The sequence below is a fragment of the bacterium genome (genome assembly GCA_026129405.1).
Lineage (GTDB): Bacteria > Desulfobacterota > Binatia > DP-6 > DP-6 > JAHCID01.
Window position 1 is genome coordinate 1 of the sequence record JAHCID010000012.1, and the last position, 110,947, is coordinate 110,947.

Genomic DNA, 110,947 nt, shown 5'->3' on the forward strand with positions numbered 1-110,947 from the left:
CGCCCGGCACCCCAGGACGGACCGGGACCGGCACGCCGGGTTTCGGAGCCCCGCCGCCCGCCTTCTCGACCGACAGGGAGAGCGTCACGACGTCGCCGGCGCTCGAAGCGAGCGTCACGCGGGTGAGGTCGATCGTCTTCACCGTGTAGCCGCCGACCTCGTCGCCGATGCGCATCCGCTTCTGCTGGTTGCCGGCCGAGGCGTCGGTGATGAACGCCTCGCGGTCCTTGCCGACGATGCGGATGCCGGCGATCGTGAGATTCGGGGGCGGGGGGGCCTCCTTCGGCGCCACGATCTTCACCTCGTCGCTCGCCTTCTGCCGGCTCGGGTCGAAGAGATCCTTGGCCGTGATCGCGGTGACGAGCATGGCCGGCGACTGGGCGGGCATGCGATCGGAGCCGCCGCGCCGCGAACGCGGCCGGTCGGCGCCGGGCGCCCCCTCGCTCGGCACCTCGTCGCCGGCGCTGCGCGCGAAGTCCACGGGCGGCACCGATCGCATCCAGGTCCAGGCGATCTGGAGACCGAGGACCAGGACGATCAGGCCGAGTAGTCCGTTGAGGATCGCCCAGCGACCCATCAGCTGGGCTCCGCCTCGGCGGCCGGCGGAGGCGTCGCCTCCGGTCCGCCTACCGCCCCGTCCTCCGGCACCGGCGCCGCGCCCTCGGCGGCGGCACCGCCCTCGCCGTCGTCGGCCTTCGGCGCCTCGGCGAGGACGAAGCCGTTGACCTCGACGGTCGCCGACAGGGTCCGCGGGCCCTTCGCGCCGGCGATGGCGCCCCGACGCGTCACCTCGACGAACGGGATGACGAGCTGCTGGCCGAACTCGAGGCCCGAGAGCAGCTCGGCGAACGGCTTCAGCTCGCCCGAAAGCGTGAGCCGCACGGAGACCTTGCGGTAGGGATCGATCGTCTCCTCACGCATCACCTGGGTGCTCTGCACGGTGACGCCCTTCTCCGAGGCGATGGCGTTGGCGCGCTCCTGCAGCGCCGCCGCGCCGAGCGTGCCGCTCGTGCCGGGCAGAAGCCGCGTGCGGGCCTGGGTGAGGCGCTTCTTCAGGGCCTCGCGCTCGGCGCGCAGCGAGTCGAGCGCCGCGATGAGCCGCGCGGAGCGCTGGAGCTGCTGCTGCCCCTCGGCGATCTCGTCGGCGACGTTCTGCCGGAAGTCCCGCACCGGAACGACGACCATGACGTAGATCAGCGACAGCACCGTCGCGGCGATCACACCGAGGATGATGCGCTGGTCGCGCGGCGAGTGTCCCGCGTACCAGGTGCGGGCGTTGCCCCAGAGGGCCTGGAGGCGCTCCTTCACGACTCCTCCTCCGCGACGGCGCCCTTGCTCTTGCCCCGCTCGCCGCCGCCCCGCGCGACCTCGGCCACGATCGAGAAGCGCTCCTTGTCGCCCGCCTTCGTCGTCGGCGAGCTGAACGTGACGTTGCGGAAGCGCCTCGACTTCTCGAGGGCGGTGATGAGATCGGAGGCGCTGCGCGCCTGGCCGTCGATGGTGATGCGGCCGGCGCGGTAGTTGAACATGGTGAGATAGGCGTCCGGCGGAATCAGATCCGTGAGCTCCCGCAGCAGCTGAGTGACGTGCGTGTCCTGCCCCGCATTCAGCGTGTCGACCTCCTTCTGGATGCGCTCGATCTCGTTCTGGAGCGACTTCACCTCCCGCACCTGCGGCTCGGCCGCCTCGAGCTGCGCCTGCACCTGCCGGCGCAGCGAGACGTCCTTCACGAGCGCGCTGGCGCCCCAGACCACGAGCAGGACCGCGGTGAGCGCGACCAGCACCACGGTCACGAGCGAGAGCCCCTCGTCGTACCCCTTGCGCCCCTCGGCGGGCAGCAGGTTCACGGGCACGGTGCCCTCGCGCACGGCGTCGAGCGCGGCGCCGAGCGCCGGCAGCACCGCGGGCTCGCGCAGCTCGAAGAACGGCTCGGGCGCCTCGAGGCGGCCGCGCGCCATCGGCAGCAGATCGGCCTCGCCGGGCAGCACCGCCGCCGGCCCCGCACCGTTTGCGAGGGCCCAGGCGTAGAGCGGCACCTCCTCGGGGTCGAGCTGCTCCTCGGCCAGCTGCCGGGACAGCGAGCGCGCGAGGGCGGACGTCTCGCCGGCGCGGCCCTCCGGCACGAGCTGGCTGGCGACGAGACGCCCGTGCTTCATCAGCGCGACCTCGGTGGCGCCCGGCGCCGTCACCAGGATGCCGATCGAGGCGTCGGTCTCGCCGCGACAGAAGGCGAGGAAGTCGGCGATGGCCGTGGACGCCAGCACGATCCCGCGCGGTCGCACCTGCGCCTCTTCGAGTGCGTCGAGGTAGCCCTGCACCACCTGCTTCGGGATGCACATGAGCAGCACCTCGAGCCGCTCGTCACCGTGATCGCGCGACGAGTAGTCGTAGTAGACCTCGTCGCGGGGCAGCGGGATCAGGTTCTCCAGCTCGTACTCGATCACCTGGGCCAGGTTCTCGCGCGCCGCCGCGGGCAAGAGGACGCGGTTGAAGGCCGCCTCGGCGCGCGGCACGCAGACGTACGTCCGCCGGGGGTCCACCTTCTGCTCGCGCGTATAGGCGAGCACCGCCTGGACGAGCGCCTGACGCCGCTCGTCCGGCTTGTCGACGCCCGGCAGCGGCTGCACGGCGCTGCTGCGCAGCGACACCTGGAAGAGGCGCTTGGTGACGTGGACGAGCGCGAGCTCGTGGGGCCCGACGTAGATGCCGAGCCCGTCGACGAAGTCTGCGCGCCGCAGGCGCTGCGACAGCTCGCCGAGGGTCACTGCACCCCCGGATCGCCGAACTCGGCGGACGGCAGCGCCCCCTGCCAGGGCGCGCGGTCGAACCAGCGATGGTACTTGAGGTCCTCGGCCTCCTCCGGCGTCGGCAGCTGGACGAGGGCGGCGATGCGAGCCTGATTGCGCGGCTGGCTGATGTCGGCGCGGGCCTCGAGGAACACGCGGCGGGCGTCGCTGGTGTCGATCATATCGGCGAGGTTCGGGTCGACGGCGAGCGCCAGCACCTTCAGGCGCTCCGCGAAGCCGGTGAAGTCGTCGGCGCGCTGCGCGACGAGCTCCTGGGCGGCGGCGGGATCCAGCCCGAGGAGCGCCTGGAGCACCGGCGCGGTGAGGGACTTCGCGTGCAGGCGCTGCCCCTCGTCATGGCTCTCGCCGCCGAAGACGTCCGACGCCGAGAAGACGTCGCGCAGCCCCGGCGAGCCGTCGACGCCGTAGAACAGCTCCGGCGTGACGCCGCGAACCATCAGCAGCTCGTCCATCGACTCGAGCCAGCCGTCCTTCGGCTCGTAGCCCATGTTGGCCAGGTACCAGCCGCGCTCGGCGCCCTGGCCGCGCTGCTCCGAGTCGGTGTCGCGCCAGTCGAGGATCGAGTCGACGACGACGTCGATCGACGCCTGCTCGCGACGGCCGACGCCGCGCGTGAGGTCGCCGCCGAGGGCGAGGTTCATGATCACCTTCCGCAGCATCCAGTCGGGCGCCTTGTTGATCGAGATGCGTCCCTCCTCGTCGCTCAGCTTCACCTCGAAGCGGCCGCCGAAGATGGTCCCCTGGTGCCACTCGCCGTCCGCCGGCGTCACCCGTGCGGGCAGCGCGGTGGTGCCGTCCTCGTCGTCGTCGATGTCGGCGGGCTGTCGGGCGTTCAGCATGTGGTAGTAGATGGCCTGCTGCATCCCCGCGATCGCGAGGTAGTAGCCGCGCGTCTCCTCGGACAGGTTGAGCGATGCCATGGCGTCGTCGCGCATGTAGCGGGAGAAGTCGAGCGCCAGCACGCCGAGGATCATGAAGACCCACAGCACGAGGAGCAGCGCGACGCCGCGCTGACGGTCGCGGGGGCGCGTCACTCTTCGCCCCCGTCGTCGTCATCGTCGCCGATGTTCCCGCCCTCGCCGCCTTCGCCGCCCTCACCCTCGCCGTTCCCCCCGGATCCCGCGCCGCTGGCGACGCCCTCGCCGGTGAACCGGTCCGGGTAGAAGAATGAGTCGCAGGGTCCGTCGCCGAACTCGCTCGAGTAGCTGGCCATCATGACCGGGATCTCGTGGCCCCACGGATCCCCGCCCATGCCCGGCAGTCCCTCGACCAGGATGCGCACCGCGAACGGCACGAGACCCTGCTCCTCGTCGCCGTTCACCGCGTCCCAGCTGCTCAAGGGGACGGCCTTGGCGTCCTCCTCCGGATCTCCTTCGTAGAGGTAGTAGCCGAAGCGCAGGTCGGTGAAGCCCTCGAGCAGCACGACTGCACGCGGCGGCGAGGACGCGATGCGCTCGACGCCGCCGCCGAGGCTGTCGGGCGAGAAGAACGCACTCTCCGACATCATGAGCCGGTTGGGCTCGCCCGGCTCGACCCAGATGTCGACCTTCTTGAGCCCGCCGCCGCCGTCGAGCCCCGCGGCGGTGACGAACGACATCGAGGTCTGGTTGCCGCGGAAATACGGCAGGAACTCGTCGTCCTCGGTGCGCAGGCAGTAGCCGGCCGACTTGATCTGCCGGATCAGGATGTCGCTCGCCGCCCGCAGCCGCTGCGCCGTCACCACGGCGACCTCGCCGCGCTCGAGCGCACGGATGCCGAGGTGGAACGCGCCGTAGCAGATGGCGGTCACCATGACGAGGCACACCATCGCGAGGAGGACCTCGAGAAGCGTGAACGCCGCGACGCCCCGGCGGGTCCTGCGCCTACGAGAAGACATCCTCGGGTACGAGCCGCAGGCTCTCGAGCACGTAGGACTTCGGCGACGTGCCGTCCTGCCAGGCGACGGAGACGCGCAGGACCATGGGCTTGAAGTTGACGTCGCTCTCGAGGTCGTCGCTGGTGAATCCCTCGTCGGCGCCGGCCTCGGCGACGCAGAGCTCGAGCTGGAAGCCCTCGGCGGTCGGGCCGACGTGCTCGCAGGAGCCGCTGCGCGGCAGCGCGGCGCCGGGGCGGCGCAGCAGCGAATCCATCGCCGCCCGCGCCGCGAGCACGACCCTCGTCTGGCGCGAGGCGCGGTCCTGGACGCGCAGCGCGCCGCTGAAGATCTGCATCACCGAGACCAGGCCGACGCCCAGGACGGCGAGCGCGATGGCGACCTCGAGCAGCGTGAATCCGCGCCGACCCCTTGCGGTCACGACGCGGCGTCCCCGACCTCGACGCGGCCGATCAGCGGATCGAGGAGGATGCGCAGGCGATCGCGCGACCGGTCCTTCCGGCTCGCGATGACGACGTCGGCGCCGCTGGTGGCACCGTTGGGATAGCAGAGGATCTGGACCGCCCCGTTGCCGAGGATGGTGCCGCCGAGGGCCTTCTCGATGACGGCGCGGTCGGTCAGCTGCGCCCACTTCCCCCAGTCGGTGGTGGCGATCATGTTGCGCTCGATGTCGATCACGAGCTCCTGCGGCTCGGCCTTCGACATCGCCTCGTTGCGGCAGTGATGCATGCTCGACGCGATCTGGCGGGCGGCGCGACGGACCTCGCGCGAGTCGAACCCCGCCTCGATCATGGGGACGGCCAACCCCACCCCGAGCCCGATGATCACCATGACCACCAGGATCTCGATGACGGTGAAGCCGCCCCGGCGTCCGCGCTGCTTCACCCCGAGCTTCCCCAACTGGTGATGTCGCGGGCCTCGCCGCTGCCGCCGGGCGAGCCGTCGGCCCCGAGCGACCAGAGGTCGTACGGGCGGCCGCCCTCGCCGGGGCTGCGATACTGGTAGGGCCGGCCCCACGGATCCATCGGCACCTCGCCCTTGTTCAGGTACGGGCCGTCCCAGCGGTCGATCCCCATGGGCCGGACCACGAGGACCTGGAGGCCCTCCTGGGTCGTCGGATAGCGGCCGACGTCGAGACGGTAGGTGTCGAGGACGGTGCCGAGACGCTCGATCTGGATGGCCGCCGACTGCACCTTCGCCTTCTCGGAGCGGCCGATCAGGTTGGGACCGACGAGCGCCATCAACAGCCCGATGATCACCATCACGACCATGATCTCGATGAGCGAGAAGCCGCCCTGGCGGGCACGGGCGCGGTATCGTCGCATGATTGTTCCCTCGTTCGTCACAGCGGAAGATCGTTGACGCTGAAGATCGCCGAGAGCATCGACACGACGACGAAGCCCACGGCGCTGCCCATGACCAGGATGAGGACGGGCTCGAGCAGGCGGGTGAACTGCTGCACGCGCACGCGCACCTCGCGGTCGAAGTACTCTGCCACCTTGAGGAGCATGTCGTCGAGGCGACCGGTCTCCTCGCCGACGGCGATCATCTGGATCGCGAGCGGCGGGAACACGCCGGAGCGGCCGAGCGGCTCGGACACGCCGGCACCCTCCCGCACGCCGACCTCGATGTCGGCGACGGCCCGCGCGATCACCTGATTGCCGGCGACCTCCTTCACGATGCCGAGCGCCTGGATCATCGGGACGCCGCTCTTCAGCAGCGTGCCGAGCGTGCGCGCGATCTTCGCGACCTCCATCTTGCGGAGCACGGTCCCGAAGACGACCATCCGCAGCTTCGTCTGATCCCAGGCGTAGCTGCCCGCGGGCGAGCGTACCCAGTAGCGGAAGCCGGCGACGACGAGACCGATGACGAGCAGCCCGAGCCACCAGTAGCTCCGTACGCCCTCGGACACGGCCATGACGACCCGCGCGGAGAGCGGCAGCGTCTTGCCCATGCCCGTGAAGAGCGTCGTGAACTTCGGCAGCACGTAGGTGAGCAGCACGAGCATCGAGGCGCCCATGGCCAGCGTGAGGACGATCGGATAGGCGAGCGCCGCGCGGGCTTCGTCGCGCACCTCCTGCGCACGCTCGAAGTACTCGTTGAGCCGCCCCATGACCGCGTCGAGGAAGCCGCCGGCCTCGCCCGCGCGCACCATGTTGACGAAGATCGGCGGGAAGAACGCGTGCTGCGCGAGAGCGTCGGCGAACGCCTTGCCGCCGCGCACCGACTGCAGCACCTCGTTGACGATCGCCTTCAACGCCGGCTTGTCGGCGAGCTCGGCGAGGGTCGCGAGGCTGCGGTCGAGCGGCAGGCCCGCCGAGAGCAGCGTCGACAGCTCCTGGGTGACGATGAGCAGGTCCTTCGTGCCGAGGCGGTTCAGGAACGAGACCGTCGGCAGCGAGAGACGGGGCCCACTCGACGCGGCTTTCGCGGCGCCGGCCGCGCCGATCTTGATCGGCATGAGGCCGCGATCCTGCAGGCGCGCGACGACGGCCGAGATCTCGGCGGCCTCGATCGTGCCCTCAACGACCTTCCCTTCGGGATCAGCGGCGCGGTACTGGAACTGTGCCAAGGCGAAATCTCTGGAGCTCGCCCCCTAAATGCGGGGAAAGACTCGGTAATCCATAGTCGAGGCCAGGTGGGGTTGCAATCGTGCGAGGGAGGGCGGCGGTCGGATCGCCATCTTGGACGACATCGACACGACCCAGCTTCACCGCCGGCCCGCGCCGCCGACCAGGGCGCGTGGCTGCGACGCGCGCAGGCGTCCTAGACCTCGTCCTGGGTGACGCGCACGACCTCCGCGACCGTGGTCGTGCCGGCGCGGACGCTGCGCCAGCCGTCGTCCCGTAGGGTGCGCATGCCCTGCGTCACGGCGTAGTCCTTGATCTTGCCGGAGGAGGCGCGCTCCAGGATGAGCGACTTCACGCCGTCGTCGACCGGCAGCAGCTCGTAGATGCCGCCGCGGCCGCGGTAGCCGGTCTGCGCGCACTCCTCGCAGCCCCGCCCTTCCATCGCGCCCACGGCCTCGCCCCGGGGCGCGATCTCGTGGAGCAGCTCCGGACCCAGCTCGACCGGCTGCGCGCAGCGCTTGCACACCCGGCGCACGAGCCGCTGCGCCAGGACGCCGAGCAGCGCCGACGCGAGGAGGTAGTTCTCGACCCCCATCTCGAGCAGACGCGAGACCGCCCCGGCGGCGTCGTTCGTGTGCAACGTGGAGAACACGAGGTGACCCGTGAGCGCCGCCTGGATGGCGATCTCCGCGGTTTCGTAATCGCGGATCTCACCGATCATGATGACGTCGGGGTCCTGGCGGACGATGGAGCGCAAGCCGTTCGCGAACGTGAGGCCGATCTGCGGCTTCACGTGGATCTGGTTCACCCCGAAGAGCTGGTACTCGACCGGATCCTCGATGGTGATGATCTTCTTGTCGGGCGAGTTGATCTTGTCGAGCGCACCGTAGAGCGTCGTCGTCTTGCCGCTCCCGGTGGGCCCCGTGACGAGGACCATGCCGTACGGGCGCTCGATCAGCTGCCCGAACTCCTTCAGCGTGTCGCTCGGGAAGCCGAGGCGCTCGAGGTCGACGACGATGCTCGAGCGGTCGAGGATACGCATGACCACGCTCTCGCCGTAGAGCGTCGGCAGCGTCGACACGCGCAGGTCGATCTCCTTGCCCATCATGCGCAGCTTGATGCGCCCGTCCTGCGGCAGGCGGCGCTCGGCGATGTTGAGCTTGGCCATGATCTTGATGCGCGAGACGATGGCGGCCTGGAGGCGACGCGGCGGCGTCTCGACGTCGTGCAGCACGCCGTCGATGCGGTAGCGGACCTTCAGCGCCTCCTCGAACGGCTCGATGTGGATGTCCGAGGCGCGCTGCTCGACGGCACGGTTGATGAGCACGTTCACGAGCCGGATGACCGGCGCCTCGCTGGCGAGGTCGCGGAGGTGGTTCACGTCCTCCTCGTCCTCGCCGATGAACTCGAGCTCGCCCTCGGCGTCGGGGGCGCCGTTGGCGTCGCCCGGAGCGCCGTTGCCGTAGGCGCTCTCGAGAGCCTCGAGGACGTCGCGCTCGCGCGCGAGCCGCGTGTCGATCGCCAGCCCGGTGGCCATCTGGAGCGCCTGGACGGCGTAGTAGTCGGCCGGATCGGCCATGGCCACGACGAGCGTGCCGTTGTTCTGCGCGAGCGGCAGGACGCGGGCGCGCCGCAGGTACTTGAGGTTCAGCCGCCCGAGGGGCACGGGCTCCTTCGGGAAGTCCTTGCGGGCGACGACGGTGACGCCGAGGTGGCTCGCGAGCAGGGGCTGGAGGTCCTCCTCGGAGATGAAGCCCAGATCGAGGAGGAGCCGCTCGAGGCGCTCGCCGCGCTCCTGCTGGAGACGCTTGACCTTGCGCAGATCCTCGGCGCTGATCCGCCCCTGATCCAGTAGCAGCTGCTCGAGGGTGCGGGGCTGGGCCTCCATCGGCGATCAGCGAGGATACCCGCGGACCCTCGAGCCGGCAAGCAAGCACGGAGGCTGCGCGGCAGCGCCCGGGCGACCGCTCAGGCGTCCGGGCGGGCCCGCCACTCGCCGAGCACGTCGGCGAGCGTGTCGGCGAGCGGGATGCGGGCCTGCCAGCCCGTGTCGGCCGCGATCCGGGCCGGGCTGCCGACGAGGCGCTCGGCGTCGCCGGGCCGCGTCCGCGCCGGATCGATCCGGGCCGTGAGCGGCACCCGCGCGAGGGTGCGCAGCTGCGCCACGATCTCCGCGACGCTGCTGCCGCCGCCCGTGCAGACGTTGTAGACCGTGCCGCGCCGGCCACGCGCGAGCAGCGCCAGGTAGGCGGCGGCGACGTCCCGCACGTCGACCAGGTCGCGCACCGGGTCGGGGTTGCCGGTGTGCAGCACGGGCTCCTGGCGCCCCGCCTCGATGGCCGCCACCTGCCGCGCCAGGGCCGCACACACGTAGCTCGGCGCCTGCCCGGGACCGGTGTGATTGAAGGGACGCGCGACCACCACGTCGAGCCCGTAGGCCCGCGCCCATTGGAGCGCCGTGATCTCCGCCGCCGCCTTGCTCGCTCCGTAGACCGTCCGCGGGGCGACCGACGCCGCCTCGTCCACGGGCGGCTCGGCACGCGGCACATCGCCGTAGACGAGACACGAGCTGACGAGCAGGAGCCGCGCCCCCGGCGCCTGGGCGCGCAGGGCGCCGAGGAGCGCGAGCGTGCCGCCGACGTTGACGCGATAGGCCGCGGCCGGATCGTGCTCGGCGGCGGCCGGATTGGCGAACGCGGCGAGATGCACGACGGCCTCCGGCGCCACCGTGCGGACGAGCCGCGCGAGCTCCTCGGCGTCGCAGACGTCGCCGCGATGCACCGCCGCAGCGTCGGCCGGGCCCGGCCCCGGGCCGTGCACGAGCGCATGCGCGGCATGCCCCGCCGCGTGGAGCGCCGCCGTCACGTGCGCTCCCGCGAAGCCGCCGGCCCCGGTGACGAGCACCCGCATCGTGGCCTACCGCGGACGCAGGCGCTCGATGTCGGCCCGCACCATCATGTCGACGAGGCCCGCGAAGCGCACCCGCGGCGCCCAGCCGAGCTGCGCGCGCGCCCGGCTGGCGTCGCCGATGAGGCCCTCCACCTCCGCCGGACGGCGCAGGGCCGGATCCTCGCGGACGTACTGCCGCCAGTCGAGGCCCGCGGCTGCGAACGCGGTCTCGACCAGCTCGCCGACCGAGTGCGCCTCGCCCGTGGCGACGACGTAGTCGTCGGGCGTGTCCTGCTGGAGCATGCGCCACATCGCCTCGACGTAGTCGCCGGCGAAGCCCCAGTCGCGCCGCGCGAGCAGGTTGCCGAGCGACAGCGAGTCGGCGAGGCCGAGCTTGATGCGGGCGACGCCGTCCGAGACCTTGCGGGTGACGAACTCGCGTCCGCGGCGCGGGCTCTCGTGGTTGAAGAGGATGCCCGAGCAGGCGAACAGGTCGTAGCTCTCGCGGTAGTTCACGGTGATGTAGTGGCCGTACACCTTGGCGACGCCGTACGGGCTGCGCGGGTAGAACGGCGTGGTCTCGCGCTGCGGCGTCTCGCGCACCTGGCCGAACATCTCGCTCGAGCTCGCCTGGTAGAAGCGCGCCTCGGGCGCGACCAGGCGCACCGCCTCGAGCATGCGCGTGACGCCGACCGCGTCGAACTCCGCGGTCAGCACCGGCTGCTGCCACGAGGTCGGCACGAACGACATCGCCGCGAGATTGTAGACCTCGTCCGGCCGCACCGTCTTCAGGAGATCGATCAGCGAGAGCTGATCGAGGAGGTCGGCCTGGCGCAGCTCCAGCCGGTCGCGCAGGTGGGCGATGCGCTCGAAGTTCTCGGTGCTCGCGCGCCGCACCACGCCGACGACGCGATATCCCTTCTCGAGGAGCAGCTCGGCCAGGTACGAGCCGTCCTGCCCGGTGACGCCGGTGATGATCGCGCAGCGGCTCATGGCAGCCGTCCGTGGTCGTCGGCGACGCGGACGAGGTCGTCGAGCTCCGGGCTCGAGACCTCGAGGATCACGGTGTCCTCGACCGCCGCCGTGCGATGGCGCACGCCGGCCGGCAGGTGCCAGCCCTCACCGGCGGCGAGGCGCACCGTGCGCGGCGGCTGCCCGTCCTCTTGTACCTCGAGCTCGAGGAGCCCGGAGAGGACGCGCATGGTCTCCACCTTGCGGGTGTGGAACTGCAGGCTCAGCCGATGGCCCGCGCGCACGTGCAGGATCTTTCCCGCGTAGCGGTCGGTGTGCGCCCAGATGATCTCGTATCCCCAGGGCTTCTCGACGCGCTCGGCCGGCACCGGACCACAGCCGTCGTGCCTCATCCGCGCCCCGCCCCGCGCAGGCGATCGCCGTACATGCGCTCGTAGTAGTCGCGGTAGGCGCCGCTCTTGACGTTCTCCCACCAGGCGCGCTGCTCGCGGTACCAGGCCACGGTGGACGCCAGGCCCTCGTCGAAGCGGCGCCGGGGGCTCCAGCCCGTCGCACGCAGGCGCGAAGCGTCGAGCGCGTAGCGCCGGTCGTGCCCGGGCCGATCGGCGACGTAGCGCACGAGGTCGGGCGGACGCTCGGTGAGCCGCAGGATGGCGTCGGTCACGGCGCGGTTCGGCACCTCGTTGTGGCCGCTGACGTTCCACACCTCGCCGTGGGTCGCGTCGAGCCCGAGCACGTGCCAGATCGCGTCGCAGTGGTCCTCGACGTGGATCCAGTCGCGCACGTTCTGGCCGTCGCCGTAGAGCGGCAACGCCTGGCCGTCGAGCGCGTTGGTGACGAAGAGGGGAATCAGCTTCTCCGGAAACTGCCAGGGCCCGTAGTTGTTCGAGCAGCGCGTGATCACCGCCGGCACGCCGTGCGTGACGGCGTAGGCCTGCACGAAGGCGTCGGCCGCAGCCTTGCTGGCGGCGTACGGGCTCGACGTGTGCATCGGATGGGTCTCGGTCGCGCGCCCGTCCGCGATGCTGCCGTAGACCTCGTCGGTCGACACCTGGAGGTAGCGCCGCAAGGTCGAGGTCGCCCGGGCCGCCTCGAGGAGCGCGAGCGTGCCGTGGACGTTGGTGCGCAGGAACGGGCCGGCGTCGCCGATGCTGCGGTCGACGTGCGACTCGGCCGCGAAATTGACCACGACCTCGACGCCCTCCTCGGCGAACAGGCCCGTCATGGCCTCGCCGTCGGCGATGTCGGCGCGCACGAAGCGGAAGCGCGCATCGCCGGCGAGGGACGCGAGATTCTCGAAGTTGCCGGCGTAGGTGAGGAGGTCGACCGCGACCAGCCGCTCGACCGCCGGACGACCCGCATCCCGGGCCAGCGCCTGGCGCACGAAGTTGGTACCGATGAACCCAGCCGCGCCGGTGACCAGAAGCCGCATGAGCCCGGATGCTATCCCGAAACGCCCGCGGCGCGCGAGGCGGCTCGTGCCGGGACACCAGCGGATCCGACCACTTCGGCCTCTTCCGACTCGGTGAGGAGGAGCATCCATGCGAGCCACCCCGCCACGCAGAGCGCGAGGCCGAGATAGAGCAGGCGCCGCCGCCGCCCGCCCCCACCGTGCTTGTGCTTGTGACCATGAGCCGCCATGGGGGCAGTCGTTTACACCAGCGTCGCGGCGGCGGTACAGGACAGCGCCGTGCGCGCCCGCGTCCGCGGCGCGACCGGCATCGCCGGCAGCTCGATCGCCCGGCGACCGCCGACGTCTAGTAGCCGCCGCCGCGCAGGCCGCTCGGACGCTGGTAGCCGAGGTTCTGGAGCGGCGCCATGCCGACGTAGTTCGCCGTCCTGCCGCTGCCGTACGAGCCGAGCCCGAGCAGCGTGATCTGGAGACGGAAGATGGTCTCGTCCGGGTTCGTCTTCTCGGCGACGCCCGCCTCGATCGCCCAGCAGTTGCACTTCGAGATGAGGCGGAAGAGGTAGTCGCGCTCGAGAAAGCCCGGACCCACGACCTCGACGGTGCCGTTCTCCCGCACTACCGGGCCGCCGTCGAGATCGTAGCGCGCGATGAACGTGAACCCCGCGTAGTCGCCGAGCCGCAGGTAGACCGAGCCGACGACGTCCTCGACGCCGACGTTGAAGAAGCCGGCCTGGATCGGCACGCCGGCACCCACCGCGTTCGCGGACTCCTTGACGAAGCTGTAGCTCACCGCCACCGCGCTCGCGGTCTGGAACCGATTGCCCGCCGACGGTCGCCACCACGGCTCGCGAAAGACGAGGCCGACGTTCTGCCCGACCACGTCGCCGTCCTCGAAGTCCCAGGTCGCGTTGTACGACGCCCCGAGCCAGTCCGACGGCGTCAGGCGCAGGCCCATGTCGACGTTGCTGGCGTGGCTGTCGCCGACGATGTCGCGCGAGAAGTCGTAGCCGTGGAGGATGCTGGCGCGCAGCAGCTCCTTGGTCGCGGGCGGCGGGGCGGGCTTCGCCCCCGGGGCTCTCGGGGGCGCCGTCGGCCGGCCGAGGAGACGGCTGGTGATGCCGTAGGACGCGAAGTTGCGGAAGTTGATCGCGTCGATCTCGTCGAACAGGTAGTCGTTGGTGAACGCGGTGGCGTTGCAGTTGCCGCCCGCGACCTGGCCGGCCTTGAGGCGCCTGCCGTTCGGGCTCAGCTGGCAGGGCGGCAGCCGGATCTCGTTGCGCACCCGGCCGAGCGGCGGGATGTAGAGATACTGCGCCTCCGGCTCGATGGTGTGGCGAAACTTCGCCTGCCCGAAGAGACCGTCCGCGTCGAAGACGCGCGAGAACTCCGTGCCGACGCGCGCGTGCACCTCGCCCGAGCCCTGGAACTGGTTCTGGTCGAGGTCCGGGAGGAACGGCGCCGCGCGGAAGTTCGAGTACGTGAAGTTCTGGTCCCGGCGCCCGCGCACGCAGTTGAGACCGGGATTGCGGTCCTTGGGCGGCAGATCGCGGCACAGCCTGTAGAACGGCGTCGTCGGCACGATCAACGCCACCTGCTCGTCGCTCGTCAGGTGATAGCCCGTCCCCCGCAGGCTGCCGCGCACCGAGCCGCCGAGGTAGCGGCCGAGGTTGAACGGGACGAAGAGCTCCGGCGACGCCGTGCCGCGCAGGCCGTCGAAGCCGTCCTCGCGCTGGAAGTCGACCGCCTGTCCGGAGAGCCGCGCCACGACCCTGTTCCAGAAGACCGGCTCCGCGTGCTCCGCGCGCACCTGGGGCAGGCGCTGGGGCGCGAGCTGCTGCGGGTCGATCAGATCCTGGTAGTAGGTGGCCTCGCCCTGCACGAGGCCGCCCGTCCACGTCTTGATGAGGCCGGTGCGCGAGCGCGTGAAGCGCGTGCTGCGGATCGCGAGGTCGCCATGCACCGTGCGGGCGAAATTGTTGATCTCGCGCAGGAAGAGGTCGTCGCTGACGGCGAACAGGTCGAAGTAGAACAGGCTGTCGAAGGGCCCCGGCTGGCGATGCCGGCCCGCGAACGCGAAGCGGTTCTCCGGCGTCTTCAGCGAGATGTCGCTGCCGATCGGGCGCAGGACGTCCTCGTCCTTCTGCGTACCGCCCAGGCTCTCGTTGTAGTACGCGCCGGTGAAGTTGCCGCGCGTGTCCTTGTCGAGCGCGTAGCGATACTCGCTGACGATGCCGATGCGCGCCGCCGTCTCGACGTCGAGCGCGATGGTGGCGTCGCTGCTCTTGTTGATCGCCCAGTAGAACGGCTGCTCGTACTGGAAGCCGCGGCGGTTCGAATACGCGATGCGCGGGACCAGGAAGCCGCTCTGCCGCTCCGTGTTGGCGGGAAACGTCATCCACGGCACCCACGCGACCGGCACGTCCTGCACGCGGAAGGTCGCGTCGCGCACGACGCCGGTGCCGTTCAGCGTGACCTCGGTCCCGCGGCCGGCGATGCTCCACGACGGCTTCTCGAGACCGCCGCAGCGGCAGGTCGTGAAGATGCCGTTGCGGACCTCGTAGCACGGTCCACCTTTCTTGGTGAGACGATCGGCGCGCAGCATGTAGCCGTTCGACACGAACTCGCCCTCGGCGGCGTCGACCCAGCCCGTCTCGTCCTCCATGTCGATGCGGGCGGCGTCGCCCTCGACCGTGCCCTCCTCGTCGGTGAGGACGACGTTGCCCTTCGCCTCGACGACGTTGCTGCGCCGATCGTAGCGCACCTCGTCGGCGCGCAGGGTCGTCGCGCCGCGCGTCAGGGTGACGTCGCCACGCGCCACCAGGACGTCGGTATTCTGCTCGTACTGGAGCTCGGCGGCGTCGACGGCGATCTCGCCCGTGTCCTGCGCGGCGCTCGCGGCGGGCGGCTTGCGCTTCGTCTTCGCGGTGGCCGGACGGGCACGGGCCTTCAGGCTGAGCGTGATCTCGCCGGCGGCAGACGGCCGCGACACCGAATAGGCCACGGGCCGGCGCACGAAGACGACGACCAGCGTCCCGCCGGCTTCCGGGAACATCCGCACCGCGCTCACGAGCGGGTCCCCGACCTCGATCGCGCTCGGCCGCGCGACGGTCGCGCCGCGCAGGAACAGCGTGATCTCGCCGGCGAACGTGTCGCCCAGGCTGGCCACGCCGCGCTGCTCGCGGCCCGCCGGCCGCGCCCCCACCGTACGATCCTCGATCTCGGCGTCGCCGCCGGCACGCAGGGCCACGCGCGTCGCGGGCAGCACGCCCGGCGTCGACAGCACGCGCACTTCGATGGGCGCGGGCTCGATGGCGGCCGCAGCGACGCCGAGGAGTCCGAGGAGACAGCCTGCGATCGCCAGCGTCCACCGCGCCCTCCTCATGGCGGCGCTTCTGTACCACCCACCCTCCATGCGTGCCAGGGCCGAAACAGGCCCGCGGCCGCCGTCCCGAGCGCCGCGTAGGCCTCGCCCGCGAGGAACAGCGAGCCGACCACGAGGATCACGCCGTCGCGCGGCGTCTCGGCGATCGCCGCCGCCACCGCGGCCCGCGGCTCGGGCTCGACGCGCACCGGGATGCGGGCGTCGATCTCGCCGGCGAGGGCCGTCGGGTCGAGGCCCCGGCGCCCCACGCGGGTGACGATCACGCGGGCGGCGCGCGGAACCAGCGTCGCGAGCATGGCGCGCCACGCCTTGTCCGCCATGACGGCGAACACCAGCGTCACCGGACGATCGCCCGCGAGACGCGGCAGCTCGCGTAGCACCGCGTCGATCGCGGCCGGGTTGTGCGCGCCGTCGATCACCACCCGCGGCGCCTCGGCGACCACCGCGAGCCGCCCCGGCCACTCGACGCCGGCCAGTCCGCGACGGACGGCGCCGGCGTCGCACGGCAGCACCGCCCGGAGGGCGGCCAGCAGCGTGAGCGCGACGGCGGCGTTCTCGCGCTGGAAGGCGCCCGGCAGCGCGACGTGCAACCCGTCCCAGCACACCCCGCCGGGTCCGCGGAAGACGTCGCCCCCCGGCCCCGGGACGAGCTCGCCGTCGACGCCCGCCCGCAGGATCGGTGCCCCGAGGCTCGCGGCGCGCTCGGCGACGACGGCCGCCGCTTCCGGCGGAAGGACGCCCGTCACCATCGGGACCCCGGGCTTCACGATGCCCGCCTTCTCGGCGGCGATCGCGGCCAGCGTCTCACCCAGCCAGGCCTCGTGGTCGTGGGCGATGGCGGTGATCGCGGTCCCGAGCGGCGCGATGCAGTTGGTGGCGTCGAGCCGGCCGCCCAGACCGACCTCGACCACCGCGACCTCGACCCCGATACGCGCGAACCACTCGAACCCGAGCAGGGTCGCGAACTCGAAGTGCGTGAGCGCCAGGTCCGCCGCCGCGACCGCGGCGCGCAGCTCGGCCACCAGCGCGACGACGGCGTGGCGTGGGATCGTCTCGCCGCCGGCCCGGATGCGCTCGCTGAAGTCGACGAGGTGGGGCGAGGTGTAGAGGCCGGTCCGGCGCCCGGACGCGCGCAGCACCGACTCGAGCATCGCCGCCGTCGACCCCTTGCCGTTCGTGCCGGCGACGTGGAGCGACGCGAAGCGCCGCTCGGGATTGCCGCGCAGCGCCAGCGCCGCCCGCATGCGCTCGAGCTTCAGATCCCAGCCGCGGGCGACCTCGAGGCCGAGCAGCCACGCGATCGTGTCCGCGTAGGCGTCCACGCGCGCGCCGCGCCTCAGCGTCCGGCGGCGCGCATGGCGGCCGCGAGGCCGCCGACGAAATCCCCGATCCGCACCGCGGGGTCGTCGCCGTTGCTCTCGTCGAGCAGGCGTCCGATCGCGCTGCCGACGATGACCGCGTCGGCGAAGCCCGACACCCACGCCGCCTGCTCGGGACTCTGCACGCCGAAGCCCACGCCCACGGGCAGCGGCGTCGCCGTCCGTACCGCGGACACCAGCTCCGGCAGCTCACGCGGCAGCTCGGCACGGGCGCCGGTCACGCCCAGCACCGAGACGAAGTAGAGAAACCCGCTCGCCTCGCGCGCGATGCGTCGTACGCGCGCCCCCGGCGTGGTGGGCGCGAGCAGCGCGATCAGGTCGAGGGCGTGGGCACGCGTCGCGGCCCGCAGCTCGCCGGCCTCCTCGGGCGGCAGGTCGACGCAGAGCACGCCGTCGGCGCCGGCGCGGGCGGCGTCACGGGCCAACGCTTCGACGCCGTAGCGGAAGATCGGATTGTAGTAGCCGAAGAGCACGATCGGCGTGTCGAGATCGCGACGCAGGTCGGCGACGAGCTCGAGGACGCGCGGCAACGTCGTGCCCGCGCGCAGGGCGCGGGCCGCCGAGCGCTGGAGCACGGGACCGTCCGCCATGGGGTCCGAGAACGGCACCCCGAGCTCGACGAGATCGGCACCCGCCGCGACCATGGCGCGCACGATGCGCCCGGTGGCGTCGAGGTCGGGATCGCCGGCGGTGACGTAGGGAACCAGGGCGGCGCGGCCCTGCGCCCCGAGGGTCGCGAGCGTGGTGGCGATGCGGCTCACGTCAGCGGTACTCCGAGATGGTTGGCGACGGTGTTCATGTCCTTGTCGCCGCGGCCCGACAGGTTGACGAGCAGGATCTTGCGGGGATCGAGCCGCGGCGCCACGCGAATCGCGTGCGCGATCGCGTGCGCGCTCTCGAGCGCCGGGATGATGCCCTCGGTGGCGGTGAGCAGGCGCAGCGCCTCGACGGCTTCGTCGTCCGTCACCGTGACGTAGGTCGCCCGCCCGCTGTCGCGCAGCCAGGCGTGCTCCGGACCGACCCCGGGATAATCGAGACCCGCCGAGATCGAGTGGGCGTTGCGGATCTGCCCGGTCTCGTCCTGGAGCAGGTAGGTCTTGTTGCCGTGGAGGACGCCGATCTGCCCCGCCGTCAGCGACGCGGCGTGATCGCCGGTCTCCATGCCGCGGCCGGCGGCCTCGACGCCGATCAGCTCGACGCGCGCGTCGTTGCGGAAGGCGTGGAACGCGCCGATGGCGTTGCTGCCGCCGCCGACGCAGGCGATCACCTGATCGGGCAGCCGGCCGGCGAGCTTCCTCATCTGCCGTCGCGCCTCGTGACCGATCACCGCCTGGAACTCGCGCACCATCTCCGGATACGGGTGCGGTCCGGCGACCGTCCCGATCACGTAGAACGTGTTGCGCACCGTCGCGATCCAGTCGCGCAGCGCCTCGTTCATCGCGTCCTTCAGCGTGCAGGAGCCCGACTCCACGACGCGCACCCTGGCGCCGAGGAGCTTCATGCGGAAGACGTTGAGGCTCTGCCGGCGCACGTCCTCGGCGCCCATGAAGACCTCGCACTCGAGGCCGAAGAGCGCGGCCACCGTCGCCGTGGCGACGCCGTGCTGCCCGGCCCCCGTCTCGGCGATGAGGCGCGGCTTCTTGAGACGGCGCGCGACCAGCGCCTGCCCGATCGTGTTGTTGATCTTGTGCGCCCCGGTGTGGAGCAGGTCCTCGCGCTTCAGGTAGATGCGCGCGCCGCCGAGACGCTGCGAGAGCCTCCGGGCGAAGTAGAGCCGCGTCGGCCGCCCGGCGTACTCCTGGAGCCAGCTCCGGAACTCGCGGCGGAACTTCGCCTCGCGGCGCAGCTTCTTCCACGCCTGCTCGAGCTCGAGCAGCGCGGGCATGAGCGTCTCGGCGACGTAGCGGCCGCCGAAGACGCCGAAGTGGCCGTCGCGATCAGGCAGCTTTGGCGCGGCGGACGAACTCCTGGATCTTGCCATGGTCCTTCACTCCCGGGGCGCGCTCGACGCCGGACGCGACGTCGACGCCGTACGGCCGCAGGCGGCGCACGACCTCGACGACGGTGTCGGGCCCGAGCCCGCCGGCGACGAAGAGGCGCGCGGGATCGAGGCCGCGGGCGGCCTCGGGGTCGATGGGGATGCCGGTCCCTCCGGGTACGCCGGCGAGCCAGCTGTCGAGCAACAGGTAATCGATGGTGGAGTACGCAGCAGCCCGCGCCGGCAGATCGTCGCCGGGGCGGGCACGCAGCGCCTTCACGACGGGACGATCCCAGCCGGCGCAGTGGTCCGGCGGCTCGTCACCGTGGAACTGGAGCATCGCCAGACCGACGGCGTCGGCGAGCGCGGCGACGCGCTCGCGCGGGGCGTCGACGAAGACCCCGACGAGCGGCGTGCGCGGGACCGCGGCGGCGATGCGGCGTGCGGTCTCCAGGTCGAGGCAGCGCGGGCTCGGCGGGTGGAAGTTGAGGCCGAGCAGGTCGGCGCCGGCGTCGACCGCGGCGCGCGCGTCGTCCGGCGTCCGCACCCCGCAGATCTTGACGATCACCGGCACGCGAGCAGCTCCGCGAGCGCCGCACCGGGATCCGGCTTCGCCATGAAGGCTTCGCCGACCAGCACCGCCCGCGCCCCGGCCGCCGTCATGCGGCGCAGATCCGCCGGCGCGTGGAGCCCGCTCTCGGCGACCAGCAGCGTCCCCGGCGGCATGCGCGGTGCGAGCCGCTCGGTGGTCTCGAGGCGGGTCTCGAACGTGCGCAGGTCGCGGTTGTTGACGCCGATCAGCGTCGCGCCCACCTGTGCCGCCCAGTCGAGCTCCACCTCGTCGTGCACCTCGACGAGCACGTCGAGCCCGTGCTCGGCCGCCGCCGCGAGCAGCTCGGCGCGGCGCGCCGGCGTGCCGGCGGCGGCGATGACGAGCACGGCGTCGGCGCCGAAGGCGCGCGCCTCGGCCACCTGGTAGGGATCGACGAGGAAGTCCTTGCGCAGGAGCGGCAGCGTACAGGCGTCGCGGACCGCGGCGAGGTGTGCGAGGTCGCCCTGGAAGAAGCGGCGGTCGGTCAGCACGGAGATCGCCGTCGCCCCGGCGCCGGCGTAGCTGCGCGCGTGCGCCGGCGGATCGAACTCGGCACGGATGAGGCCGCGCGACGGCGAGGCGCGCTTGATCTCGGCGATGACGGCGGGCGGGGTCGCCGCCGCCAGCGCCGCCCGGAAGCCGCGGCGCGGCGCCGCCCAGTGCGGCCGGTCGTAGAGCGCGCTCGCCGGCGTCGCCCGCCGCACCGCCGCGACCTCGGTGGCCTTGTGCGCCAGGATCTCGTCGAGGATCACGCCGCCCCCTCCGCCGCGCCGGCCGTGAACGCGACCAGACGGGCGAGCAGCTGCCGCGCGGCGCCGGCGTCGATCGCCGCCGCGGCGCGCGCGACGCCGGCAGCGAGATCCCACGCGACACCTGCAACCACGAGCACCGCGCCGGCGTTGAGGCACACGACGTCGCGCGCCGGGCCTGGCGTCCCGTCGAGCACCGCCCGGATGCACGCCGCCGACGCCACCGTGCCGTCGACGACGAGGGCGTCGATCGGGGCGGGCGCGAGCCCCGCGTCCGCCGGTGCGACCGTGAAGCGCCGGACCACGCCGCCGGCGACCTCGGCGACCTCGGTCGGCCCGCAGAGCGCGATCTCGTCGAGCCCGCCGCTGCCGTGCACGACCCACGCCCGCTCGGCGCCGAGCGCCAGCAGCACGCGCGCGATCGGCTCGACGAGGCCCGCCTCGGCGACGCCCACCACCTGCCGTCGCACGCCGGCCGGGTTCACGAGCGGCCCGAGGAGGTTCAGGAACGTGCGCACCCCGAGCTCGCGCCGGACCGCCGCCAGCTGGCGCAGCGCGGGATGGAACGCGGGCGCGAACAGGAAGGCGATGCCCGTCTCGCGCAGGCAGGCGACCAACGCGGCGGGCGGCAGCTCGAGCCGTACGCCGAGGCGCTCGAGCACGTCGGCACTGCCGACGCTGCCGGAGACGGCGCGGTTGCCGTGCTTCGCCACCGGCACGCCGCAGGCGGCGACGACGAGCGCCGCAGCCGTCGAGATGTTGAACGTGTGCACGCCGTCGCCGCCGGTGCCGCAGGTGTCGACCGCGCCCGCGGGCGCGTCCGGCAGCGGCACGACGTGCCGCCGCAGCACGCGCGCCGCGGCGGCCAGCTCCTCCGGCGTCTCGCCCTTCAGGCGCAGCCCGACGAGCAGCGCACCCACCTGCGCGGGTGTCGCCCCGCCGGCGAGAACGGCCTCGAACGCGGAGGCCAGCTCGTCGCCCGCGAGGTCGCGCCGCGCGACCACCGCGGCCAGCGCCTCCTTCGGAGTCACCGGTGCGGCGGCTCCGTGCCGCCGGGCAGCGCGGCGAGGAAGTTGGCCAGCAACCGCTTGCCCTCGCGGGTCAGGATGGACTCCGGATGGAACTGCACGCCCTCGACGGCGAGGGTGCGGTGGCGGACGCCCATGATCTCGTCGTCGTCGGTCCACGCCGTGCGCTCGAGGCAGGCGGGCAGCGACGCCGGCTCGATGACGAGCGAGTGGTAGCGGGTGGCGTCGAAGGGATCCGGCAGGCCGGCGAACACCCCCTCCCCCGCGTGCCGGATGGGCGACGTCTTGCCGTGCATGATCCGCTGCGCCCGCACGATCCTGCCGCCGAACGCGGCGCCGATGGCCTGATGCCCGAGGCACACGCCCAGGATCGGGATCTCCCCCGCGAAGCGCTCGATCACCGGCACCGACACCCCCGCCTCGCGCGGCGTGCACGGGCCCGGCGAGACCACGATGGCGTCGGGCGGCGCGGCGGCGATCTCGTCGACGCCGACGGCGTCGTTGCGCCGCACCTCGACGTCGGCACCCAGCTCCCCGAGATACTGGACGAGGTTCCAGGTGAACGAGTCGTAGTTGTCGATCATGAGGAGCCGCGGCGCGCTCATCGCATCGACTCCGCCAGGCGGATCGCCTGGAGCACGGCGCGGGCCTTGTTGACGCACTCGCGATGCTCGGACTCGGGATCGGAGTCGGCGACGATGCCGGCACCCGCCTGCACGAACGCGCGGCCCTCGCGCATGAGGACGCAGCGGATCGCGATCGCGGTGTCCATGGCGCCGTTGAACCCGAAGTAGCCGACCGCGCCGCCGTACGTGCCACGCCGCACGGGCTCGAGCTCCTCGATGATCTCCATCGCGCGGATCTTGGGCGCGCCGGTGAGCGTGCCCGCCGGGAACGCGGCACGGAACGCGTCGAACGCGGTACGCCCGGGCGCCAGGCGCCCGCAGACGTTCGAGACCAGGTGCATCACGTGCGAGTACCGCTCGATGGCGAACGACTCCGTCACCTGCACCGAGCCGATCTGCGCCACGCGGCCGACGTCGTTGCGGCCGAGGTCGAGCAGCATGACGTGCTCGGCGAGCTCCTTCGGATCGGCAGACAGCTCGTCGGCCAGGGCGGCGTCGGCGCGCTCGCTGCTCCCACGCGGCCGGGTGCCCGCGATCGGCCGCACCGTGACGAGGCCGTCCTCGTCGACGCGGGCCATCGTCTCCGGCGACGCCCCCGCGAGCGTGTGCGGGCCGAGCGCCAGGTAGAACATGTACGGCGACGGGTTCACGCGCCGCAGGCAGCGGTAGACGTCGAACGCTGCGGCGGCGAGCGGCCGCTCGAAGCGTTGCGCGAGCACCACCTGGATGACGTCGCCCGCGCGGATGTACTCCTTCACCCGCTCGACGTCGTCCATATACCGCTCCGGCGTGACGCTCGCGATCGGCTCGGCCGGCGGCGCCGTCGCGACGGGCGGCGGTGCGACCGGGGCGTCGAGCCGGCCGAGGAGCGCGTCGAGCCGGGCGACGGCGGCGTCGAACGCGGCGTCGGGCGCGACGTCGTCGGCGCAGCGCGCGTGCGTCACGGCGGTGATCGTCTGCGCCACGTTGTCGAAGACCAGCACCGTGTCGGCGAGCATGAGGTGCGCCTCGGGAAGCGCCAGGTCGTCCGTCGCGCGCACCGGCAGGCGCTCGAACGTGCGCACCATGTCGTAGCCGACGTAGCCGACGGCGCCGCCCGAGAAGCGCGGCAGATCGGGCACGGTGAGCGGCCGGTGCTGCGCCAGCAGTCGCTCCAGCTCGCCCAGGGGATCGTCCGTCTCGACCGTCACGGTGGCGCCGCCCGGCGTCTCGATCTCGACGTGGCGTCCTCGGGCGCGGAACACGCGTGCGGGCTCGGTGCCGAGGAAGCTGAACCGTCCCCAGCGTTCGCCGCCCACGACGCTCTCGAGAAGGAACCCGTACGGGCCGCGATGGATCTTGAGGAACGCCGAGACCGGCGTCTCGAGATCGGCGAGGATCTCGCGCGCGACGGGGATCAGCGCCCCGGGCCGAGCCAGCGCACGGAAGTCCTCGCGCGACGGCCACAGCCTCCCCGGGCCGATGCCGGCGCCGATCGGACGCGCTGTCGCCGCCTCGCTCATTCCGACGCCACGAACGCGTGCGACACGCCCGCTCCGCGGAGCTTGCGCATGGCCTCCGTCGCCTGCTCGGGACTCGCGTAGCGGCCCACGCGGAGGCGGTACCAGACGTCGCCGTCGCGCCGCACGGTGACGACGTTGGCGTCGTAGCCGCGTGCCTTCAGGGCGGCGAGAAGCCGATCCGCCTCCTGCTTGTCGCGGGTGGGGCTCGCCTGCACCGTCCACGTCGGCCGCTTCGGGGCGGCGGGCGCCGGCGGCTGCGCGAGCGCGACCATGGCTCCCGGCGGCGTCGCCGGACGGGCCGCCGGCGCGGTCGTCGCGGCGGCGCCTGCAGGTCGGGTGGCGGCGGCCGGGGTCGTCGGGATCGGGGCGGCGGCGCGGGCGGTGCCCGTCGCCGCGCGGGGGGTCGGCGGGATCACACCGTCGTCGTCAGGGCGCGCACGCACGGGCGGCTTCGCCTGCCCGCTCGCCACCGCCACGGGCTTCGGCGCGCCGAGCGGCGTCGGCAGGGCGGGCTTCGCGACCGCCGTGGAAGCCCCGGTCGCAGGCGCCGCGACCGTCGTCGCCGGCGGCTTCGGCTCCCCCACCGCCACCGCCGGCGGCTTCCCGGTTCCCGTGCCGACGGCGGACGGCTTCGCGGCACCGGGCGAGCTCGTGGGATGCGGCAGCGGCTCTCCGACCGGCACCGCGGCGGGGGCAGCGGCCGCCGACGCGGGCGCCGGAGGCGGCGCAGCGGCGGTGGGCGGCTCCTCGCGCGGCGTCTCGTGCGGGCGGCCGCCGTCGGCGGCGCGCTGGGTCGCCAGCGTCTCGTAGAAGCTGAACTCGTTGCTCGCCTTGGGACGCTGGCCCTCCGGCGGAACCGCGGCGGTGACCGGCAGCCGCACGACCCGCTCTTCCATGCCGAGGCGCCGCTCCTGCGTGCCCTTCCCCGTGTAGAAGCCCAGCCCGTAGACCAGCCCGCAGGTCACGATCCACGCGACGAACAGGATCAGGCGATCGAGGAACCGCAACCCGGGTCGCACCGTCGCCGCCGTCGTCCCCGCCTTGCCCATGGCTCCGTCCTCACATGCGCTCGGGCGCCGACACGCCGGCGAGCCCGAGCGCGGTGCGCAGCGCCTGCTGGAGGCAGCGCACCAGCGCCAGCCGTGCCTGCGTGAGCGCGGCGTCCTCCGTCAGGATGCGATGCTGGTTGTAGTAGCGATGGAACGCGCCTGCCAGCTCGGTAGCATAGAAAGCAATGCGATGTGGCTCGAGCGTGCGCGCCGCCAGCTCGACCACGTCCGGGAAGATGCCGAGCACCTTGAGCGGCTCCACTTCCGCTTCGCCGAGCGGGCCGAGATCCGGGTGCGCCTCGGGCACGATGCCCGCCGCCTCGGCCTGGCGCAGGACGCTGGCGATCCGGGCGTGCGCGTACTGCACGTAGAAGACCGGATTGTCGGAGCTCTGCTTCTTCGCGAGCTCGAGGTCGAAGTCGAGCTGGCTGTCCGACTTCCGCAGCAGAAAGAAGAAGCGCGCCGCGTCGGGCCCGACCTCGTCGAGCACCTCGCGCAGGGTGACGAACTCGCCGGCGCGCTTCCCCATGCGCACGGGCTCCCCGCCGCGCGTGAGGTTCACCATCTGCACGAGGAGCACCCGCAGCGAGCTCGGATCGTGGCCGAGCGCACCGACGATCGCCCGCAGGCGGGCCACGTACCCGTGGTGGTCGGCGCCGAGGACGTTGACGAGCCCGTCGAAGCCGCGATCGAGCGTTCCCGCGAAATGCGCGACGTCGCCCCCGAAGTACGTCGGCGCACCGGTGCCGCGGCGGAGCGCGCGGTCCTTCTCGTCGCCGAACCGCGTCGTGCGAAAGAACGTCGCGCCGTCGTCTTCGTACACGAGATCGGCCGGGATGCGCGCGAGCGCCCGTTCGAGAGCGCCCGACGCGTGCAGCGCCCGCTCGCTGACGAAGTGGTCGAAGCGGATGCCGAACATGGCGAGGTCGGCCTTGATGGCGTCGAGCAGGACGCGGCCGGCGTAGGTGCGGGCACGCTCGAGCGCCTGCTCGGGCGGCCGCGCGAGCAGGGCGTCGCCATCCTCGCTGCGCAGGGCGCGCGCCACGTCGACGAGGTACTCGCCAGGATAGCCCTTCTCGGGCAGCTCCGTGTCCTCGCCGCGCAGCTGGCGGAACCGGGCCAGCGTCGAGTTGCCGAGGACGTCCATCTGCCGCCCGAAGTCGTTGACGTAGTACTCGCGCTCGACCTCGTAGCCCTGGGCCGCGAGGAGCCTCGCGACGACGTCGCCGATGACGGCGCCGCGACCGTGCCCGATGTGGAGCGGCCCGGTCGGGTTGGCGCTGACGAACTCCACCTGCACGCGTTTGCCGGCGCCGGCATCGCCGAAGCCGTAGCGGTCGCCCGCGGCGATCGCCTCGCCGAGGAGCATGCGCCAGAATACCGGTGAGAGGCAGAAATTGATGAAGCCCGGGCCGGCGATCTCGATCGCCGTGAACCAGCCGCCGGGGTCGCGCAGCCGCTGGATCAGGGCGTCCGCCAGGACGCGCGGGGGCTTGCCTGCCTGCCGCGCGAGCAGCATGGCCACGTTGCACGCGAGGTCTCCCCAACGTGGGTCGCTCGGTGGCTCGAGCGTGAAGGCTGGAGACGTGCCCGGGGGAAGGATTCCCGCGTCGGTCGCGGAGGTCAGCGCGTCGCGGACGAGGTCTTCAAGATGTCGCTTCATGCCAGCTCGCACGCCAAAGACGGTCTCCGGCGGATGCGGTGCTGGTCGTGGAAGCGCGCATGGGCGCGGTTGTAACCGCGCCCCCCCGCCCCGTCAACCGCGCCGCTTCCGGCGGCGCGTCCGGCTCGAATCGGATGCGTGGACGCCGCGGCCGCCTCAGCCGGCCGCCGCCCGCTTGCGCGGCGACTCCTCGCCCTTTGCAGTCTGGCGGCGCCGTGACGGCTTCTTCTTGCCCTTGTCACCGCCCTCGCTGCCCGGCCGGTCGACGAGCTCGACCAGCGACATCGAGGCGGCGTCGCCGTGGCGCACGCCGAGCTTCACCACTCGCGTGTAGCCGCCCGGCCGCGCCGCATAGCGCGGCCCGAGCTCGTCGAAGAGCTTCTTCACGACGCCGGCGCGTTGGAGCACGGTGGCGGCACGGCGGCGCGCGTGCAGGGTTCCCGCCTTCCCCAGGGTGATCATGCGATCACCCCAGCGCTTCAGCTCCTTGGCCTTGGCGTCGGTGGTCTGCACCGCCTCGTGCTGGAGCAGCGCGGTGACCAGGTTGCGGAGCAGCGCCCGACGATGCGACGGCGAGCGCCCGAGCTTCTTGCCTGCGACGCGATGGCGCATGGCTCAGGCGCTTTCCTTCTCGCGCGCGAGCCGACGGCGGTCGAGCTCCTCGCGGCCCGGGAAGTTGTCGAGCTTCATGCCGAGCGAGAGGCCCATCTCGTGAAGGATGTCCTTGATCTCGTTCAGCGACTTGCGCCCGAAGTTCTTCGTCTTGAGCATCTCCTGCTCGGTCTTCTGGACCAGCTCGCCGAGATAGCGGATGTCGGCGTTCTGGAGGCAGTTCGCCGAGCGCACGCTGAGCTCGAGGTCTTCGACCGGACGGAACAGATTGTCGTTGACCGGCGTCTCGCTGCGCTCCTCGGTCTCGGCGGCCACGGGCTGCTCCTCGAAGTTGACGAAGATCGAGAGCTGCTCCTGGAGGATGCGCGCCGCGTAGGCCACCGCGTCCTCGGGCCGGACGCTGCCGTCGGTGTTCACCTCCAGCACCAGCCGGTCGTAGTCCGTACGCTGGCCGACGCGTGCGTTCGTGACGTTGAAGTTGACCTTCGTCACGGGCGAGAAGATCGCGTCGATCGGCACGGTGCCAACGGCGTCGCTCTCACGCTTGTTGCGCTCCGCGGGTACGTAGCCGCGGCCGACGCGGATGACGAGCTCCATGTCGAGCTCGGCGTCCTTGGCGAGCGTCGCGATGTGCTGGTGCGGGTTGAGCACCTCGACCTGCGGACCCGCCTGGATGTCGGCGGCCGTCACCTGCTTGTCGCCACGCACCTTGATGTGGGCGATCTCTTCGGTGACGCCGTCGTTGAGCTTCACCTGAACCTCCTTGAGGTTCAGGATGATGTCCGTGACGTCCTCGGCTACGCCCGGGATGGTGGAGAACTCGTGCAACACGCCGCCGACGCGGACGGCGACGATGGCCGCACCCTGGAGCGACGAGAGCAGCACGCGCCGGAGCGCGTTGCCGATCGTGGTGCCGTAACCCCGCTCGAACGGCTCGCCGAAGAACTTGCCGTAGGTGGGGGTGAGGCTCTTCTCGTCGAGCTCGAGGCGCTTCGGCCGGATCAGCTCGCGCCAGTTGCTCTGGACGACGGGATCGGGACGGGGCAGTTCGACTTCCTGGAACTCCATGACGCCTTCCTCTGACCGTGTCGGCTACTTGGAGTAGAGCTCGACGACCAGCTTCTCGTTGACGGGCATGGTGAGATCCTGCCGGGTCGGCAGCGCCTTCACCCGCCCGGTCCACTGCTCGGGCGTCACCTCGATCCAGTCCGGCACGCCGCGGCGGCGCGCCAGCTCGAGGGCCTCCTGGATGCGGGCGACCTTCTGGCTCTTCTCGCGCACGGTGACGATGTCGCCGGCCCGCACGAGGTACGAGGGGATGTCGACCTTGCGGCCGTTCACCCGGAAGTGGCCGTGACGGACCAGCTGCCGTGCCTCGGTCCGCGAGGTCGCGAAGCCGATACGGTACACGATGTTGTCGAGACGGCGCTCGAGCAGCTGGAGCAGCGTCTCGCCGGTGACGCCCTTCGAGCGGTCCGCGAGCTGAAAGTAGCGGCGGAACTGCCCCTCGAGGACGCCGTAGATGCGGCGCAGCTTCTGCTTCTCGCGCAGCTGGATCGAGTACTCCGAGAACTTCGGACGGGCCTGCCCGTGCTCACCGGGCGGATAGTTGCGCCGCTCGATGGCGCACTTGTCGGTGTAGCAGCGCTCGCCCTTCAGGAAGAGCTTCTGGCCTTCGCGACGGCAGAGCCGGCAGACCGCTCCAATGTATCGTGCCACGTCGGTTCGCCCTCAGACCCGCCGCCGCTTGGGCGGCCGGCAGCCGTTGTGGGGGATGGGGGTGACGTCCTTGATGATGCTCACCTGGAAACCGGCGGCCTGCAGGCTGCGCAGCGCCGACTCGCGTCCCGAGCCCGGGCCTTTCACGTAGACCTGGACATGGCGCATGCCCATCTCGGCCGCCTTGCGCGCCGCGTTCTCCGCCGCGACCTGCGCGGCGAACGGCGTGCCCTTGCGGGAGCCCTTGAAGCCACACGCGCCCGCGCTCGACCACACCAGCACGTTCCCCTGGAGATCGCTGACGGTGATGATGGTGTTGTTGAACGTCGAGTGGATGTGCAGGACACCCTCGGAGACGAGCCGCTTCGACTTCTTGCGGCGCGGCGCGGCGCCTTCGGCACCGGCGGCCGGCTTGGCGGCGCCTCCCTCTTGCTGCTTGGCCACGCGTCCTCCTTACGTGTGCGTGCGATCAGCCCTTGGACGGGGCCGACTTCTTGCCGGCGACCGTCTTGCGCGGGCCCTTGCGGGTGCGGGCGTTCGTGTGCGTGCGCTGCCCGTGCACGGGGAGGTTGCGGCGATGCCGCATGCCCCGGTAGCAGCCGAGATCGACGAGCCGCTTGATGTTGGTCGCGATGTCGCGCCGCAGATCGCCCTCGACCTTGTGGTTCGTGTCGATCTCGCGACGGATACGTGTGACCTCGTCGTCGGTGAGATCGTCGCTCTTGTGGCCGGGATCGATACCCGCGGCGCTCAAGATCGACAGCGCTCCGGAGCGACCGATGCCGTAGATGTAGGTGAGAGCGATCTCCATCCGCTTGTTGCGGGGAAGATCGACGCCCGCGATACGTGCCATGCCGTGTGGGCTCCTATCCCTGCCGCTGCTTGTGGCGGGGGTTCTCGCACTGGACCCGCACCACGTTGTGGCGCCGGATCACCTTGCACTTCCGACAGATGGGCTTGACAGATGCACGAACTTTCATAGGGGGCCTCAGGGAAGCGTGAGAATATAGGGGCCCTCGGCAGTGACCGCAACCGAGTGCTCGAAGTGGGCCGAGAGGCTGCCGTCCCGGGTGACCGCCGTCCAGCCGTCGTCCTTGACCCGGACCTCCGGCCGCCCGGCGTTCACCATGGGCTCGATGGCCAGCACCATACCCTCGGTCAGGCGGTGGCCGCGCGCGCCGGTACGGTAGTTCGGCACCTGCGGATCCTCGTGCAGCCGGCGACCGATGCCGTGCCCGACGAACTCCCGCACCAGCGAGAAGCCGGCGCTTTCGGCAACGTCCTGGATGGCGCCCGAGATGTCCGCGATGTGACGTCCGGGGCGGATGGCGTCGATCCCGGCCTGGAGGGCGTCGCGCGTGACCTCCATCAGCCGGCGGCTGGCCGTCGGCACGGCCCCGACCGCCACGGTCCGGGCCGAATCGCCGTAATAGCCCTGATAGACCACGCCGAAGTCGAGTCCCACGAGATCCCCCTCGCGGAGGACGCGGCGCGGCGACGGGATGCCGTGCACCACCTCCTCGTTGATCGAGATGCAGATCGACGAGGGGAACGTGCGCCCACCCACCACGTAGCCCTTGAAGGCCGGCTTGGCGCCGCGCGCGAGCGTCATCTCCTCGGCAAGCGCGTCGAGCTCGGCCGTCGAGATGCCCGGGCGCACCCGGGCGACGACGGCCTCGAGGACCTCGGCGACGACGCGGCTCGCTGCGCGCATCGTCTCCAGCTCGGCGCGGGACTTCAGCTCGATCATCGCAGGCTCGCCTGCACCCGCCCGAAGACGTCCTCGCGGCGACCGGTTCCGACGATCTCGCGCAGCAGGCCGGCCTGGCGGTAGAACTGCACCACGGGCGCGATCTCGCGGTCGAGCAGCTGGAGACGGGCGGAAATGCGGTCCTCGCGGTCGTCGTCGCGCTGGTAGAGCGGCCCGCCGCACACGTCGCAGACGTCGGGCTTCTTCGGCGGCGCGAACTCACGATGGTACATCGCCCCGCAGTTGCGGCAGACGAGCCGCCCGGAGAGACGCCGGACGAGCTCGTCGTGCGGCACCTCGACCGACACGACGGCATCGAGGGGCGGCGGATGACGCTCGAGGATCGCCTGCAGCGCCTCGGCCTGCGGGAGCGTCCGCGGGAAGCCGTCGAGCACGAAGCCGGGGCGACAGTCGGGCGCCTGGAGCCGCTCCTCGACGATGCCGATGACGACCTCGTCGGGGACCAGCTGACCGGCTTCCATGTAGCGCCGCGCCGCCCGCCCGAGCTCCGTGCCGGCGTGCTGCGCGTCGCGCAGCATGTCGCCCGTCGAGATCTGCGGAATGCCGTAGACCTCCTGGAGAAGACGCGCCTGCGTCCCCTTGCCCGCACCGGGTGGGCCGATCATGACAACGCGAACCACGCTCCTACCGCCGCCCCCGGATCCGGCCCTTCTTCATGAAGCCCTCGTAGCTGCGAGAGATCATGTGGGTCTCCATCGCGGCGACGGTGTCGAGCGCGACGCCGACGACGATCAGCAAGGCCGTACCGCCGAAGTAGAACGGCACGCGGAAGCGGGCGATCAGGATGCTCGGCAGCACCACGACGGCAGCGATGTACAGCGCGCCTGCGAGCGTGATGCGCACGAGGATCCGGTCGATGTACTCGGCCGTGCGCTGTCCCGGGCGAATGCCGGGAATGTAGCCGCCGAACTTCTTCAGGTTGTCCGCCACGTCGGTCGGGTTGAAGGTGACGGCGGTGTAGAAATAGCAGAAGAAGACGATCAGCCCGACGTCGACGAGGTTGTAGATCCAGCTGCCCGGCGTGAGCGCACCCGATACCCACTGGGCGGCGGCGCTGTCCGGGAACATGCCGGCGATCGTGGCCGGGAACAGCAGGATCGACGACGCGAAGATCGGCGGAATGACACCGGCGGTGTTGATCTTGAGCGGCAGGTGCGACGTCTGTCCGCTGTACATGCGCCGGCCCACGACCCGCTTCGCGTACTGCACCGGGATGCGCCGCTGGCCGCGTTCCATGAAGATGATCGCGGCGACGACGACGATCATGATGACCGCCATCGTGAGGGCCGCGAACAGCGACATCTCACCCGACCGCAGATACTCGAGCGACAGCACGCCGGCCGACGGGATGCTGGCCACGATACCGGCGAAGATGATCATCGAGATACCGTTGCCGATGCCGCGTTCGGTCATCTGCTCGCCGAGCCACATGATGAACGCGGTACCGGTCGTGAGCGTGATGACCGTCATCAGGCGGAACGACCAGCCGGGCTGGTAGACCACGCTGCCGCCGCCCGGCGCCTGGATGCTCTCGAGGCCCATGGCGATGAAGAAGCCCTGGACGAGCGCGAGCCCGATCGTGCCGTAGCGCGTGTACTGCGTGATCTTGCGCCGGCCGGCCTCGCCTTCCTTGGAGAGCTTCTCCAGGTAGGGAATGACGACCGTCAGCAGCTGGAGGATGATGCTCGCGCTGATGTACGGCATGATGCCGAGCGCGAAGATCGAGAAGCGCTCGAGCGCGCCGCCCGAGAAGAGGTTCACCAGCTGGAAGATGTTGCTGCGCGCCTCGTCGAAGAACTGCGAGAGCGCCTGGCCGTCGATACCGGGCGTCGGCACGGCGCAGCCGAGGCGATAGACCGCCAGCGCGCCGGCCGTGAAGAGCAGCCGCTTGCGCAGCTCGGGCAGGCGCGAGGCGCTGCCGAACCCTTCAAGCACCGATGACCTCGGCGGTACCGCCCGCCGCCGCGATCGCTTCGCGGGCGCTCGCGCTGAACGCATGGGCGCGCACGGTGAGCGCGTGGCCGATCGAGCCCGCACCGAGGATCTTCACGCGGCCGCGCTTCGGCAGCAGCCCGCGTGCGCGTAGCTCGTCGGGCCCGATGCTGGCGCCGGCCTCGAATGCCCCGAGCTGGCCCAGGTTCACGACGGCGTACTCGACCCGGTCCACCGGACGGAAGCCCCGCTTCGGCAGACGCCGCTGGAGCGGCATCTGCCCGCCCTCGTAGCCCGGACGGCTGTTGCCGCCGGAGCGCGACTTGCGCCCCTTGTGGCCGCGACCCGCGGTCTTGCCGTGGCCCGAACCGGTGCCCCGCCCCACCCGCTTCTTGCGGTGGGTCGAACCCGGTGCCGGATGCAGCGTCCCCAGATCCATGGCGCTCACTCCTCGGTGGTGACGAGATGCGCGACCTTGCGCAGCAGCCCGCGCATGGTCGGCGTGTCCTTCACGATGACCGAGCGGCCCGTGCGCGTGAGCCCGAGGCCGCGCAACGAGTCGCGCTGGTTCGGGCTCGTCGCGATCATGCTCTTGGTCAGCGTGATCTTGATCATCCGCTCGCTCATCGTCAGCCCCGCAGCTCGGCGACGGTCTTGCCGCGCGCCCCGGCCAGGAACTCCGGCGTACGCAGCTCGCGCAGTGCGGCCATGGTCGCCCGCACCATGTTGTTCGGGTTGTTCGAGCCGATGCACTTGGTGAGCACGTTCGCGAGACCCGCGAGCTCGACGACCGCGCGCACGCCGCCGCCGGCGATGACGCCGGTACCGTCCGACGCGGGCTTCAGCATGACCTCACCCGCACCGAACCGGCCGACGACCTCGAACGGGATCGTGCCTTCGGTCATCGGCACGTTGATCATGCTCTTCTTGGCCTTCTCGATCCCCTTCCGAATCGCCTCGGGGACCTCCTTGGCCTTGCCGAGGCCGAAACCCACCCGGCCGCCGCCGTCGCCGACGATGACGAGCGCGCTGAAGGAGAACCGCCGGCCACCCTTCACCACCTTGGCGACGCGGTTGATGTGGACGACCTTCTCCTTGAGCTCCGCGCCCTTGTCGTCGACGATCCGTCGCTGGCTCTGACCCATCTGCGCCATGAATTCGATGTCCTCAGAACTGGAGGCCGCCCTCGCGGGCGCCCTCGGCAACCGCCTTCACGCGGCCGTGGTACAGGAAGCCATTGCGGTCGAAGACGACGCGCGTGATGCCCTTCTCCTGGCAGCGGCGCGCGGCGAGCATCCCGACCTGCTTCGCGGCTTCGACGTCGCCGGTCTTCTTCAGCTGCGAGCGCAGCTCCGGCGTCATGGTCGAAACCGCGAGCAGCGTCTGGCCGCTGACGTCGGTGATGACCTGCACGTAGAGGTGCCGGCCGCTGCGAAACACGGAGAGCCGCGGGCGGTCGTCGGTGCCGCGCACCGTGCGCCGCACGCGGTCGCGACGGCGCGTCCGCGCCAGGTTGCGGTCCAACGTCGCCATCAGCGTGCTCCTGCGGCGGCCTTGCCGGCCTTCCGCCGAATGGTCTCGGTCGCGTACTTGACGCCCTTGCCCTTGTAGGGCTCCGGCGGACGCAGGCGGCGAATCGCCGCCGCCGTCTGGCCGAGCAGCTCGCGGTCGGCAGACTCCAGCGTCACGACGACCTGGCGCTCGACCTTGGCGGTGACGCCGGCCGGGAGCTGGTAGGCGATCGGGTGCGAGTAGCCGAGCGTCAGCCAGAGGATGTTGTTGCCGCGGGTCTCGGCGCGATAGCCGACGCCGTTGATCTCGAGGACGATCGTGAAGCCCTTGCTCGTCCCCTCGACCATGTTCGCGACCAGCTTGCGGGTGAGACCATGCATGCCACGGGCGCGGTTCGAGTCGTCCTTGCGGGTGATCACGACCTCGTTGCCCTGCACCGCGACCGCGACCTCCGGCAGGAGCGGCCGCACGAGCGTGCCCTTCGGGCCCTCCACGCGCACGGCATCGTCGGTGACGTGCACCTTGCAGCCCGCCGGAACGGGGATCGGAAGCTTGCCTACGCGCGACATGTCACCACACCTGACAGATGAGCTCGCCGCCCACCTTCTGCTGGCGCGCCTCGCGGTCGGTCAGCACGCCGCGCGGCGTGGACAGGATGCTGACGCCGAGCCCGCGCCGAACGGCCGGAATCTCGTCGGCACCCACGTACACCCGCAGGCTCGGACGGCTGACGCGCCGGATCGCCGTGATGATCGAGCGGCGGGCCTCGTCGTAGCGGAGCCCGATGCGGAGCAGCGGCACCGGCTTCTCCTCGACGAGCGTCGTCTCGCGCAGATAGCCCTCGGCCACCAACGTGCGCGCGATCGCCTCCTTGTGACGCGACCACGGGACGTCGACCGTGGCCTTGCGGGCCATGGCGCCGTTGCGGATGCGCGTGAGCATGTCGGCGACGGGATCGGTCATCATGACGGGGTCACCAGCTGGCCTTCACGAGGCCGGGAATCTGCCCCTTCCGCGCCAGGTTGCGCAGACAGAGGCGGCACATGCGGAAGCGGCGGTAGAACGCCCGCGACCGACCGCAGAGGGGGCAACGGTTGTACGCCCGGACCCGAAACTTCGGGGGCCGGGACGCCTTCACCATGAGGCAGGTCTTCGCCATCGTCGTCCTCAGGCCCGGAACGGCATGCCGAGCGCACGCAGGAGCGCCTTGCCGTCGGCGTCGCTCCGGGCGGTCGTGCAGATGGTCACCGTCAGGCCCTTGATCTTCTCGACCTTGTCCAGGTCGATCTCGGGGAAAATGATCTGCTCGCGAAAACCGAGCGAGTAGTTGCCGCGGCCGTCGAACGAGCGGTCCGGGACGCCCTTGAAATCGCGCACGCGCGGCAGGGCGACCGTCAGGAGCCGATCGAGGAACTCGTACATGTGCTCGCCGCGCAGCGTGACCATCGCCCCGATGGCGACGCCCTCGCGCAGCTTGAAGTTCGAGATCGCCTTCTTGGCCCGTGTGACGACCGGCTTCTGCCCGGCGATCGCCGTGAGCTCCTCGACCGCCGACTCGATGATCTTCGGGTTCTGCACGGCTTCGCCGAGGCCCATGTTGAGCACGATCTTCTCGAGCCGCGGCACCGCCATCGGGTTCTTGTAGCCGAGGTCGCGCATGAGCGCCGGCGCGACCTCGTTGCGGTAGCGCTCCTTCAGACGCGGGGGCATCAGCTCGCCTCCAGCTGCTCGTTGCAGCGCCGGCAGATGCGGACGCTGCGCCCGTCCTCGAGCTTGCGGCGCCCGACGCGGGCCGGCTTGTTGCACCGCCCGCAGACCGGCATCACGTTCGAGAGGTCCAGCGAGGCCTCCTTCTCGATGATCCCGCCCGGAGCCTGCGCGCCGCGCGGCTTCTGATGCCGCTTCACCATGTTGAGCCGCTCGACGAGCACGCGACCCTTCTCCGGCAGCACGCGCAACACCTTGCCGGTCTTGCCGCGCTCCCGACCGGCGATGATCAGCACGGTGTCGTTCTTGCGGATACGCTCGACGGCCATGATCACAGTACCTCGGGCGCGAGCGAGATGATCTTCATGAAGCGCTTCGCGCGCAGCTCGCGGGCCACGGGCCCGAAGATACGGGTCCCCACCGGCTCGCGGGCGTTGTCGATGAGCACCGCCGAGTTGGTGTCGAAGCGGATGTAGGACCCGTCGGGCCGACCGACTTCCTTCGCCGTGCGCACGACGACGGCCTTCATCACGTCGCCCTTCTTCACCTTCGCGTTCGGGATCGCCTCCTTCACCGACACCACGATGATGTCGCCGATGGAGGCATACTTCCGCTTGGAGCCGCCGAGCACCTTGATGCAGAGGACCTTGCGGGCGCCGCTGTTGTCGGCGACGTCGAGCACCGTCTCGGTCTGGATCATGCCGGCACCCCGGGATCGGCGAGCGCCTCGTTGCTGCCGAGGATGGCCTGTACCGCCCAGCGCTTCTGTGCCGACAGCGGCCGCGACTCGATGATGCGAACGCGGTCGCCCACGCGGCACTTGTTCTGCTCGTCGTGGGCCTTGTAGCGCTCGCGACGGCGACGGTACTTGCGGTACTGCGCGTGTCGCACGAGGCGCTCCACCACGACCACGACGGTCTTGTCCATCTTGTCGGACACGACCACCCCTTCACGAACCTTCCGGCGGCCGGTCATTGCGCGACGCCTCCCGTGCGCTGCTGGAGCAGCGTCTTGATGCGGGCCAGCGCGCGCTTCGTCTCCCGGACCTTCATGGGGTTCGGAAGCTGCGCCGTGGCCCGCTTCAGCCGCAGGCGGAAGAGCTCGTCGACCAGCTCCCGCTCGCGGGTGTGCAGCTCGTTCACACTGAGTTCCTTCAGCTCGCGCAGCTTCACGACGCCGCCCCTCCCACCGCGGTGGCGACGTGGCGCTCGCGCACCTGCGTCTTCAGCGACAGCTTCGCCGCGGCCAGCTTGAGCGCGTTCAGCGACGTCGTGCGATCGACGCCCTCCATCTCGAACAGCATGCGGCCCGGCTTGATGACGGCCACCCACAGCTCGGGCGCGCCCTTGCCCTTACCCATGCGGGTCTCAGCGGGCTTCTTGGTGAGCGGCTTGTCCGGGAACACACGCACCCAGACGCGACCGCCGCGCTTGATGGCGCGCGTCAAGGCGACACGGGCGGCCTCGATCTCGCGGGCCGTGAGCCAGCCGCGGTCGACGCACTGGAGCCCGTAGTCACCGAACGACAGCGCCGAGCCGCGCCACGCCATGCCGCCGCGGCGCCCCTTCTGCTGCTTGCGGTATTTGACCTTCTTCGGGGAAAGCATCGGACCCTCGCGCTACACGCCGGTCGCGGCGCCGCGCTGCTCTTCGTCCTGGCGCGTCAGCACCTCGCCGCGGAACACCCAGACCTTGACGCCGATGATGCCGTACGTCGTGCGGGCTTCGGCGAAGCCGTAGTTCACGTCGGCGCGGAGCGTGTGCAGCGGCACGCGCCCCTCGCGGTACCACTCGCGACGCGCGATCTCCGAGCCCCCGAGCCGCCCGCTCGACTGGATGCGGACACCCTGCGCGCCCATGCGCATGGCGCGGGCGAGGGCCTCCTTCATCGCGCGGCGGAACGCGACGCGGCGCTCGAGCTGGAGGGCGATGTTCTCGGCCACCAGCTGGGCGTCGACGTCGGGCCGACGGACCTCATGGATGTTGATGAACGTTTCCTTGTGCGTCAGCCGGGCGAGCTCCTGCTTGAGCTTCTCGATCTCGGCGCCCTTCTTGCCGATCACGATGCCGGGACGGGCCGTGTGGATGTTGATCTTGGCCTTGTTGGCCGCGCGCTCGATGTCGATCCGCGAGACGCCCGCATGGTACAGGCGCTTCTTCAAGAAGTTCCGGATCTTGACGTCCTCGTGCAGCAGCTCGGCGTACTCCCGCCGCGCGAACCAGCGCGAGTCCCACTGCTCCGTGATGCCCAGCCGGAACCCCTTCGGGTGCGTCTTGTGTCCCACTTGCCTCAGGCCTCCCCGCCGCGCCGACGCTCGTCGACGACCACGGTGATGTGACTCGTGCGCTTGAAGATCGGGGTGGCGCGGCCGTGGGCGCGCGGTAGGAACCGCTTCGCCGTCGGACCCTCGTCGACCCACACGCGCTTCACGTAGAGCTTGTCCACGTCGACGCGCTGCCCGTGCTCCGCATTGGCGACGGCCGACTTGAGCGTCTTGATGACGATGGCGGCGGCGCGCTTCGGGGTGAACTCGAGGATACCCAGAGCGGACTCGACGGACTTGCCGCGGATCATGTCCACGACGAGCCGGGCCTTCTGGGCCGACGTGCGCGCGAAGCGGCTGGAGGCGCGAGCTTCCATGCCTACTTCCGCCCCTCGACCTTGCCCTTACGATCCCCGGCGTGGCCGTGGAACGTGCGGGTCGGCGAGAACTCGCCGAGCTTGTGGCCCACCGCGTTCTCGGTGACGAACACCGGGATGAACTTGCGGCCGTTGTGCACGGCGAACGTGAAGCCGACCATGTCGGGCGTGATGGTCGAGCGCCGCGACCAGGTCTTGATGACCTTCTTGTCGCCGGCCTCGATCATCGCCCGCACCTTCTTCGCCAGGTGCTGGTCGACGAACGGTCCCTTCTTGACTGAGCGTGCCACGGTATCGGCTCCCCCGGCCTAGCGGTTCTTGCGGCGCTGGAGGATGTACTTCCCCGTCGCCTTGTTCTTGCGCGTCTTGTAGCCCTTGGTCGGCTTGCCCCAGGGCGTCTGCGGATGATTGCCCTTCGAGCGGCCCTCGCCACCGCCGTGCGGGTGGTCGACAGGGTTCATCGCGATGCCGCGCACCGTCGGGCGCCGCCCGAGCCACCGGCGTCGCCCGGCCTTGCCGTGCGAGACGTTCTCGTGCTCGAGGTTGCCGACCTGGCCGACCGTCGCGCGACAGCCGAGCCGCACACGGCGCAGCTCGCCGGAGGGGAGTTTCAGGAGGGCGTAGTCGCCCTCCTTGGCCATGAGCTGGATCGCCGCGCCCGCACTGCGGCCGATCTGTGCGCCCTTGCCCTCGCGGAACTCCACGCAATGCACCGTCGTGCCGAGCGGGATGTTCGCCAGCGGCAGCGCGTTGCCCGGCTTGATGTCGGCCTTGACGCCGGTTTCGACCGCATCGCCCACGCCGAGGCCGACCGGGGCGATGATGTAGCGCTTCTCGCCGTCGGCGTACTGGAGGAGCGCGATGCGCGCGCTGCGGTTCGGATCGTACTCGACGGTCTTCACCGTCGCGGGCACGCCGTCCTTGTTGCGCTTCCAGTCAATGAGCCGGTAGCGGCGCTTGTGCCCACCGCCGCGGTGGTAGGCCGTGACGCGGCCCAGGTTGTTGCGGCCGCCGCTCTTGTGGATGGGCGCCAGCAGCGACTTCTCGGGCGTGGTGCTGGTGATCTCGGCGAAGTCGAAACCGGTGCGGAAGCGCCGGCCGGGCGACGTCGGACGAAAGGTGATCGTGGGCATAGGCCTCAGGCTCCCTCGAAGAAGTCGATGCGGTTGCCCTCGGCGAGGGTGACGTAGGCCTTCTTCCACGCCGGCCGGCGACCGAGGTGCTTGCCGACGCGACGGACCTTCCCGAGCTGGCGCGAGGTCCGCACCTTCTCGACCTTCACCTTGAACAGTGACTCGACCGCCTGGCGGATCTCGACCTTGTTCGCCTGACGATGCACGCGGAACACGACCTGATTGCCGAGCTCGCCGACCAGCGTGCCCTTCTCGGTGATCACCGGACCCAGCACGACCTCGGTGGCCGTCATGCCGACTTCTCCTCTGCGTCACCGAGCCGGACCGACAGCTGCTCGAAGGCGTCCCGCGTGACGACCAACCAGTCGTGGTTCAGGACGTCGTAGACGTTGAGCCCGACCGCGGCGATCACCTTGACGTCCGGCAGGTTGCGACCCGCACGCATCACGCCGTCGTCCGGCTCGGCCAGGACGACGAGCACGCTCGCATCGATGCCGAGCCCCGCCAGCGCCGCGACCATCTCCTTGGTCTTCGGCTGCGGCAGCGCGATACGGTCGACGACGACGAGCTTGCCCTCGTTGTGCCGCACCGTGAGCACCGAACGCAGCGCCGCCTTCCGCGCCGAGCGCGGCAGCCGGTAGCTGTAGTCGCGCGGCTGCGGGCCGAAGATCGTGGCGCCGCCCGCCCAGATCGGCGAGCGCGAGCTGCCGGCGCGGGCACGGCCCGTGCCCTTCTGCTTCCAGGGCTTCTTGCCGCCGCCGCTGACGAACCCGCGCGTCTTCGTGGCCGCCGTTCCGGCGCGCCGCGAGGCCAGCTGGCTCTTCACGACCTCGTGCAGCAGGTGCTCCCGCACCGGCCCCCCGAGGATCGCCGCGGGAACGTCGAGGTCGCCCACCTTCGCCCGCGTCTGCGACACCACGGGCACCGACACCGTCGTCTGCTCGCTCACGATCGGGTCGCTCCCTTGTCCTTCAGGACCATCACCGTCCCGTTGCGGGCACCGGGAACCGCACCCCGGATGAGGATGAGGTTCTCCTCCGGGCGCACCGCGATGACCTTCAGGTGGGTGGTCGTCACGTTCTCCGCACCGTAGCGCCCGGACATGCGCTTTCCCTTGAAGACGCGGCCCGGGTACGAGCGGTTACCGATCGAGCCGCCGTGGCGGAAGTACTCGTGCGTACCATGGGACGCCGGGAAGCCGCTGAAGCGATGGCGCTTCATGACGCCCGCCGTCCCACGGCCCTTGGTCACGCCCTGCACGGAGACGATCTCGCCCGGCTGGAAGAGCTCGCCCACGGTGCACTCGGCACCGACGGCAGGAAGCTCGTCGCCGGCGAGCGCGAACTCCCGCAGCACGCGGAAAGGCCCGGTGCCGGCCTTCTTGAACTGCCCGGCCATCGCCTTGTTCACGCGGCTCGGCTTCACCGGATCGAAGCCGAGCTGGACGGCCGCGTAGCCGTCGCGCTCGGGCTGGCGGGTCGCCACCACCGTACACGGCCCCGCCTGGATGACGGTGACCGGCACGAGCACACCTTCGGCGGTGTACACCTGCGTCATGCCGATCTTGCGGCCGAGGATGCCGTTCACAGCCATGGGGTCACTGCAGCTTGATCTCGACGTCCACGCCCGCCGCCAGGTCCAGCTTGCCGAGCGCGTCGATCGTCTGCTGCGTCGGCTCGAGGATGTCGAGCAGACGCTTGTGGGTTCGGATCTCGAACTGCTCGCGCGACTTCTTGTCGACGTGCGGCGAGCGGTTGACCGTGAAGCGCTCCACGTGGGTCGGCAGCGGAATGGGACCCGCCACCCGCCCGCCGGTGCGACGGACCGTGTCGACGATCTCGCGCACCGACTGATCGAGGATGCGGTGGTCGTAGGCGCGGAGACGGATGCGGATCTTCTCGTTCATTCCCCGGTCACTCGTAGATCTTGGTCACGACGCCGGCGCCCACGGTACGGCCACCCTCGCGAATCGCGAAGCGGAGGCCCTCGTCCATGGCGATCGGCATGATCAGCTCGACCTTCACCGACACGTTGTCGCCGGGCATCACCATCTCGGTGCCCTCCGGCAGCGTGCAGACGCCGGTCACGTCGGTGGTGCGGAAGTAGAACTGCGGACGGTAGCCGTTGAAGAACGGCGTGTGACGGCCACCCTCTTCCTTCGTGAGGACGTACGCCTCGGCCTGGAACTTCGTGTGCGGCGTGATCGAGCCCGGCTTGGCGAGCACCTGACCGCGCTCGATGTCCTCGCGCTTCGCGCCGCGCAGCAGGCACCCGATGTTGTCGCCGGCCATGCCTTCGTCGAGCAGCTTGCGGAACATCTCGACGCCGGTCACGACGGTCTTGGTGGTGGCCTTGATGCCGACGACCTCGACCTCTTCGCCGACCTTGACCTTGCCGCGCTCGACACGGCCGGTGGCGACGGTGCCGCGGCCGCTGATCGAGAACACGTCCTCCACCGGCATCAGGAACGGACGCTCGATGTCGCGCTTCGGCTCCGGGATGTAGCTGTCGATCGCGTCCATCAGCTGCTGGATCGCGGGGGCGCCGAGCTCGCTCTGGTCACCCTCGAGCGCCTTCAGCGCGCTGCCGCGGATGATCGGAATGTCGTCGCCGGGGAACTCGTACTTCGACAGCAGCTCGCGGACCTCGAGCTCCACGAGATCGAGCAGCTCCTTGTCCTCGACCATATCGACCTTGTTCATGAACACGACGATGGCGGGCACACCGACCTGGCGGGCGAGCAGAATGTGCTCGCGGGTCTGCGGCATCGGGCCGTCCGTCGCGGCGACCACCAGGATCGCGCCGTCCATCTGCGCGGCGCCGGTGATCATGTTCTTGATGTAGTCGGCGTGGCCGGGGCAGTCGACGTGCGCGTAGTGGCGCTTGTCGGTCTCGTACTCGACGTGCGCCGTCGCGATCGTGATGCCGCGCTCGCGCTCCTCCGGCGCCTTGTCGATCTGGTCGAACGCCACGAAATTGCCGAAGCCCTTGGTGGCCTGGCACTTCGTGATCGCCGCCGTCAGCGTGGTCTTGCCGTGGTCGATGTGACCGATGGTGCCCACGTTGACGTGGGGCTTCTTACGCTCGAACTTCGCCTTCGCCATGGGAGTTGCTCCTCCGTGAAACCGTTCGCTGGCCCGCTCGTCAGGAGGCTTCCGCCACCCGGCCGCCGCCCTGTCGCAGCGCCTCGGGCCCGACGCCCTTGGGCACCGCTTCGTAATGCGAGAATTGCATCGTGAACGTTGCGCGCCCCTGGCTTCGCGAACGGAGGTCCGTCGCATAGCCGAACATCTCGGACAGGGGAACGTGCGCGTTGATGACCTGAGTGTTGCCGCGCGGCTCCTGGCCGCCGATACGACCGCGCCGTCGGTTGATGTCGCTGATGACGTCGCCGATGAACTCGTCGGGCGTCACGACCTCGAGGCTCATGATCGGCTCGAGGATCGTCGGCTGGGCCTTCGACATCGCCTCCTTGAAACACATCGAGGCGGCGATCTTGAACGCCATCTCCGACGAGTCGACCTCGTGGTACGAGCCGAACGTGACCGCGGCCCTGAGATCGACGACCGGATAGCCGGCGAGCACGCCCGACTCCATCGCCTCGCGGATGCCCTTTTCGATCGCGGGCATGTACTCGCGCGGGATGACGCCGCCCTTGGTCTCGTCCTTGAACGTGAACCCGGCTCCCGGCTCGGCCGGATCCAGGCGCAGGACGACGTGCCCGTACTGCCCGCGGCCCCCCGTCTGACGCACGAACCGGGTCTCGTGCTCGACCGTCTTGCGGATCGTCTCCTTGTAGGCGACCTGCGGCTTGCCGACGTTGGCCTCGACCTTGAACTCGCGCGTGAGCCGATCGACGATGATCTCGAGGTGCAGCTCACCCATCCCGGCGATCAGCGTCTGTCCCGTCTCCGGATTGGTGGAGACGCGAAACGACGGATCCTCCGTGGCGAGACGCTGGAGCGCGCCACCCAGCTTCTCCTGATCGACCTTCGTCTTCGGCTCGATCGCGATGGAGATCACCGGATCGGGGAACTCCATGCGCTCGAGGACGATCGGCTTCGTCTCCTCGCAGAGCGTGTCGCCCGTCGTCGTGTCGCGGAGGCCCACCGCGGCGGCGATGTCGCCGGCGTAGACCTCCTTGATCTCTTCGCGCTTGTTGGCGTGCATCTTGAGGAGCCGCCCGATGCGCTCCTTCTTGCCCTTCACCGAATTGAAGACGTACGAGCCCGACTCGAGCACGCCGGAGTACACGCGCAGGAACGTGAGCGCTCCGACGTATGGGTCGGTCATGATCTTGAACGCCAGCGCGGTGAAGGGCGCGGCGTCGGAGGCCTTGCGCTCCTCCTCGCCGCCGGTATTCGGATTGACGCCCTTCATCGGCGGCACGTCGATCGGCGACGGCAGGTAGTCGACCACGGCGTCGAGCAGCAGCTGCACGCCCTTGTTCTTGAACGCCGTGCCGCAGACGACCGGCACCATCTTCATCGAGAGCGTGCCGGCGCGCACGGCGCGACGCAGCTCGCCCTCGGAGATCGCATCGCCGGCGAGGTACTTCTCCATCAGCGCTTCGTCGGCGTCGGCCGCGGCCTCGACCAGCCGCTCGCGCGCCTCGACGACGGCGGCGGCCATGTGCGCCGGGATCGGCTCTTCTTCGTACTTCGCGCCGAGGGTCTCGTCGCGCCACACGACCGCGCGCTGCCCGATCAGATCGACCACGCCGCGGAAGCCGTCCTCGGCCCCCAGCGGCAGCTGGATCGGCACCGGGTTCGCCTCCAAGCGATCCCGCATCTGGCGAACGACGCGGTCGAAGTCGGCACCGATGCGGTCCATCTTGTTGACGAAGGCGATGCGCGGCACGCCGTACTTGTTGGCCTGTCGCCAGACGGTCTCGGACTGCGGCTCGACGCCCCCCACGCAGCAGAACACCGCGACGGCTCCGTCGAGCACACGCAGGCTGCGCTCCACCTCGATCGTGAAGTCGACGTGCCCCGGCGTATCGATGATGTTGACGCGATGATCGCGCCAGAAGCACGTGGTGGCCGCGGACGTGATCGTGATCCCCCGCTCCTGCTCCTGCACCATCCAGTCCATGACGGCGGTGCCCTCGTGCACTTCGCCGATCTTGTACGAGATACCGGTGTAGAAGAGGATGCGCTCCGTCGTCGTGGTCTTACCGGCATCGATGTGGGCCATGATGCCGATATTACGGGTGCGCTCTAGGGGTGTGGTCCGGGGCATGCTGCGAACACGCTCTGCCTACCAGCGGTAGTGCGCGAAGGCCTTGTTCGCCTCCGCCATGCGATGCGTGTCCTCCTTCTTCTTGATCGTGCCGCCGCGCCCGTTGGCGGCGTCGAGCACCTCGCCCGCGAGCTTCTGGACCATCGACTTCTCGGGACGTGCGCGCGCGTTCTGCACGAGCCAGCGCATCCCCAGCGACACACGACGGCTCGGCCGCACCTCGACCGGAACCTGGTAGGTCGCGCCGCCGACGCGCCGGGAGCGCACCTCGACCATCGGCTTCGCCGCCTCGAGCGCGCGCTTGAAGACGCCGAGCGCGTCTTCCTTCGAGCGCTCCGCGACGATGTCGAGCGCACCATAGAGCGTCCGCTCCGTCGTGCTCTTCTTGCCGTCCTCCATCATCACGTTGATGAACTTCGTGACGGTCCGGTCCTGGTACTTCGGATCCGGAAGGATGTCGCGGCGCTTGACTTCACCTTTACGTGGCATTCGGCTGTCCCGTTGGCCGCGATCACCACCGGGGCGCTCGGGCGCCACGGAGGAGTCGGGCCGGCTCCTACTTCGGCCTCTTGGCCCCGTACTTCGACCGCCCCTGCCGCCGATCCTGCACGCCGATCGAGTCGAGCGTGCCGCGGATGATGTGGTAGCGCACACCCGGCAGGTCCTTCACACGGCCGCCACGCACCAGGACCACGGAGTGCTCCTGGAGGTTGTGACCGACGCCGGGAATGTAGGCGATCACCTCGATGCCGTTCGTCAGGCGGACCTTCGCCACCTTTCGCAGCGCCGAGTTCGGCTTCTTCGGCGTCTGCGTGTAGACGCGCGTGCACACGCCGCGCTTCTGCGGCGAGCGCCGGAGCGCGGGCGACTTGCCCTTGGCGATCTGCTTGGCGCGTCCGCGCTTGATCAGCTGATTGATGGTCGGCATCGCGTGCTGGCTGGCTCCGCTGTTCTATGGCGAATCCGGGGAAACGAAACTCGCCCTTTTATTGAGCAATCCTCATCCTGTCAACCATTTGGCGCTTCACGCGACGGCCTCGGGCACCGGCGTCTCGGCGCCGACCCCTTCGAACTCGCCTTCCGGCTCGTCCGTCACGGCCTCCATCCGGTTGTACTTCCCCACGCCCGTCCCGGCGGGGATCAGGCGGCCCATGATGACGTTCTCCTTCAGACCGACGAGGCGATCGACCTTGCCGTTGATGGCGGCTTCGGTGAGGACCTTCGTCGTCTCCTGGAAGGACGCCGCGGAGATGAAGCTCTCCGTCGAGAGGCTCGCCTTCGTGATGCCGAGGAGCAGCGGCTCGGCGACCGCCGGGGCGCCGCTCTTGCCCAGCACGCGCTGGTTCTCCTCCTCGAAACGCCACTTCTCGACCTGATCGCCGATCAGGAAATCGGTGTCACCGACCTCCTTGATGCGAACGCGCCGGAGCATCTGCCGCACGATCACCTCGATGTGCTTGTCGTTGATGCGCACACCCTGGAGCCGGTATATCTCCTGCACCTCGTCGACGAGGTACTTCGCGAGCGCCTTCTCGCCGAGGATGGTGAGGATGTCGTGCGGGTTCGAGCTGCCGTCCATCAGCGGCTCGCCGGCCTTGATGAAGTCGCCCTCGTGGACGCTGATGTGCTTGCCCTTCGGGATCAGGTACTCGCGCGGCTCGCCGACCTCGGGGGTGACGACGACCTTGCGCTTGCCCTTGGTGTCCTTCCCGAAGGAGACCACGCCGTCGATCTCGCTGACGACCGCGAACTCCTTCGGCTTGCGAGCCTCGAAGAGCTCCGCGACGCGGGGCAGACCACCGGTGATGTCCTTCGTCTTGGTGGTCTCGCGCGGGATCTTGGCGATGATGTCGCCGGCCACGACCTGTTGCCCCTCGACGACGTTCAGGTGCGCGCCGACGGGAATCAGGTAGCGGGCCTCGTTGCCTGCCGCGATGCGCGCCGTCGCCCCGCCCTCGTCCTTGATGGAGATGCGCGGGCGCTTGTCGATGTCCTTGTGGTCGACGACGACCTTGGTCGACAGGCCGGTGCGCTCGTCGACCTTCTCCTCCATCGTGATGCCTTCGAGGATATCGCCGAACTTCACCGTGCCGCTGACCTCGGTGAGGATCGGGATCGTGTACGGATCCCATTCGGCGATCATCTCGCCGGCGCGGACCTTGTCGCCGTCGCCCTTCTTGAACTTGGCGCCGTACACGACCGAGTACCGCTCGCGCTCACGCTCGCGTCCCGCCTCGGGGAAGTCGACGATGGCGACCTCGCCGTTGCGGTTCATGACGACGAGATCGCCGTCGCGCCCGGTCACGGTGGTGAGGTTGATGAACTTGAGGACGCCGTCGTTGCGCGGCTCGAGCGTCGTCTGCTCGGCACGCCGGCTCGCGGTGCCGCCGATGTGGAACGTGCGCATGGTGAGCTGCGTTCCCGGCTCGCCGATCGACTGCGCCGCGATGACGCCGATGGCCTCGCCCAGGTTGACCATGTGGCCGCGCGCCAGGTCACGACCGTAGCAGCGGATGCAGACGCCGCGCCGCGACTGGCAGGTGAGCACCGAACGGATCTTCACGCGCTCGATGCCCGCGTCCTCGATCGCGAGCACCTTGGTCTCGTCGATCTCTTCGTTGTTGTGGACGATGACGTTGCCCGTGAACGGGTCGCGGATGTCCTCGAGCGCGACGCGGCCGAGCACGCGATCGCCCAGCGCTTCGATGACCTCGCCGCCCTCGACGAGGGGGGTCATCTCGATGCCGTCCAGCGTGCCGCAGTCCTGCTCGGAGATGATCGAGTCCTGCGCGACGTCGACGAGACGACGGGTGAGATAGCCGGAGTTGGCCGTCTTGAGCGCCGTGTCGGCGAGACCCTTGCGGGCACCGTGCGTCGAGATGAAGTACTGCAGCACGGTGAGACCTTCACGGAAGTTCGCCGTGATCGGCGTCTCGATGATCTCGCCCGACGGCTTCGCCATGAGACCGCGCATGCCGGCCAGCTGCCGGATCTGCTGCGCCGAGCCACGAGCACCCGAGTCGGCCATCATGAAGATCGGGTTGAACGACGGCACGCGCTGCAGCTTGCCCTCGCGGTCGGGCATCTCGTCCGTGCCCAGCTCGCGGAGCATCTCATCGGCGATCCGGTCGGTGACCTCCGCCCAGATGTCGACGACCTTGTTGTAGCGCTCGCCCTGCGTGATGAGGCCCTTGTTGTACTGGTCCTCGATCTCGCGCACCTCGGCGTTGGCGTCGTCGAGCAGCTTCCCCTTCCCGTCCGGGATCACCATGTCCTTGATGCCGATGGAGATGCCGGCGCGGGTCGCCTGCTCGTAGCCCAGGTCCTTCAGCTTGTCGGCGAAGATGACCGTGGCCTTGTTGCCGGAGTGGCGGTAGGCGACGTCGATGAGCCCGCCGAGCTCCTTCTTCTTCATGACGCGGTTCACGTCGGCGAACGTGATCTCCGACGGCACGATCTCGTAGAGCAGGACGCGGCCGACGGTGCTCTCGACGAGCTGGTCGTTGCCGCCCGCGCTCTTCGGGACCCGCACGCGGATGCGGGCCTGGAGGTCGACCTCGCCCTGGTCGTAGGCGATGCGCACCTCGGCAAAGCTCGAGAACACCTTGCCCTCGCCCTTCGCCGCCAGACGCTCGCGCGTCATGAAGTAGAGGCCGAGGACGATGTCCTGCGTCGGCACGATGATCGGCTTGCCGTTCGCGGGCGACAGGATGTTGTTGGTCGACATCATGAGGCCGCGGGCCTCGACCTGCGCCTCGACCGACAGCGGCACGTGGACCGCCATCTGATCGCCGTCGAAGTCGGCGTTGTACGCCGCGCAGACGAGCGGATGCAGCTGGATCGCCTTGCCTTCGATGAGCGTAGGCTCGAAGGCCTGGATGCCGAGGCGGTGCAGCGTGGGCGCGCGGTTCAGGAGCACCGGGTGCTCGCGGATCACCTCGTCGAGGATGTCCCAGACCTCGGGGCGCTCCTTCTCCACCATCTTCTTCGCGCTCTTGATGGTGGTGACGTACCCGCGCTCTTCGAGCTTGTTGTAGATGAAGGGCTTGAAGAGCTCGAGGGCCATCTTCTTCGGCAGCCCGCACTGATGCAGGCGCAGCTCCGGCCCGACGACGATCACCGAGCGGCCCGAGTAGTCGACGCGCTTCCCGAGGAGGTTCTGACGGAAGCGGCCCGACTTGCCCTTCAGCATGTCGGAGAGCGACTTGAGCGGGCGCTTGTTCGGACCCGTGATGGCGCGGCCGCGGCGGCCGTTGTCGAACAGTGCGTCGACCGCTTCCTGAAGCATGCGCTTCTCGTTCCGGATGATGATGTCCGGCGCGTTCAGCTCCATCAGGCGCTTGAGGCGGTTGTTGCGGTTGATGACGCGACGGTAGAGGTCGTTCAGGTCCGACGTCGCGAAGCGGCCGCCGTCGAGCGGCACGAGCGGACGCAGGTCCGGCGGGATGACCGGGATCACCTCGAGGATCATCCACTCGGGCTTGTTGCCGGAGTTCTTGAACGCGGAGATGACCTTCAGCCGCTTCGCCAGCTTCTTGCGGCGTGCCTCGCTGGTCGCTTCCTTCATCTCGACGCGCAGGTCGACGAAGAGCTTGTCGATGTCGAGGCGGGTCAGGAGCTCACGGATCGCCTCGGCGCCCATTCCGGCACGGAAGGCGTCGTAGCCGTACTCCTCGTACAGCTTGCGGTAGCGCGACTCGGAGACGAGCTCACGCTCCTGCAGCGGCGTCGTGCCCGGATCGATGACGACGTAGCTCTCGAAGTACAGGACCTTCTCGAGCTCCTTCAGCGTCATGTCGAGCATCGTGCCGATGCGCGACGGCAGGCTCTTCAGAAACCAGATGTGGGCCACCGGCGTCGCGAGGTCGATGTGCCCCATGCGCTCGCGGCGGACCTTCGACTGGATGACTTCGACGCCACACTTCTCACAGACGACGCCCCGGTGCCGCATGCGCTTGTACTTGCCGCAGTTGCACTCGTAGTCCTTCGTCGGTCCGAATATCTTGGCGCAGAACAGCCCGTCACGCTCGGGCTTGAACGTGCGGTAGTTGATCGTCTCGGGCTTCTTCACCTCGCCGTGCGACCACGACCGGATCTTGTCCGGCGAGGCGAGCGAGATGCGGATCGCGTTGAAGTTGAGCGGGTTCTTCGGCTTCTCGAAGAGGCTGAAGAGATCTTCCATCATCGCCGAGTGACCTCCCGTCCGGAACCCGTCACGCCTGGGGGGGCGTCGACGGCTGCTGCTCTTCGACGAGCTCGACGTCGAGAGCGAGGCTCTGGAGCTCCTTCACCATCACGTTGAAGGACTCCGGCAGACCGGGCTCGAGAACGTTCTCGCCCTTGACGATCGCCTCGTACATGCGCGTACGGCCGGCGACGTCGTCGGACTTGACCGTGAGCATCTCCTGGAGCGTGTAGGCGGCGCCGTACGCCTCGAGGGCCCACACCTCCATCTCGCCCAGCCGCTGTCCACCGAACTGCGCCTTGCCGCCCAACGGCTGCTGGGTGACGAGCGAGTACGGCCCGGTCGAGCGGGCGTGGATCTTGTCGTCCACGAGGTGGTGCAGCTTCATGATGTACATGACGCCCACCGTGACCTCGTGCGCGAACGACTGGCCGGTGCGCCCGTCGTGCAGCCGCGTCTGGCCGGTCGCCGGAAGCGCCGCGCGCGCGAGGAGCTTGAATATCTCCTCCTCGGACGCGCCGTCGAAGACGGGCGACGCGACGTGGATGCCGCGCGCCGCCTTCTTCGCCAGCTTGAGAACGTCGGCGGCGGAGAGCGCGTCGATGAACTCGCCGAGCTCCTTCGAGCCGTAGAGGTCCTTCAGCGTCTTGCGCAGCTGATCCGTCGACGGGCGGCCGTTCTCCTCGAGCTCACCGCGGATCTGCGCCGCAAGCTCACGCGCCGCCCATCCGAGATGGGTCTCGAGGATCTGGCCGACGTTCATGCGGCTCGGTACGCCGAGCGGGTTCAGCACGATGTCGACCGGGGTGCCGTCGGCGAGGTACGGCATGTCCTCTTCCGGCAGCAGCCGCGAGAGCACGCCCTTGTTGCCGTGCCGGCCCGCCATCTTGTCGCCGACCTGAAGCTTGCGCTTGATGGCGACAAACACCTTCACCATCTTGATGACGCCCGGCGGCAGCTCGTCGCCGCCCTTCAGGCGCTCCATCTTGTCGCCGAAGTACTGCTTGATGGCGTCGACCTGCTCCTGCATGCCCTCGACGAGGCGGGACAACTCGTCCTCCGCCTTGTCGTCGCCGATCTTGATGTCGCCCCAGTAGTTCGCAGGAACCTGCTCGAGAACCTCGGGGGTGATCTCGACGCCCTTGTTGAGGAGCACCTTGCGCGTGTCGTCGGTGAGGCGCGCACTGGTCGTCTTGCCGACGAGGAGGGCGTGGACCTTGCGCTGCGTACCCTCGCGGATGATGCGGATCTCGTCCTGCTGGTCCTTCTTGAGCTTCTGGACCTCGTCTTCCTCGATGGCGCGCGAACGCTCGTCCTTCTGGATGCCCTTACGGGAAAAGACGCGCGCGTTGATGACGGTGCCCTCGACACCCGGCGGGACGCGCAGGCTCGTGTCGCGCACCTCGCCCGCCTTCTCGCCGAAGATGGCGCGCAGCAGCTTCTCTTCCGGCGAGAGCTGCGTCTCGCCCTTCGGTGTGATCTTGCCGACGAGGATGTCGCCGGGCTTCACCTCGGCGCCGATGCGGATGATTCCGGACTCGTCGAGATCCTTCAGGGCCTCGTCGCCGACGTTCGGAATGTCGCGCGTGATCTCTTCCGGGCCGAGCTTCGTGTCGCGGGCCACGCACTCGAACTCCTCGATGTGGATCGAGGTGAAGAAGTCGTGCTTGACCAGCCGCTCGGAGATGAGGATCGAGTCCTCGAAGTTGTACCCGCCCCACGGCATGAACGCGACGAGCACGTTGCGGCCGAGGGCCAGCTCGCCCATGTCCGTCGAGGGACCGTCGGCGATGACGTCGCCCGCCGCCACCCGATCGCCGACGACCACGATCGGTCGCTGGTTGATGCAGGTGTTCTGGTTCGAGCGCTGGTACTTGACGAGATTGTAGATGTCGACGCCGGGATCGCGGCCGTCGGGCCGCATGTGGTCGGCCTTGACGACGATGCGCTCGGCATCGACCTGCTCGACCACGCCGTCGCGGCGCGCCACCACCGTGACGCCCGAGTCGCGGGCGACGGTCTGCTCCATGCCGGTGCCGACGAGCGGCGCCTCGGTGCGCAGCAGCGGGACGGCCTGGCGCTGCATGTTCGAGCCCATGAGGGCGCGGTTCGCGTCGTCGTTCTCGAGGAACGGGATCAGCGACGCAGCCACCGACACCAGCTGGTTCGGCGACACGTCCATGAACTCGATCTGCTCGGGCCGCACCATCGTGAACTCGCCGCCGATGCGGGACGATACGAGGTCGTTGGTGAAGTGGCCCTTGGCGTCGAGCGGCGCGTTGGCCTGCGCGATCGTGTGCTCCTCCTCCTCGAGGGCGGAGAGGTAGACGATCTCGTCGGTGACGCGACCGTCCTTCACGCGGCGGTACGGCGTCTCGACGAAGCCGAAATCGTTCACGCGTGCGTAGGTCGACAGCGACGCGATGAGGCCGATGTTCGGACCTTCCGGCGTCTCGATCGGACACACGCGACCGTAGTGTGTCGGATGGACGTCACGGACTTCGAAGCCGGCACGCTCGCGGGTGAGACCACCCGGGCCGAGCGCCGAGAGGCGCCGCTTGTGGGTGATCTCGGAGAGCGGGTTCGTCTGGTCCATGAACTGCGACAGCTGCGACGACCCGAAGAACTCCTTGATGACCGCGGAAACCGGCTTGTAGTTGATGAGCTCCTGCGGCATCAGCGTCTCGATGTCCTGCAGGGACATGCGCTCCTTGATGGCGCGCTCCATGCGGACGAGACCGATGCGGTACTGGTTCTCGACCAGCTCGCCGACCGCGCGGACGCGGCGGTTGCCGAGATGGTCGATGTCGTCGATCTGACCGTTGCCGTTCTTCAGCTCGATCAGGTAGCGCACGACCTCGAGGATGTCCTCGCGCCGCAGCGTGCCCTGATCGAGGGGCACGTTGATCTTGAGCTTGTGGTTCAGCTTCAGCCGGCCGACGCGCGACAGGTCGTAGCGCTCGGGGTTGAAGAAGAGGTTGTTGAAGAACGCGGTGGCCGTCTCGGGGGTCGGCGGATCGCCGGGACGCAGGCGGCGGTAGATCTCGAGAATCGCCTCCTGCGGATCGCCGATCTTGTCCTGCAGCAGCGTGTTGCGCAGCGCCGGACCGATGTGCGTGTCGTCGAGGAAGAGCACCTCGACCTTGGTGATCCCGTGCTGACGCAGCAGCTCGAGCTTGTCCTCGGTGATGTCCTCGTTGCAGCCGAGGATGATCTCGCCCGACTTCGGGTCCTTCACGTCGTGGGCCGAGACGCGGCCGAGGACTTCTTCCTGGGCGATCGGGATCTGGTCGATGCCGGCCTGCTCCATCTGGCGCAGAACGAGCTTCGTGAACTTCCGCCCCTCCTTCACGATCAGCTCGTTGCTGGAGGGGTTGCGCACGTCGCGCGTCGCCTTCACGCCGACGAGGTGCTCCGGCTTGAAGACCTTCGCCGCCTTGCGGCCATCGAGGACGATCGTGTCGCGGCGGTAGAAGTAGTTGAGCAGGTCCTCGCTGGTCATGCCGAGGGCCCGCAGGACGACGGTCGCATGGAACTTGCGGCGGCGGTCGATGCGGACGTGGAGGATATCCTTCGGATCGAACTCGAAGTCGATCCACGACCCACGGTACGGGATGACGCGCGCGGAATAGAGGAGCTTGCCGCTGGCGTGGGTCTTCCCCTTGTCGTGATCGAAGAAGACGCCGGGCGAGCGATGGAGCTGGGAGACGATGACACGCTCGGTACCGTTCACCATGAACGTCCCGTGGCGGGTCATGAGCGGGATCTCGCCGAAGTAGACCTCCTGCTCCTTGACGTTCTTGATCGACCGGACGCCGCTCTCCGGATCGACGTCCCAGATGACCAGCTGCACGGTCACCTTGAGCGGCGCGGCGAGCGTCATACCGCGCTGGTGGCACTCGTCGACGTCGTACTTCGGCTCGCTCAGCGTGTAGCTGACGAATTCCAGCGATGCGGTCTCGTTGAAGTCTTTGATCGGGAAGACCGACTTGAATACCGCCTGGAGCCCCTGATCCTTCCGCTGCTCCGGCGGGATGTCCCGCTGGAGGAACTCCTCGTAGGAGCGCTTCTGGATGTCGATCAGGTTCGGGATGTCGATGATCTTCTTGATCCGCCCGAACGTCCGCCGGAACCGGAGATTGTTGGGAACGCGAGATACCTGTGCCACCGGATCACTCATCGCAGCTCCTCGAGACGACGTCGTGTGCCGTGGAAACGCTCACTCGTTACTTCAGCTCCACGGTCGCGCCCGACTCCTCGAGCTTGGCCTTCATGCTCTCCGCCTCGGCCTTGGCGACGCCTTCCTTCACGGGCTTCGGCGCACCGTCGACGAGATCCTTGGCCTCCTTGAGACCGAGACCCGTCAGCTCGCGCACGACCTTGATCACCTGGATCTTCTTGTCGCCCGCGCCGGTGAGCATCACCGTGAACTCGTCCTTCTCGACCGCCGCGGCGGCACCACCGCCGGCCGCCGGAGCACCGACCGCAGCCACGGCCACGGGAGCCGCCGCCGACACGCCGAGCTCGCTCTCGAGCTCCTTCACGAGCGTCGCGGCGTCCATGAGGCTCATGTTCTTGAGAAAGTCCTTGACCTGTTCCCGAGTCACTTCCATTGCCGTTTTGCCTCTCTTCTGCGCGCAGGTGCGCGAATGTCGTAGCCGGGGCGACTGCCTCAGGCGGCGCCGCCACCACCTTCCGCCCGCTTGGCGAGCGCATCGACGAGCCGGGCGAGACTGGCGCCGGGCTCATTCAGGGTCCGGAGGAGCTGCGTCGCGGGGGCGTTGAGCAACCCGAGCAGCTGCCCGAGCAGCGCCTCCCGCGGCGGGAGCTCCGCCAGCGCCTTCACTTCGGCTGCCGGCAGCACCTGCCCGTCGAGCAGCGCGCCCTTGATCTCGAGCTTGGGGAACTCGCCGGCCAGCTTCACCGCGACCTTCGCCATCGCGACCGGATCGCGGAAGCCTATGAAGACGGCGGTCGGGCCGGAGAAGAGCGGCGTCACCGTCGCGTTCTTCGTGCCGTCGACCGCACGCTTGGCGAGGCGGTTCTTGCTGACGCGGACGCGGCCGTCCGCGTCGCGCACCGCCTTGCGGACGCGGTTCATCTGGATCGCCGTGAGCCCGCGGTACTCGGCGAGCACGGCGACCGTGGCCCGCCCGAACTCGTCCTGGAGCGTCTCGACGTTGGAAATCTTCGCTGCGCGGTCCATCGTGTGCGTCCTCAGCTGGCGGCGCCGGCGCGGCTCGACGCAGGGTCGATCCGGACCGACGGCCCCATCGTGCTCGCCACCGCGATGCGCTGGAGATAGTTGCCCTTGGCCGACGCGGGCTTCGCACGCACGAGACTGGCGATGAGCGCGTTGACGTTCTCCATCAGGCGCTCGGCACCGAAGCTGCGCTTGCCGACGGCGACGTGGACGATGGCGGTCTTGTCGACGCGGAACTCGACCTTGCCGGCCTTGACCTCGCCGACGGCCTTGGCCACGTCGAAGGTGACCGTGCCCACCTTCGGGTTGGGCATCAGGCCGCGCGGACCGAGCACCTTACCGAGCCGACCGACCTGGCCCATCATGTCCGGGGTCGCGATCGCGACGTCGAACTCGAGCCACTGCTCTTCCTGGATCTTCTTGACGACGTCCTCGGCCCCGACGTGGTCGGCCCCGGCCTCCTGCGCCTCGCGCGCCTTCTCGCCCTTGGCGAAGACGAGCACGCGCACGCTCTTGCCGGTGCCGTGGGGCAACACGACGGTGCCGCGTACGTTCTGATCCGCCTGCCGTGGATCGACGCCGAGCTGCACCGCCACCTCGACCGACTCGTCGAACTTCGCCGCGCCGCCCGCGTCGAGCAGCGTCTTCACCGCTTCGTCGATCGGATAGCGACGATCGTGGTCGATCTTCTCGGCGGCCGCCCGCCAGCGCTTGCCTCGCTTTGCCATGACTTCAGACCACCTCGATGCCAATGCTGCGCGCCGTGCCCTCGACGGTGCGGATCGCCGCGGGCAGGTCGCCGGCGGTCAGATCCGGCATCTTGAGCTTCGCGATCTCCTCGACCTGCTGCCGCGTGACCTTACCCACCCGATCCTTGCCCGGCTCCTTGGAGCCCTTGTCGAGCCCCGCAGCCTTCTTCAGCAGGATCGACGCCGGCGGCGTCTTGGTGATGAAAGTGAAGGAGCGGTCGGCGTAGACGGTGATGACCACCGGGATCACGAGCCCGGCCTGCGCCTGGGTCTGCGCGTTGAACGCCTTGCAGAACTCCATGATGTTGACACCGCGCTGACCGAGCGCCGGTCCGACCGGCGGGCTCGGGTTCGCGGCCCCGGCGGGGATCTGGAGCTTGATCTCCGCGACGACCTTCTTCGCCATTGTGCGCTACGCCTTTTCGACCTGGACGAAGTCGAGCTCGACGGGCGTCGCCCGCCCGAAGATGCTGATGAGCACGCGAAGCTTGCCCTTGTCGGGCTTCACCTCTTCGACCACGCCGTTGAAGTCCTGGAAGGGCCCGTCGATGACCTTGACGCTCTCACCCTGCTCGAAGAGCACCTTCGGCTTGGGCTTTACGGCCCCTTCCTCCATCTGATGAGTGATCTCGCGGACCTCGGCCTCGGAGATCGGGGGAATGGAGTCGGGATCGGTGGCACCACCGAGGAAGCCGGTCACCTTCGGCGTCGACTTCACGATGTGCCACGTTTCGTTGTTCAGATGCAGATTGACGAGGATGTACCCCGGGAAGAACTTGCGCGAGGAGGTCTTCTTCTTGCCCTTGACGAGCTCGACGACCTTCTCGGAAGGTACGAGGATTTCGCCGAACAGGTCCGGATTCCCAAGCGCCCGGATCCGCTCCTCGAGCGAAGCCTTCACCTTGTGCTCGTAGCCCGAGTACGTGTGGACGACGTACCATTGTCGGTCCATCAGCGGAGCACCCATTGAATGAGGTAGGAGAGTACGAAATCCACGGCGCCCAGGTAGACGGCGGCGATGCCTACGCCGACCACCACGGCGATCGTGGCCGCACGCGTCTCCTCACGGGTGGGCCAATGCACCTTCTTGAGCTCGGCCCAGCATTCCTCGAGGAACTCGCGCGAGCGCTCGACGGGTCGTTTCAAGGTGTCCGGTGTCATGATGGGAATCGGACGGGTCAGGCAGGATTCGAACCTGCAACCCCCGGATTTGGAGTCCGGTGCTCTAGCCGTTAGAGCTACTGACCCCCGAGGCCGGGGCGGCGCCGCCTAGACCTTGCCCTCCTTGTGGAGCGTATGACTGCGGCACGCCGCGCAGAACTTCTTGAAGGACAGCTTGTCGGTCGTCTTCTTCTTGTTCTTGGTGCTCGTGTAATTCTTCCGCTTACAGCCTTCACACACCAACGAGATCAGATCGCGCATCGTACGAGTCCTTCGTCCAGCGAGCCCACGACCGGAATCGAACCGGTGACCTCTTCCTTACCAAGGAAGTGCTCTACCGACTGAGCTACGTGGGCATACGTCGTCGTGGCGAGCGGGAGACGGGGATCGAACCCGCGACCCCGAGCTTGGAAGGCTCGTGCTCTACCAGCTGAGCTACTCCCGCATGGTGCTGCCGAGTGGAGAGGGAAGGATTCGAACCTTCGAAGGCATACGCCGGCAGATTTACAGTCTGCTCCCTTTGGCCGCTCGGGCACCTCTCCCGTCATGCCGATCACGCGCGCAGCCTCCGCACACACTGCCGCACGCCCTTGCATGGAGCCGATGGTCGGAGTCGAACCGACGACCTGCTGATTACAAGTCAGCTGCTCTACCTCCTGAGCTACATCGGCCCGCCGCACCGGCGTGGCGCCGCTGCGCAGTGCTATCGTTGTCATTGGGTGTGGACGTCCCGTGTGCGTGCGCCATTCGGGACCGCAGGACACGGCCCCAAAGGCGGGTATTCCCCGACCGCGGCGAAGCGCCGACTGATAACACCGGCCCTATAGAGTGTCAACGAAACGACCGGGCCGGCGGGGCGTTATGGCCCCAGCGCACCGCGGCGCCGGAGCTCGAAGAGAGCCACCGCCGCCGCCACGGACACGTTCAGCGACTCCACCCCGGCGGCCATGGGGATCGTGACCTCGAAATCGCACGCCCGCCGGACCAGCTGCCGAAGCCCCGCCCCTTCGCCGCCCACCACCAGTGCGGGTCGCGGCGGCGGATCGAGCTCCCAGAGCGTCCGCGATGCCCCGGGCACCAGCCCGATGGTCCAGAACCCCCACCCTTTCAGGCTCTCCATGGCGCGGACCAGGTTCGGGACGCGCGCAATCGTCAAGTCGAACAACGTCCCGGCGGAGGCGGTCGCCACGACCGGCGTCACGGCAGCGCTCCGATCCTGCGGCAGGACGACGCCGCAGACGCCGGCCGCCCTGGAACTGCGCAGAAGCGCACCGAGATTGCGGGGATCCTGCACCCCGTCGAGCACGAGGACGTTCGGCGCATCCGCCAAGTCCTCCAGAGCGGCGTAGCGAAAGGGCGCCGCCAGCGCGACGACACCCTGATGACCGGTTCCGCGTGCGGTACGATCCAGGCTCGCCCGGTCGACCGTCTGGATGGCTGCCCCGCACGCCTGAGCCGCCGCGACGATCGCCGGCATACGTTGGCCGGCGAGCGCGTACACGCGATCGACGGCGACGCCGCTGCGCAGGAGACCGAGGACCGCGTTCGGTCCGCAGACGAGGAGCGGCTCGTCGGTTGTCCGTTCACGGGGCATCGGCTAGAAACTCCGCGGCACCGCCCTCCCCCCATGGGGAAGATCCTTCATCGGTACATCCTCCGCGAGATCCTCGTTCCGTTCCTGCTCGGGCTGGCGATCTTCACGTTCGTCCTGCTGCTCGCCAGGCTGCTGAAACTGATCGAGCTCGTCGTCAACCGCGGACTCCCCCCGCTGCGCATCCTCGAGCTGCTGGGGTACTTGATGCCGTCCTTCCTCGAGGTCACCGTTCCGATGGCGATGCTGCTCGCCATCCTCATCGCCTTCGGTCGCTTGTCGGCGGACTCGGAAATGGTCGCCTTCCGCAGCTCCGGCTTGAGCCTCTACCAGCTCGCCCCACCGGTCGCCACGTTCGTCCTCGCCTGCGCCTTGCTGACTTTCGCGTTGTCCATCGTCGCGCGCCCCTGGGGCAACCGCTCGCTGCGTTGGGCCCTCTTCGACATCGCACGGACGCATGCTGCCGCAGGGCTGAAGCCACAGGTCTTCAACGAAGAGTTCCCCGGCCTCGTGATCTATGCCGAGCAGATCGACGGCAAGGACGATCGGCTCCTCCGCGTCCTCATCTCGGACGACCGAGACCCCCTCCAGCGCAACACGGTGTTCGCCCGCGAGGGCGTCATGCTGTCGGACGTCCAGGCGCAGACCATCACCCTGCGCCTCCGCGACGGCAGCATCCACACGACCGACGCGGAGGGTGGTGCCGACTATCAGACCGATTTCGAATCCTACGACGTCAATCTCGATCTGCGCGAGGCGCTGTCCGGGCTCCAGGACGAGGAGGCCAAGCCGCGCGAGATGCCGATGGGGCAGCTGATCACCACCATCGCCGAGAAGCGGGACGCTGGCGAGCCCGTGGAGGCCGAGCTGGTCGAGTTCCACCGCAAGTTCGCCATCCCGTTCGCATGCATCGTGTTCGGCCTGGTCGGCGTTCCCCTCGGCATCGAGCCCGCTCGTGCGGTTCGCTCACGTGGCTTCGCCGTGAGCCTCGCGGTGATCTTCGGCTACTACATCCTGCTGTCGGCAGGACAAGCGCTCGCCGAGCAGGGTGCAGTCCCGGTCGTCGTCGGTCTCTGGCTTCCCAACCTGGGCTTCGGCGCGCTCGGCGTCCTGCTGTTGCGCCGAGCGGCACGGGAGCAGCCGCTCCTCGGCGAGCGCATGCACGAGCTCGGCGATGCACTCCGCCTCCGACTCACCCGCGCGGTCGCCCGTGGGGGTGCCTCGTGAGGCGCTGGCGTCGCCAGATGCTGCCGGTCATCGGCAGCCATCTCCGCCGGGAGTTCCTCCGCTCCTTCGCGCTCGTGCTCGTCGCGTTCGTCGCCATCTACATCATCGCCGAGTTCTTCGATCAGTTCGACGAGTTCCTGAAACACGACGCGTCGGCCTGGGACATCCTGCGGGTGTTTCTCTACAAGGTGCCGCTCGTCGTCACCCACGTGACGCCGCTGGCCGTGCTCGCGGGCGCGCTCGTCGGTCTCGGGTTGCTCGCGCGCAGCAACGAGTTCGTCGCGCTGCGCGCGTGCGGCGTCAGCATCTGGCAAGTGCTGGCCCCCCTCGTCGCCGTCGCCATGCTCATCAGCATCGGCACGTTCGTCTGGAGCGAGACGGTCGTGCCTGCGAGCGCGCGCCGTTGGCACCAGATATGGAACCAGGAGATCAAGAAGAAGCGCTCCGCCAGCTCGTTCACCGGACGCGAGGTCTGGTTTCACGGCAAGGCGGGTTTCTACAACATCGCCCGCGTCGGCTACCGGCGCCGCATGCTCTTCGGTCTCACGATCTATCAGGTCGGACCCGACTTCCGCCCGACACGCATGATCCAGGCCGCCGCCGCGGCCTGGAACGGCCAGCGCTGGGACATCGTGGGCGCATACACGCGTGAGTTCACCCCCGACGGTGTCCGTGACGTCGATGGCTCCCCACCGGGCTTCGAGCTCCCCGAGAGCATGGACGACTTCCGGGTCGTCTCGGTCGAGCCGGAGGAGTTCAGCTACGCCATGCTGCGACGCCAGATCGCAACGCTCCGAGGCAAGGGTGTCGACGTCTCCGAGAGCTGGGTCGATCTCTACCTCAAGATCGCGCTCCCCGCGGCCAGCGTCGTGCTGATGCTGGTGGCGGTACCCCTCGTCGCTCGCGGGTCGCGCGTCACGAGCCTGCCCGCCGCGGCAGGATTCGGGTTCACGCTCGGCTTCGCGTTCTTCATCGTGCTCGCGTTCGCGCGCGCGCTCGGACAAAACGGCGCATTGCCACCCCTTCTCGCCGCCTGGACCGCGAACGGACTCTTCGCGCTGCTCGCCGGCTACTACCTGCTCGGCAACGACTGACGCCCGGCCGGGCGTCAGGGCACGAGCGCCGGCGTCTCGAGCGCCGTCGTCTCGGGCAGGTCGAGCAGGAGGTTCATGTTCTGGACCGCTTGGCCGGCCGCGCCCTTTCCCAGGTTGTCGATCGCGGTGACGACGATCGCCTGGCGGGCGGCCTCGTCCCAGAACCACCCGATGCTCGCACGGTTCGTCCCGCGCACCTCCCGCAGCTCCGGCGGCTCACTGCCGCGGAGCACGACGAAGGGCTCGTCCGAATAGGCGTCGCCGAAGATCGCGTCGAGGTCGGGGCGCCCGTCAGGCATCGCGACGTACATCGTGCTCAGGATTCCGCGGTTCACCGGCAGCAGGTGGGGCACGAAGACGATGCCGCCGGCCCCGCCGGCGACGCGCAGCTCCTGCTCGATCTCCGGCTGATGTCGGTGACGACCGACGGCATAGGGGCGGAAGTTCTCGTTCACCTCGGCGAACAGCTGCTCTACCTTCGCACTCCGCCCCGCGCCCGTCGTCCCCGACTTCGAGTCGACGATCACCGGACCGCGGACCAAGCCCGCACGCGCAAGTGGCGCGAGGCCCAGCAGCGCGCCGGTAGGATAGCATCCGGGGTTCGCCACGAGCCGCGCGCCCCGAATCGCATCGCGCCCGAGCTCCGGAAGGCCGTACACCGCCTCGCGGAGGAGATCCGGCGCGGGATGGTCGCCGTACCATCGTGTGTGCACCGCGGGATCACGCAGCCGGAAATCGGCCGATACGTCGATCACCCGCCCCCCCGCCCCGAGCAACGCGCGAACGTGCGGCGCAGCGGCCCCGTGCGGCAGCGCCGTGAATCCGATCGCGCAGCCTGCTCCAGCGACCGTGCTCGGATCGGCCAGCGGCGCATCGACGACCCCGCGAAGGAACGGGTAGACGTCCGACGCGCGCTTGCCGCGGTACTGCTCCGACGAGAGGAACGCCAGCGCGACGTGCGGGTGCCGCGCCAGTATCCGCAGCAGCTCGACGCCGGCGTAACCGGTGGCTCCGAGCACCGCGACCGGCACACGCCGATCGTCCCGCGAGGCCGAGGACATGGGCGGAACCTATGCGACGCGCACGCCGCAGGCAACGCGGCTCAGCGCTTCGAGTACTGCGGCCGCTTGCGCGCCTTGTGGCGCCCGTACTTCTTGCGCTCCACCTCACGCGAGTCGCGCGTGATGAAGCCTGCTTTCTTGAGCGTGGAACGCAGCTCCGGGCTCACCTCGAGCAACGCGCGCGTGATGCCATGGCGAATCGCGACTGCCTGCGCCGCCACACCACCGCCCTGAACGTTCACCTCGACGCGGTATTGGCCCTTCGTCTCGGTGATCTCGAACGGCTGATGCACGATCATCCGCGAGGTCTCGCGCCCGAAGTAGTCTTCGAGCGTGCGCTTGTTGACGATGACCGCACCGTCGCCAGGCATCAGCCGCACCCGCGCGACCGACGACTTCCGCTTTCCCGTTCCCCAGGTGACCTGCTGCTCTGCGCTCATCTCGTACCTTCCTGCACTCAGGGAAGCGGATCGGGCTTCTGTGCCCGATGAGGGTGATCGGAGCCGGCGTACACCTTCAGCTTGGTGGCCAGCTGCCGCCCGAGCCGATTCTTGGGGAGCATCCCCTCGACCGCCTCGTGGATGATGCGGGTGGGCTGCTTGGCAAGTACCTCGGCAGCGGTCGCCGAACGCAGGCCGCCTGGATATTCGGAGTGGCGGCGGTACACCTTGTCCGCCAGCTTCTTGCCCGTGAGACGGATCTTCTCCGCATTCACGATGACGACGAAATCGCCCGTGTCGGCGTGCGGCGTGAAGCCGGGCTTCTCCTTGCCGCGCAGCACCCGCGCCACCCGCGAGGCCAAGCGCCCCAGCACCTGCCCATCCGCATCCGCGATGAACCAGTGGCGCGCATCCCGTGCCTCTTCAGTGGTGAGGCTCCTCGTCATTCGTGTCGTCGGCATCGTGTTCCCGAAGAAAAATAAATTGTGTAACGGGGCCGACGAGACTCGAACTCGCGACCTCCGGCGTGACAGGCCGGCGTTCTAACCGACTGAACTACGACCCCGTGGTGCAGCGGGCGTGACTACCCGAACCTGAAGCGTCTTGCAATCCCAGTGGGACGGCATCTCCGCTCCGCCCATCGGACGCGCCCGACGTCGACGATGGGCGGTGCGCGGATCGAACGCGCGACCCTCGGCTTGTAAGGCCGATGCTCTACCGCTGAGCTAACCGCCCGAGCGCGAGCTCAGTTCAAGCGGTCCTTCAGCGACTTGCCGGGCTTGAACTTGGCCGACTTGGACGCGGCGATCTGAATCGCCTCACCCGTCTTCGGGTTACGTCCGGTCCGTGCCTTACGCTCGGAAACCGCGAAGGTCCCGAATCCGGAAATGTTCACCTTCACACCCTTGGCGAGCGCTTCTTCGATGTCGTCGAACACGACGTTCACCGCGCGCTCCGCCTGACCTCTCGGCAGATCGAGCTTGCTGGCGACGGATTCGATCAAGTCGGCCTTGGTCATCGCCCCTCCCCTTCCCGCTTGCGAGCGGCTCGTCTAGCAACCGACATACGGACTGTCAATCCGAATGCCTTCGTACGTGCTCGCGCAACGAACGGTCAGTGCGTGACGATGTCGCTATCGGTGTCTGCCGGCGAAGAGAAGGGCGTCGTCGCATCCCCCGGCGGCACGCTGGTCGCGCCGGCCGGCGGCTTGCGGAGCCACGACTCCGGATCCTCGAGAACGAGCGCCTTCCGCAGCACCTGGTCCATGTGCTCGACCAGCTCGATCCGCACCGTCTTCAGCACCGCCGCGGGGATATCCCGGATGTCCTTCTCGTTCTCGATCGGGATCAGCACGCGGCGAATGCCACCGCGGTGCGCTGCGAGCACCTTCTCCTTGAGGCCGCCGATCGGCAGCACGAAGCCGCGCAGCGTCACCTCGCCGGTCATCGCCACGTCGTTCGCGACGGGAATACGGGTGAGCGCGGAGACGAGCGCCGTCGCCATCGTGATGCCCGCCGACGGCCCGTCCTTCGGAATGGCACCCTCGGGAACATGGATATGCAGGTCGAGCTTCTGATAGAAATCCCGCTCGAGTCCGAGCTCGTCGGCGCGCGAGCGCACGTAGCTCATGGCCGCCTGGGCCGACTCCTGCATCACTTCACCGAGACGGCCGGTAATGATGAGCTTACCCTTGCCAGGCAACACCGCGACCTCGGTCGGCAGCAGCTCGCCACCGAGATCGGTCCACGCGAGGCCGGTACACACGCCGATCTTCTGCTCGACGGCGGCCTTCCCGTACCGATACCGCGGCGGGCCGAGGTAGGGCACCAGGGACTTCTGCGTGACGCGGATGTGGGCGTCGCGGTCCTTCTTCACCACCTCGACCGCGACCTTCCGGCAGACCGCCGCCACCTCGCGCTCGAGTCCGCGGACCCCAGCCTCCTTCGTATAGTGACGAATGAGGGCCATGAGGGCCGAATCGGTGAAGGTGATGTTCTTTTCCTGGAGGCCGTTCGCCTCGCGCTGCTTCGGCACGAGGTAGCGCTTGCAGATGTTGAGCTTCTCGACCTCGGTGTACCCCGCGATCCGGATGACCTCCATGCGATCCAGCAGGGGCCTCGGGATGCGCTCGAGGTTGTTCGCGGTGGTGATGAACATCACCTTCGACAGGTCGTAGTCGACGTCGAGGTAGTGGTCGTTGAAGGTGTTGTTCTGCTCCGGATCGAGGACCTCGAGGAGCGCGGACGACGGGTCGCCGCGGAAGTCCGTCGACATCTTGTCGATCTCGTCGAGCAGGAAGACCGGGTTGGACGAGCCGGCCTTCTTCATCGACTGGATGATCTTGCCGGGCAGCGCGCCGATGTAGGTACGACGGTGACCCCGGATCTCGGCTTCGTCCCGCACGCCGCCGAGCGAGATGCGGATGAACTTGCGACCCGTCGAGCGCGCAATGGAGCGACCAAGCGACGTCTTGCCGACTCCCGGAGGACCCGCGAGGCAGAGAATCGGCCCCTTCAGGTGTCCGACGAGGCTCTGAACCGCCAGGTACTCGAGGATGCGCTGCTTCACCTTCTCAAGGCCGAAGTGGTCCTCTTCGAGGACCGTCTCGGCGACGGCGATGTCCAGCTTGTCCTCGGTGTACTCCTGCCACGGGAGCGAGATGAGCCAGTCGATGTAGTTCCGGACCACGGTGGCCTCGGCCGACATCGGTGACATCATCTTGAGCTTCTTCAGCTCCTTCTCCGCCTTCTCCCGGGCCTCGGCGGTCATCTTCTTCTGCTTGATCTTCTCCTCGAGCTCCTGGATCTCGTTCTTGAACTCGTCCTTCTCACCGAGTTCCTTCTGGATCGCACGCATCTGCTCGTTGAGGTAGTACTCCTTCTGGGTCTTCTCCATCTGCTTCTTGACCCGGGAGCGGATGCGCTTCTCGACCTCGAGGATCTCGATCTCGGACCGCATGAAGCCGAGCACCTTCTCGAGGCGCTCGGCCGGGTTCAAAAGCTCGAGGAGCGTCTGCTTGTCTTCGAGCTTGATCCCCAGGTGCGCGACGATGGTATCGGCGAGCCGCGCCGGATCGTCGATGGAGGCCACCGACATGATCATTTCCGGCGGGATCTTCTTGTTCAGCTTGACGTAGTTCTCGAAGGCCGCGTTGACGCTGCGAACCAGCGCCTCGACCTCGGTGGTCTTGTCGCAGGTCTCGTGGATCGGGTCTGCCTCGACGAGGAAGAACTCGCCGTGATCGAGGTACTTCGCGATGCGGGCGCGCTGCTTGCCCTCGACCAGCACCTTGACGGTGCCGTCGGGGAGCCTGAGCAGCTGCACGACCGTGCCGAGCGTGCCGACGCGATAGATGTCGTCCTCGGCGGGCTCGTTTGTCTTGGCGTCTTTCTGTGCAGCAAGCAGAATGAACTTTTGCTTGTTGACAGCCTCCTCGAGCGCACGGATCGACTTCTGCCGGCCGACGAACAGCGGCACGACCATGTGTGGGAAGACGATGATGTCCCGCAGAGGCAGGAGCGGAACCCGCAGGTCGTTGCCACCGGCAGGATTCTGCGGATCACGCTTGTCGTTTCGGAACAGCATCCACGATCCCCCGTTTCCCGATCAGGGCCGGACTCGAACGGCCGGGCTCAGGCGGTTTCGGCCGCCTTCTGGTAGAGGACGATCGGCTGCTCGCGGTTCGTCACGACCTCTTCGGAGATCAGGACCTCTTTGATGTTGGGCTGCGAGGGGATGTCGTACATCACGTCGAGCATGATGTTTTCCATGATCGCCCGCAGACCACGCGCGCCGGACTTCCGCTTGAGCGCCTCGCGCGCGATCGCGCCGAGGGCACCGTCGGTGAAGCGGAGATGCACGCCTTCCATCTCGAACAGCTTCTGGTACTGCCGCGTGAGCGCGTTCTTCGGCTCACGGAGGATGCGCACCAGGGCCGTTTCGTCGAGTTCCTGCAACGTCGCGATGACTGGGAGTCGGCCGACGAACTCGGGGATGAGTCCGAACTTCAGCAGGTCCTCGGTCTGGACCTCCTCGAGCAGTTCGCTCATTCCCTTGTCGTCCTTGCGACGGATATCGGCACCAAACCCCATCCCCTTGACCCCGATCCGCCGACGGATCAGGTCCTCGAGGCCCACGAAGGCCCCGCCGCAGATGAAGAGGATGTTGGTGGTGTCGACCTGGAGGAACTCCTGCTGGGGATGCTTGCGGCCACCCTTCGGGGGCACGCTCGCGGTGGTTCCTTCGATGATCTTCAGCAACGCCTGCTGCACGCCCTCGCCCGAAACGTCCCGGGTGATCGAGGGGTTGTCGCCTTTGCGGGCGATCTTGTCGATCTCGTCGATGTAGACGATCCCGCGCTGGCACTTCTCGACGTCGTAGTCGGCGTTCTGAAGCAGTGAGAGTATGATGTTCTCCACGTCCTCACCGACATATCCCGCCTCGGTGAGGCTGGTGGCGTCGGCGATCGCGAACGGCACCTGGAGGAAGCGAGCCAGCGTCTGCGCCAACAGCGTCTTGCCCGAGCCGGTCGGACCGATGAGGAGGATGTTCGACTTCTGCAGCTCGACGTCTCCGGTCACCAGCTGAGAGTCGATGCGCTTGTAGTGATTGTGGACCGCGACCGCGAGGATCTTCTTGGCGCGCTCCTGACCGATCACGTACTGGTCGAGGACCTTCTTGATCTCCGAGGGCTTCGGGACCGCGGACGTTGAGGCGATCGCCTCCTCCTGGTCACACTCCTCGGCGATAATGTCGTTGCAGAGGTCGATGCACTCGTCGCAGATGTAGACCGTCGGCCCCGCGATCAGCTTGCGAACCTCGTCCTGGCTCTTGCCACAGAACGAGCAGACGAGGTTGCCGGTGCGGTCGTCCCCGTGCTTGGCCATTTCGCCCCCTTAGACCTTGAGCTTGCCGGGACGGCTCACGATGACTTCGTCCACGATACCGTACTCCACGGCCTGCTTCCCGGTCATGAAGAGGTCCCGGTCGGTATCCTTCTCCACCTTCTTCAGGCTCTGGCCCGTGTGCTTCACGAGGATGTTGTTCATCTGCTCGCGGAGGCGAAGGATTTCCCGGGCCTGGATGTCGATGTCAGCCGCCTGACCCTGCACGCCGCCGAGCGGCTGGTGGATCATGATACGGGCGTGCGGCAGCGCGTAGCGCTTGCCCTTGGCACCCGACGCCAGCAGCCACGCCGCCATGCTGGCAGCCTGGCCGAGGCAGATCGTCGACACCTCCGGCCGGATGTACTGCATGGTGTCGTAGATCGCGAGACCCGCCGTGACGGAGCCGCCGGGCGAGTTGATGTAGAGGTATATGTCCTTCTCCGGATCCTCGGATTCGAGGAAGAGCAGCTGGGCGACGATCAGGTTGGCGATGTCGTCGCCGATCGGCGTGCCCAGGAGGATGATGCGATCGCGGAGGAGGCGTGAATAGATGTCGTACGCACGCTCGCCGCGGCCGGTCTGCTCGATGACGATGGGGACGAGGTTGGCTTGCATCGGCCCGGAGTCGGAATCTTCCCGACCGTCGTGGATACTACCGGCTTTGGTTCTCACGGGCAACTTGCTCAGCCTCCGCAGCAGGCATGATCTTTGCGCGCTCCACCACACGTTCGAGGGCCCGCACGCGGGTCAGCCGCGCGCGCAGCGCGGCCTGGGCCTCGGGACGCTGATAGTACGCGCGGACGCGCTCGGGTGCCTGCCCCTCCCGAGCTGCGACCGCCTCGATCTCCTGCTCGACTTCGGCGTCGCCCACCGACAGCCCCTCGCGCTCGGCGATCGCGTCGAGCACGAGCTCGGCACGCACGTCGCGCTCGGCACGCGGCCGCAGCTCGGTGCGTGCCGCCTCGAGCGCCGCCTCCGCGTCGGCGCCGGGCGGGACGCGGAAGTCGAGGCTCGCGAGGATGGCGTCACAACGACGGTCCACCAGCGACGACGGCACCTCGAACGGATGCTGCGCGACGAGCTGGTCGATGAGCGCCTCGCGCACGTGCGCATCGGCCCGCGCCGCCGCCTGCCGCTCGAGGTCGGCGCGGATCCTACCGCGCAGATCGCCGAGCGACTCCGACCGCCCATGATCGCGCGCGAAGTCGTCGTCGAGCGCCGGCAGCTCCTTCTCGCGCAGGTCGACGACCTCGACGTCGAACTCGGCCGTCTTCCCCGCGAGCGACGCGTTCGCATAGTCGGCCGGATACGGCACGGCAATCGTCACCTGGGCGCCTCGCGACTGCCCGACCAGCTGCCGTTCGAGCGCCTGCGGGAAGCTGCCACCACCGGCTTCGAGCATGACGTTCTCGCGCCGCTGTGGCTCCGCCTCGGGAAAGCGCGTCGTCACGTTCACGGTGACGACGTCACCCGACTCGACCATCGCACGCTCGACCGGCCGGAGCTGGGCCACCGATTCACGCAGCTGCTCGACGACACGGTCGACGTCGGCCTCCTGCACCGCGATGTGCGGGCGCGAGGCCTCGACCGTCGCGAGGTCGCGGAGATCGATGACCGGCCGCACGTCGACGAGAGCGCAGTACTTGAGGGCCTCGCCGGGCGTGATGACGTCGGCGTCGATCTCGGGGGTGCCGATGATCGCGAGCCGGTGCTCGTGCACCGCGTGATGGAACGACTCCTCGACCAGCCGCCCGAGCACTTCGCGACGGATCTGCTCGCCGAACATGCGCTCCAGCACGTGGCGCGGCGCACGCCCTGGCCGGAACCCCGGAAGGCGCGCCTGACGGCCGACGAGCGAGAACGCGCGATCGAGCTCGCGCGTGACGGTGGGGGCAGCGACTTCGATCGCGAGCCGCTTGCGGCTCGGACCGACCTCTTCGAGGGTGCTCTTGGCTGACTCCATGCGACTCATGCTCGGCGCGTCGGGCAATGCGAGAGGGGGGACTCGAACCCCCACGGTTGCCCGCGAGATCCTAAGTCTCGTGCGTCTGCCAGTTCCGCCACTCTCGCGTCGTGCCGGTCCGAACCCAGGGCTCACACCCTTAACAACGGCCCTCGTGCAAGACAAGCCAACGCGGCGCCCGGCGATGCCCGCAAACGCGTACTGTCGCCGTCAGCGCGACGTGCCGTCCGGCATCGCCAGCTCGACGACGTTGCCCTCCGGATCGCGCAGGTAGATCGAGAGCGCGTACCCGCGCGCTCCGTAGCGGGTCGTCGGCTCGCCGATGGTCTCGACGTGGTTCGCCGCGAGCCAGCGGAGCACGTCGTCCATTCCCGTCGGTGCGATGGCGACACAGACGTGATCCATGTTCGCCGCCTCGCGCGGTGCGCTGCTGGCATCGGGCACGAGATCGACGAGGCTCGCCCCCGCGCGTAGCTGGACGAGGCCGATCGCCTCCACGCGCCGCTCCTCCACGCAGCCGAGAACATGCTCGTAGAACGCACGCGTGCGGTCGAGGTCGCGACAGCGCAGCACGACGTGGTCGAGCCCGGCGATGTGAACCGGCCGGTCCATGTCAGGCCGCCGTCACGCCCGGCTGCTCAGCGGACGACCTTCGCGCCCCGCAGATTGTACGGCACGCGCACGACGGTCGTGCCGCTGCCGAGCGGGAACCCGAAGTTGACGAGGTAGAGGTCGCGACCGAAGCGCCCTCCGCCGAACGCCACGCTCGCCGGCCAGTCGAGGAGCGGGTCCGTCGACAGCGCTGCCGCCGCCCCGCCCCCGGACGGCACGACCCAGAGGGTGTCGGCGCCGACGGCGAGCAGGTTGCCGCGGCGATCGAACGCGATGCCGTCGGCACCCGCGATGCCGGTTCCCCACACCGTCGCGCTGCCGAGCGTGCCGTCGCGCGCGATCGGCAGGCGCACCACGTTCCCGAGGCCGGTCTGCGCCACGTACAGGTATCCGTCGCCGCCGAGCGCCATCCCGTTCGGAAACCCGAGGCCTGCAGCGCGCACGATCGGCGTCCCGCCCGTGATGTCGACGATCGTACCGTCGAGCGACGCGCTCGCGAGAACGTACCCGCGCTTGGTCTGGACGATCCAGTTCACGCCCGGCACGCCGCCCGCGTAGACGCTCGCGTAGCCGGTCGCCGGATCGACGCTCCACACGCGCCCCGCCCCGAACGACGCGAGCAATATCCGCCCGTCGCGCAGCACGCTGACGCCGGCGAGCGGCTCGCCGACGTTGGCGAGCAGCGTCGACGTGCCGTCGGGCGCGAAGCGCAGCACGTCGCCCGTCGACGTGCCGACGACGAGTCCCCGGTTGCCGCGCTCGAACGCCAGCCCTTCCGGTCCGGCGACGCCGCTCGCAAACAGCGTCGGCATCCCGGCCGTCGGAACCGGCGCGGCGCCTGCGCTCGGAGCGCAGGCCAGCAGAAGGGCCAGAAGCACGTGCGAGATCTTCGGCGACATGGAGAGGGCTGTAGCAGAGCGGGCGCTGCGCCGGCCAGCACGCCGTCAACGTCGTGACGCTTTCCGGGGCCGAGACGACGGGCCCATCCTCGGCGCCGGGCGATCGACGCCGGGCATGGGCCTTGCTCTCGCCGTCCGGCTCCATGCGTGGCGAACTCCAGGCGACGGCGCGCCGCGGGACGACCGAGGCGGCACTGCTCGAGAAGATCGAGGAGCTGTCGTTTCTACGCGCCCTGAACGACCGCCTCGCCCACGTCCCGGACTTCGCCTCCGCCTGCCGTGCCCTCGTGGAGCTCGTCTGGGCCGAGCGGCCTGTCGACCTCGTCGCCTACGCTTCGGTCGACCACCAGCGCCGCGTCTGCCGGCTCGAGGCCATGGCCCCAGAGGGTGGCCCACCCGCGAGCGAGGCATTCCTCGACGCCGCGCGCCTGACCGCATTGCTCGAGCAGACCGAGCCGACGGCGCTCGAGACGGCGCCCCTGCCCGGCCTCGCCGGTGCACCGGGCGACTGGCTCCTCTGTGCGCCCACGCGAGTGCGCGACGTCACGAGCGGCTTCCTATTCGTACGCGGCACGGGCGACGAGGACAGCGAGGCGATGCGGCGCCTCCTCGCCATCGTGGCGACGTCGGCCGCACTGGCACTCGACGCCGCGCGACGCGAAGCGCGCGAGGAGTTCCTCGCCATGCTGCGCCATGACATCAACAACCCGGTGGCCGTGGCGCTGGGCTACACCGAGATGCTCGGCGACGCGCTCGTCGCCGGCGGCCACACGGAGCTGAAACGCCTCGCCGACTCGGTGACGCAGGCGCTGACGTCGGTCGCGGACCTGGTCTCGAACACGCTGCACCTGACGGCGATCGAGCAGGCGACGCCGTGGCTCCACCGCAGCGCCTTCGACCTCACCGCGCTCGCGCGCGAGACCGTCGAGCAGCTGCGGCCATGGGCCGAGGCGCAACACATTGCCTGCGCACTCGAGGGGCCGTCCGTCCAGGTCGACGCCGACCGTCGCCAGCTCGGTCGCGTCGTCGCGAACCTCGTCGGCAACGCGATCAAGTACACGCCGCCCGCGGGCCGCATCCGCGTGCGCGTCGCTCGCGACGGACGCGACAGTCTGCTGTGCGTCACCGACAGCGGTCACGGCCTCACGGCGGACCAGCTGGCGCACGTGTTCGAAAAGTACGCCCGCTTCCACCGCCACCTCGGCATTCCGGGCACGGGCCTCGGGCTCTACCTGTCGCGCGCGATCGTCGAGGCACACGGCGGCTCCATCCAGGTCGAGAGCGCCCGGAACCGGGGCTCGACCTTCGTCGTGCGCCTGCCGCCGACGCGCGTCAGTGCCGCAGGGCGGTGACGTCGAAGAACACGGCCGTCGTGCTCTCGCAGGTCCGGCACTCGAGCCGCGCGACGCGATAGCGCCGTTCCTCCGCGTCGCGCGTACCTTCGCCCTGGAGCGCATAGGCGCCCCCGCACGGACACCGACGCCGGGCGAGCACGAGGTCCATCTCGTCGAACGACGTGACCGCCACCGCTCGCTCGATCGAAGCCCCCGGCGCCCGCGCCGCCGCGCGCTCGCGCGCGACCCGCCGCCCGCGCCGGACCCCGGTGGCGACGAGGGCCGCGAGCAGCGCCAGCGCGAGGAGGAACCCGATCACGCCGGCCGAGCGCCTCCCACCTCTACCAGGTCCGAACAGGCCCGGTGTCGAGGTGGACGAACCCGGACCGCGGGTAGTAGCCGACGCCGCCGGCGCGCAACGCCAGCGCGACACGGCGGACCTGGCTCAGATCGCGCGACGGCACGTAGATGTCCACGGCGCGCCCATAGAGGTGGAAGCTATCCTTGGCGACGCCCGAGTGACGCCTGCGGAGCCGGTTGCGCTCGTTCGTCTGCCGGGTCCGGAAGCCCGACACGAGGTGGAACGCCTCCGGGGTCGCGAGCGCCCGGCGTACCGCGTACATGATATCGAGCACCGCGGGATCCATCGGGTGGATCGTCCCGGTGCGGTGGTCGCGCATCACGTGATCGATCGCCGCGAGCTGATCGCTCTGATAGCGCCCGTCGACGAAGTAGTCGGCGCGCACGGACTCACCGGTGTGGATCGAGTAGAGCGACAGCGTGCGCACGGGCGAGCGTGCCGCCTCCGCCAGCTCCGGTCCGAGCATCCAGCCGAGTGCGAGAGCACCTCCGACCTTCAGCAGATCACGCCGCGTGTGGGCTCCCATCATCCCATCCATCATCAACCTCCCCCCGGGGAGCGGTCTCCGCGTTGTCTTTTCGGTCACGCACGGGCCAGGCTTGAGCGGCGCGTCTACACCATGGCGGTGCCGCCGCCAACCCTTGGACCCTGATCGGTCGCTACGCCGCGCGCTCCGGTCTCGTGCGACGCCCGACCGCCCACACGAGCCGTGCGTCCCAAAGCCGTGCTTCCCAACCGAGGGCTCGGGTCCGTACACTCCCGCAGGAGTCGCCGGGTCGATGATCTCCGCCTGCGACGACCGCCCGCGGCGCTGCGCCGCGCTTGCCCGCGCACCGTGGCGGCAGTCGCGCTTGCGCCGGACGCGCGCCGACCGCTACCCTGCGGGCGACTCATGTCGCGCCGGCTCTTCGCGAGCGTCCTCGCGCTCTGGCTCGCCGTCCCGTCGCTCGCACACGCCGAGCCGCCGCTCCAGGCCGCCGCGCGTGATCTCGTCGGCGCCGATCAGGGCGTGTACGTCGTCACCGCGAGCGGGGAGGTGCTGGCGTCGCAGATGGCCGAGCGCGCCGTGCACCCCGCGTCGGTGTCGAAGGTGCCGACGACGCTCGCCCTGCTCGCCCGCCTCGGCCCCACGCACCGCTTCACGACGCGCGTCTTCGCCGGCGGCCCCGTCGTCGATGGCCGGCTGCGCGGGGACCTCATCATCGAAGGCGGTCACGACGCCTTCTTCGTCTCGGAGAACGCGTTCCTCGTCCTCGCCCGGCTCGACGCGCTCGGCGTCCGCAACGTCGACGGCGACCTCGTGGTGCGCGGCCCGCTCATCTTCAACTGGAAACCCGACGACGGTCGCCGGATCCGCGACGCGCTCACCGGCAAGGACAGCGAGGTCGCGTGGCACGCGGTGGTCGCCAACGGGAGCGCCCGCGGCTCGCTGGCCGAGGCGCGGTTGGCGTTCGCCGCCACGGCGCCCACAGGTGAGACCGAGCCGACGCTGCTCCTCGCGCATCGCTCCGAGCCCCTCGTCCCGCTCGTGAAGGCGCTCAACGGCTACTCGAACAACGTCTTCCACTACCTGTCGGACGCCATCGGCGGTCCGCCGGCGGTCGAGGCGATCGCAAAGGCCGCAGTTCCGGCCGAGATGCGCGACGAGATCGTCCTCGACAACGGCGCCGGCGCCGGCACGACGAACCGCCTGAGCCCGCGCGCAGCCGCGCTCATCGTGCAGGCCCTCGAAGCGGAGACGCGGCGCCACGGGCTCGAGCTCACCGCCGTGCTGCCGGTGTCCGGTGTGGACGAGGGCACGCTGCGCGCGCGGCTGAAGGACCATCCCGCCACCGTCGTGGGCAAGACGGGGACGTTCGGCGGCGTCGGCGCCTGCGCCCTCGTCGGCGTCGTGCGGACGCGGCGCTGGGGCGAGGTCACGTTCGCGATCCTGAACCACTTCGTACCCGTGCCCGATGCCCGGGCACGCCAGGACGCCTTCGTCCGCGCGCTCATCGCGGCCGGGAACGCCGAGCCTTGGCCGTACCGGCGTGCCGACGACGGCCCGGCGTTCACCCGCGTCGTCCTCGAGTAGGCGCCGCGCCGCGCGTTGCTGCCCGCGCGCGGCGCTCGCTGCTCGACCCCGTGTCGAGCAGCGCCGTCGCGAACGGCGACGGCTTCGAGGGCCGCAAACGGAAACGCCCGGGCAGAGGAGCTGCCCGGGCGTTTCCGTTTCCGACGACGACCGACGCGACGAAAGGCGTCGAGTCAGGCTATGGGCCGCGCAGGAGTCGAACCTGCGACCCGCTGATTAAGAGTCAGCTGCTCTACCAACTGAGCTAGCGGCCCGAAAAGGGTGGGACGCGGACGCGGCCCACCCGAAGATGGGGTGAGTGAAGGGAATTGAACCCTCGACACCCGGAGCCACAATCCGGTGCTCTACCAACTGAGCTACACTCACCACCGTCGTCATTCGTTTCACAGCGTCGAGAGGATCACCGAGGAGGAGCGCGCCAGAAGGGATTCGAACCCCTGACCGACGGCTTAGAAGGCCGTTGCTCTATCCACCTGAGCTACTGGCGCAAGCGCTGGTCGGGGCGAGCCGATTTGAACGGCCGACCACCTGCTCCCAAGGCAGGTGCGCTACCTGGCTGCGCTACGCCCCGGCATCAACCTCCATACGTGGGCGTGGGCAGTAGCACGCGCCCCCGGCGTCACGCAACGCTGGGGGCCTCGCGAAGACGCGCCGCGAGCGCCCGAATCGCGAGCGCGCGGTGGCTGACGGCGTCCTTCTCCGCGGCAGCGACCTCCGCGAACGTACGGCCCAGCGCATCGGCGACGAAGATCGGATCGTAGCCGAAGCCGCTCCGCCCTACGGGCACGCCGGCGATGACGCCCGGGCAGGCGCCGGTCGCCGTGACGACGCGACCGTCCGGCCACGCGAGCGCGACCACGCAGACGAAGCGCGCGCGCCGATCGGCGCGGCCCGCGAGCTCCCGCAGCAACCGCTCGATGCGGGCCGCGTCGTCCGCCGCCCAGCGCGCGGAGTAGAGCCCCGGCGCGCCGTCCAGCGCCTCCACCTCGAGGCCGGAGTCGTCCGCGAGCGCGGGCCAGCCCGTCGCCGTCGCGACGGCGCGAGCCTTCAAGATGGCGTTCTCCTCGTACGTCGCGCCGTCCTCGGGCGGCAGCGTGAAGACGGGAAAGGCGTCGAGCGCGCGCACCTCGAGCAGCGGCCAGGCGGCGAGCATCGTGCGCAGCTCGCCGACCTTCCCGCGGTTGGCCGTCGCCAGGACGATGCGCGCGGGGCTCACCGGCCGCGCGGCAGGTCGACGCCGGCTTCGCGCAGGAGCGTGCGCTGCATCCCCGTCAACGTGGCGATGCCCTCGCGGCCCAGGGCCAGCATCCGTCCGAGCTGCGCGTCGGTGAAGGGGCGGCCCTCGGCCGTTCCCTGCACCTCGATGAAGCGTCCGGCGCCGGTCATGACGAGGTTCAGGTCGACCTCGGCGCGGTGGTCTTCGGCGTACGGCAGGTCGAGCACCACCTTGCCGTCGACGACGCCGACGCTCACCGCGGCGACGCTGCCGGTGAGCGGCAGGCGCGGCAGGAGTCCGTTCCCGACGAGCCGCTGGAAGGCGATCGCCAGGGCGACGAAGCCGCCGGTGATGGACGCGGTGCGGGTTCCGCCGTCGGCTTGCAGGACGTCGCAATCGACGAGGACGGCGCGCTCGCCGAGGGCGCCTAGGTCGACGACGGCCCGCAGGCTACGCCCGATGAGGCGTTGGATCTCCTGGGTGCGGCCGCCTGGGCCGCGGCGCTCGCGCTCGATACGCTCGGGGGAGCTGCGCGGCAGCATCGCGTACTCGGCCGTCACCCAGCCGCGGCCCTTGCCGCGCATCCACCCGGGCACGGATTCCTGCACCGTCGCGGTGCAGATGACGCGGGTGGAGCCGGTCTCGATCAGGACGGACCCCTCGGCATCGGGCAGGAACCCCGGCGTGCACCGAACGGGGCGCAGCTCCGCGGGACGACGACCATCGGGCCGACCCGCTCGTCGGGATTCAACCATCGCCACGAAGCGACCGATATAGCCCCTGTGCGGCAGGACGCATGCGCGAGCGCATAGCACGGCGCGCCGCGCGGTCGAAACGCTGCTTGCGAGATGAATCGAGCACCTGAAAGGTGAAAACCCACGCAGACTCCCACGAGGTACCGTGAGCACCAACCCCACTGACACCGCACCGGCACTGATCGGCGAGCATCTGCTGATCCAGAAGATCGGCCAGCTGATCAGGAAGGTCGCCGTGACGGATGCGACCATCCTGATCATGGGGGAGAGCGGCACCGGCAAGGAGCTGGTGGCGCGCGCCGTCCACGCGAACAGTCAGCGCACCGATCGGCCGTTCATCCCCGTCAACTGCGGCGCCATCCCGGCCGAGCTGCTCGAGTCGGAGATGTTCGGCCACGAGCGCGGAGCCTTCACGGGCGCCGTCGGCGCGCGCGCCGGCATGTTCCAGCTCGCCAACGGCGGCACGATCTTCCTGGACGAGGTGGGGGAGATGAACCCCACCCTCCAGGTGAAGCTGCTGCGCGTCCTGCAGGATCGCGAGCTGCGTCCCGTCGGCGGCGACCGCTCCTTCAAGGTCGACGTCCGCGTCGTGGCGGCGTCGAACAAGGACCTCGGCGCCGAGGTCGATGCGGGCCGCTTTCGCGAGGATCTCTTCTACCGGCTCCAGGTCATTCCGATCGTGATGCCGCCGCTGCGCGAACGCCGCTCGGACATCCCGCTCCTCGTCCGGCACTTCCTCGAGAAGCACAACCGCAAGAGGACCGGACGCCCCGTCGCCATCAACGAAGAGGCGATGGTGCACCTCTGGGAGTACGACTGGCCCGGCAACGTCCGTGAGCTCGAGAATCTGCTCGAACGCCTGGTCATCCTGTCCGAGGACGGCCTCATCGCGGTCCAACATCTGCCACCGGCCATTCGTTCGCTCATATCCGAGAAGAAGATCCCCCGGCCCACGCTGGGTGAGGGCGGTCTCGATCTCAACACGGCCGTCGAGGAGTTCGAGAACCGCCTCATCGAGGAGGCCCTGCGGCGCACGAAGGGGAACAAGCAGGCAGCCGCCCGCTTGCTGGGACTGAAGCGCACCACCCTCGTCGCCAAGCTACGCCGTCGTCGCGGTCCCGAGGCCGACGACGGGTCGGAGGCCCTCGAATGAGCACCCCGGTTCACACGCCCTTGATCCTGGTCGTCGACGACGACGCCGCGACCTGTGCGCTCACCGCGACGCTCCTCGAGCGCGACGGCCATCGCACGCTGCGGACGACGAGCGGCAAGGAAGGGCTGGCGATCATCGCCCGCGAGCCGGTGACGCTGCTCCTCCTAGACGTGGTCATGCCCGAAATGGGCGGCTTCGAGGTCTGCGCGGCTCTGCGAGCCACCGACGTCGGACGCAAGCTCCCCATCATTCTCCTCACTGGGAAGGATGACATCGACACCCGACAGGAGGGCATGCGGCTAGGTGTCAGCGAGTTCCTCACCAAGCCGATCGACCGCCACGAGCTGTCCGCGCGGGTGCGTGCCCAGCTTCACATCGTGGAGCTGACGCGACAGCTCGAGACCGTCGAACGCAACCTCAAGTCAGCTACGCATGATCGCAGCGAATCGGACGACAGGTAGATAACATAGTCTGAATTTTGGAACCGACACGGGGCTTGAGACGGCATTGCTACCGCTGCCTTACTAAGCTATAAAACTCCCGTTGCCCCCCGATTGGGGTGCAGGGAGGAGTCACAAATGGCTAAGGAAGACGACGTCCTGATCCAACTGGCCACGCGCATCCCGAAGGGGCTGCACCGCGAGATCAAGCTCTTCTGCGTGCAGACGGGCATCTCCGTGATGGAGTTCGTTGCCGAGGCGCTCGAGGACAAGCTCCGCAAGAGCAGCGCCAAGGCCGCCCGCAAGACCGCGGCGCGCTGACCCGATCGGGCCTAGTGGAGCTGCCCGGGCCGCGCGCTGGCGCGCACCCGGGCAAGCACCCGCCCGCGTAGGCGCTCGGCATCGATGTCGAGCGCTTCGCAGATGCGTGCGAAGCGAAAGCAATCGTCGCGCGCATCGCTCGCCACCCAGGCGAGCGCCTCTCGCAGCAGGGTCCCCGGGCGTCCCCGCGTCGCGCCGGTGTGCTTGAGCATCGTGCGTACGGCGTCTTCGAGCACCGCGAGCAGCAGGCGGCGCTCGCCTTGCGCATCGGTACCGGTTGATCCGTGCGCGGAACGCCGCATCATCCGACCGGCATGCACCGTTCGCATGGCGACGCCGCCGGCCATGCGCGATCGCATCGCGCCGTCCCGTCGGCCGCTCGAGACCGCAGCGCCCATGCCGTGCCGCGTGACACGGTGTGCACTCGACCTCAACCGCCTGGAGGCGTGACTTCCCGGCGCCGTATCAGGTGAGCCGCTCATCCCCCGGCGCGTCCGACTCCGCGCCGCGGCTTGCGACCACACGCGATCGCTTGCTACCCCGCCGGCGTGGACCTGCGCGAGGTATATTCTCAGCTCCGGGAATCGACGGACACCTTCGGCCCCCAGATTCGTGCCCAGGCCGCCGCGATTCCGGATCGCATCGCACTCCGGTTCGAGAACGGCACGACGACGTTCGGCGAGTACGACCGCGAGGTGAACCGCCTGGCCGCCGCGCTGCGCACCGCCGGTGCGACGCCCGGCACCCCGGTTGCGCTCCTCGCGCGCAACAGCCCGCTGTTCCTCTTCGCCCTCGGCGCGGTCGCGAAGCTCGGCGCCGTCGCCGCCCTCGTCAACACGCACGTGACCGGCGACGGTCTCGCGCATGTGCTCCGGGCGGCCGGCGCGACCCTCGGCGTCTGCGACGCCGACGCCGTGCCGGCGCTCGCCGACGTGGCGGGCTCCCACCCGGTTCGCTTCTTCGCCGACGCTCCCTCGAGCGCCGTCCTCCCCGCCGGCGTCGTCCCCCTCGACGACGTGCGACCGACGCACGCTCCCGAGCCCGACATCCCGGACGTCCGCGGTGGAGACGTTTTTCTGTACATCTATACGTCAGGGACCACCGGCTACCCGAAGCCGGCCATCGTCCGACACTTGAAGTTCTCGATGGGCGGCCTGCATCTGGCCGCGCTGCTGGGCATCGAACCCGGCGACACCGTCTACGCCCCGCTCCCGCTGTATCACGGCGAGAGCCTCTTCGTGGGCTTCGCGCCGGCGTTCCGCGCCGGCGCCGCGTTCGCATCGCGCTGCCAGTTCAGCGCCTCGGCGTTCCTCGACGACGTCCGGCGGCACGGCGCCGTCGCGTTCGTGTACGTGGGCGAACTCTGTCGCTATCTCCTACGCCAACCGCCGACGCCGCACGACAAGGACCACGCGCTGCGCGTCGCCGCCGGCGCCGGGCTGCGGCCCGACGTGTGGACGGCCTTCCAGGAGCGCTTCGGCGTCCCCCGCATCGTCGAGATGTACGGGGCGACCGAGGGCAACGTCGCACTGCAGAACCTCGACAACCGCGTCGGCTCCGTTGGCCGCCCGCACGCGCTCCTCGAGGATCAAGTGGCGCTCGCACGCATCGATCCAGCCACCGGCGATCTGCTCCGCACGCCCGAAGGGCGCGGCGTCGCCTGCGATGCCGACGAGGCCGGTGAGCTGCTCGGCCGCGTGGGCGTCGCCGGCGCGATGGAGTACGATGGCTACACCGATCGTGCCGCTACGGAGCACAAGCTGGTGCGCGATCTGTTCGCCCCAGGCGATGCCTGGTTCCGCAGCGGTGACCTCCTGCGCCGCGACGCCGACGGCTACTACTACTTCGTCGATCGGCTGGGCGACACGTTCCGCTGGAAGGGCGAGAACGTCGCGACCCAGGAGGTCGCCGACGTCCTCAACGGCGCACCGGGCGTGGCCGAGTCGTGCGTCTACGGCGTCGCCGTTCCGGGCGAGGACGGCCGCGCGGGCATGGCGGCCCTCGTCCTCGCGGAGCCCGGCCAGCTCGACGCGGCCGCGCTCTACGCGCACGTCGAGCGCCACCTGCCGCGCTACGCCCTCCCCGCGTTCCTGCGCCTCGTCGCGATGGTCGAGGTCACGGGCACGCAGAAGCAGCGCAAGCAGCAGCTCGCGGCCGAGGCCTTCGATCCGTCGCGCGTCTCCGACGCGCTGCTGGTGCGCGACGACGACGCCCGCACCTACCGTCCGCTCGGTCCCGACGAGCTCGAGGCGATCAGGACCCGCCGCTGGCGCCTGTGAGGCGCGCGGCCTCCGCGCGCAACGCCGCCTTGTCGACCTTGCCGCTGCCCTTCTGCGGCAGCTCCTCCTCGCGCCGCAGCCAGAGGTGGCGCGGCACCTTGTAGCTGGCCAGGTGCGCGCGGCAGTGCGCGAGCACCGCAGCGGAATCGAACACGCCGCGCGCGACGACGAAGGCGCCGACGTCCTCGCCACGGCGCGGCTCCGGCACGCCGACGGCGTACGCCGCCGCGATCGAGGCATGCGCCGCAAGCACCGCTTCGACTTCCGCCGCCGCCACGTTCGTGCCCGCGGTCTTGATGACGTCGCGCAGTCGCCCGACGAAGTGGAGCGCCCCGTCGGCGTCGAGGTGCCCGAGGTCGCCCGTGTGGAAGAAGCCGTCGGCGTCGAAGCAGGCCTCGCGCGGCATGCCGAGATAGCCCGTCATGAGCTCCGGTCCGCGCAGGCAGATCTCGCCGTCCTGCTCGGACGGCAGCACCGCGCCGGTGTGCGGATCGACGATGCGCAGCTCGCGTTCGCCGACGGGCGGACCGTGGCTTCCGGCCCGGCGCGCGAGCGGGGCGTCCCACGGCCACGCCGTGGCGAGCGGCGGCATCTCGGTCATGCCCCACGAGCCGACCGCGTGGTGGTCGGGGGGATAGAGCGCCGCGGCCCAGCGCGCGTTCGCGCCGACGCCCTTGCGCAGGTGCAACCGTTCACGTGCGAAGCCGGGCTCGGCGAGCAGCGCCTCGGCCTGATGCGGCCACGCGAAGAACACGGTGACGCGCTCCTCCTCCAGTAGCCGCAGCGTGGCCGCGGGCTCGAACACGTCCTGGAGAACCACCGCGCCGCCGCCTGCGAGCGTGCCGAGCCCGACCGCGACGAGGCCGCCCGCGAAGAAGAACGGCAGGTACCCCCAGGTGCGATCCTCGGGCCCGATGCCCAGCACGCGCGCGTTCGCCACGGCGGCGCGACAGAGCGCGCGCTGCGTGTGCACGACCCCTTTCGGCTCGGCCGTCGAGCCGGACGTGAAGCAGATGGTCGCCGCCATCTCGGGGCGGGCGGCACACGGCGGCGGGTCTCCTGCCCGAGCGCGCAGCGGCGCGAGGTCGACCGCGACGTCGGCCGCCGGCGTCTCCAGCAGCACGACCGTCTGCAGCGCGGGCAGCGCGTCGGTCCGCGGTGCCGAGCCGCCCCCGAGACCGGGCGCGATCGCATCCAGGCGGGCGGCATAGTCGTGACGGAGGAACCCGCGCACGGCGATCAGCGTCGACACCTCGGCGACGTGCAGCGCGTGTGCGAGCTCGCGCGCCGTATAGAGCGTCGAGAGCGGCACCAGGACCGCGCCCTGTCGCCACACGGCGAACGCCAGCGCGAGCCACTCCGGCCAGTTCGGTAGGAGGAGCCCGACGCGCGTCCCCGCCGTCACCCCCCGCGCCGCGAGCCCGGCGGCCAACGCGTCTACCTGCGCCTCGAGCCCGGCGTAGTCGACGCACCCGCGTGCCGACAGCAACGCCGACCGCGCTGGATCGCGCGCGACCGCGGCGGCGAGCAGCCCCGGCAGGGTGTCGGCAGGCGCCGCCATGCGCGCCGCACTGTGCCCGACTCGCGCCCGGGATGTCCACCGCGGCGGACGTGTTGCTCCACACGCGGACGGCGACGCATACTCGCGCTCGAGGCGATGCCGGGCGGCGCTCGTAGCGCTCGCCGTCGTCCTCACGAGCGGCACGGCGATGGCGAGGACCCCTCTGCGCGGCGTGGTCGAAGGCTACTACGGGCGACCGTGGAGCGGCCCGGCGCGGCGCGACGTCATCCGGTTCTGTGGCCAGAAGGGGCTGCGCACCTTCGTCTACGGTCCCAAGAACGACCCCTACCACCGCGACCGCTGGCGTGAGCCGTATCCCGACGACGTCCTCGCCGATCTGTGCGCGACCGTCGGCGTCGCTCGCGCGGCGCGGGTGCGGTTCGTCTGGGCCGTGAGCCCCGCGCTCGACCTCCGCTACACCTGCGCCGACGACCGCCGTGCGCTGGGCCGCAAGCTGCGCCAGGTCGCGCGCGCCGGCGTGCGGCGCTTCGCGCTCTTCTTCGACGACGTACCCGATGGCCTCGTCGACGCCGGCGACGTCGCGCGCTTCGGCGGCCGGGAAGGACCCGCCGTGGCACGCGCGCATGCCGCGCTCGCGAACGGCGTCGACCGCTGGCTGCGACGGCGGGGGCTCCCCGGCCTCGCGCTCATGGTGCCGACCGACTACGCCGGCAACGCGTGCAGCGCCTACGACGTCGAGCTCGGACGACGTCTGCGCCGCGGCATACCGATCGCGTGGACGGGCTCCGGCGTGTTCGCGCAGACGATCACCGGCGCCGAGGCGCGGGCACGCGCCGCCTGTCTCGGCGCGCACCCGATCGTGCTCTGGGACAACTTCCCCGTGAACGACACCGTCCTCGCGAACAGCCTGCACCTCGGGCCGTTCGCGGGACGCGATCCCGACCTCGCCGACGCACTCGCCGGCCACCTGCTGAATCCGATGACGCAGCCGTACGCGAGCCTCGTCGCGCTCGGCAGCGCCGCACGCTACTTCGCGATGCCGGCGACCTACGACGCGGAGAGCGCATGGGTCGCGTCGCTCGCCGAGCTCGACCCGAGCGGCGCCCTCCGGGTCCTCGCGGAGCAGACGCGCAGCTCGGCGCTGACCGCGGGCTTCTCCGACGCGCCGGCGTGGACGGCGGCCGTCGACGCGATCGAGACCATGCTCGACGGTCCGGACTGGGTGCCGGGCGTCGCCGCGCTCGAGGACGAGGCGAGCCGCCAGCGTACGGCGGCGGCCGCCTTGCGCGCGGAGGCGACCTCCGCGCCGCTGCGCACCGAGATCGCGCCCTGGGTGGACGAGATGGCGGCGCACGCCGCCACCGCGATGCACGTCGTCGCCATGCTGCGTGCGATGAAGCCGGCGCTCGTCGACCTCTCGATCACGCCGGCGGACGGGTCGCTGCATTTGACCGGACGCGCCGTGCCGCCGGACCCGGCGGAAGTCGCGCGATGCGCGGCCGCACTGCCGGGCGTTCCCGAAGCCGACCTCGGCGCCTATCTCGCATCCCTCGGCCCGATCACCGGCGCGGACCGCACCCTCTGCCCGGCCCTCGGGTTGAACGTCCACGGCAAGCACCTCTACCTCCTGCCGTGGAGCCTCGAACGCCTCGAGCTGGTCACCGGTCGCAACCAGTACGACCGTCTGCTCGCGCTCGTCCGGGATCGCCACCAAGCCTGGCTCGCACGCCAGGGCGCCGGCAGCGCGCTCTCCGCCGCCATCGACGCCGCACCGCTGGCGCTCGACGACGACGGTCGCTTCGACACGACCGTGCCGCGCACGCACGGCGTGCCGATGCGGCTCGTGGTCACGACGGCTGCCGGCGACGCGACCGGGCTCACACTGCCGTGAGCGCTGCCCGGGTCATGCGCTCAGGGCGCGAGCACGCCGCAGGTGAAGGTCAAATCGCTCGGCACGTCGGGGCCGTTGACGCGCTTCAGGCCGCAGCCGCGGATCTCGATGCCCGTCTTCTCACCCTGCTCGAGCACACCCAGCATCTCGCTGTTGATGCTCGTGCTCACCCGACACGTGCCACCGCTGACGACACAGCATCCGGTGATGGTGTTGCTGAGCCACTGCGGGATGTCGATCGTGCAGGGCGACTGCAGACAGCGCTGCGTGGTGAGACGCACCGACGCGACCGCGCACAGGGTGCGGCCCTCGCAGCCCGGCCCGAGGTTCTTGGCCGTGAAGCTCAGCTTGAAGTCGCCGAGGGGCGTCGTGACGCCGGCCGCCTTGCCGTATCCGGCGCGGAAGAACGGTCCCTGGAAGCCGCACAGCTCGTCGTTGCGAATCGGCGGGCTGCATGCCGGCACCGGGATCGGACCGGCAGTCAGCGTGTTCGGCGAGGTGCAGGCCTTGTAGGCAGTCACGAGCGGCGCCTTGATCGTCTTCGCGCGACGGGGTTCGTCGTGCGCGCCGGCGACCGACGCCGCCAGAAGAATGCCGACGGCAACGCTTCGCGCCAACGAGGAACGATACGACACGGACCACCTCCGAGATTTCATCTGCTGCTTCAGCCTTCGACCCAGCGAACGCCAAAGCGTTACTGCCCGGCCTGTTCCCGTGTCAAGGAATAATCAGTGCGATCGAGGGTTTCCGTCATACTCGCCGCCACGCGAGCATGTCTGTATGCAGATCTGCTTCGCTGTCAAAGATTGCAATGGCGCAAGAGCGCATGATGAGCGGTCGATCGCGCACACTGTCCGGTCCGACACCGAACCGGCCGACGCCACCCCTTTCGGAGGTATCCCATGCACGAAAAGTTCACCCGCCTGACGCCCGAGCTGTACGGCTACCTGGTTGCGCACAATCCGGCCCCTGATCCGGTTCTCGCCGATCTGGCGGCGGAAACCGCTGCCCTCGGCCCGGTCAGCATGATGCAGATCGCCGTGGAGCAAGGCGCCTTCCTCACTCTGCTCGCGCGTCTCCTGGGGGCGCGCTTCGTGGTCGAGGTGGGAACCTTTACAGGGTACAGCGCGATCTCCCTGGCCCGGGGCCTGGCCCCCGGCGGCCGCCTCCTCTGCTGCGACGTCAGCGAGGAGTGGACCGCGGTCGCCCGACGCTCCTGGGAGCGGGCCGGGCTCGAAGACCGCATCGAGCTGCGACTCGGGCCGGCGCTCGAGACGCTGCGTGCCCTTCCCGTCTCGCCGGCGATCGATCTCGCCTTCGTCGACGCCGACAAGCCGAGCTACCGCGCCTACTACGAGGAGCTGCTCGCGCGCCTGCGACCGAACGGCCTCATCGTCTTCGACAACGTCCTCTGGTCGGGCAGCGTCGCCGACGCCGCGAACACCGACGAGAGCACGGTGGCGCTGCGCGCGCTCAACGACGCGCTCGCCGAGGATCGGCGCGTCGATGCGGTGATGCTGCCGATCGCCGACGGGCTCTTCCTCGTCCGCAAGCGCTGACGCTTCGTCAGACGAGGCAGTCGGCGAGCGCGGCGTCCAGGTCGGGGAAGCGAAACACGAACCCGTGTGCGGTCGCGACGGCGGGCAGCACGCGCTGGCCCGTGAGCAGCATCGTCGCCATCTCGCCGACGAGGAGCCGTAGAACGAACGCCGGCACCGGCAGCACGGCGGGGCGACGGAGCACGCGGCCCAACGCGCGGGCGAACGTCGCGTTCGTCACCGGGTGCGGCGCCGTCGCGTTGACGGCGCCGCACCAGGTCGCGTCGCCGAGCGCGGCGAGCACGAGCGCCACGACGTCGTCGCGGTGGATCCACGACGTCCACTGACGCCCGCCGCCGAGCGGTCCGCCGAGCCCGAAACGAAACGGCGGCAGCATCGCGCCGAGGGCGCCGCCCCCGGCCGCGAGCACGACGCCGAGGCGCACGCGCACCACGCGCACGCCGAGGGACTCGGCGTCGCGGGTCGCATCCTCCCAGGCGCGACAGACGTCGGCGAGGAAGCCGGCGCCCGCCGGGACGTCCTCGTCGAGCGGCTCGTCGCCGTGCGGGCCGTAGAAGCCGATCGCCGAGGCGCTCACGAGGACCTGCGGGCGGACCGGGCTGGCGGCGAGCGCCCGCACGATCGCACGCGTGGTGTCGACGCGGCTGTCGCGGATCGCGGCCTTCTGCGCGGGTGTCCAGCGGCCGGCGGCGATCGGCGCGCCGGCGAGGTGGACGACGGCATCCATGCCGGCGACGGCCTGCGGCAGCGCCTCCCACGACACGGCGGCGTCGCCCGACGCCGGACGCCGGGTCACGAGCACGACGTCGTGTCCGGCCTGCGCCAACGCCTGCCGCAGCGCGACCCCCACGAACCCCGTCCCCCCGGTCACCATCACCCGCATGCGCCGGCGTTAGCACCCGCCCTCCCGCGACAGAAGCCCGCCCCGCGATGCTTGCGGCCCGGCGGCGTCCGTGCGACCTCCGCCCGCATGGCGATGCCGCTCGACGGAATCCGCGTCGTCGACTGGACGATCTGGCAGCAGGGTCCGGTCGCATCCGTGATGCTGGGCGATCTCGGCGCCGAGGTCATCAAGGTCGAGGAACGCGTCGGCGGCGACCCCGGCCGCGGCGTGCTGCGCGCGCAGGGGCTCGATCTCAGCGATCGGCCGAACTTCTACTTCGAGGCCAACAACCGCAACAAGCGGAGCATCACCGTCGACCTGAAGAAGCCGGAAGGCGTCGAGCTCGTGCGCCGCCTCGCGGACGGCGCCGACGTGTTCGTCCAGAACTTCCGGCACGGCGTCGCGGCGCGGCTCGGTCTCGACGCCGAGACCCTGTGCGCGCGCAACCCGCGTCTCGTGTACGCGAGCGCCACCGGCTACGGACCGGACGGCGCGGAGAGCACGGCGCCGTCGTTCGACTACCTCGGGCTCGCGCGCTCGGGGATCATGCTGGCGGCGGGCGAGCCGGACATGCCGCCGCTCGCCATCGCCGGCGGCATCGCCGATCAGATGGGCGCCGTGATGCTCGCCTACGGCGTGCTCGCCGCGCTCCTCGCGCGCGAGAAGACCGGGCGCGGGCAAACCGTCGACGCCTCGCACCTGGGCTCGATGGCGTGGCTGCAGGGGCTCGGCCTCTCGGCGCGCCTCATGCTGGGCCGCGCGCTGCCGCGCACCATGCGCGCCTATGCGACGAACCCGCTCTGGAACCACTACCAGTGCGGCGACGGACAATGGCTCGCGCTGTCGATGATCCAGGCCGATCGCTACTGGGCGCAGCTGTGCGCGGTGCTCGAGGTGCCCGACGCCGCGACCGACGAGCGCTTCGCGACGATGAACGCGCGCATGATGAACTGCGGCGCGTGCGTCGAGCTGCTCGACGCCACCTTCGCCACGCGACCGCGTGACGAGTGGCTCGCGCGCCTCGGCGCCGGCGGCGACTTCATCGTCTCGCGCGTGAACTCGGTCGACGACCTGCCCGACGACCCGCAGGTGCGTGCGAACGGCTACGTCGTCGCCTTCGACCACCCGAGCTTCGGGCCGACGGAGGTGCTCGGCGTCCCCGTACGCCTCGGCGACACCCCCGGCGGCATTCGTCTGCCGGCACCCGAGTTCGGGCAGCACACCGAGGAGATCCTGATCGAGCACCTCGGCATGACGTGGGAGGAGGTGGCGGCGCTGCGCGAGGCGGAGGTCGTCTGACCCGCGTCCTCATCGCCGGCTGCGGCGACGTCGGCACGGCGCTCGGGCTGCGGCTCGCCGGCGAGGGCCATCGCGTGCTCGGGCTGCGACGCGATCCGGCGCACCTCCCCGCGGCGATCGTCCCGCTCGCCGCGGACCTCGCCGACCCGGCGACGCTCGCAGTCCTCCCCGGCGACGTCGACGCACTCGTGTACGCCGCCGCCGCGGATCGCCGCGACGACGACGCCTACCGCCGCACCTACGTGGACGGGCTGGGTCACGTGCTCACGCGCCTGCGCGATGCCGGTGCACCGCTGCGCCGCCTCGTCTACGTCTCCAGCACCGCGGTCCACGCGCAGGACGACGGCGGCTGGGTCGACGAGGACTCGCCGGCGGATCCCGTGCACTTCGCCGGCCGGCGGCTGCGCGAGGGCGAACGGCTCGCGCTCGCGTCCGGCGTCCCGGCCGCCGTGCTGCGGCTCGCCGGCATCTACGGCCCCGGGCGCACCCGCCTCGTCGACGAGGTACGGGCCGGCACGGCGGTCGTCGCCGCCGATCCGCCGGTGTGGACGAACCGCATCCATCGCGACGACTGCGCGGGCGCCATCGCCCACCTGCTGGCACTGCCGTCGCCCGCGCCGATCTGGCTCGGCGTCGATCACGAGCCCGCGGAGCGCGGCGTGGTGCTCGACTGGCTCGCCGACCGCCTCGGCGTCGCCCGCCCGCGGCGCGTCCCGTCCGCGCCGCGCGAGCGCGGCGGCAACAAACGCTGCGACGGAAGCCGCCTGCGCGCCTCGGGCTACGTCTTTCGCTACCCGACCTTCCGCGAGGGCTACGCCGGCATCCTCGCCGGCGCACGCTGACGCCGCTCGGCGCGGACGGAAGCCGCGCGCGCCGCCCCTGGGCGGGTCAGCACGCTGCGGCGTCGGCGAGCGCACGCACGCGGGCGAGCGGCTCGGCGAGCGCCGCCGCGGTGCCGGCCCGCAGCGTCACGTGCCCGACCTTGCGACCGGGCCGCGGCGCCTTCCCATAGAGGTGGAGGTGCGCGCGCGGCACGGCGAGCAGCGCGGCCGGATCCGGCCAGGCGCCGATCAGGTTCACCATCGCCGCCACGCCGTGCATCGTGGTCGCGCCGAGCGGCGCCCCGGTCACCGCGCGCACGTGGTTCTCGAACTGGCTCGTCGCAGCGCCTTCGATCGTCCAGTGCCCGGAGTTGTGCACACGAGGCGCCATCTCGTTCGCGAGGAGCGCGTCGCCCACCTGGAACAGCTCGAGCGCGAGGACGCCGACGTAGCCGAGCGCATCGAGCACCCGCCGCGCGTGCCCCTCCGCCAACGCCTGGAGCGCCGGCGTCAGGTCGGGTGCCGGAGCGAGCGACAGGCGCAGCACGCCGGCCACGTGACGGTTCTCGACCAGCGGCCAGCAGGCGACGCCGCCGTCGTGCCCGCGCACGGCCAGCACCGACAGCTCGCGCGTGAACGCTACGAACGCCTCGGCGATCGCCGGGCGCCCGGCGATCGCCGCCCAGGCGCCGTCGAGGTCGTCGGCGGTACGCACCACGACCTGCCCCTTGCCGTCGTAGCCGAAGCGTCGCGTCTTCAGGATCAGCGGCAGCCCCAGCCGTTCGGCTGCGGCCGCGAGGCCGACGCGATCGTCCACGACGGCGAAATCCGGCGTCGGCACGCCGAGCGCGCGCAAGAAGCGCTTCTCGACGACCCGATCCTGTGCCTGCGCCAGCGCCTCGGGGGGCGGGTGCACCGGCACACGCGCGGCCAGGGCGCGCGCGGCCGCGACGGGAACGTTCTCGAACTCGTACGTGACGACGTCGACCGCGTCGGCCAACGCGTCCAGGGCCGCCGCGTCCTCGGCCGACGCCGCGATCACGCGGCCGAGATCGCGCGTCGACTCGGGAGCCGGCTCGAGGAACGTGAAGGTGTGGCCCAGCGGCATGCCCGCGAGCGCCAGCATGCGGCCCAGCTGGCCCCCGCCGAGGACGCCGATCCTCATTTCGTCGTGCGCGGGTCGGGCGCCGCCAGCACCGCGTCCGTCTGCTCGTGGCGGAAGCGGCGCAGAGCCTCGCGGATCGCCGGGTGCCGAGCGCCCAGGATCGCGGCCGCGAGCAGGGCCGCGTTCGTCGCCCCGGCCGAGCCGATGGCCAGTGTCGCCACCGGGATGCCGGCCGGCATCTGCACGATGGAGAGCAGCGAATCGACCCCGCGCAGCACCTTCGACTCGACCGGAACGCCGAGCACCGGCAGGACCGTCTTGGCGGCAGTCATCCCCGGGAGGTGGGCTGCCCCGCCCGCTCCCGCGATCAGGACCTCGAGACCACGGCCCTCGGCCGCCGCGGCGTACTCGAACAGGAGGTCCGGGGTGCGATGGGCCGAGACGACGCGGACCTCGTGCGCGACGCCGAGCCGGTCGAGCGTCTCGGCCGCATGCCGCATGGTCCCCCAATCCGAGCGCGAGCCCATGACGATGCCGACCAGCGGCGCGCTCATCGGCGCATCCCCATCTCGGTCCCTGCCTCCCGCGGACGTCCCTGTACCGCGTTCGGCAGGTCGGGTCGAGAAACCACCGTCTCGGGGTTTTTCCGACTGGTGCGTGGCCCGCGGCCGCGGTATAGCCCGATCGAGCCATGCAGCCGCGAGTGGACGTTGGTCCTATGCAATCCGCGCATCGGCGCGAGGTCGCGCGCAGCGACCGGCGCTGGCTCATGGTGTGGGCTGCGATCTTCCTCGCGATGTTCGGGCTCTTCGCCGCCGCGCACGGCATCTACCGTGCGACCGGTCCGCATCCGGAGGTGCAGGTCTTCCTGCGCCGCGTGAAGCACCACGCGCGCTGGCTCATCCCCGGTCTCAAGAGCCGCCCGAACTGGCGCGGCGGCGACGTCCATCTGCTCGGCGACCACGTCCTCCGTCACCCCGGATCGGCAGCGAGCGGACACGACGCGCAGCGCGGGAACGCCTGATCCGGTCGCCGCGACACCGCGCAGCCGGCGTCGTCGAGCAGGCGCACCGCCGTCCACAGCGGCAGGCCCATGACGTTGCACCAGCACCCGATGATGGCAGCGACGGGACGGAACGGCTCGTCCTGGATGCCGTAGGCGCCCGCCTTGTCGAGGGCGCTCCCGGTGGCGACGTAGGCGGCGATCTCGGTCGGGGTGTAGGCGCGCATCTGCACCCGGCTCGTGCGGATCGCCGTACGCAGCACCGTGCCCGCGCGCAGGGCGACCGCGGTGATCACGTCGTGCTCGCGCGCGCCGAGGCGCGTCAGCATCGCGGCCGCGTCGTCGGCGCCGTGCGGCTTGCCGAGCACGTCGTCGCCCAGCACGACGATCGTGTCGGCCGCGAGGATCGGACGCGCGTCCGCAGGCGCCGCCTCGGCCTTCGCGACGGCGACGGCGAGCGCGCCGGCGGCGGGGGCGCGGCCCGCGGCGATCGCCCGCTCGTCGAGCGCGGTGACGACGCGGTCGAACCCGACGCCCAGCGCCGCCAGCAGATCGCGACGGCGCGGCGAGGCCGAGGCGAGCACGCAGGATGCCGACGTGGATCCCATGGCGCGCGAGTAGATCGGCGCGCCCGGCGCGGCGCAAGCGGCGCCGGCTTGCCCGGCCTCGGCGCGCCCGCTAGCAGCGCGCGGGGTGCCCACGCGCGTCGTCGTCGCCATCGCGCTCGCGAGCCTGGCGCTGGCAGCGCTGGTGCTGCTGCCGGGACTCGGGACGCCGCCGCCCTGGGATCCCGACGAGGGACGGCACGCCGAGATCGCACGCGAGCTCGCGGTGGCGACGCCGCCCGGCGGCTGGCTGCTGCCGACGCTCGACGGCACGCCCTACCGCCGCAAGCCCGTCCTCTACTACTGGCTGGCCGCCGCCGCCCTGACGACCGGCGGCGTCGAGATCGGGATGGCGCGGCTGCCGTCGACACTCGCCGCGATCGCGATCGTCGCGATCACCGGCGCCTGCGGCGCCGCCTGGTGGGGTCCGCTCGCAGGCATGAGCGCGGCGACGGTGCTCACGACTGCGGCAGGATTCGCGCTCGTCGCACGGCTCGCGTCTCCCGACATGACGTTCGCCCTGTGGATCACCTTTGGCGTGGTCGCACTCCGTGCCGGCCTCCGGGCACTGCCGCGCCGCACGGCCCTGGTTCCCGCGGCGCTGGCGGCGGGGCTCGGCACGCTGACGAAGGGCTTCGCCGCTCCCCTCGTCATCGCCCTCGTCGCGGTCGTCGAAGCGGCGCTCACCCGGCGCCTGGCTCTGCTGCACGCGCGCCCGCTGCTGGTCGCCGGCGGCGCCGTCCTCGCGTCGACGCTGCCCTGGATGGTCGCGGTCGCCGTGCTCGACCCGCCCTACCTGCCGCAGCTCGTGCTGCGCGAGCACGTGCAGCGATTCTTCGCCCCCACGACGTCGCTGCACCCGCGCAGCGCCCTCCTCTACCTGCCGGTCCTGCTGGTGGGCTTCCTGCCGTGGAGCCTGCTCCTGCCGGCGGCCCTGCGTGCGGCGCGTCCGCTCGGCGCCGATGCGCCCGCGCGCTTCTGCGCCGCGTGGGCGACGATCGTGGTCGCGCTCTTCAGCCTGTCGTCGGGCAAGCAGGCGATCTACGTGCTGCCGGCGCTGCCGCCGCTCGCCCTCCTCGTCGGCCGCGCGCTCGCCGGCTGGCTGTCGGATGCGCGAGGCCTGCCGCCCCTCGCCCAGCTGGGCCTCGGGCTCGCGGCGCTCGGCTGCATCGTCGCCCCGCCGATCGCGCTCGTGGCGGCGACGTGGACGTACGACGGACGCCTCGCGCCGGCGGCCTGGCTCGCCTGGGGTGCGATCCCGGCCGGCATCCTCGTCCTCTGGCTGCTCACCCGCCGGCGCGACGCTGCCGCGCTCGCCGCTCTCGCGCTCGCCATGGCCGCCGGGCTCCACGTCTTCCACACGGTCGCGCTGCCACGCCTCGCCGACGTCGTCAGCATGGCGCCGCTCGCGGCCGCGGCGCGCGCGCACGTTCCGCCCGACGCGAACGTGCCCATCGTCGCCTACGAGATCCGTGCGGCGTCGCTGAGCTTCGCCCTGGAGCGCCCCGTCCGCCACCTCCACCGGCCGCGGCAGATCGCCCGGCTGCGAGTGCGCCACCCATTGGTCCTGGTCGCGACCACCCGGCGACACCGCGACGTCCTCGACCGCGCCGGCCCCTGGTACGTGTGGTGGGAGGGCCCCCGACGGCTGCTCCTCGGCTCCGTACCACGTCCGACCGCGGCGCCCGGCACGCCGTAGGCCGCCGCGGCGGTGGGAACCCCGGGAGGCCCAGGCTATGATCGCGAGCCGTGGATCCCGGGTTCCTCGACGTCCGCCGGCACGGCTTCGCGCGCGTCGCCGTGTGCGTGCCGGCGATGCGTGTCGCCGATCCCGCCTGGAACGCCGACGCGCATCTGCGGCTCCTGCGCCAGGCACACGCCGAGGGAGCGGTCTACGCCGTCTGCCCGGAGCTCGGGCTGTCCGCGTACACGTGCGGCGACCTCCTCTTCCAGGAGCCGCTGCTCGACGCCGTGCGCACCGCCCTCGCCACGATCGCGCGCGCCACCGCCGACCTCGATCTGTGTCTCTCCGTCGGGCTCCCGCTGCGCGTCGAAGGCGCCCTCTACAACTGCGCGGCGACGCTCTACGGCGGCCGAGTCCTCGCCGTGGCGCCGAAGGCCTATCCGCCGAACTACCGCGAATTCTACGAGCTGCGCTGGTTCCAGCCCGCGGCGACGGCACGCGTCGACACGACCGACCTGCTCGGCGAGCGCGTCCCCTTCGGCACGGACGTCCTGCTGGCGCTCCCGCACGTCCCCGACTTCGTCCTCCATACGGAGGTCTGTGAGGATCTCTGGACGCCCGTCCCGCCCAGCGCCCGCGCCGCGCTCGCCGGCGCCACCGTGCTCGCCAACCTCTCCGCGTCGAACGTCACCGTCGCCAAGTTCGAGTACCGTCGCGCGCTCGTGCAGATGGCCGCGGCGAAGCATCTCGCGGTGCAGCTCTACTCGGCCGCCGGATTCGGCGAGTCGTCGGCCGACCTCGCCTGGGACGGCCATGGGATGATCGCGGATCGCGGCGAGCTCGTTGCCGAGACCGAGCGCTTCGCACGCGACGGCAGCTTCGCGGTCGCCGACGTCGACCTCCTGGCGCTGGCGCAGGACCGCATGCGCCAGACGTCGTTCGCACAGAACGCGGCGCAGTACGCGGTGGCGGCCCGACGCGTGGCGGCGACGCCGGTACGCGACCCGCGTCCCGGCGACGTCTGGCATGCGCTGCGCCGCACCGTGCGGCCGCTGCCCTTCGTCCCCGACGATCCGGCACAGCGCACCGCGCGCTGCCGCGAGATCTTCGCGATCCAGGCGACCGCCCTGGCGCGCCGCCTCGACGCCCTTCCTCCGGACGCCCGCCGGCTCGTCCTCGGCGTCTCCGGCGGTCGCGACTCGACGCTCGCGCTCCTCGTGGCCGTCCACGCCGTCGACCTCGTCGGGCTGGCGCGTCACGACGTCGTCGCGGTGACCATGCCGGGCTTCGGCACGTCCGACGCCACCCATCGCGCCGCCCGCGCGCTCGCTACGGCGCTCGGCATCACGCTGCGCGAGACCGACATCCGCCCGCTGGCCGACGCGACCTTCGCCGCCGTCGGCCACGATCCGGCGGTCGAGGACGTCACGTTCGAGAACGTCCAGGCCTGGACGCGCAAGATGCTGCTCTTCGCCGTCGCCTCGCGCGAGCGCGGCATCGACGTGGGCACCGGCGATCTGTCGGAAGCGGCGCTCGGCTTCGCGACCTACGGCGGCGACCACATGTCGCACTACGGCGTCAACGCCGGCGTGCCGAAGACGCTCGTCTCCGAGCTCATCCGATGGTCGGCCGAGGTGCCGTTCGCCGGCGAGCCGGCCGTCGCCGCGGTGCTGCGCGACGTGCTCGCCCTGCCCATCAGCCCGGAGCTGCTGCGGCCCACCGCCGCCGGGGACATCGCGCAACGCTCGGAAGACCTCGTCGGCCCGTACGAGCTACACGATTTCTTTCTCTACCACATCCTGCGCTTCGGCTTCGGGCCGCGCCGCGTGGCCCGGCTGGCGCTGGCGGCTTTCGGCGACCGCTATGCGATCGGCGAGATCCGGCGCTGGCTGATCGTGTTCGTCCGCCGCTTCTTCGCGAGCCAATTCAAACGCGACTGTCAGCCCGGCGCGCCGAAGGTCGGCTCGGGCGGCTCGCTCTCGCCGCGCGGCGACTGGCGCATGCCCGCCGACGCGTCGCCGGCCGCCTGGCTTGCCGACGCCGAGGGCATCCCGGAAGCGTAGGCCCCGGACCTCGAGGCGACCAGCCAGCCTCAGCCGCCGCGGAAGACGATGAGGCCGTGGGTCGGATCGTACGGCGAGACGGCGATCGTCACACGATCCCCCGCGATCACGCGGATGTGATACCGGCGCATCCGGCCGCCGATCTTGGCGAGGAATTCCATGCCGTTGTCGCCCTTCACCCGGTAGTTTCCCCCGGCGAGCGCCTCGACGATGGTGCCCTTGATCTGAATGAGGTCGTCGCGAGCCAAGACCGGCACTGGTAGCACGACGACCCCACGCGGGCAATTCGGGACGCCTCCCCGCATCCGCCAGTCGGATATCGATGACCCGCACGGCACGCCTCCATCCGCAAGCTATCTAGCGCACCCCGCGCGCGCCGTTGCAGGCGTGCAACGACGCGGGGTGTCGAGAGAAATCGGCGCTTTCGCGGGGAAAAATATGTTGACATCCCAGACCGCCAAAAGTACACGCTCGCTCGTCAAACTGGGGTTCGGTGGCCAGTAGCCCGGAGACCATCAACCACACACCAACAGATCAGGAGGGGATATGCGCAAGGTTGTTCTTGGGTTCGTGGGCGTGGCGCTGATCGCCAGCTCGGCGATGGCCCAGTCCTTCAACGTGCCTTCGAAGGCGAAGGGCCTGAAGGGCGAGCTCGTGAAGGCGTTCGACGCCTGTACGTCGCCGACGACGTTCACGAATCCGCCGGTCGCGCTGCCGGCTTGTTCGGTCGTCACGCCGGACACGTCGTGCAACTTCGGCTCGAAGGGCGCCGGCAAGTTCGGCGTGGGCGTCAGCAAGACCGACGCGAAGATCGGTGCCACGCTGAGCGGCCTGTCCGGCTGCGACGGTGAGACCCTCACCGCCGGTGCCAACGCCCGCGTCACCACCACCGACTGCCAGTCGGGCGGTGACTGCACGGTCGTCGACCTCATCGGCTTCCCGGTCGGCAGCTGCGTCGTCTCCGGTGGCAAGTGCTCGATCAAGACCACCGTCGAGGGCGCGATCGGCCTCGGCACGAACGTCTTCAAGGACGGTCAGGTCGTCAGCATCGAGATCCTCGGTGTGGACGTGCTCCACAACGGCCTCCGGACGTTCTCGTCCGGTATCAAGATCGGCCCGAAGTAAGTCGCCCGTCGACTACTCCGAGCCAATCGGCTGAAGGGAGCCGGGAGGTCGCAAGACCTCCCGGCTCTTTTCATTTCGGCTCGGCGGGCTTGGCCCGCGCGAAGAAGACCTCGAACGCCTTCACCGGCAGGAGCACGGTCCGGCCGGTCGCACCGCCGGGTAGACGAAGCTTGAGCGAGCCCCCCTCCACCGGCACGAAGCGCAATCCGGGGCGGTCGGGCATCGGCGTCATGCCGTGCGACAGCAGGAACACGCGTGTGCGCTTCGCCGCGACGAGCAGCGCAGGAACCGTCTCCAGCTGACCGGACGGTCCCGGCAGCACGATGCTGGTGCGCCCGTGGACGAGCCAGAGACCGACGTCGAGCAGCGTCTCGCGCAGCGAGGCGTCGAGCAGCAATACGGTGCCGACGGGAAAGCGCGCCGCGAGGCTGGCGACCTGGGCACCGGCGCCCTCCCAGTAGTTGGCGTCGACCAGCGCGCGCACGGGGCGCGCAGCGAGTACGAGCACCACGACCGCGACGGCGACGCCCAGCCCGCGCAGGCGCGCGCCGATCGTCACGACGACGCTCGCGACGCCCCAACAGAGGACCGGAAGCACGACCGGCAGCAGGCGCCGGCCCGCCCACACCGCGGCGCCCGCCGCGTGGAGGTCGAGCACGAGGTGAGCGCCCGTGACCGCGGCGAGCAGCAGCGCGAGCCGTCCGCTCGGGCCGTCGGGTCCGCGCCAGGCGAGCCACAGCAGCCCCGGCACCGCGAGCACCGTCGCCCCCCAGCCGACGTAGTCGGGGAGCCACCAGAGCGCGCCGCCGGCGGCACGCGAGCGCCCGAGACCAATGTACAGCGCCGCCCACGCCGCGAGCAGGACGACGAAGCCGATCCGCATCAGCGCGCCCCGGCCGCGGAGCTGCCAGAGGAAGGCCGCGGCCGCGAGCGCCGAGACAGCGAGCAGGGCTCCCTGCCAGGGCGCCGCCGCACCCGCGGCCGCCATGCGCCGGAGGTCCAGCGTCCACGCGAGGGCGGCACGATAGTGCGTGGGCACCAGGACGAGGGTCGCGACGGTGGCCCAGATCAGTCCGAGGACGACGAGCGGGAGCGCGAGCGCGGGAAGACGCGTACGCCATCCGCGGCCGGCGATCTCGCCGAGCAGCAACGCGAGCGGGAGAAAGAGCGCGTACTCGATGCGTGCGACGGTCGCGAGCCCCAGGCCGGCGCCGCAGGCGATCGCTGCGACCGGTGCCCGCGTATCGTGGTAGCGCTGGAACGCAACGAGCGCGAGCCACAGGAACGCCTGCCCGCCCACCTCGCCCATCGGCAAGCGTGCGAAGAACACCTGCGGGAGCGCCATGCCGAGCAGCACGGCCGCGAGCCACGCCGTCGTGCGCCCGGCCAACCTACGGACGAGAAGGAAGACGGCGGTCACGCCCGTCGCACCGAGGAGCGGCGTCACGGCGCGCGCTCCCGTTTCGCCGCCCGCCGCCCAACCGAGACCGAGCCATACGGACGGCAGGGCGCTGAACGTCGACCACACCGGCGAGGCGTAGCCGTCGAACACGAGCCCGGCGATGCTGCGATAGAGACCGGGCACCTCGCCCGGCACCGCGACCGGAAAGACGCGACGCTGGAGCGGCACCGGCATGCGATCCAGCACCGGATCGGCGATCGCGAGCGAGCCCGTGCGCGCGAGGTAGGCGCCGACGTCGAGGTAGGCGGTCGCGTCCGACCCGTAGACCACCACGTCGTAGCCGGGCAGGTAGAACACGACCGCGACGAGGAAGACGAGCAGCGGCTCCCACCAGCGGGCGGGCGACGATCGCGGCACGCCGTCGCGCGGCCGCCACCACCATCCCGCGACGCCGGCGAGCGCCGCAAGCGTCGCGATCGGCGCGAGCGAGAATACGCCAGCGACGCCGAGGGCGAGACCGGTCGCACAAGCCGTCGCGAGCAGGAGGAGCCCGCAGACGGCCGCGTCGGCGGCGGGATCGCGCGACACGGCCGCTCAGGACAACCCGAGCTTCTCTTTGCCCTCGGCGCTGATGCGCACCGGGTGCCAGGGCGGATCGAACACCACGTCGACCCGGACGTTGGGCTGTCCCAGCGCCGCGACCTTCTGCTTCACGTCCTCGGGAATCTGGCGCGCCGACGGGCAGCCCTCGGAGGTGAGCGTCATCTTGATGGCGATCGCGGCCTCGTCGATGTCGACGTCGTAGATGAGCCCGAGGTCGTACACGTTCAGCGGGATCTCGGGATCGAAGCACTGGCGGATGGCCGCGATCACCTGATCGGCGACGACCGGCCCGCCCCGGTACTGCACGCTCGTCCCGGTGTTCGCGGGCGCCGGCGCGGGTGGCGGGGCGTCGGCCGCGCGCTCGCGCGGTCCCGTCCACGCGTGCATGCCGCCCGCGAGATTGAGAAGACGCGTGTAGCCGCGGTCGGCGAGGATCGCGCACGCCGATGCGCTTCGCCCGCCCGCCGCGCAGGTGACCAGCAGCGGCGTCTCGCGCGACGGCAGCTCGTTCAACCGGTCCTCGATCTCGTCGAGCGGTACGAGCCGCGAGCGCGGGATGTGGCCGCTCGCGTACTCGGCGGGCGTACGCACGTCGAGCACGAAGAGATCGGGATGCTGCTCCCAGAGGACCAGGGCCGGCGCCGCCTCGACGTCGCGGATCGGATCGCCGCGCTCGATGAGCGTCGGCGGCACCGAGCGGCCCGCCGCCACGTCGGCCAGATGCGCACGAGTCACCGCGAGCCCGCGATCGAGCACCCCGCGGACGTCGTCCACCGCGCGCTCCAGCCGCCGGACCTCCGTCAGCCGGCGTTCCATCTCCGCGACGCGGCGCCACAGACGCACGACCACCACCGCCAACGCGACGACGGCGAGCACCGCAAGCAGGATCCCCATGGCTGGCGACTATACCGTTGACTCCCCGGGGTTACCATGCTGAGCAGGGCCGCGTGCGGGCGGTCATCGTGCGGCAACCGGGCGACGAGAGCGTGCTCGCGCTGGGCGAGGTGCCGGCGCCGCTGCTCGGGCCGGCCGACGTCCGCATCCGCGTCGCGACCGCGGCGGTGAACCGCGCCGACCTGCTGCAACGCCAGGGCCTCTACCCGCCTCCGCCGGGCGTCACCGACGTGCTCGGGCTCGAGTGCGCCGGCGAGGTGATCGAGATCGGCGCGGACGTGCGCGACGTCGCCGTCGACACGCGCGTCATGGCGCTGCTCCCCGGCGGCGGCTATGCGGAAGAGGTCGCCGTCGATCATGGCAGCGTCATGCCCGTGCCCGACGCCCTCACCGACGAGGAAGCGGCCGGCGTCCCCGAGGTGTTCCTCACCGCCTTCGCGAACCTCTTCCTGCCGCGGCTCGGCGCCCTGCAGGCGGGTGAGTCCGCGCTCGTCCATGGCGGCGGTGGCGGCGTGGGCACGGCGGCCATCGTGCTGCTGCGTGAAACCGGCAACCCGTGCTTCGTCACCGTCGGAAGCGCCGAGAAGGGCCGGCGCTGCGAGGCCCTCGGCGCCAGCCTCGCGCTCGACTACACCGCCGGCGACTTCGCCGACGCGGTCCGCGCGCGCACCGACGGCCGCGGCGTCGACGTCGTGCTCGATCACGTCGGCGCGACCTACCTCGAGCCCAACCTGCGTGCGCTCGCCGTCGGCGGCCGCCTCGTGGTCATCGGCCTCATGGGCGGCGGCACGTTCGCCGAGCTCGATCTGGGCGCGCTGCTGCTGCGACGTCAGAGCGTCATCGGCTCGACGCTGCGCAGTCGCCCGACCGCGGAGAAATCGGACGTGGTGCGGGCCTTCCTCGATCGCTTCGGCGCTGCGCTGCGGGCCGGGCGTCTGCGCCCCCCGATCGACGCCGTGCTGCCCCTCGCCGACGTCGCGGAGGCGCACCGGCGCATGCAGGCGAGCGCGCACTTCGGCAAGATCGTGCTGCGCGTGCGCTGAACACGGCGACGCCCGGGACGCAGGCGCGTCCCGGGCGTCGTGTCGATCAGTCGCGTCGCACGACGGCGACGCGATCCGATCGTCGCCTCACTTCGGACCGATACGCAGGCCCATCGAGAACGTGCGCAGACCGGCGCGAAGCACGTCGGCGCCGAGGATCTCGATGCTCACGACCTGGCCCTCCTTGAACACGTTCGTGCCGAGGCCGATGGCGCCCTCGACCGTCGTCTTCACCGAGCACTTGCCGGCGGTCACGACGCAGCTGCCGATCGGGAAGCCGACCAGGTCGACGACCGTGCAGTCGCCACCCGACTGACAGTCGGTGGTGGTGACGCGGCTGTTCGCGCCGATGGTGAGGGTCTCCCCGTCGCAGCCCGTGAGACCGCTCAGGGTGGCGCCGACCTTGATGTCGGTCTTGCTGACGCCGGCGCTGAACTTGCCCGCACCCTTCGACCCGAAGTTGCACATCGGATCCGGCGTGACGACCGAACAAGCCGGCAGCGCGACCGGCGGATTCGTGAACGTCGTCGGCGACGTACAGTCGTCGAACGCCTTCACGAGCTCGCCCTTCAGGCCCTTCGCCTTCGCGGGCACGTTGAACGACTGCGCGAACGCCGGACCGGCGATCAGCAGCGCACCCGCAACCACGAGCAGCTTCTTCATGACACCCCCCTTGAGATTGCCTGACGATTCGGCGGGGGCCCGCCGCACCCCCCGCAGGTTTGAACCCCGCGTCGCACTTCGACGGCACGACGTCCGACGGGTGCGAGCGGCAAGGCGCGGCGACCTTCGTGCTCGACCGTCGGGACGTGCAGCACGCTCGCGCTTCGTCGACCTCCTTCGTGGCGCCGAGTCGCACGAGGCGGATCTGCGACCGGTCGTCGGGATGGACGCGAACCCCGCTTAATATGACGCCGTCGAAACCGTCAACTGGTTTATTGATGCACCTATCAGAGCTATAGCGCGCGCCCGACGAGGAGGTGTTCCCATGACGCAGCACGACGACGATTGGATGGCCCGCGGCCGCGAGATCGCGGCCCGCCTCTGGGGGGTGCAGGCCGGTGCCCAGCTGCTGCCGGCGCAGCGACTCGCTCCGGAGTTCTTCGGCCTCGTGACGCAGTTCGTCTTCGGAATGTTCTGGTCCCGGCCGGGGCTCGACACCCGCAGCCGTAGCCTGTGCACCGTCGCCCAGCTCGCGGCGCTCGGCCGCACCGACGAGCTGAAGGCGCACCTCTACGGCGCCCTCAATCTCGGCATCACGCGCGAAGAGCTGATCGAGGTCCTCATGCAAACGGCCTGCTACGCCGGCGTGCCCGCCGCGGTGCAGGCCCTGAACGCCGCCGCCGACGTGCTGGGGACTCCGCAGCCCTGACCCGCTACCGCGGCCGCTTCGCACCCTCGCCCACCGGCGACCTGCATCTCGGCTCGGCGGCGACCGCACTGCTCGCGTGGCTCTCGGCGCGCGCTGCGGGCGGCGCCTTCGTCCTGCGCGTCGAGGATCTCGACGCGCCGCGCGTCGTCGATGGCGCGGAGCGGCGGCAGCTCGAGGACCTGCGCTGGCTCGGCCTCGCCTGGGACGAGGGGCCCGACGTCGGCGGTCCCGTCGCCCCCTATCGCCAGTCCGAGCGTCTGGCCCGCTACGCCGACGCTGCGACGCGCCTCGAAGCCGCCGGGCTGGCCTACCGCTGCGACTGCTCGCGTCGCGAGATCGCCCGCGTCGCCAGCGCTCCCCACGGCGACGACGGGCCGCGCTATCCCGGCACCTGCCGCGATCGCGATCCGCGCGCGCGCCCGTGGCGCCGCCCGCCCGCGCTGCGCCTGCGTGTCCCCGCCGGACCCGTCGTCGTCGTCGACGCCCTCGCCGGCCGGGTCGTCGAGGACGTCGCGGCGACGATCGGCGACTTCGTGCTCCGCCGCGGCGACGGCGCGTTCGCCTACCAGCTCGCGGTCGTGGTGGACGACCTCGCGATGGGCATCACGGAGGTCGTGCGGGGCCACGATCTGCTCACCTCGGCCCCGCGGCAGGTGCTCCTCGCGCGCCTCCTCGGCGGCACGCCGCCCGGGTTCGCCCATGCCCCGCTCGTGGTCGACCACGACGGTGCCCGCCTCGCCAAGCGCGCGCGCGGCATGACGCTGCGCGACCTGCGCGCCGACGGCGAGAGCCCGAGCGGCGTGCTTCGCCGTCTCGCGACGCTCCTAGACCTCGGACCGGGCGACACGCCCGCCGACCTCCTGCGCGGCTTCGACCGCACGCGCCTGCGCGGCCGCACGAGCGTACGCCTGCCGCCGTCAGGCGCGACCTGAGCGACCGGCGCGCAGGCGATGCGCCGCGACGGCGACGGTCGCGACCAGGAGCAGCGCCGCCGCAGCGGGCAGGACGACGCCGGGGCGTAGCACATCCGAGACCGAGCCGGTGGCGCCGAGCACGTCGCCGAAGTACACCGCCGCCGCCAGCCCGGGAACGATCCCGATCGCGGTACCGAAGACGTAGTGGCTCGTGCGCACGCGCGTCGCGCCGAGGGCCCAGTTGAGCGGCGGCGAGAGGAAGAGCAGCAGGCGCAGGCCGGTGACCGTCAGCACCCCGCGATGGACGAGGCGCTCGTCGAGCGCGCGGATCCACTCGAAGCGGTCGCGCAGCGCCCGCTGCGCATACTCCTGCGCGGTGTAGCGCACGAGGAAAAACGTGGTCGTCGTGCCGATCAGGCTCGCGACGTATGCATAGACGAACCCCGGGAGGCCGCCGAACAGGATGCCGCCGAGCGCCGCGAACAGTATCTCCGGGCCGGGGATGAAGAACCCCGCGACGAAGACGCCGAGGAACACGAGCGGCCCGAGCACCCCCGCCGCCTCGACGGCGCGCCGCATGCCGTCGACGCTGAGCCACGCCGGCGGCGCGACATGGGCGACGGCGATGCAGGCGGCGGCGACCAGCAGGACGGCGAGCGCGAGGCGGAGCGGCGGGGACATGCGGACGCGGATCAGGTGCGGGGCGGCGCCAGCGAGAAGCGCACGCCCGACTGTCGCTCGACGAGCTCGACGAGGTCGGTGAAGTCGCGCTCGCCGAGCCCCGCGCCCACGGCGGCGACGAGCGTCTGCGCGACCTGGGCCGCGATCGGCACCGGCACCGCCTGCTCGCGCGCGAGCTCGACGAGCAGCCCGGCATCCTTGGCCGCGAGCGCGAGCGCGAACATCGTCGGCCGCCCGCGCTCGTTGATGCCCTCGACCATACGGTCGGTGAAGATGTTGCCGGCGCCGCCGGCGCGCACGACGTCGATCATCGCGCGCAGATCGATGCCGGCCCGCACCGCGACGCCGAGCACCTCGAGCGACGCGACGGTGGCCGTGAAGGCGAGCAGGCTGTTCACGAGCTTCGCCGTGTTGCCGAGCCCGAGCCCGCCCAGGTGGAAGCTCGCCCGCCCGAGGCGGTCGAGAAGCGGCTTCGCGCGCGCGTACGCCGCCGCCTCCCCGCCCACCATGAAGACCAGCATCCGCGCCTGCGCGCCCGGCGCACCACCGGTGAGCGGCGCCTCGAGGAGGTGGCGGCCGGCGGCGGCGATCCGTTCGCCCACGGCCCGCACGGTGGCGGGTGCGTTCGTCGTGAGGTCGATCAGGACGGCGGCGGGCGCGGCGGCCGCGAGCCACGCGGTCGCGACCTCCTCCATGACGGCCGGCGTCGGGACGGAGACGAACGTGAAGGCGCTCGCGCGCCCCACTGCGGCGACGTCCGTCGCCCCCTGTGCCCCCTCGGCGACCAGCGCGGTCACGCGCTCGGGAACGGCATCGTACACCGTGACTGCGTAGCCGTCCGCGAGGAGATTCCGCGCGACGGCGCCGCCGATGTTGCCGAGCCCGACGACGCCGACCTGCTCGCTGCCCACGTCGCGCTCCCTACTTCGGCGCCATGCGAATGGCGCCGTCGAGGCGGATCACCTCGCCGTTCAGGAACATGTTGGTGGTGATCTCGCGCACCAGCGACGCGAACTCCGGCGGGCGCCCGAGCCGCGACGGGAACGGGATCTGCGCGCCCAGCGCCTGGCGCACGGCCTCCGGCGCCATCGCCAGCATCGGCGTGTCGAACGTGCCCGGCGCGATGGTGCAGACGCGGATGCCCATCGACGCCAGGTCGCGCGCGATCGGCAGGGTCATGCCGACGACGCCGCCCTTCGAGGCCGCGTACGCGGCCTGGCCGATCTGGCCGTCGAACGCCGCCACCGAGGCGGTGTTGACGATCACGCCGCGCTCGCCTTCCGCGTTCGGCGGCTGCGTCGCCATCTGCGCGGCGGCGAGGCGGATGCAGTTGAAGGTGCCGATCAGGTTGATCTCGATCGTCTTCGCGAACAGCTCGAGCGGCAGCGGGCCCTGGCGCGAGATCGTACGACCCGCCGTCCCGACGCCGGCGCAGTTGACGAGCGCCGTCAGCCGCCCGAAGCGCTCGACCGCCTTCTTCACCGCCGCCTCGACCTCGGGGCCGCTGGTCACGTCCGCGGGCGTGAAGACCGCCCGCTCGCCGAGCGACGCGGCGAGCGCCTCGCCGTTCGAGTTGGGGCGATCGAGGATGGCGGCGCGGCCGCCGCCGTCGACGAACATGCGCACGGTGGCCTCACCGAGACCGGAGGCTCCACCCGTGACCAGGGCCACGCTGTCGGCAATCTGCATCGCGCCTGCATAGCCCCTCGCCCTGCGCAGGACCAGTGCTGCTTGCACCGTTCGGGGCGCCCGCGACACACTTCGCCCCGATGCGTCTCGACCTCCACGGCGAGCCCCTCCACACCCGCACCCTCGGCGTCACCCTGACGCAGCGGGCCGACGGACATCTCGACGCCGCCGGCGTGCTGCTCGACCTGCGCAAGCGCGGCTTCGTCCCCGTCGGCGGCGACCTCCAGCCTGCCGGCATCGTCCATCAGATGCTGCTCGACGGGGTGATCGATCCGGCCGGCCCCACGCTGACGCAGCTCGCCGTGCGTCAGCCGCACGTGGCCTTCGAGCGCTCCGCGCTCACCCGCGGCGAGAGCTGCCGCGATCCGGCCGACCGCATCGCGCTCCTCGCCGGGGCGCGGCTCGACGCCGGCTGGGCGCGCCGGCTCGCCGAGGACATCGGCGGTCCGCGCGGCTGCTCGCACGTGCTCACGCTGGCTCAGTACCTCGGCGCCACGATCGCCTGGGTCCTGCCGCACCTGGCGGCGCCGCCCGGCGTCCCGCCGTGGGACGCAGGTCGACGCGTCTTCCGCCGCGACGTCGCCGTCGACGGCGCGCAGCCGGACGAGCGCACGCTCGTGCTCGCGCTCCAGCAGATCGATCTGCACCTCGCGCCGGTGTCCGAGCCCGCGCCGGCGATGGAGCGCTTCGCCGGCGCCCGCGAGCTGCGCGTGCTCGCGACGGTCGACCTCGGCGCGATGGCGTTCACGGCGCTCGAGGTCGCCGAGCGCCGCCGCGACGCCGCCCGGCTCGACGCACCGTGGGCGCCGCGCACGGACGTCGCCGAGCGGTGCCGCGGGCTCTCCGTCCTGCGCGGCGTCAGCGCCGCCCTCCTCGAGCGCGTGGACGCCGCCGACGACCGCCCCGTGCTCGACGCCCTCCTCCAGCTCGCACCGACGCTCATCCAGGTGTTCGCCGCGCTCTCCGATCCCTGGGCCGCGATGGCGCGCGAGCAGGGCTGGATCGTGGGCATGGGCGGACGTCCCGACTCGTGCTGGATGTGGCGACGCGGCGGCGCGCTGCGCGACGCCCGCGGCCCCGGCGACCCCGCCTTCTGAACGCGCCGGCGCCGGGGACGTTGCCGGAAGCGGGCGATCCCGCTTCAATGGATCCGGATGGCAGGACCGAAGGAGCAAGGGGGCGTCGGGGTCGTCGAGAAGACGGTCCCGAAGGAGCGCACGCGCCGGCCCAAGCGCTACAAGGTTCTCCTGCACAACGACGACTACACCACCATGGAGTTCGTCGTCTGGGTGCTCCAGGCCGTCTTCCACCACGACGAGGCGAGCGCCACCGAGATCATGCTCCACGTCCACCGCAACGGGCTCGGCGTCGCCGGCGTCTACACCAGGGAGGTCGCCGAGATGCGGGTCGCGCAGGTCGCGGCATTGGCCAAGGAGCACGAGTTCCCGCTGCGCGCGAGCGCCGAGGAGGAGGACTGACGTGCGCCTGTCGCGTTCCCTCGAGCAGAGCCTGTCCCTGGCGGTCCGCGAGGCACGCCGGCGACGGCACGAGTTCCTGACCCTGGAGCACGTCCTCTGGGCCCTGCTCCACGACGACGCCGTCGCCCGCGTGGTGCGTGCCTGCGGGGGCGACTCCGAGAAGCTGCGCGCGACGCTGACCGAGTGGCTCGACACGCTCGAGGTCCTGCCGGAAGGCCTCGACCGCGCCCCCCAGCAGACGCTCGGGTTCCAGCGCGTCCTCCAGCGCGCCGCCCTGCACGTGCAGTCGTCCGGCAAGGAGGAGATCGACGGTCCCGACGTCCTCGTGGCGCTCTTCCGCGAGCCCGACTCGCACGCCGCGTTCCTGCTCGGCGAGCAGGGCGTCACGCGGCTCGACGTCGTGACCTTCCTGTCGCACGGCATCGCCAAGGTGCCCGACGATCCCGACACCGGCGACGCCAGCCCCGGCGATGCGCCCGACGACGACGAGGAAGGCGCCGGCACGGCGCGCGATCCGCTCGCCGCCTACACGGTCGACCTCGTGGCCAAGGCGTCGGCCGGGCGCATCGATCCGCTCATCGGGCGCGACCGCGAGCTCGAGCGCTGCATCCACGTGCTCCTGCGCCGGCGTAAGAACAACCCCGTCTTCGTGGGCGACCCCGGCGTCGGCAAGACGGCGATCGTCGAGGGCCTCGCACTGCGCATCCATCACGGCGACGTCCCGCCGCCGCTCGCCGACGCCACGGTCTTCGCGCTCGACATGGGCGCGCTGCTCGCCGGCACGAAGTTCCGCGGCGAGTTCGAGGCCCGCCTGAAGGCGGTCCTGGCGGCGCTGCGGCAGCAGCACAACGCGATCCTCTTCATCGACGAGATCCACACCGTGGTCGGCGCCGGCGCCACGCACGGCGGCTCGATGGACGCGTCGAACCTGCTGAAGCCGTCGCTCGCCAACGGCGAGCTGCGCTGCATCGGCGCCACGACCTTCCAGGACTACAAGCAGCACTTCGAGCGCGACCGCGCCCTCGCCCGCCGCTTCCAGCGCATCGATCTCGTCGAGCCCTCGGTCGCCGAGACCCACGCCATCCTGCGCGGCCTCAAGAAGCACTACGAGGAGCACCACGCCGTCAGCTACACCGACACCGCCCTGCGCGCCGCGGCCGAGCTGTCGGCCAAGCACGTGCAGGACCGCTTCCTGCCCGACAAGGCCATCGACGTGATCGACGAGGCGGGTGCCGCCGCGCAGGTGAAGGGCGGCGGCAAGGCGCCGGGCAAGGCGCGCAAGACCATCCGCCCGCGCGACATCGAGCACGTCGTCTCGACGATGGCGCGCATCCCGCCGCGCCAGGTGACGACGTCCGACCGCGAGCGCCTCGAGACGCTCGACCGCGACCTCAAGCTCGTCGTCTTCGGACAGAACGCCGCCGTCGACAGCGTCGTCTCCGCCATCCGTCTCTCGCGCGCCGGGCTCGGCCAGCCCGAGAAGCCCGTCGGCTCGTTCCTGTTCGCGGGTCCCACCGGCGTGGGCAAGACCGAGCTCGCGAAGCAACTCGCCCAGTCGCTCGGCATCGAGTTCCTGCGCTTCGACATGAGCGAGTACATGGAGAAGCACACCGTCTCGCGGCTGATCGGCGCGCCGCCGGGCTACGTCGGCTTCGATCAGGGCGGCCTCCTCACCGACGGCATCCGCAAGACGCCGCACGCGGTGCTCCTCCTCGACGAGATCGAGAAGGCCCATCCCGACCTCTTCGGCATCCTGCTCCAGGTGATGGACCACGCGACCCTGACCGACGCTACCGGGCGCAAGGCCGACTTCCGCCACGTCGTCCTCATCATGACCACGAACGCCGGCGCGCAGGAGATGGCCGCGGCGGCGATCGGCTTCGGCGCCGTGTCGAACGCCGACAAGGGCAGGAAGGCGCTCGAGAAGCTGTTCAGCCCCGAGTTCCGCAACCGCCTCGACGCCATCGTCCCCTTCGCGCCGCTCGAGCCCGAGGCCGTCGAGCGCGTGGTCGACAAGTTCATGGCCCAGCTCGAGGCGCAGCTCGCCGAGCGCCGCGTCGCGCTCGAGCTGACGCCCGCCGCGCGCACCTGGATCGCCAAACGCGGCTACGACCCGGCGTTCGGCGCCCGCCCGATGGCGCGCGTCATCCAGGAGCACCTGAAGCGCCCGCTCGCCGACGAGGTCCTGTTCGGCCGCCTGCGCGACGGCGGCGGCCGCGTCGAGATCGACGTGCGCGAGGACGACGCGGGCCTCGCCTTCACCTATCAGCCGCACAAACCGCCGACGCCCGCCGCCGTCGAGACCGAGCCGGCGTGAGCCCGCGCGACTGGTACGGCATCGGCGGCGGTGCCGTGCGCCCGGGGCGACCCGGATGCTCCGAGATCCTCCCCTGGCTCGTGGTCGGCGAGTATCCGAACTACGACGACCTCGCCTGGCTGCGCGACACGCACGCCGTCACCGCGATCCTGAGCCTCCAGTGCGACGCCGACCTCGCCAGCAAACGCCTGCGCCCTGCCGACGTCGCCGTCGCCTGCGCCGCCGCCCGGCTCGACTTCGCGCGCGTCGCCTGCCCCGACGGCGACCTCGAGCTGCTGACGGCGCGGCTGCCCGACCTGGTCGAGCGCCTGCGCGTCCTGCGCGACGGCGGCGCCCGCGTCTACCTCCACTGCAACGCCGGCATGAACCGCGCCCCGACGGTGGCGATCGCCGCGGTCCACGTGCTGGACGGCCTGCCGCTCGCCGAGGCGACCGCGTTCGTGAAGGCCCGGCGCCTCGCGGTGCCGTACCTGCGCGCGCTCGAAGCCTGCTACGGCCGCGCGCCGTCGCCCTGATCCGCGCCGTTGCGCCCGTTCGCCGCCGGCGTGCACAGGTGCAGCACGCCGAGCTCGACGAGCCCGGGCGCGTTCAGCGGATCGAAGCGGAGATGGACGATCTCCTCGCCGGCGTCCCACACCGCGCGCCGGTCGCTCTCGTCGATCAGCACGGTGTAGTCGTGCCACTGGCCGTCGCCGGCCACGATCGGGATGCGCAGGCTCTTGTCCTCGGAGAACGCCTCCGAGGCGCCGTGGCTCCAGAACACCTGGGCGAAGAGATCGCCGCGCGCTTCGCAGCGCATGGCGAAGCGGATGACGCGCACGTCGCGCGCGCGGAAGGGTCCCGCGGTGAAGACGAACGCCGGATCGTCGTGCAGCACGCGGTACGCGGCGCGGCCGCGCGTCCGCCCGACCAGCTCGAGCCCGTCGTTCGGCGACACCGGAGCCGACGCCTGGCCGAACGGGAGCGCGCGCACCGTCCGCCACCAACGCGAGGCGACGCGCTCGCGCGCCCAGCGGCGCAGCGCCGTCGGCACCAGGCCCGCGACCCGGACGTACAGCCGGTACCAGGCCCGCCCGTAGTGCGGCAGCGCCGGCGGCAGCGCGACGGCCGCGGGCGCCGGAGGGACGGTCGAGGGCTGGCGGTGCAGCGTCACCAGACGCAGGCGATCGTCGGCGTCGAGCGCGCTGGGCCGCGGCCCGCGCCCGAGCAGGTCGCGGTAGACCGGCGCGTACGCCGCCGCCATCTCCGGCAGCGAGCGGTGCCGGTAGCGCTGCGCGGCGCGGGCGATCGTGGCGAGCGCCCCGTCCTCCTCGACGAGGCGGGTGAGCGCGACGACCGCCTCGTCGACGTTGCGCACGACGATGCCGGCGCCCGACGCGTGCACACGCTCGGTCAGCGCGCCCTGGTCGGTCACCACCACCGGCACGCCGGCGATCAGCGCCTCCGACAGCGTGTACGAGAAGGTCTCCGGCCAGGGCGGCAGGAAGACGACGAGGTCGATGTCGGCTGCGGAGAGGCGCTCGCAGATCTCGTCGCGGTGGTAGCGCCCGTGCAGGTGGAGGCGCGAGCCCAGCCCCAGCGCGCGCAGGCGGTCGGCGAAGCCGAAGCGTTCGGCCTCGCCGAAGACGTGCCAGGCGAGCGGCAGATCGCGGGTGCGGGCGATGAGCGGCTCGTAGTGGCGCGAGCCCTTGATCGGGTAGGCGATCTCGCCGAGGAGCGCGATGTTGAGGGGCCGGCGGCGCGGGTCCGGCGTCGCCCGCCGGGTCGGCTCGAGGTAGCCGTGCGGCTCGACGACCCAGCGGGCCGGGTCGGCCGGCTGGAAGCGTGCGACGATGTCGTGCGTGCGCTGCGCCGGGAAGAAGACGCGCTCCGCGTGCGCGAGCAGCGCGCGGAACTCCGCGCGGTGCGCCTCGCGCCAGGCGAGCGGCTGCTCGACCGCCTGCCCGAACACGGCGAAGGCGTGGCGCAGGCAGGCCTCCGGGTCGGGCCCCTCGCCGGGCGCGGCGAGGCAGCAAAGGCGGTCGCTCGGCGCGTCCCAGAGGTTGACGTTCGGGCACACCGGATAGAAGTCCTGGAAGGTGGCGACGAACGGCACGCCGAGGTCGTGCAGCTCGCGCCACACCGACACCGGCCAGCCGCACAGCTGGTGCAGGTGCGCCGCGCCCACGCCGAACAGCGGGACGATCTCGCGCATCGCCCGCGTCACGTCCGCGCGCGCGAGCTGGAAGCGGCGGCTCGGCTCGGCGAGCGGCA

Annotated in this window: 121 protein-coding genes and 12 tRNA genes (1 of these 133 cut by a window edge); 23 read left to right on the top strand and 110 right to left on the bottom strand. The window is 70.6% G+C overall.

Annotated elements, in window-relative coordinates; genetic code table 11:
* The 74 genes from KIT14_25085 to rlmB form a co-directional block, all read right to left on the bottom strand.
* Positions 1-577, bottom strand: a 577-nt coding sequence (locus tag KIT14_25085; protein MCW5893802.1) for a hypothetical protein, incomplete at its 3' end; no start/stop codon positions are given.
* Positions 577-1,308, bottom strand: a complete 732-nt coding sequence (locus tag KIT14_25090) for a type II secretion system protein M (protein ID MCW5893803.1) — start codon at positions 1,306-1,308, stop codon at positions 577-579. The genes KIT14_25085 and KIT14_25090, both read right to left, overlap by 1 nt.
* A complete protein-coding gene (locus KIT14_25095) occupies positions 1,305-2,765 on the bottom strand; it encodes a PilN domain-containing protein (protein MCW5893804.1) in 1,461 nt (486 codons plus the stop codon). The genes KIT14_25090 and KIT14_25095 overlap by 4 nt, the downstream gene beginning before the upstream one ends.
* The gene (locus KIT14_25100; protein MCW5893805.1) at positions 2,762-3,841 is read right to left on the bottom strand and encodes a general secretion pathway protein GspK; all 1,080 of its coding nucleotides are present in this window, start codon (positions 3,839-3,841) and stop codon (positions 2,762-2,764) included. The genes KIT14_25095 and KIT14_25100 overlap by 4 nt, the downstream gene beginning before the upstream one ends.
* Positions 3,838-4,683, bottom strand: a complete 846-nt coding sequence (locus KIT14_25105; protein MCW5893806.1) for a hypothetical protein — start codon at positions 4,681-4,683, stop codon at positions 3,838-3,840. Before KIT14_25105 ends, KIT14_25100 begins: the two co-directional genes overlap by 4 nt.
* On the bottom strand, positions 4,670-5,101 hold the full coding sequence (locus tag KIT14_25110; protein ID MCW5893807.1) for a prepilin-type N-terminal cleavage/methylation domain-containing protein: 432 nt from the start codon (positions 5,099-5,101) through the stop codon (positions 4,670-4,672). The genes KIT14_25105 and KIT14_25110 overlap by 14 nt, the downstream gene beginning before the upstream one ends.
* Positions 5,098-5,580 carry a prepilin-type N-terminal cleavage/methylation domain-containing protein gene (locus KIT14_25115; GenBank protein MCW5893808.1) on the bottom strand — a complete coding sequence of 161 codons (483 nt, stop codon included), beginning with the start codon at positions 5,578-5,580 and terminating at the stop codon, positions 5,098-5,100. The genes KIT14_25110 and KIT14_25115 overlap by 4 nt, the downstream gene beginning before the upstream one ends.
* Positions 5,562-6,005: a type II secretion system major pseudopilin GspG gene (gene gspG, locus KIT14_25120; protein MCW5893809.1), complete on the bottom strand. Its 444-nt coding sequence runs from the start codon at positions 6,003-6,005 to the stop codon at positions 5,562-5,564. Before gspG ends, KIT14_25115 begins: the two co-directional genes overlap by 19 nt.
* Before the next feature lie 17 nt (positions 6,006-6,022).
* A complete protein-coding gene (locus KIT14_25125) occupies positions 6,023-7,252 on the bottom strand; it encodes a type II secretion system F family protein (protein MCW5893810.1) in 1,230 nt (409 codons plus the stop codon).
* Positions 7,253-7,446: 194 nt separating this feature from the next.
* Positions 7,447-9,138 (bottom strand): type II secretion system ATPase GspE, encoded by a 1,692-nt coding sequence (gene gspE / locus KIT14_25130; protein MCW5893811.1) that lies wholly within the window; start codon positions 9,136-9,138, stop codon positions 7,447-7,449.
* Positions 9,139-9,218: 80 nt separating this feature from the next.
* Positions 9,219-10,160, bottom strand: coding sequence for a GDP-mannose 4,6-dehydratase (locus KIT14_25135; GenBank protein MCW5893812.1), 942 nt, complete (start codon positions 10,158-10,160; stop codon positions 9,219-9,221).
* A gap of 6 nt (positions 10,161-10,166) precedes the next feature.
* Positions 10,167-11,132, bottom strand: coding sequence for a GDP-mannose 4,6-dehydratase (gene gmd / locus KIT14_25140; GenBank protein MCW5893813.1), 966 nt, complete (start codon positions 11,130-11,132; stop codon positions 10,167-10,169).
* Positions 11,129-11,503 carry a cupin domain-containing protein gene (locus KIT14_25145; protein MCW5893814.1) on the bottom strand — a complete coding sequence of 125 codons (375 nt, stop codon included), beginning with the start codon at positions 11,501-11,503 and terminating at the stop codon, positions 11,129-11,131. The genes gmd and KIT14_25145 overlap by 4 nt, the downstream gene beginning before the upstream one ends.
* A complete protein-coding gene (gene rfbB, locus KIT14_25150; protein ID MCW5893815.1) occupies positions 11,500-12,543 on the bottom strand; it encodes a dTDP-glucose 4,6-dehydratase in 1,044 nt (347 codons plus the stop codon). The genes KIT14_25145 and rfbB overlap by 4 nt, the downstream gene beginning before the upstream one ends.
* Before the next feature lie 325 nt (positions 12,544-12,868).
* Complete coding sequence (locus KIT14_25155; GenBank protein MCW5893816.1) at positions 12,869-15,904, bottom strand: LPS-assembly protein LptD; 3,036 nt, start codon at positions 15,902-15,904, stop codon at positions 12,869-12,871.
* Complete coding sequence (locus KIT14_25160; GenBank protein MCW5893817.1) at positions 15,901-17,226, bottom strand: bifunctional folylpolyglutamate synthase/dihydrofolate synthase; 1,326 nt, start codon at positions 17,224-17,226, stop codon at positions 15,901-15,903. Before KIT14_25160 ends, KIT14_25155 begins: the two co-directional genes overlap by 4 nt.
* A gap of 14 nt (positions 17,227-17,240) precedes the next feature.
* Complete coding sequence (trpA, locus tag KIT14_25165; protein ID MCW5893818.1) at positions 17,241-18,044, bottom strand: tryptophan synthase subunit alpha; 804 nt, start codon at positions 18,042-18,044, stop codon at positions 17,241-17,243.
* Entirely contained in the window at positions 18,041-19,264 is a 1,224-nt protein-coding gene (trpB, locus tag KIT14_25170) for a tryptophan synthase subunit beta (protein MCW5893819.1), read from the bottom strand. The genes trpA and trpB overlap by 4 nt, the downstream gene beginning before the upstream one ends.
* The gene (locus KIT14_25175; GenBank protein ID MCW5893820.1) at positions 19,221-19,835 is read right to left on the bottom strand and encodes a phosphoribosylanthranilate isomerase; all 615 of its coding nucleotides are present in this window, start codon (positions 19,833-19,835) and stop codon (positions 19,221-19,223) included. The genes trpB and KIT14_25175 overlap by 44 nt, the downstream gene beginning before the upstream one ends.
* A complete protein-coding gene (gene trpC, locus KIT14_25180; protein MCW5893821.1) occupies positions 19,826-20,605 on the bottom strand; it encodes an indole-3-glycerol phosphate synthase TrpC in 780 nt (259 codons plus the stop codon). Before trpC ends, KIT14_25175 begins: the two co-directional genes overlap by 10 nt.
* On the bottom strand, positions 20,602-21,633 hold the full coding sequence (gene trpD, locus KIT14_25185) for an anthranilate phosphoribosyltransferase (protein MCW5893822.1): 1,032 nt from the start codon (positions 21,631-21,633) through the stop codon (positions 20,602-20,604). Before trpD ends, trpC begins: the two co-directional genes overlap by 4 nt.
* Complete coding sequence (locus tag KIT14_25190; GenBank protein ID MCW5893823.1) at positions 21,630-22,214, bottom strand: aminodeoxychorismate/anthranilate synthase component II; 585 nt, start codon at positions 22,212-22,214, stop codon at positions 21,630-21,632. The genes trpD and KIT14_25190 overlap by 4 nt, the downstream gene beginning before the upstream one ends.
* A 17-nt stretch (positions 22,215-22,231) precedes the next feature.
* Entirely contained in the window at positions 22,232-23,758 is a 1,527-nt protein-coding gene (gene trpE, locus KIT14_25195) for an anthranilate synthase component I (protein MCW5893824.1), read from the bottom strand.
* The gene (locus tag KIT14_25200) at positions 23,755-24,807 is read right to left on the bottom strand and encodes an SPOR domain-containing protein (protein ID MCW5893825.1); all 1,053 of its coding nucleotides are present in this window, start codon (positions 24,805-24,807) and stop codon (positions 23,755-23,757) included. Before KIT14_25200 ends, trpE begins: the two co-directional genes overlap by 4 nt.
* 10 nt (positions 24,808-24,817) lie before the next feature.
* Positions 24,818-26,470: an arginine--tRNA ligase gene (locus tag KIT14_25205; GenBank protein ID MCW5893826.1), complete on the bottom strand. Its 1,653-nt coding sequence runs from the start codon at positions 26,468-26,470 to the stop codon at positions 24,818-24,820.
* 156 nt (positions 26,471-26,626) lie between these two features.
* Positions 26,627-27,082, bottom strand: coding sequence for a 50S ribosomal protein L17 (rplQ, locus tag KIT14_25210; GenBank protein MCW5893827.1), 456 nt, complete (start codon positions 27,080-27,082; stop codon positions 26,627-26,629).
* Between the two features lie 3 nt (positions 27,083-27,085).
* On the bottom strand, positions 27,086-28,150 hold the full coding sequence (locus KIT14_25215; GenBank protein ID MCW5893828.1) for a DNA-directed RNA polymerase subunit alpha: 1,065 nt from the start codon (positions 28,148-28,150) through the stop codon (positions 27,086-27,088).
* Between the two features lie 24 nt (positions 28,151-28,174).
* Positions 28,175-28,801 (bottom strand): 30S ribosomal protein S4, encoded by a 627-nt coding sequence (gene rpsD / locus KIT14_25220; GenBank protein MCW5893829.1) that lies wholly within the window; start codon positions 28,799-28,801, stop codon positions 28,175-28,177.
* 12 nt (positions 28,802-28,813) lie between these two features.
* Positions 28,814-29,245 (bottom strand): 30S ribosomal protein S11, encoded by a 432-nt coding sequence (gene rpsK, locus KIT14_25225; protein ID MCW5893830.1) that lies wholly within the window; start codon positions 29,243-29,245, stop codon positions 28,814-28,816.
* A 25-nt stretch (positions 29,246-29,270) separates the two neighbouring features.
* Positions 29,271-29,654: a 30S ribosomal protein S13 gene (gene rpsM, locus KIT14_25230; GenBank protein MCW5893831.1), complete on the bottom strand. Its 384-nt coding sequence runs from the start codon at positions 29,652-29,654 to the stop codon at positions 29,271-29,273.
* Between the two features lie 13 nt (positions 29,655-29,667).
* Positions 29,668-29,781, bottom strand: coding sequence for a 50S ribosomal protein L36 (rpmJ, locus tag KIT14_25235; GenBank protein MCW5893832.1), 114 nt, complete (start codon positions 29,779-29,781; stop codon positions 29,668-29,670).
* Between the two features lie 8 nt (positions 29,782-29,789).
* Positions 29,790-30,551: a type I methionyl aminopeptidase gene (gene map, locus KIT14_25240; GenBank protein ID MCW5893833.1), complete on the bottom strand. Its 762-nt coding sequence runs from the start codon at positions 30,549-30,551 to the stop codon at positions 29,790-29,792.
* A complete protein-coding gene (locus KIT14_25245; GenBank protein MCW5893834.1) occupies positions 30,548-31,177 on the bottom strand; it encodes an adenylate kinase in 630 nt (209 codons plus the stop codon). Before KIT14_25245 ends, map begins: the two co-directional genes overlap by 4 nt.
* A 19-nt stretch (positions 31,178-31,196) precedes the next feature.
* Positions 31,197-32,507, bottom strand: a complete 1,311-nt coding sequence (secY, locus tag KIT14_25250) for a preprotein translocase subunit SecY (GenBank protein ID MCW5893835.1) — start codon at positions 32,505-32,507, stop codon at positions 31,197-31,199.
* Positions 32,500-32,943, bottom strand: coding sequence for a 50S ribosomal protein L15 (gene rplO, locus KIT14_25255; GenBank protein MCW5893836.1), 444 nt, complete (start codon positions 32,941-32,943; stop codon positions 32,500-32,502). Before rplO ends, secY begins: the two co-directional genes overlap by 8 nt.
* Positions 32,944-32,948: 5 nt before the next feature.
* The gene (gene rpmD, locus KIT14_25260; GenBank protein MCW5893837.1) at positions 32,949-33,131 is read right to left on the bottom strand and encodes a 50S ribosomal protein L30; all 183 of its coding nucleotides are present in this window, start codon (positions 33,129-33,131) and stop codon (positions 32,949-32,951) included.
* A 2-nt stretch (positions 33,132-33,133) separates the two neighbouring features.
* Entirely contained in the window at positions 33,134-33,649 is a 516-nt protein-coding gene (gene rpsE / locus KIT14_25265; GenBank protein MCW5893838.1) for a 30S ribosomal protein S5, read from the bottom strand.
* Between the two features lie 22 nt (positions 33,650-33,671).
* Entirely contained in the window at positions 33,672-34,040 is a 369-nt protein-coding gene (rplR, locus tag KIT14_25270; GenBank protein ID MCW5893839.1) for a 50S ribosomal protein L18, read from the bottom strand.
* Positions 34,037-34,585 (bottom strand): 50S ribosomal protein L6, encoded by a 549-nt coding sequence (gene rplF, locus KIT14_25275; GenBank protein ID MCW5893840.1) that lies wholly within the window; start codon positions 34,583-34,585, stop codon positions 34,037-34,039. The genes rplR and rplF overlap by 4 nt, the downstream gene beginning before the upstream one ends.
* Position 34,586: 1 nt before the next feature.
* Positions 34,587-34,982, bottom strand: coding sequence for a 30S ribosomal protein S8 (rpsH, locus tag KIT14_25280; protein ID MCW5893841.1), 396 nt, complete (start codon positions 34,980-34,982; stop codon positions 34,587-34,589).
* A gap of 7 nt (positions 34,983-34,989) precedes the next feature.
* Entirely contained in the window at positions 34,990-35,175 is a 186-nt protein-coding gene (locus tag KIT14_25285; GenBank protein MCW5893842.1) for a type Z 30S ribosomal protein S14, read from the bottom strand.
* A gap of 8 nt (positions 35,176-35,183) precedes the next feature.
* The gene (gene rplE, locus KIT14_25290; protein ID MCW5893843.1) at positions 35,184-35,726 is read right to left on the bottom strand and encodes a 50S ribosomal protein L5; all 543 of its coding nucleotides are present in this window, start codon (positions 35,724-35,726) and stop codon (positions 35,184-35,186) included.
* Positions 35,726-36,052 carry a 50S ribosomal protein L24 gene (gene rplX, locus KIT14_25295; protein MCW5893844.1) on the bottom strand — a complete coding sequence of 109 codons (327 nt, stop codon included), beginning with the start codon at positions 36,050-36,052 and terminating at the stop codon, positions 35,726-35,728. Before rplX ends, rplE begins: the two co-directional genes overlap by 1 nt.
* Before the next feature lie 2 nt (positions 36,053-36,054).
* A complete protein-coding gene (rplN, locus tag KIT14_25300) occupies positions 36,055-36,423 on the bottom strand; it encodes a 50S ribosomal protein L14 (GenBank protein MCW5893845.1) in 369 nt (122 codons plus the stop codon).
* Positions 36,420-36,698 (bottom strand): 30S ribosomal protein S17, encoded by a 279-nt coding sequence (gene rpsQ / locus KIT14_25305; GenBank protein MCW5893846.1) that lies wholly within the window; start codon positions 36,696-36,698, stop codon positions 36,420-36,422. The genes rplN and rpsQ overlap by 4 nt, the downstream gene beginning before the upstream one ends.
* Complete coding sequence (rpmC, locus tag KIT14_25310) at positions 36,695-36,895, bottom strand: 50S ribosomal protein L29 (protein ID MCW5893847.1); 201 nt, start codon at positions 36,893-36,895, stop codon at positions 36,695-36,697. Before rpmC ends, rpsQ begins: the two co-directional genes overlap by 4 nt.
* The gene (gene rplP / locus KIT14_25315; GenBank protein ID MCW5893848.1) at positions 36,892-37,329 is read right to left on the bottom strand and encodes a 50S ribosomal protein L16; all 438 of its coding nucleotides are present in this window, start codon (positions 37,327-37,329) and stop codon (positions 36,892-36,894) included. The genes rpmC and rplP overlap by 4 nt, the downstream gene beginning before the upstream one ends.
* 12 nt (positions 37,330-37,341) lie before the next feature.
* Positions 37,342-38,007, bottom strand: a complete 666-nt coding sequence (gene rpsC, locus KIT14_25320; GenBank protein MCW5893849.1) for a 30S ribosomal protein S3 — start codon at positions 38,005-38,007, stop codon at positions 37,342-37,344.
* Positions 38,008-38,012: 5 nt separating this feature from the next.
* Positions 38,013-38,363 carry a 50S ribosomal protein L22 gene (gene rplV / locus KIT14_25325; GenBank protein ID MCW5893850.1) on the bottom strand — a complete coding sequence of 117 codons (351 nt, stop codon included), beginning with the start codon at positions 38,361-38,363 and terminating at the stop codon, positions 38,013-38,015.
* A gap of 2 nt (positions 38,364-38,365) precedes the next feature.
* On the bottom strand, positions 38,366-38,653 hold the full coding sequence (gene rpsS / locus KIT14_25330) for a 30S ribosomal protein S19 (protein MCW5893851.1): 288 nt from the start codon (positions 38,651-38,653) through the stop codon (positions 38,366-38,368).
* 18 nt (positions 38,654-38,671) lie between these two features.
* Positions 38,672-39,496, bottom strand: coding sequence for a 50S ribosomal protein L2 (gene rplB / locus KIT14_25335; GenBank protein ID MCW5893852.1), 825 nt, complete (start codon positions 39,494-39,496; stop codon positions 38,672-38,674).
* Positions 39,497-39,501: 5 nt separating this feature from the next.
* Positions 39,502-39,789 (bottom strand): 50S ribosomal protein L23, encoded by a 288-nt coding sequence (locus tag KIT14_25340; protein MCW5893853.1) that lies wholly within the window; start codon positions 39,787-39,789, stop codon positions 39,502-39,504.
* Positions 39,786-40,427 (bottom strand): 50S ribosomal protein L4, encoded by a 642-nt coding sequence (gene rplD / locus KIT14_25345; GenBank protein MCW5893854.1) that lies wholly within the window; start codon positions 40,425-40,427, stop codon positions 39,786-39,788. The genes KIT14_25340 and rplD overlap by 4 nt, the downstream gene beginning before the upstream one ends.
* Before the next feature lie 14 nt (positions 40,428-40,441).
* A complete protein-coding gene (rplC, locus tag KIT14_25350; GenBank protein MCW5893855.1) occupies positions 40,442-41,083 on the bottom strand; it encodes a 50S ribosomal protein L3 in 642 nt (213 codons plus the stop codon).
* A 10-nt stretch (positions 41,084-41,093) separates the two neighbouring features.
* A complete protein-coding gene (gene rpsJ, locus KIT14_25355; protein MCW5893856.1) occupies positions 41,094-41,402 on the bottom strand; it encodes a 30S ribosomal protein S10 in 309 nt (102 codons plus the stop codon).
* A 7-nt stretch (positions 41,403-41,409) separates the two neighbouring features.
* Positions 41,410-42,600: an elongation factor Tu gene (gene tuf / locus KIT14_25360; GenBank protein ID MCW5893857.1), complete on the bottom strand. Its 1,191-nt coding sequence runs from the start codon at positions 42,598-42,600 to the stop codon at positions 41,410-41,412.
* 40 nt (positions 42,601-42,640) lie between these two features.
* A complete protein-coding gene (gene fusA, locus KIT14_25365; protein MCW5893858.1) occupies positions 42,641-44,737 on the bottom strand; it encodes an elongation factor G in 2,097 nt (698 codons plus the stop codon).
* Between the two features lie 18 nt (positions 44,738-44,755).
* Positions 44,756-45,226 carry a 30S ribosomal protein S7 gene (gene rpsG, locus KIT14_25370; GenBank protein ID MCW5893859.1) on the bottom strand — a complete coding sequence of 157 codons (471 nt, stop codon included), beginning with the start codon at positions 45,224-45,226 and terminating at the stop codon, positions 44,756-44,758.
* A 67-nt stretch (positions 45,227-45,293) separates the two neighbouring features.
* The gene (rpsL, locus tag KIT14_25375; GenBank protein MCW5893860.1) at positions 45,294-45,665 is read right to left on the bottom strand and encodes a 30S ribosomal protein S12; all 372 of its coding nucleotides are present in this window, start codon (positions 45,663-45,665) and stop codon (positions 45,294-45,296) included.
* A gap of 96 nt (positions 45,666-45,761) precedes the next feature.
* Entirely contained in the window at positions 45,762-49,919 is a 4,158-nt protein-coding gene (rpoC, locus tag KIT14_25380; GenBank protein MCW5893861.1) for a DNA-directed RNA polymerase subunit beta', read from the bottom strand.
* 31 nt (positions 49,920-49,950) lie between these two features.
* Positions 49,951-54,102: a DNA-directed RNA polymerase subunit beta gene (gene rpoB, locus KIT14_25385; protein MCW5893862.1), complete on the bottom strand. Its 4,152-nt coding sequence runs from the start codon at positions 54,100-54,102 to the stop codon at positions 49,951-49,953.
* A gap of 46 nt (positions 54,103-54,148) precedes the next feature.
* Positions 54,149-54,529 (bottom strand): 50S ribosomal protein L7/L12, encoded by a 381-nt coding sequence (gene rplL, locus KIT14_25390; GenBank protein MCW5893863.1) that lies wholly within the window; start codon positions 54,527-54,529, stop codon positions 54,149-54,151.
* Positions 54,530-54,594: 65 nt separating this feature from the next.
* Positions 54,595-55,128 carry a 50S ribosomal protein L10 gene (gene rplJ, locus KIT14_25395; GenBank protein MCW5893864.1) on the bottom strand — a complete coding sequence of 178 codons (534 nt, stop codon included), beginning with the start codon at positions 55,126-55,128 and terminating at the stop codon, positions 54,595-54,597.
* An 11-nt stretch (positions 55,129-55,139) separates the two neighbouring features.
* The gene (gene rplA / locus KIT14_25400; GenBank protein ID MCW5893865.1) at positions 55,140-55,853 is read right to left on the bottom strand and encodes a 50S ribosomal protein L1; all 714 of its coding nucleotides are present in this window, start codon (positions 55,851-55,853) and stop codon (positions 55,140-55,142) included.
* Positions 55,854-55,857: 4 nt separating this feature from the next.
* Entirely contained in the window at positions 55,858-56,280 is a 423-nt protein-coding gene (rplK, locus tag KIT14_25405; GenBank protein MCW5893866.1) for a 50S ribosomal protein L11, read from the bottom strand.
* Between the two features lie 6 nt (positions 56,281-56,286).
* Positions 56,287-56,826 (bottom strand): transcription termination/antitermination protein NusG, encoded by a 540-nt coding sequence (gene nusG, locus KIT14_25410; GenBank protein MCW5893867.1) that lies wholly within the window; start codon positions 56,824-56,826, stop codon positions 56,287-56,289.
* The gene (secE, locus tag KIT14_25415; protein ID MCW5893868.1) at positions 56,826-57,020 is read right to left on the bottom strand and encodes a preprotein translocase subunit SecE; all 195 of its coding nucleotides are present in this window, start codon (positions 57,018-57,020) and stop codon (positions 56,826-56,828) included. The genes nusG and secE overlap by 1 nt, the downstream gene beginning before the upstream one ends.
* A gap of 28 nt (positions 57,021-57,048) precedes the next feature.
* A tRNA-Trp gene (locus KIT14_25420) sits at positions 57,049-57,122 on the bottom strand.
* A gap of 21 nt (positions 57,123-57,143) precedes the next feature.
* Complete coding sequence (gene rpmG / locus KIT14_25425; GenBank protein MCW5893869.1) at positions 57,144-57,296, bottom strand: 50S ribosomal protein L33; 153 nt, start codon at positions 57,294-57,296, stop codon at positions 57,144-57,146.
* 22 nt (positions 57,297-57,318) lie between these two features.
* Positions 57,319-57,391 (bottom strand) — tRNA-Thr (locus tag KIT14_25430).
* A 16-nt stretch (positions 57,392-57,407) separates the two neighbouring features.
* Positions 57,408-57,480: transfer RNA gene (locus KIT14_25435), tRNA-Gly, on the bottom strand.
* A 14-nt stretch (positions 57,481-57,494) separates the two neighbouring features.
* A tRNA-Tyr gene (locus KIT14_25440) sits at positions 57,495-57,577 on the bottom strand.
* Between the two features lie 53 nt (positions 57,578-57,630).
* Positions 57,631-57,706 (bottom strand) — tRNA-Thr (locus KIT14_25445).
* A gap of 188 nt (positions 57,707-57,894) precedes the next feature.
* Positions 57,895-58,629: a 23S rRNA (guanosine(2251)-2'-O)-methyltransferase RlmB gene (gene rlmB, locus KIT14_25450; protein ID MCW5893870.1), complete on the bottom strand. Its 735-nt coding sequence runs from the start codon at positions 58,627-58,629 to the stop codon at positions 57,895-57,897.
* A 33-nt stretch (positions 58,630-58,662) separates the two neighbouring features.
* Here rlmB and lptF point away from each other — a divergent pair, with 33 nt between their 5' ends.
* Entirely contained in the window at positions 58,663-59,853 is a 1,191-nt protein-coding gene (gene lptF, locus KIT14_25455) for an LPS export ABC transporter permease LptF (protein ID MCW5893871.1), read from the top strand.
* Positions 59,850-60,947: an LPS export ABC transporter permease LptG gene (gene lptG / locus KIT14_25460; GenBank protein MCW5893872.1), complete on the top strand. Its 1,098-nt coding sequence runs from the start codon at positions 59,850-59,852 to the stop codon at positions 60,945-60,947. The genes lptF and lptG overlap by 4 nt, the downstream gene beginning before the upstream one ends.
* Positions 60,948-60,961: 14 nt before the next feature.
* Here lptG and argC read toward each other — a convergent pair whose 3' ends face one another.
* The 13 genes from argC to KIT14_25525 form a co-directional block, all read right to left on the bottom strand.
* A complete protein-coding gene (gene argC / locus KIT14_25465; GenBank protein ID MCW5893873.1) occupies positions 60,962-62,008 on the bottom strand; it encodes an N-acetyl-gamma-glutamyl-phosphate reductase in 1,047 nt (348 codons plus the stop codon).
* Between the two features lie 41 nt (positions 62,009-62,049).
* The gene (rpsI, locus tag KIT14_25470) at positions 62,050-62,448 is read right to left on the bottom strand and encodes a 30S ribosomal protein S9 (GenBank protein MCW5893874.1); all 399 of its coding nucleotides are present in this window, start codon (positions 62,446-62,448) and stop codon (positions 62,050-62,052) included.
* A gap of 17 nt (positions 62,449-62,465) precedes the next feature.
* On the bottom strand, positions 62,466-62,894 hold the full coding sequence (rplM, locus tag KIT14_25475; GenBank protein MCW5893875.1) for a 50S ribosomal protein L13: 429 nt from the start codon (positions 62,892-62,894) through the stop codon (positions 62,466-62,468).
* A gap of 45 nt (positions 62,895-62,939) precedes the next feature.
* Positions 62,940-63,013, bottom strand: a tRNA-Asp gene (locus KIT14_25480).
* A gap of 98 nt (positions 63,014-63,111) precedes the next feature.
* A tRNA-Val gene (locus KIT14_25485) sits at positions 63,112-63,183 on the bottom strand.
* A 10-nt stretch (positions 63,184-63,193) separates the two neighbouring features.
* Positions 63,194-63,466, bottom strand: coding sequence for an HU family DNA-binding protein (locus KIT14_25490; protein MCW5893876.1), 273 nt, complete (start codon positions 63,464-63,466; stop codon positions 63,194-63,196).
* A 95-nt stretch (positions 63,467-63,561) separates the two neighbouring features.
* On the bottom strand, positions 63,562-66,033 hold the full coding sequence (lon, locus tag KIT14_25495) for an endopeptidase La (protein ID MCW5893877.1): 2,472 nt from the start codon (positions 66,031-66,033) through the stop codon (positions 63,562-63,564).
* Positions 66,034-66,080: 47 nt separating this feature from the next.
* Positions 66,081-67,334: an ATP-dependent Clp protease ATP-binding subunit ClpX gene (gene clpX, locus KIT14_25500; GenBank protein MCW5893878.1), complete on the bottom strand. Its 1,254-nt coding sequence runs from the start codon at positions 67,332-67,334 to the stop codon at positions 66,081-66,083.
* 9 nt (positions 67,335-67,343) lie between these two features.
* Complete coding sequence (gene clpP / locus KIT14_25505; GenBank protein MCW5893879.1) at positions 67,344-67,949, bottom strand: ATP-dependent Clp endopeptidase proteolytic subunit ClpP; 606 nt, start codon at positions 67,947-67,949, stop codon at positions 67,344-67,346.
* 37 nt (positions 67,950-67,986) lie between these two features.
* Positions 67,987-69,297, bottom strand: a complete 1,311-nt coding sequence (gene tig / locus KIT14_25510) for a trigger factor (GenBank protein ID MCW5893880.1) — start codon at positions 69,295-69,297, stop codon at positions 67,987-67,989.
* Between the two features lie 27 nt (positions 69,298-69,324).
* Positions 69,325-69,404, bottom strand: a tRNA-Leu gene (locus KIT14_25515).
* A 103-nt stretch (positions 69,405-69,507) separates the two neighbouring features.
* Positions 69,508-69,909: a VOC family protein gene (locus KIT14_25520; protein MCW5893881.1), complete on the bottom strand. Its 402-nt coding sequence runs from the start codon at positions 69,907-69,909 to the stop codon at positions 69,508-69,510.
* Between the two features lie 26 nt (positions 69,910-69,935).
* A complete protein-coding gene (locus KIT14_25525; protein MCW5893882.1) occupies positions 69,936-70,721 on the bottom strand; it encodes a hypothetical protein in 786 nt (261 codons plus the stop codon).
* 230 nt (positions 70,722-70,951) lie between these two features.
* Here KIT14_25525 and KIT14_25530 point away from each other — a divergent pair, with 230 nt between their 5' ends.
* Positions 70,952-72,160: a HAMP domain-containing histidine kinase gene (locus tag KIT14_25530; protein MCW5893883.1), complete on the top strand. Its 1,209-nt coding sequence runs from the start codon at positions 70,952-70,954 to the stop codon at positions 72,158-72,160.
* Here KIT14_25530 and KIT14_25535 read toward each other — a convergent pair.
* Both KIT14_25535 and KIT14_25540 read right to left on the bottom strand, forming a co-directional pair.
* The gene (locus KIT14_25535) at positions 72,141-72,461 is read right to left on the bottom strand and encodes a hypothetical protein (GenBank protein ID MCW5893884.1); all 321 of its coding nucleotides are present in this window, start codon (positions 72,459-72,461) and stop codon (positions 72,141-72,143) included. The genes KIT14_25530 and KIT14_25535 overlap by 20 nt on opposite strands.
* Positions 72,462-72,483: 22 nt before the next feature.
* The gene (locus KIT14_25540) at positions 72,484-73,032 is read right to left on the bottom strand and encodes a DUF882 domain-containing protein (GenBank protein MCW5893885.1); all 549 of its coding nucleotides are present in this window, start codon (positions 73,030-73,032) and stop codon (positions 72,484-72,486) included.
* Positions 73,033-73,395: 363 nt separating this feature from the next.
* Here KIT14_25540 and KIT14_25545 point away from each other — a divergent pair, with 363 nt between their 5' ends.
* A complete protein-coding gene (locus KIT14_25545) occupies positions 73,396-74,577 on the top strand; it encodes a D-alanyl-D-alanine carboxypeptidase (protein ID MCW5893886.1) in 1,182 nt (393 codons plus the stop codon).
* Positions 74,578-74,758: 181 nt separating this feature from the next.
* Here the strand turns inward: KIT14_25545 and KIT14_25550 are convergent.
* From KIT14_25550 to rph, 6 genes are all read right to left on the bottom strand, one after another.
* Positions 74,759-74,831, bottom strand: a tRNA-Lys gene (locus tag KIT14_25550).
* Positions 74,832-74,867: 36 nt separating this feature from the next.
* Positions 74,868-74,943: transfer RNA gene (locus KIT14_25555), tRNA-His, on the bottom strand.
* Between the two features lie 48 nt (positions 74,944-74,991).
* Positions 74,992-75,065 (bottom strand) — tRNA-Arg (locus tag KIT14_25560).
* Between the two features lie 6 nt (positions 75,066-75,071).
* Positions 75,072-75,148 (bottom strand) — tRNA-Pro (locus tag KIT14_25565).
* 48 nt (positions 75,149-75,196) lie between these two features.
* Complete coding sequence (gene rdgB / locus KIT14_25570) at positions 75,197-75,793, bottom strand: RdgB/HAM1 family non-canonical purine NTP pyrophosphatase (GenBank protein ID MCW5893887.1); 597 nt, start codon at positions 75,791-75,793, stop codon at positions 75,197-75,199.
* Positions 75,790-76,548: a ribonuclease PH gene (gene rph / locus KIT14_25575; GenBank protein ID MCW5893888.1), complete on the bottom strand. Its 759-nt coding sequence runs from the start codon at positions 76,546-76,548 to the stop codon at positions 75,790-75,792. The genes rdgB and rph overlap by 4 nt, the downstream gene beginning before the upstream one ends.
* 145 nt (positions 76,549-76,693) lie before the next feature.
* On the opposite strand from rph, the gene KIT14_25580 reads away from it, so the two are divergent.
* From KIT14_25580 to KIT14_25590, 3 genes are all read left to right on the top strand, one after another.
* Positions 76,694-77,701: a sigma-54-dependent Fis family transcriptional regulator gene (locus KIT14_25580; GenBank protein ID MCW5893889.1), complete on the top strand. Its 1,008-nt coding sequence runs from the start codon at positions 76,694-76,696 to the stop codon at positions 77,699-77,701.
* Positions 77,698-78,162: a response regulator gene (locus KIT14_25585; protein MCW5893890.1), complete on the top strand. Its 465-nt coding sequence runs from the start codon at positions 77,698-77,700 to the stop codon at positions 78,160-78,162. Before KIT14_25580 ends, KIT14_25585 begins: the two co-directional genes overlap by 4 nt.
* A gap of 117 nt (positions 78,163-78,279) precedes the next feature.
* Positions 78,280-78,462 carry a hypothetical protein gene (locus tag KIT14_25590; protein ID MCW5893891.1) on the top strand — a complete coding sequence of 61 codons (183 nt, stop codon included), beginning with the start codon at positions 78,280-78,282 and terminating at the stop codon, positions 78,460-78,462.
* Between the two features lie 11 nt (positions 78,463-78,473).
* Here the strand turns inward: KIT14_25590 and KIT14_25595 are convergent, their stop codons facing one another.
* Positions 78,474-78,860, bottom strand: coding sequence for a hypothetical protein (locus tag KIT14_25595; protein MCW5893892.1), 387 nt, complete (start codon positions 78,858-78,860; stop codon positions 78,474-78,476).
* A gap of 150 nt (positions 78,861-79,010) precedes the next feature.
* Here KIT14_25595 and KIT14_25600 point away from each other — a divergent pair, with 150 nt between their 5' ends.
* Positions 79,011-80,741 (top strand): AMP-binding protein, encoded by a 1,731-nt coding sequence (locus tag KIT14_25600; GenBank protein ID MCW5893893.1) that lies wholly within the window; start codon positions 79,011-79,013, stop codon positions 80,739-80,741.
* Here the strand turns inward: KIT14_25600 and KIT14_25605 are convergent.
* A complete protein-coding gene (locus tag KIT14_25605) occupies positions 80,716-82,302 on the bottom strand; it encodes an acyl--CoA ligase (GenBank protein MCW5893894.1) in 1,587 nt (528 codons plus the stop codon). The genes KIT14_25600 and KIT14_25605 overlap by 26 nt on opposite strands.
* Before the next feature lie 148 nt (positions 82,303-82,450).
* Between KIT14_25605 and KIT14_25610 the strand changes: the two genes are divergently transcribed.
* Positions 82,451-84,154 carry a beta-N-acetylglucosaminidase domain-containing protein gene (locus tag KIT14_25610; protein MCW5893895.1) on the top strand — a complete coding sequence of 568 codons (1,704 nt, stop codon included), beginning with the start codon at positions 82,451-82,453 and terminating at the stop codon, positions 84,152-84,154.
* A gap of 20 nt (positions 84,155-84,174) precedes the next feature.
* Here KIT14_25610 and KIT14_25615 read toward each other — a convergent pair whose 3' ends face one another.
* Entirely contained in the window at positions 84,175-84,675 is a 501-nt protein-coding gene (locus KIT14_25615) for a hypothetical protein (protein MCW5893896.1), read from the bottom strand.
* Positions 84,676-85,056: 381 nt separating this feature from the next.
* On the opposite strand from KIT14_25615, the gene KIT14_25620 reads away from it, so the two are divergent.
* A complete protein-coding gene (locus KIT14_25620; protein ID MCW5893897.1) occupies positions 85,057-85,713 on the top strand; it encodes a class I SAM-dependent methyltransferase in 657 nt (218 codons plus the stop codon).
* A 7-nt stretch (positions 85,714-85,720) separates the two neighbouring features.
* Here the strand turns inward: KIT14_25620 and KIT14_25625 are convergent, their stop codons facing one another.
* Positions 85,721-86,596, bottom strand: a complete 876-nt coding sequence (locus tag KIT14_25625; GenBank protein MCW5893898.1) for a TIGR01777 family oxidoreductase — start codon at positions 86,594-86,596, stop codon at positions 85,721-85,723.
* Between the two features lie 87 nt (positions 86,597-86,683).
* Between KIT14_25625 and KIT14_25630 the strand changes: the two genes are divergently transcribed.
* Positions 86,684-87,895: a CoA transferase gene (locus KIT14_25630; GenBank protein MCW5893899.1), complete on the top strand. Its 1,212-nt coding sequence runs from the start codon at positions 86,684-86,686 to the stop codon at positions 87,893-87,895.
* Positions 87,892-88,737, top strand: a complete 846-nt coding sequence (locus KIT14_25635) for an SDR family oxidoreductase (GenBank protein MCW5893900.1) — start codon at positions 87,892-87,894, stop codon at positions 88,735-88,737. The genes KIT14_25630 and KIT14_25635 overlap by 4 nt, the downstream gene beginning before the upstream one ends.
* Before the next feature lie 46 nt (positions 88,738-88,783).
* On the opposite strand, the gene KIT14_25640 is transcribed toward KIT14_25635, so the two are convergent.
* The gene (locus KIT14_25640) at positions 88,784-89,881 is read right to left on the bottom strand and encodes a 5-(carboxyamino)imidazole ribonucleotide synthase (GenBank protein MCW5893901.1); all 1,098 of its coding nucleotides are present in this window, start codon (positions 89,879-89,881) and stop codon (positions 88,784-88,786) included.
* Complete coding sequence (gene purE, locus KIT14_25645) at positions 89,878-90,375, bottom strand: 5-(carboxyamino)imidazole ribonucleotide mutase (protein MCW5893902.1); 498 nt, start codon at positions 90,373-90,375, stop codon at positions 89,878-89,880. The genes KIT14_25640 and purE overlap by 4 nt, the downstream gene beginning before the upstream one ends.
* Positions 90,376-90,539: 164 nt before the next feature.
* Between purE and KIT14_25650 the strand changes: the two genes are divergently transcribed.
* Positions 90,540-90,845, top strand: coding sequence for a hypothetical protein (locus KIT14_25650; GenBank protein MCW5893903.1), 306 nt, complete (start codon positions 90,540-90,542; stop codon positions 90,843-90,845).
* Here the strand turns inward: KIT14_25650 and maf are convergent.
* Positions 90,794-91,432 (bottom strand): septum formation protein Maf, encoded by a 639-nt coding sequence (maf, locus tag KIT14_25655; protein MCW5893904.1) that lies wholly within the window; start codon positions 91,430-91,432, stop codon positions 90,794-90,796. The two genes, KIT14_25650 and maf, sit on opposite strands and share 52 nt — an antisense overlap.
* A gap of 85 nt (positions 91,433-91,517) precedes the next feature.
* On the opposite strand from maf, the gene KIT14_25660 reads away from it, so the two are divergent.
* Together KIT14_25660 and KIT14_25665 are read left to right on the top strand one after the other, a co-directional pair.
* On the top strand, positions 91,518-93,128 hold the full coding sequence (locus tag KIT14_25660) for a glycosyltransferase family 39 protein (protein MCW5893905.1): 1,611 nt from the start codon (positions 91,518-91,520) through the stop codon (positions 93,126-93,128).
* 50 nt (positions 93,129-93,178) lie between these two features.
* A complete protein-coding gene (locus tag KIT14_25665; GenBank protein ID MCW5893906.1) occupies positions 93,179-95,176 on the top strand; it encodes an NAD(+) synthase in 1,998 nt (665 codons plus the stop codon).
* Between the two features lie 29 nt (positions 95,177-95,205).
* Here KIT14_25665 and infA read toward each other — a convergent pair whose 3' ends face one another.
* Positions 95,206-95,424: a translation initiation factor IF-1 gene (infA, locus tag KIT14_25670; GenBank protein MCW5893907.1), complete on the bottom strand. Its 219-nt coding sequence runs from the start codon at positions 95,422-95,424 to the stop codon at positions 95,206-95,208.
* A 298-nt stretch (positions 95,425-95,722) separates the two neighbouring features.
* Here infA and KIT14_25675 point away from each other — a divergent pair, with 298 nt between their 5' ends.
* Entirely contained in the window at positions 95,723-96,301 is a 579-nt protein-coding gene (locus tag KIT14_25675) for a hypothetical protein (protein ID MCW5893908.1), read from the top strand.
* A gap of 70 nt (positions 96,302-96,371) precedes the next feature.
* Here the strand turns inward: KIT14_25675 and KIT14_25680 are convergent, their stop codons facing one another.
* Positions 96,372-98,291 (bottom strand): glycosyltransferase family 39 protein, encoded by a 1,920-nt coding sequence (locus tag KIT14_25680; GenBank protein MCW5893909.1) that lies wholly within the window; start codon positions 98,289-98,291, stop codon positions 96,372-96,374.
* 6 nt (positions 98,292-98,297) lie between these two features.
* On the bottom strand, positions 98,298-99,200 hold the full coding sequence (locus KIT14_25685; GenBank protein MCW5893910.1) for a DUF59 domain-containing protein: 903 nt from the start codon (positions 99,198-99,200) through the stop codon (positions 98,298-98,300).
* Positions 99,201-99,253: 53 nt separating this feature from the next.
* Between KIT14_25685 and KIT14_25690 the strand changes: the two genes are divergently transcribed.
* Positions 99,254-100,243 carry an NAD(P)H-quinone oxidoreductase gene (locus KIT14_25690; protein MCW5893911.1) on the top strand — a complete coding sequence of 330 codons (990 nt, stop codon included), beginning with the start codon at positions 99,254-99,256 and terminating at the stop codon, positions 100,241-100,243.
* A gap of 87 nt (positions 100,244-100,330) precedes the next feature.
* Here KIT14_25690 and KIT14_25695 read toward each other — a convergent pair whose 3' ends face one another.
* Positions 100,331-100,906, bottom strand: coding sequence for a hypothetical protein (locus KIT14_25695; protein ID MCW5893912.1), 576 nt, complete (start codon positions 100,904-100,906; stop codon positions 100,331-100,333).
* 325 nt (positions 100,907-101,231) lie between these two features.
* Here KIT14_25695 and KIT14_25700 point away from each other — a divergent pair, with 325 nt between their 5' ends.
* Positions 101,232-101,615, top strand: a complete 384-nt coding sequence (locus tag KIT14_25700; protein ID MCW5893913.1) for a carboxymuconolactone decarboxylase family protein — start codon at positions 101,232-101,234, stop codon at positions 101,613-101,615.
* Entirely contained in the window at positions 101,612-102,547 is a 936-nt protein-coding gene (gluQ, locus tag KIT14_25705; GenBank protein MCW5893914.1) for a tRNA glutamyl-Q(34) synthetase GluQRS, read from the top strand. The genes KIT14_25700 and gluQ overlap by 4 nt, the downstream gene beginning before the upstream one ends.
* Here gluQ and KIT14_25710 read toward each other — a convergent pair.
* From KIT14_25710 to KIT14_25720, 3 genes are read right to left on the bottom strand one after another with little or no spacing between them, the layout of a single operon-like run.
* Entirely contained in the window at positions 102,533-103,210 is a 678-nt protein-coding gene (locus tag KIT14_25710) for a TVP38/TMEM64 family protein (GenBank protein ID MCW5893915.1), read from the bottom strand. The genes gluQ and KIT14_25710 overlap by 15 nt on opposite strands.
* An 11-nt stretch (positions 103,211-103,221) precedes the next feature.
* Positions 103,222-104,121: an NAD(P)-dependent oxidoreductase gene (locus KIT14_25715; GenBank protein MCW5893916.1), complete on the bottom strand. Its 900-nt coding sequence runs from the start codon at positions 104,119-104,121 to the stop codon at positions 103,222-103,224.
* 10 nt (positions 104,122-104,131) lie between these two features.
* Complete coding sequence (locus KIT14_25720) at positions 104,132-104,899, bottom strand: 3-hydroxyacyl-CoA dehydrogenase (protein MCW5893917.1); 768 nt, start codon at positions 104,897-104,899, stop codon at positions 104,132-104,134.
* 80 nt (positions 104,900-104,979) lie between these two features.
* Here KIT14_25720 and KIT14_25725 point away from each other — a divergent pair, with 80 nt between their 5' ends.
* The 4 genes from KIT14_25725 to KIT14_25740 are packed head-to-tail and all read left to right on the top strand — an operon-like array spanning position 104,980 to position 109,209.
* Positions 104,980-105,996 (top strand): DUF2889 domain-containing protein, encoded by a 1,017-nt coding sequence (locus KIT14_25725; protein MCW5893918.1) that lies wholly within the window; start codon positions 104,980-104,982, stop codon positions 105,994-105,996.
* Between the two features lie 57 nt (positions 105,997-106,053).
* The gene (locus KIT14_25730) at positions 106,054-106,377 is read left to right on the top strand and encodes an ATP-dependent Clp protease adaptor ClpS (protein ID MCW5893919.1); all 324 of its coding nucleotides are present in this window, start codon (positions 106,054-106,056) and stop codon (positions 106,375-106,377) included.
* 1 nt (position 106,378) lies between these two features.
* Positions 106,379-108,694: an ATP-dependent Clp protease ATP-binding subunit ClpA gene (gene clpA, locus KIT14_25735; protein MCW5893920.1), complete on the top strand. Its 2,316-nt coding sequence runs from the start codon at positions 106,379-106,381 to the stop codon at positions 108,692-108,694.
* Entirely contained in the window at positions 108,691-109,209 is a 519-nt protein-coding gene (locus KIT14_25740) for a dual specificity protein phosphatase family protein (GenBank protein MCW5893921.1), read from the top strand. Before clpA ends, KIT14_25740 begins: the two co-directional genes overlap by 4 nt.
* Here KIT14_25740 and KIT14_25745 read toward each other — a convergent pair.
* Positions 109,185-110,947, bottom strand: the 3' portion of a protein-coding gene (locus tag KIT14_25745; protein MCW5893922.1) for a glycosyltransferase. It continues 1,213 nt past the right edge of the window; 1,763 of the gene's 2,976 nt are visible here — the last part of the coding sequence; the start codon falls outside the window, past its right edge; its stop codon occupies positions 109,185-109,187. The genes KIT14_25740 and KIT14_25745 overlap by 25 nt on opposite strands.

Bases quoted from the DNA above. Each gene is read 5' to 3' on its own strand.
- rpsL (MCW5893860.1), bottom strand. From the start codon at position 45,665: ATGCCGACCATCAATCAGCTGATCAAGCGCGGACGCGCCAAGCAGATC.
- clpX (MCW5893878.1), bottom strand. From the start codon at position 67,334: ATGGCCAAGCACGGGGACGACCGCACCGGCAACCTCGTCTGCTCGTTC.
- rpsJ (MCW5893856.1), bottom strand. From the start codon at position 41,402: ATGAACGAGAAGATCCGCATCCGTCTCCGCGCCTACGACCACCGCATC.
- rpsG (MCW5893859.1), bottom strand. From the start codon at position 45,226: ATGCCACGTAAAGGTGAAGTCAAGCGCCGCGACATCCTTCCGGATCCG.
- KIT14_25685 (MCW5893910.1), bottom strand. From the start codon at position 99,200: ATGGGGATCCTGCTTGCGGTGCTCGCCGTCGTCGCGTTGGCGGTGGTG.
- KIT14_25520 (MCW5893881.1), bottom strand. From the start codon at position 69,909: ATGGACCGGCCGGTTCACATCGCCGGGCTCGACCACGTCGTGCTGCGC.
- KIT14_25105 (MCW5893806.1), bottom strand. From the start codon at position 4,683: ATGTCTTCTCGTAGGCGCAGGACCCGCCGGGGCGTCGCGGCGTTCACG.
- KIT14_25490 (MCW5893876.1), bottom strand. From the start codon at position 63,466: ATGACCAAGGCCGACTTGATCGAATCCGTCGCCAGCAAGCTCGATCTG.
- KIT14_25285 (MCW5893842.1), bottom strand. From the start codon at position 35,175: ATGGCGAAGACCTGCCTCATGGTGAAGGCGTCCCGGCCCCCGAAGTTT.
- KIT14_25700 (MCW5893913.1), top strand. From the start codon at position 101,232: ATGACGCAGCACGACGACGATTGGATGGCCCGCGGCCGCGAGATCGCG.
- KIT14_25730 (MCW5893919.1), top strand. From the start codon at position 106,054: ATGGCAGGACCGAAGGAGCAAGGGGGCGTCGGGGTCGTCGAGAAGACG.
- KIT14_25200 (MCW5893825.1), bottom strand. From the start codon at position 24,807: ATGGGCAAGGCGGGGACGACGGCGGCGACGGTGCGACCCGGGTTGCGG.
- gspE (MCW5893811.1), bottom strand. From the start codon at position 9,138: ATGGAGGCCCAGCCCCGCACCCTCGAGCAGCTGCTACTGGATCAGGGG.
- KIT14_25675 (MCW5893908.1), top strand. From the start codon at position 95,723: ATGCGCAAGGTTGTTCTTGGGTTCGTGGGCGTGGCGCTGATCGCCAGC.
- KIT14_25540 (MCW5893885.1), bottom strand. From the start codon at position 73,032: ATGATGGGAGCCCACACGCGGCGTGATCTGCTGAAGGTCGGAGGTGCT.
- rpsH (MCW5893841.1), bottom strand. From the start codon at position 34,982: ATGATGACCGATCCCGTCGCCGACATGCTCACGCGCATCCGCAACGGC.
- gspG (MCW5893809.1), bottom strand. From the start codon at position 6,005: ATGCGACGATACCGCGCCCGTGCCCGCCAGGGCGGCTTCTCGCTCATC.
- rplE (MCW5893843.1), bottom strand. From the start codon at position 35,726: ATGCCCCCGCGTCTGAAGGAGCGCTACCGCAACGAGGTCGCGCCGGCG.
- rfbB (MCW5893815.1), bottom strand. From the start codon at position 12,543: ATGCGGCTTCTGGTCACCGGCGCGGCTGGGTTCATCGGTACCAACTTC.
- lptF (MCW5893871.1), top strand. From the start codon at position 58,663: ATGGGGAAGATCCTTCATCGGTACATCCTCCGCGAGATCCTCGTTCCG.
- lon (MCW5893877.1), bottom strand. From the start codon at position 66,033: ATGCTGTTCCGAAACGACAAGCGTGATCCGCAGAATCCTGCCGGTGGC.
- KIT14_25650 (MCW5893903.1), top strand. From the start codon at position 90,540: ATGCAATCCGCGCATCGGCGCGAGGTCGCGCGCAGCGACCGGCGCTGG.
- clpP (MCW5893879.1), bottom strand. From the start codon at position 67,949: ATGCAAGCCAACCTCGTCCCCATCGTCATCGAGCAGACCGGCCGCGGC.
- KIT14_25605 (MCW5893894.1), bottom strand. From the start codon at position 82,302: ATGGCGGCGCCTGCCGACACCCTGCCGGGGCTGCTCGCCGCCGCGGTC.
- rplB (MCW5893852.1), bottom strand. From the start codon at position 39,496: ATGCCCACGATCACCTTTCGTCCGACGTCGCCCGGCCGGCGCTTCCGC.
- KIT14_25215 (MCW5893828.1), bottom strand. From the start codon at position 28,150: ATGGAGTTCCAGGAAGTCGAACTGCCCCGTCCCGATCCCGTCGTCCAG.
- rph (MCW5893888.1), bottom strand. From the start codon at position 76,548: ATGGTTGAATCCCGACGAGCGGGTCGGCCCGATGGTCGTCGTCCCGCG.
- argC (MCW5893873.1), bottom strand. From the start codon at position 62,008: ATGTCCTCGGCCTCGCGGGACGATCGGCGTGTGCCGGTCGCGGTGCTC.
- rplV (MCW5893850.1), bottom strand. From the start codon at position 38,363: ATGGAAGCTCGCGCCTCCAGCCGCTTCGCGCGCACGTCGGCCCAGAAG.
- rpmJ (MCW5893832.1), bottom strand. From the start codon at position 29,781: ATGAAAGTTCGTGCATCTGTCAAGCCCATCTGTCGGAAGTGCAAGGTG.
- rpsE (MCW5893838.1), bottom strand. From the start codon at position 33,649: ATGGGTCAGAGCCAGCGACGGATCGTCGACGACAAGGGCGCGGAGCTC.
- KIT14_25640 (MCW5893901.1), bottom strand. From the start codon at position 89,881: ATGAGGATCGGCGTCCTCGGCGGGGGCCAGCTGGGCCGCATGCTGGCG.
- map (MCW5893833.1), bottom strand. From the start codon at position 30,551: ATGATCGAGCTGAAGTCCCGCGCCGAGCTGGAGACGATGCGCGCAGCG.
- KIT14_25205 (MCW5893826.1), bottom strand. From the start codon at position 26,470: ATGAAGCGACATCTTGAAGACCTCGTCCGCGACGCGCTGACCTCCGCG.
- KIT14_25710 (MCW5893915.1), bottom strand. From the start codon at position 103,210: ATGTCCCCGCCGCTCCGCCTCGCGCTCGCCGTCCTGCTGGTCGCCGCC.
- KIT14_25625 (MCW5893898.1), bottom strand. From the start codon at position 86,596: ATGCGGGTGATGGTGACCGGGGGGACGGGGTTCGTGGGGGTCGCGCTG.
- rplQ (MCW5893827.1), bottom strand. From the start codon at position 27,082: ATGCGCCATCGCGTCGCAGGCAAGAAGCTCGGGCGCTCGCCGTCGCAT.
- KIT14_25145 (MCW5893814.1), bottom strand. From the start codon at position 11,503: ATGAGGCACGACGGCTGTGGTCCGGTGCCGGCCGAGCGCGTCGAGAAG.
- rplF (MCW5893840.1), bottom strand. From the start codon at position 34,585: ATGTCGCGCGTAGGCAAGCTTCCGATCCCCGTTCCGGCGGGCTGCAAG.
- KIT14_25585 (MCW5893890.1), top strand. From the start codon at position 77,698: ATGAGCACCCCGGTTCACACGCCCTTGATCCTGGTCGTCGACGACGAC.
- KIT14_25545 (MCW5893886.1), top strand. From the start codon at position 73,396: ATGTCGCGCCGGCTCTTCGCGAGCGTCCTCGCGCTCTGGCTCGCCGTC.
- rplM (MCW5893875.1), bottom strand. From the start codon at position 62,894: ATGACGAGGAGCCTCACCACTGAAGAGGCACGGGATGCGCGCCACTGG.
- KIT14_25595 (MCW5893892.1), bottom strand. From the start codon at position 78,860: ATGGGCGCTGCGGTCTCGAGCGGCCGACGGGACGGCGCGATGCGATCG.
- rplO (MCW5893836.1), bottom strand. From the start codon at position 32,943: ATGGATCTGGGGACGCTGCATCCGGCACCGGGTTCGACCCACCGCAAG.
- rpsI (MCW5893874.1), bottom strand. From the start codon at position 62,448: ATGAGCGCAGAGCAGCAGGTCACCTGGGGAACGGGAAAGCGGAAGTCG.
- maf (MCW5893904.1), bottom strand. From the start codon at position 91,432: ATGGGATCCACGTCGGCATCCTGCGTGCTCGCCTCGGCCTCGCCGCGC.
- KIT14_25190 (MCW5893823.1), bottom strand. From the start codon at position 22,214: ATGATCGACAACTACGACTCGTTCACCTGGAACCTCGTCCAGTATCTC.
- trpE (MCW5893824.1), bottom strand. From the start codon at position 23,758: ATGAGCGAGGCGGCGACAGCGCGTCCGATCGGCGCCGGCATCGGCCCG.
- tig (MCW5893880.1), bottom strand. From the start codon at position 69,297: ATGGAGTCAGCCAAGAGCACCCTCGAAGAGGTCGGTCCGAGCCGCAAG.
- KIT14_25725 (MCW5893918.1), top strand. From the start codon at position 104,980: ATGCGTCTCGACCTCCACGGCGAGCCCCTCCACACCCGCACCCTCGGC.
- trpB (MCW5893819.1), bottom strand. From the start codon at position 19,264: ATGGCAAGATCCAGGAGTTCGTCCGCCGCGCCAAAGCTGCCTGATCGC.
- tuf (MCW5893857.1), bottom strand. From the start codon at position 42,600: ATGGCGAAGGCGAAGTTCGAGCGTAAGAAGCCCCACGTCAACGTGGGC.
- KIT14_25695 (MCW5893912.1), bottom strand. From the start codon at position 100,906: ATGAAGAAGCTGCTCGTGGTTGCGGGTGCGCTGCTGATCGCCGGTCCG.
- KIT14_25610 (MCW5893895.1), top strand. From the start codon at position 82,451: ATGGCGAGGACCCCTCTGCGCGGCGTGGTCGAAGGCTACTACGGGCGA.
- rpmD (MCW5893837.1), bottom strand. From the start codon at position 33,131: ATGAGCGAGCGGATGATCAAGATCACGCTGACCAAGAGCATGATCGCG.
- rplK (MCW5893866.1), bottom strand. From the start codon at position 56,280: ATGGCGAAGAAGGTCGTCGCGGAGATCAAGCTCCAGATCCCCGCCGGG.
- gmd (MCW5893813.1), bottom strand. From the start codon at position 11,132: ATGAGCCGCTGCGCGATCATCACCGGCGTCACCGGGCAGGACGGCTCG.
- purE (MCW5893902.1), bottom strand. From the start codon at position 90,375: ATGAGCGCGCCGCTGGTCGGCATCGTCATGGGCTCGCGCTCGGATTGG.
- rplX (MCW5893844.1), bottom strand. From the start codon at position 36,052: ATGGCCGTCGAGCGTATCCGCAAGAACGACACCGTGCTGATCATCGCC.
- rplN (MCW5893845.1), bottom strand. From the start codon at position 36,423: ATGATCCAGACCGAGACGGTGCTCGACGTCGCCGACAACAGCGGCGCC.
- KIT14_25590 (MCW5893891.1), top strand. From the start codon at position 78,280: ATGGCTAAGGAAGACGACGTCCTGATCCAACTGGCCACGCGCATCCCG.
- KIT14_25720 (MCW5893917.1), bottom strand. From the start codon at position 104,899: ATGCAGATTGCCGACAGCGTGGCCCTGGTCACGGGTGGAGCCTCCGGT.
- rplP (MCW5893848.1), bottom strand. From the start codon at position 37,329: ATGCTTTCCCCGAAGAAGGTCAAATACCGCAAGCAGCAGAAGGGGCGC.
- rpoC (MCW5893861.1), bottom strand. From the start codon at position 49,919: ATGGAAGATCTCTTCAGCCTCTTCGAGAAGCCGAAGAACCCGCTCAAC.
- rpsM (MCW5893831.1), bottom strand. From the start codon at position 29,654: ATGGCACGTATCGCGGGCGTCGATCTTCCCCGCAACAAGCGGATGGAG.
- KIT14_25530 (MCW5893883.1), top strand. From the start codon at position 70,952: ATGCGTGGCGAACTCCAGGCGACGGCGCGCCGCGGGACGACCGAGGCG.
- KIT14_25245 (MCW5893834.1), bottom strand. From the start codon at position 31,177: ATGATCGGCCCACCCGGTGCGGGCAAGGGGACGCAGGCGCGTCTTCTC.
- KIT14_25135 (MCW5893812.1), bottom strand. From the start codon at position 10,160: ATGCGGGTGCTCGTCACCGGGGCCGGCGGCTTCGCGGGAGCGCACGTG.
- KIT14_25630 (MCW5893899.1), top strand. From the start codon at position 86,684: ATGGCGATGCCGCTCGACGGAATCCGCGTCGTCGACTGGACGATCTGG.
- rlmB (MCW5893870.1), bottom strand. From the start codon at position 58,629: ATGCCCCGTGAACGGACAACCGACGAGCCGCTCCTCGTCTGCGGACCG.
- rpmG (MCW5893869.1), bottom strand. From the start codon at position 57,296: ATGCGCGATCTGATCTCGTTGGTGTGTGAAGGCTGTAAGCGGAAGAAT.
- rplA (MCW5893865.1), bottom strand. From the start codon at position 55,853: ATGGCAAAGCGAGGCAAGCGCTGGCGGGCGGCCGCCGAGAAGATCGAC.
- KIT14_25525 (MCW5893882.1), bottom strand. From the start codon at position 70,721: ATGCCGACGCTGTTTGCGAGCGGCGTCGCCGGACCGGAAGGGCTGGCG.
- KIT14_25155 (MCW5893816.1), bottom strand. From the start codon at position 15,904: ATGAGGAGGGCGCGGTGGACGCTGGCGATCGCAGGCTGTCTCCTCGGA.
- rpoB (MCW5893862.1), bottom strand. From the start codon at position 54,102: ATGAGTGATCCGGTGGCACAGGTATCTCGCGTTCCCAACAATCTCCGG.
- rpsQ (MCW5893846.1), bottom strand. From the start codon at position 36,698: ATGACCGGCCGCCGGAAGGTTCGTGAAGGGGTGGTCGTGTCCGACAAG.
- fusA (MCW5893858.1), bottom strand. From the start codon at position 44,737: ATGCCCCGGACCACACCCCTAGAGCGCACCCGTAATATCGGCATCATG.
- nusG (MCW5893867.1), bottom strand. From the start codon at position 56,826: ATGGACCGACAATGGTACGTCGTCCACACGTACTCGGGCTACGAGCAC.
- KIT14_25340 (MCW5893853.1), bottom strand. From the start codon at position 39,789: ATGACGGCCACCGAGGTCGTGCTGGGTCCGGTGATCACCGAGAAGGGC.
- KIT14_25620 (MCW5893897.1), top strand. From the start codon at position 85,057: ATGCACGAAAAGTTCACCCGCCTGACGCCCGAGCTGTACGGCTACCTG.
- rplJ (MCW5893864.1), bottom strand. From the start codon at position 55,128: ATGGACCGCGCAGCGAAGATTTCCAACGTCGAGACGCTCCAGGACGAG.